This is a genomic window from Xanthomonas theicola (genome assembly GCF_014236795.1).
In the GTDB taxonomy this organism is placed as follows: Bacteria; Pseudomonadota; Gammaproteobacteria; order Xanthomonadales; family Xanthomonadaceae; genus Xanthomonas_A; species Xanthomonas_A theicola.
Genome location: NZ_CP049017.1, coordinates 1,756,377 through 1,870,957, shown reverse-complemented (window position 1 = coordinate 1,870,957; position 114,581 = coordinate 1,756,377). Strand labels below are relative to the sequence as shown.

The window sequence follows — 114,581 nt, the reverse complement described above, 5'->3', positions numbered from 1 at the left end:
ACTGGGTGGACATGACGCCGCTCGGCGATGCCGACGGCTACCACGCCATCGCCTTCGAATCGACCGCGCCGGCGGCTGGGAGCTGGACGTTCGCGTTCCGCTCGATGAACACCAGCGGCACCCTGTCCAACAAGATGCTCACGCTGCAGAAGGTGCTGGCCAAGAACCTGGGGCAGGAGCTGGTCGAGATCGTGCAGCAGCTGTCGTTGAATGAGCAGCGCCTGACCAAGGCGATCGAGCAAGTGGACCAATACTCGGCCGCGGTGATCCAGCAAGAAATCAATATCAGCCAGATCAATGGCCGGGAGGTCCAGAACCGCGCGTACATCGCCGAACTGCGTGAGACCAAGATCGACGCAGGCCAGGCCAGGGCCATGGTGACCGAACAAGTGGGCGCGCAGACCGGCGACCTGCGCGCGACGGTGCAGCAGCACAGCGAGGCGATCACCAACATCAACGGTGACCTCAGCGCGTATTACAACATCAAGGTGCAGCTGGACGCCAACGGCCGGCGCTACCTTGCCGGCATCGGCCTGGGCATCGACATCTACAACGGCGTGACGCAGTCGCAAATCGTGATGCTCGCCGACGGATTGGCGTTCATGACCACCGCGTCCGACGGCAACTACTACAAGCCCTTCCAGGTCGTGGGCGGCATCGTCTACATAAATGCAGCGATGATCAAGGACGGGTCGATCACCAACGCCAAGATCGGCAACGAGATCCGCTCCGATAACTTCGCGTGGAACACCACCAGCGGCGTCTATACCGGCTGGCGCATCCTCAAGGACGGCACGGCCCAGTTCGGCGGCGACGTGACGGTGCGCGGGAACATCTTCGGCAACAAGATCATCGGCGAAGTGCAGAAGAAGACAATCGCGTCATGGGCCGGCAGTGTCAACGCGGCATCCAACGCGGTGGTCTACGCGTTCACCCTCGGCGCGCCGTTGCTGGACGGCGAGTCGCATGTACCGTTCCTGCAGCTCACGCTGGACGTGGAGAACAACGGCGGCGACCCGGCGCGAGGCAACTGGTTTGTGGACCGCCAGGTCGGCACCGGCTGGGTGACGTTGAAGAACAAAATGCACTACCTGGGCGGCAGGGAGAACGCGACCATCTCGATCACGATCTCCGACGCGGCCACCACCACCGCTCAGAACTACCGAGTGCGCGCCGGCGACGCCAACCTGCGTAGCGGCAATTTCCTTTTCACCGCCATGGGCGGCATCGCAATGGGGGTCCGGTAATGGCCGACGACGTGACGAACGCACAGCTGGCCAGCGACATAGCCGGCCTGGTCGGGAAGTACAACGTGTTCACCGCGCAGCAGATGGGGTTTTTCACCACGGACGCAGAGGTGGCGACGATCAACAACCCCGACGGCGACGCGATCGAGGTGCCAAGCCTGAAAGCGCTCCTTGCCGGCAATTCGGTCTCGCAGCTGGCCGCCGGTGCCGGCAGCACCTTGGTGGGCACGAAGCTGGCCATGGCGGGCGCTGTGGCGCGCACGGTGGGCGCCAAGCTGGCGGATTTCCTGTCGGTGAAGGACTTCGGCGCGAAGGGCGATGGAACGACCAACGACACTGCCGCCCTGCAGGCGGCGATCGACAGCGGCGCGGCTTGCCTATGGTTCCCCGCGGGCACGTACATCAACACCGGCCTGGTCGCGCGATCAGGACAGCAGTGGTTCGGCCAGGGCTACGCCCTGTCGGTCCTGTCCTTCCCGCAGGTCAACGTGGCGCGGCCGCCGGGCGCCTACGGCATCAAGTCCGTGGGCGACCTGTCCGACTTCCACGTCGAGGGCATCGGCCTGCGCGGCACGCTGCGGGTGCAGACCAGCACTGACCCCGCCGGCCAGGCGCTGTTCGGCCTGCACCTGCGCGGCGGGTCTGTGCAGCGCGTTTCGTTCACCCGGTGCCGCATCTTCGAGTGGGGGTCGCAGTCGATGGGCACCGGCGGCGGTGCCGCGCTGGGCGCGACCGCTGGCACCGGGAAGCTGTTCACCGATGTCGCGTTCTCCGACTGCATCATCGAGGACAACGCGAACGTGCCGGGCCTCTACTTCGGCGGGATCAGCACCTACACGACCACCATGGAGCGCATCAAGGTCGTGAACTGCCAGTTCCGCAATACGCTGCCCTACGCCGACCAGAACATGGTCTACATCCTGGGCGATACGTCGCTGCAGGCCAAGGACGTGCAGGTGGACGGCAACACGTTCTCGATGAGCGAGAGCATCGACGTGTGCGTGGAGATCAACTACGCGTCCGGTTTCTCGGTCAACGACAACACGGTCACGGCCAGCGGCGCGGCGGACTGCACGGGCATCCTGCTGCGCTCCAACTGCTTCGACGGCACCATCAACGATAACCGCATCACGAACCTGGGCACCGGCTGCGCGCAGCACGACGCCATCGCGCTGGTCAACCTCAATGCCGGCGAGGTGCAGGACAGTGTCACGATCAGCGGCAACACGATCGGCGATTTCGGCAAATGCCTGATCAACGTCTCGCGCTGGTCGAAAAATATCAACATCTCGAACAACGTCCTGGTGTCGCGCCGCAAGCGCACCAGCTTCCTCATCGGCCTGGCGTCGGTGTGGAACTCGCGCGTGCACAACAACACGCTCGCCGGCGGCTTCAACGCGATCATGATCGGCGGCGGCGACAATGGGGCGTACCAGCTGGATATCAGCGAGAACCGCATCACCGACTGCGGTTATGCCGGCTACTACATGATCGACTCGCCGACCGCGAGCGAGAACGTGACCCACCTGCGCGTCTACCACAATTCTGTCGGCGACATGGTCAGCGGCAGCGCCGGGTTCATCAATACCCCTTACCTCGCCGCCACGGGGAACCGCGTCAGCAAGAACTACATCACCACCGGCACGTACATCAACCCGTCCTTCATCGGCAATGTGTTCCGTTGGGATACCGCGGCGAACAACAACGGCCAGTGCTTGAACGGAACGGCCTACGGTTTCGCGCAGGGTGCAATCGACTTCCAGGGCGGCGCGAGCGATCCGGCGGTGTACACCATCGGAGCGAACCTGGACGGCAGCGCGCCGGATGTCGCGTTCGGGGACGCCATGATCGTGTCGTGCACGGTGCCGCTGCCTGGGGTCGTGGTCACGCCCTACTTGGAGGCCGCCGGCAAGGTCCGCATCAACGTCGCCAAGGTCGCCGCGGGCGCGCTGAGCATCCAGGCCGGCAAGTGGTGGGTGCGGGTCATCAAGCGGGTGGGGTAGGGTCAGAAACCTCCGACCCACCATCGCACCCTGTCCAATCTGGAGCTGCCGACCGCCGGCCGACATCAAGCGTGCGCCGCTCGCCTGCTCCTGAAAACAACGAGAGCACCCATTGCGCCCCAATGGTTCCACGGCGCTGCCTCCTGAAAACGAACGTCCCTCTAAGCCTTGGCTGGAAAGCTGACGGGACGAGACTTTTAATCTTTTGGTCGATGGTTCGAATCCATCACGGCCCACCATTCGAGTCGCTGCATCGGCTCGCTTCTTCAGGCGATTTCTTCGCAAATGCCTGAGACCTCCTCCGGCAATGATGGTGACGACATGGCGTCGAACATGGCTGCCGTGGGCATGGCGACGACAGCGGGGCTGCCTGGCCGCCGCACCGATCCGCGATCGCGACTAGGCGCTCCGGCTCACGCGCGTTGCCGCACAGCCTGCATGCCCACCGCCGTGCGCAGCGCCTGGCCGATCTGCTGCAGGACGCTCGAGCGCACTGCCGCGTGCTGCCAGAAGAGCGGCACGTCGAGCCAGCGTTGCGAGTCGATGACGCCGATCTTCTTCTCCCGCAGCGCCGGCATGACCAGTTGCTCTGGGGCGAGGCACCATCCGAGGCCGCGCGCTGCGGCCTCGACGAAGCCGGTCGAGGTCGGCAGGTAGTGGATGGGAGGGGCAAGCCGGGTGCGGGTGATGCGCCGCACGAAACGGGCCTGCAGATCGTCCTTGCGGTTGAACACCACCATCGGCGCCTGCGCCAACGCGGCCGCGTTGAGTCCTGGGGCGAAGTAGCGCGCAACGAACTGCGGGGAGGCGATCGCGTAGTAACGCATGGCGCCCAGGGGCTGGATGTTGCAGCCCTGCAGCGGCTTGCTCGCGGAGGTGACGGCGCCGAGCACCGTGCCGTTGCGCAGCAGTTCCAGGGTGTGGTCCTGGTCGTCCACGTGCACGTCGAACAGGAAGCCATGCGCGTGGTGCAGGGACGACAGCGCGGCGAGGAACCAGGTCTGCAACGAGTCGTCGTTGACCGCGATCGCGATGCTGCGTGCGCGTCCGGCGTCGGCCTCGCCCGGCAGGAAGTCGGCCATCGCCTCGGCCTCCAGTGCCTGCATCGGCCGCACCCGGCGCAGCAGCCTTTCGCCTGCCGAGGTCGGCCGGCATGGCGCCTGGCGTACGACCAGTACCTGCCCGAGCCGGTCTTCCAGCGCCTTGATCCGCTGCGATACCGCCGAGGCGGTCACTGCCAGCCGGCGCGCGGCGGCCTCGAAGCTGCCCTCTTCGAGCACGGCGGAGAACGCGGCCAGTTGCGGATGAAGCAGATCCATGGCGTGGAGTCGAGTAAATATCCCCCGGCAAAGCCGGGGGCTTTAGAGATGTGAGCCGCTCAAAGCGGCTGCGGGAGCGCTACGCGCCTCCCTTGTTAGGGCCACCTGAAGGTGGCCGACTACCTCAGCAACTGCAATTGGTCCAAGCGCCGATCTTCCGCCTCTTGGTTCTGGATGTATGCCCCGATCAACCCTTCATCCCGACCTACCCTCGTAACGAAGTAACCTCGCGCCCAGAAGCTCTGCCCTACAAAGTTCCGCTTCCGCTCCCCATGCACCCGCGCTAGGTGGATGGCGCTCTTGCCCTTGATATAGCCCACTGGACCGGCCAGATTTCCGTAGACACTCAGTCGCCGCTCTGCGCGTAGCGCCTTTCAAACTCTACCGGTGACACGCCGCCAGCGGAACCATGCCGGCGGATCGGGTTGTAGAACATCTCGATATAGTCGAACACGTCCGATGCCGCCATGGCGCGTGTCGGGTAGATCCGACGCTTGATACGTTCCTTCTTCAAGACGCTGAAGAAGCTCTCGGCCACGGCGTTGTCATGGCAGTTCCCGCGTCGGCTCATGCTCGGCACCATCCGGTGCGCCTTCAGGAACGACTGCCAATCGCTGCTGGTGGACTGCCAGCCCTGGTCGGAGTGCACCATCACGCCAGGACCGGGCTTGCGCCGCCACGCCGCTGCCACCAGTGCCTGCAGCACCAGATCGCTGGTCATTGTCGAAGCGGTTGCCCAACCCACGATCTGGCGCCAATACAGCTCCATTACCGCTGCCAAGAACAGCCAGCCCTCGTAGGTGCGGATATAGGTGATGTCCGTGACCCAGACCTTGTTCGGGGCCTGCGGAATGAAGTCCCGGTTGAGCACATTCGCCACCACGCCGACCGGACCTCCCCGCTAACGCGGCTTGCTGCCGTAGCCAACCTGCGCTCGCAAGCCTTCGGCCTTCATCAAGCGCCGCACCCGGTGACGGCTGCAACGCTCGCCGGCCTCACGCAGATCCAGGGTGAGCTTGCGATAGCCGTACACCGCGCCGCTGGCCAGCCAGTGGTGCTTGATCAGGCCCAGCAAGCGCTGGTCCTCGCGTTCGCGGACGCTGGTGCCGTTGCGCAGCCAGGCCTAGTAACCACTGCGATGCACGCCCAGCACCCGGCACATCGTCGCCAGACGAAACTCCCGGACGTGCGCACGCATGAACGCGTACTTCGCCCTTACCCCTTGGCAAAGTACGCGGCGGCTTTTTCTAGGATGTCGCGCTCCTCGGTTACCCGCCTCAGTTCGGCCTTGAGCCGGCGAATCTCCGCTGAGTCGGTCGACGCCGCTGCAGCGCCGGCTGCCGGCGCCATCTTCCTGGCGGCCTGCACCCACCCGTATAGCGTGTGCTTGGGAATCCCGATTCGGGAGGCCACATCCACCACCGTGAAGCCGCGTTCGATCACCTGCTTCACCGCCTCGGCCCGGAACTCATCCGTGTACTGCTTGCTGTTGCCCATAAACACCTCGGTCATTGCCATCAATTATGGCGTCCGGATGTCTACGAAAGGCTGGCCGGTCCAGACTCCCGGATACGTCAAACTTCTACTGCCTCCCCGGCAGAGCCGGGGGAACTCTCAGGTTGGTTTAGATTTGCTTCATAGCCTACAGAATATTTAGCTTGGCTAATGGCGCGGCCAAGGCCAGCATGCGCATCCCGCAGTCCTGGCCATCCCCATGTTTCTCGAAGCGACGCTTGCCGGTTTCATCGCCAGTGCCGGCCTGATCATCGCGATCGGCGCGCAGAACGCCTTCGTGTTGCGCCAGGGCTTGAAGCGGCAGCATGTGGCGCTGGTGGTCGCGGTCTGCGCATTCGGGGATATCGCCCTGATCGTGCTCGGGGTCGCCGGCATCGGCGCGCTGGTGCAGCAGTGGCCCGGACTGCTGCAGGTGCTGCGCTACGCCGGTGCGGCCTTCCTCGGCGTCTATGGGCTGATGGCGGCGCAGCGCGCGTGGCGCGGTGCCGGCGCACTGCAGGCGCAGGGCGAGCAGCCGGCGAGCTGGCGCCGCGTGTTGCTGACCTGCCTGGCCTTCACGTTTCTCAATCCGCACGTGTATCTCGACACGATGGTCCTGCTCGGCAGCCTGTCCACGCGCTATCCGGGAGCGCTGCGCTGGGCGTTCGCGTTCGGCGCCTGCGTGGTGGGCGTGGTGTGGTTCTCCGGCCTGGGGTATGGCGCGCGGCGGCTGCAGCCGGTGTTCCGCAATCCCCGCGCATGGCGGGTACTGGACGCCTGCATCGCGGTGTTCATGCTGGCGCTGTGCCTGTTGCTGTTGCTGCGGCCGCTCGGCTGACTGCCTCGGTCGGACTGTTTCCGAGCCGGCGACGCGCACGCGCTGCGCGCGCGGTATGTTCAACGCGCCGCTTCATCCGCAATCGCCGATGGAGCGCTGCTTCCCGGGCACGTAGACGGTGGCCCGCCAGGACGCTCTTCCCGCCGCAAGGCCAGGCCTGCGGGCAGCGAATCTGCGGCGATTGCGCCGCGCTTCGCAGGGTTTTTGCCACGCCGCGCCCGCACGGTGGTATTGCGCTCGAACGCGATGCAGGTCGTGCCACTCGCTTGCGGCGTGAAGCGGAGACGGACGAGCGCTGCGGCGAGACGGCGGTCGAACGTGCGCCTGTGCGTATAATAATCATTCTCGTTATCGGACGGCGCCGGCATATCTGAGATTGGCGCCGTCCCTGTCACAAGGATCCGTTGATGCGTTTGCTGTGTTCCCTGTCCGTCGCGGTGCTTCCGCTGGCGGCTGCCATCACTGTCGCCCGGGCGCAGTCGCCCTCCCCGCAAACCTTGGATACCGTCGTCGTGAGCGCCTCGCGCACCGACCAGCCCGCAGAGACCGCGCCGCAGACGGTGGTGGTGATCGACCAGCAGGAGATCGCGCAGCAGCTGACCATCAGCAGCAATTCGTCGGACCTGCTGTCCAGCCTGCTGCCGTCGTATACCCCCAGCCGCGGCAAGATGAACGGCAGCGGCGAGACCTTGCGCGGGCGCACGCCGCTGATCCTGGTCGATGGCATCCCGCAGTCCAACCCGCTGCGCCCGACCGGGCGCGAGGCGCACACGATCGACTACGCGATGGTCGAGCGCATCGAGGTGATCCAGGGCGCCAACGCGATGAACGGCCTGGGCGCGACCGGCGGCACCATCAATCTGGTCACGCGCCGTCCGCAGCCGGGTGCGCTCAACCAGCACCTCGAGGTGCAAGCCACCGCGCCGACCACCGACGTCGACGCCGAGACCCTGAGCTACAAGACCAGCTACCGCATCGACGGCCGCCAGGACAAGCTCGACTACCTGTTCGCCGTTGGTTACGAAGACCAGGGCCTGTACCTGGACGGCGACGGGCGCGCGATCGGCACCGACGTGACCCCAGGGCGACCTGATGGCCACGTGCGCCTACGACCTGCACGCCAAGCTGGGCTACTGGATCGACGACCGCCAGGAACTGCAGTTCAGTTCCAACCGCTACCGCATCAAGTCCAAGGCCGAGTACCTGGGCGTGGCCGGCGATCGCGAGCTCGGCATCCCGACCACCTCGGTGCGCGGGCGGCCCGAAGGCACGCCGCCGTGGAACGACGTATGGACCACCGGCCTGTCCTATGCCCACCACGATCTGGCCGGCATGGAACTGAAGGCGATGGTGTTCAACCAGGCGTTCGAAGGCCTGTTCGGCGCCGACAATTCGGCCACCTTCCAGGATCCGCGGATCGCGCCCAACGGCACGCTGTACGACCAGTCGCGCTCGGTGGCGTCGAAGTGGGGCTCCAAGACCAGCCTCGGCAAGGACGGCCTGCTCGATGGCCGGCTCAAGCTCACCGGTGGCTTCGACACCCTGTGGGACAGCGGCAAGCAGGACCTGTACGGCACCGGCCGCACCTATGTGCCCGAATCGCAGTACCGCGACCTGGCGGCGTTCCTGCAGGGCGAGTACCGGCTGCTGCCGCAGCTGACCGTGCATGGCGGCGTGCGCCACGAGGACGCGAAGCTGCGCATCGACAGCTACCAGACCCTGGCCCGCTACAACCGCGTGCAGGTGCAGGGCGGCACGCTGTCGTTCGCCGAGACGCTGTACAACGCCGGCGCGGTGTTCGCGCCGAGCGAGCGCTTCAACGTCTTCGCCAGCTATTCCGAGGGCTTCGGCATGCCCGACGTGGGCCGCGTGCTGCGCTCGATCAATACTCCGGGGACCACGGTCGCCAGCCTGAGCGCGCTGCAGCCGGTGCTGACCCGCAACGTCGAACTGGGCACGCGCATGCGCGGCAAGGCGTGGGATGTGGATGTCGGCGTGTTCCAGTCGCGCTCGGATTACGGCACCCGGGTGATCGCGGTGGACGGCGCGTTCCAGATGGCGCGGGAGAAGACCCGCATCGAAGGCGTGGATGCCAGCGCCAAGTATCGGATCAGCGAGCGGCAGCGCGTCGGCTTGGCCTATGCGTATACGCGCGGGCGCTACGACAGCGACGGCAACGGCAGCCTGGACGCCCATGTGGACGGGCTGAACATCGCGCCCAACCGCGTCATCGGCACCTGGTCGGCGCAATGGACTCCGCGGCTGTCGAGTTTCGTGCAGGCGCAATACGCGTTCAGCCGCAGCTTCGACGATCCGCAGAAGCGGTTCAGCGGCTACGCGCTGGTCGATGCGGCGCTGAACTACAGATTGCGCCAGGGCGAACTGCGCCTGGCCGTCGCCAACCTGCTCGATCGCCAGTACATCACCTACTACTCGCAGAGCGCGCTGGTCGAACCGGACCGCTACTTCGCCGGGCGCGGGCGCACGCTGACGGTGGGCTACAGCCTGGATTTCTGAGTCGCCGCCTGGCGCGGCGCGGGCGTGACGCGCGCGCGTCCGTGTCCTTGCCGTGCGCGGCAGTGCGCGCGTCGCCACGCTGTGTCGTTTGGCGATGGAGGCGAGGGAGTGTGGCGGGAGTGACGGCTGCGCCATCCGCTGGAGCCGGGCTTGCGCCCGACCAGCGTGCCTACCCGGCCAGCATGCCTAGACGTTAGCCGTGGACGAACTGGACGACCTGCACGCCGCGGCTGCCTGCTTGCGCGGCGCCGGCGCAAGCACGCCGCCGCCTGCGCTGGCGGCCGCTACCAGCCGTAGGGATAGCCGTAGCCGCCGCGGCCGTAATAGCCGCCGTGGCCTTCGCTCTGGCCGACGCTGATGCTGATGCCGACTTCGCGCGGCTTGCCGTCGTCGTTGTAGTAGGTCTTGCACAGGTTGAGGTTGGCGGCCTGGTAGTTGCTGTTGCCGCCCCGCGAGGAATAGCCGAACCCGGTGGAGACGCTGCCGTGCACGTCGCCCTTGCAGCGGTCGGCGCGCGCCTGTTCGGCCTCGGCCAGGGCCTGGCTGGCCGCGGCCTTCTGTGCAGAGGCCGAGGTGCCGCTGGTGTCGCCGTAATAGGCGCCGGGCGGGTCGGCCTTGTACACCGGGTCGCTGCCGTAGGTGATCGGTTGCTGCGGCACGCTCAGGTCCAGCGCGCGCTTGGCCGCTTCGCTGTCGCTGTTGCCGCCGTCGGCGGAGGTTTGCGCCATGGCCGGGCCGGCGAGCAGGGCGCAGGCTAGCAGGAAGGATCGTTTCATCGGACGTAGGCCAAGGAAAGAAGGGCTGGGTGGCTGCAGCCGCAGCTGCGCGCCACCATGCAGCGACGCTATCAATACCACGTTGAACCCGGCCTGTCGGCGGCCGGGGATTTTCTTGCCGGTGCCGGGCACGGGCCGCGACGTGGCGGCAAACGGCCGCTGTCGGACCCGTGTCGCTAGCCCTGCTGCAGGACGATATCGATCAGCTGCTGGCCGTAGCGGGCCAGCTTGGTGCCGCCGATGCCGCCGACGTGGGCCAGTTCGTCCAGGCTGGTCGGGCGCTGTTCGGCGATGTTGCGCAGGGTGCTGTCGTGGAAGATCACGAACGCCGGCACGTTCTGTTCCTTGGCCAGGCCGGCGCGCAGGTCGCGCAGCGCGTTGAACAGGTTCAGGTCCTGCGGCTGCACCGGCACGCCGGTGCGCGGGCTGCCGCTGCGGTCGCCACGTTCGCGGCCGCGGCTGGGCGCCTCGCGGCGCATCATGATCTGGCGCTCGCCCTTGAGCACCTGGCGGCTGGCGTCGGTCAGGCGCAGGCCGCCATAGGCATCGCTGTCCACCTCCAGCAGCCCGGTGGCGACCAGCTGGCGGAACACGCCGCGCCAAGCGCGCGCGTCCAGGTCCTTGCCGATGCCGTAGGTGCTGAGCCGGTCGTGGCCGAACTGCTTGATCTTCTCGCCGTCGCTGCCGCGCAGGATGTCGATCAGGTGGCCGACGCCGAAGCGCTGGCCGCTGCGGTAGACGCAGCTCAGCGCCTTCTGCACGGCGACGGTGGCATCCCAGGCCGCGGCCGGGGTCAGGCAGTTGTCGCAGTTGCCGCAGGGCTGCGGATAGGTCTCGCCGAAGCCGGCCAGCAGCACCTGGCGCCGGCACTGCATGGATTCGCAATAGCCCAGCAATTGGTCTAGCTTGCGCCGCTCCACCCGCTTGCGGTCCTCGCCGGCCTCGCCCTGCTCGATCATCTGCTTGAGCAGCACCACATCGCCCAAGCCATAGCACAGCCAGGCCTCGGCGGCTTCGCCGTCGCGGCCGGCGCGGCCGGTCTCCTGGTAATAGCCCTCCAGCGACTTGGGCAGGTCGGTATGCGCGACGAAGCGCACGTCCGGCTTGTCGATGCCCATGCCGAAGGCGATGGTGGCGCACATCACGATGCCGTCCTCGCGCAGGAAGCGGCGCTGGTTGCCGGCGCGGACCTCGGCCGGCAGGCCGGCATGGTAGGGCAGCGCGTTGAGCCCTTCCTTTGCCAGGAAGTCGGCGGTTTCCTCGACCTTGCGCCGCGACAGGCAGTAGACGATGCCGGCGCTGCCGCGGTGCGCGCGCAGGAAATCCAGCAACTGGCGGCGGCTGTTGTCCTTCTGCACCACAGTGTAGCGGATGTTGGGGCGGTCGAAGGAGCTGACGAAGTGGCGCGCCTGGGTCAGGTCCAGGCGTTCGGCGATCTCGCGCTGGGTCGGCGGATCGGCGGTGGCGGTCAGGGCGATGCGCGGGGTCTGCGGCCAGCGCTCGTGCAGCACGGTGAGCTGGCGGTACTCGGGGCGGAAATCGTGGCCCCATTGCGACACGCAGTGCGCCTCGTCGATCGCGAACAGGGCGATGCGGCTGCGCTCGACCAGCGACAGGAAGCGCGGCGTCAGCAGGCGTTCGGGGGCGACGTAGAGCAGGTCCAGCTCGCCGGCCAGCAGCGCGCGCTCGACCCGCTGCGCGGTTTCGCCGTCCAGCGTGGAATTGAGGTATTCGGCGCGCACGCCGAGCTGGCGCAGGGCTTCGACCTGGTCCTGCATCAGCGCGATCAGCGGCGAGACGACGATGCCGGTGCCGTCGCGCAGCAGCGAGGGGATCTGGTAGCACAGCGACTTGCCGCCGCCGGTGGGCATCAGCACCAGCGCGTCCTGGCCGGCAGCGACGTGCTCGACGATGTCCTGCTGCGGGCCGCGGAACTGGTCGTAGCCGAACACGCGGCCGAGTACGGAATGGGCGGAAGATTGCATACGCCTAGGATACCGCGTAGGTCAAGCGCGGCCGTGGCGCGCCGGCGTGCGGCGTGGCGTCAGGCGCGCGCTGTGATGTGCGTAGGCATTGTCCGACGCGCGCGGCGCCTGCCGATGAAGTGGCCGATCAGCAGCACCGGCAGCGTGGCCGGCAGCGCCGCCGAACACGCCAGCCCCGGTACGACCGACGCCACCAGTTGCGCCGGGTGGCCGGGGTCGTAGCCACGCGCCCATGCCGACAGCGCTGCCAGGCTCAGGCCGCTCAGCAGCACCAATGCCGCCAACGCGGCGATCTTGGGCACGCTGCGCTGGCGTGGCTGGCAGGAGTCCATGGCCAGGGCCAGAGCGAGGCACGCGGCCCATATTCCGGCGAACCAGTTCAGCGAGGCACCAGAAAACTGACGCTGTAGCCGATCGCGGTCAGCACCGCGAGGAGCAACGCGACCAGGCCATGCCCGCCATTGCCGGGCACGCCCGAGTCGCCCAACTGCCACCAGGCATGAAAGCCGGCAGCCAGGCCAGCCGCGATGCCCACGACGCATCCCGCACGATGGCCAGCAGCGGGCGACGCAGCGAGGGATACGGAGACGGAGCGGTCATCGAACATCCGTGTGGGCGGGCGGTCACACTGGTGCGCAAGTATCCAGGATGTGTGCGAGGCAGCAGGTCTCTTGCGTGGAGCTTGCAGCGTTCAAGCCCCCTTGAGTCAAGGGGGCGCGCCGACAGGCGCGGGGTTGTGGCAGGCGAGTGAGCAGGGGCCCAAGGTTTCGCCTCGGCGAAACCTTGGGTAAGCCCGCCAGGGGGCGAAGCCCCAGGGCTTACTGCAGCAGCGACCGCAGCATCCACGCGTACTTCTCGTGGGTCTGCAGGCGCTGGGTCAGCATGTCCACCGACGGGTCGTCGCCGGCATCGTCGGCGGTCTTGAGCGCCTTGCGCGCAGTGCGGCACAGCGCTTCGTTGCCGACCACCAGCTGGCGCACCATCTCGCGCCAGTCGGCGCTGTCGCTCAGGCCCGGCTCTTCCGGGATCGAGGTCAGCGCGGCGTATTCCTTGTACGAACCCGGTGCGTTGAATCCCAGCGCGCGGATGCGCTCGGCGACGTCGTCCAGCGCCGCCCACTGCTCGGTGTACTGGGTCTCGAACATCAGGTGCAGCGAGTTGAACATGGACCCGGTCACGTTCCAGTGGAAGTTGTGGGTCTTCAGGTACAGGGTGAACGCGTCGGCCATGAAGTGCGACAGGCCGTCGGCGATCTTCTTGCGGTCGCTGCCGCTGATCCCGATATCGATGTTGGGCGCGGACGGAGCCAGCGCCGCCAGCGGCGTGGTGGGCGCTGCCTGCTCGGTGGGGCTCTTGGTCTTGCCGGAGGTCTTGCTCTTGGCCATCAGAAAATCCTCTTGAGGGGTTGCGAACGATATGGCGTCACAATAGACAGACTAAAGCATGCGCTGTCATTCAAAGTTCAACGGCCCCTGATTGATGAGCACTATCGAAAAACAATTGGCCACCCGCCTGCGCGAGCGCCGCGACGCGATCGACGGGGCGCTGACCCGCGACCGTGGCCGCCTGTTCGGCCTATGGTCGCGCTGGCAGGCCGCGCCCGGCAATCCCGCATTGGAGGCAGCGTTCGAGCAGGCGCTGGGCCAATCGCGGGCGCGCTGCGAGGCGCGCGCGGCGGCGCGGCCGGCGATCACCCTGGATGACCAGTTGCCGATCGTGCGCGAAGCCGAGCGCATCGTGGCGCTGATCCGCGCGCACCAGGTGGTGGTCATCGCCGGCGAGACCGGCTCGGGCAAGACCACGCAGCTGCCGAAGCTGTGCCTGGCCGCCGGCCGCGGCGCCGCCGGCATGATCGGCTGCACCCAGCCGCGGCGCATCGCCGCGCGCGCGGTGGCCGCACGCGTGGCCGAGGAACTGCGTACGCCGGTGGGCGGGGCGGTGGGTTTCCAGGTGCGCTTCAACGACCGGGTCGGCGAGGAGACCCGGATCAAGTTCATGACCGACGGCATCCTGCTGGCCGAGATCGCCAGCGACCGCTGGCTGTCCAGCTACGACACGATCATCGTCGACGAGGCGCACGAGCGCAGCCTCAACATCGACTTCCTGCTCGGCTACCTCAAGCAACTGCTGCGCAAGCGCCCGGAGCTGAAGGTGATCGTGACCTCGGCGACGATCGACACCGCGCGTTTCGCCGCGCATTTCGACGGCGCGCCGGTGATCGGCGTCGAAGGCCGCACCTATCCGGTGGAGGTGCGCTACCGGCCATTGGAGGGCGAGGGCGGCGGCGCTGCCGAGAACGGCCAGGACCGTGCCGGCGAGCGCACCGTCAACGATGCGATCGTGGCGGTGGTGGACGAGATCACCCGGCTGGACGCGCGTGGCGACGTGCTGCTGTTCTTGCCTGGCGAGCGCGAGATCCGCGATGCGCACCAGGCGCTGGAGCGGCGCAAGTACCGCCAGACCGAGGTGCTACCGTTGTATGCGCGGCTGTCCAATAGCGACCAGGACCGGGTGTTCCAGCCCGGCCCGCGGCGGCGCCTGGTGCTGGCCACCAACGTCGCCGAGACCTCGCTGACGGTGCCGCGGATCCGCTACGTGGTCGATCCGGGCTATGCGCGGGTCAAGCGCTACAGCCCGCGGCAGAAACTGGACCGGCTACACATCGAGCCGGTCTCGCAGGCCAGCGCCAACCAGCGCAAGGGCCGCTGCGGGCGCGTGGCCGAAGGCATCTGCTACCGGCTGTACGCCGAGGCCGATTTCCAGGCGCGGCCGGAATTCACCGACCCGGAGATCCGCCGTTCCAGTCTGGCCGGGGTGATCCTGCGCATGCTGCAGCTGGGGCTGGGGCGGATCGAGGATTTCCCGTTCCTGGAGCCGCCGGACGAGCGCGCGGTCGCCGACGGCTGGCAGCAACTGGTGGAACTGGGCGCGGTCGGCGAGGCCGACCGCCACGGCCTGCGCAAGCTCACCGAGATCGGCCGCAAGATGGCGCGGCTGCCGGTGGACGTGAAGCTGGCGCGGATGCTGGTGGCTGCGCAGCAGCACGGCTGCCTGCGGCCGATGCTGGTGATCGCCGCGTTCCTGGGCATCCAGGATCCGCGCGAACGCCCGCCGCAGGCGCGCGAGGCGGCCGACAACGCGCACGCCAGGTTCGCCGATGCGCGTTCGGAATTCGTCGGCATCCTGCGCCTGTGGGACGGCTACCGGCAGGCGCACGAGGAACTGACCCAGTCCAAGCTGCGCGACTGGTGCGGGCGTCATTTCCTCGGTTTCCTGCGCATGCGCGAATGGCGCGAACTGCACCGCCAGCTGCACCTGCTGTGCGAGGAACTGGGCTGGAGCGAGGAGCCGGCGGCCGCGTCGTTGCAGCCGCTGCTCGCTGGCGCTGCGTCGCCGCCGGCGCGCGATGCCGAGGCCAGCGCGCGCGCCACGCGCGGGCAACTGCACCGCGCCGCGCGGCTGGCGCGCGAAGGGCGCAGCGAGCCTGCGCAGGCGCCGGTCGACGCCAGGCCCGCAGCGCCGGCCAACCCGGCCGACGACGTGCCGCGTGCGAGCGCGCGCGCGCGTGCCGCCGCCTATCAGGCGCTGCACCGTGCCCTGCTCGCCGGCCTGCCGACGCAGGTCGGCCACCGCACCGAGAAGGGCGATTTCCTGGCGCCGCGGCAGCGCCGCTTCCTGCTGTTCCCCGGCTCGACGCTGGCGCGCAAGCCGCCGCCGTGGGTGCTGCCGGCCACGCTGCTGGACACGCAGAAGGTCTGGGGCCTGACCAATGCCGCGGTCGAGCCGGACTGGGTCGTCGCCGAGCTGCCGCACCTGCTGGCGCGCAAGCACTTCGACCCGCACTGGTCGCGCGCGCAGGGCCAGGTGCTGGCGTCGGAGCAGATCAGCCTGTTCGGGCTGGTGCTGGCGCCGAAGAAGCCGGTGCACTACGGCCGCATCGATCCGTCCGGCGCGCACGACCTGTTCGTGCGCCAGGGCCTGGTGCCGGGCGAGATCAACACCCGCGCCAGCGTCGTCGCCGACAACCAGAAGGTGCTGGCGCAGGCGCACGAGGAAGAAGCCAAGCTGCGCCGCGCCGGCATCGTCGCCGACGAGGACTGGCAGGCGCGTTGGTACCTGGACCGGATTCCCGGCGAACTGCACTCGGCCGCCGGCCTGGATGCGTGGTGGAAGGCGTTGTCACCGGAACAGCGGCGCGCGCTGCACTGGTCGCTGGCCGACCTGTTGCCGGGCGAGGGCAGCGAGGCCGACCGCTATCCGAAGTACTTCGCGCTCGGCGACGCGCGGCTGGCGCTGCACTACAGGTTCGAGCCGGGCGCGGCCGACGACGGCGTGACCTTGGAGGTGCCGCTGCACCTGCTCAACGCGCTGGACCCGGCGCGGCTGTCGTGGCTGGCGCCGGGCTTCGTCGCCGACAAGGCGGCGGCGCTGATCCGCAGCCTGCCCAAGGCGCAGCGGCGCAACTACGTGCCGGCGCCGGACTTCGCCCGCGCCTTCCACGAGGCGTTCCCGCAGCCCAGCGCCGACGACATCCGCGGCGAGCTGGCGCGCTTCCTGCAACGCGCCACAGGCGCGGCGCTGGCCGCGCTGGATTTCGACGACAACGCCCTGGAGCCGCACCTGCGCATGCACCTGCGCGTGCGCGACGACGCCGGCAAGGTGCTGGCCGAGTCGCGCGACCTGGACGCGCTGCGCGCGCGTTTCGGCGATCGTGCCGGGCAGGCCTTCGCCGCGCGCGCCGGGCGCGAGATGGCCGCAGCCGGGCTGCGCGTGTTCCCGTTCGCGCCGATCCCGCTGCAGGTGCCCGGCGAAGCCGGGGTGCCGGCCTATCCGGCCTTGGTCGACGAAGGCGAGGCGGCGGCGCTGCACATCTTCGCCGACCGCGCGCAGGCCGAGGCCGCGCATCCGCGCGGCGTGCGCCGGTTGCTGGAGATCGCGCTGGCCGACAAGGTCAAGCAGGCGCGCAAGCAATTGCCGGTGTCGCCGAAGACAGGGCTGCTGTATGCGGCGATCGAGTCGCAGGAACGGCTGCGCGGCGACCTGGTGGACGCGGCGTTGAACGCGCTGCTCGAGCACGGCCTGGACGCGATCCGCGATCCAGGCAGCTTCGCCCAGCGCCGCGACGCGGCCGGCAAGCACCTGTTCGGCGAGGCGATGGAGCGGCTGAAACTGGCCGAGGCGATCATGGGCGCGGCGGCGGAACTGAAGCCGCAACTGGAATCGCCGCTGATGGGCTGGGCCAGCGGCAACCTCGACGACCTGCGCGCGCAACTGGCGGCGCTGGTGCATCCGGGTTTCCTGCGCGAGACCCCGGCCACCGCGCTGGCGCAGTTCCCGCGCTATCTGCGCGCGATGATCCTGCGCGCCGAGCGCGCCAAGCGCGATCCGGCGCGCGACCAGGCGCGGATGCTGGAACTCAAGCCGTTCGCCGACGCCCTGGCTGACGCCGCCGCGGCCGGGCGCAGCGCCGACCCGCAGTGGCAGGCATTGCGCTGGGACCTGGAGGAATTGCGCGTGTCGCTGTTCGCGCAGGAACTGGGCGCCAGGGCCGGGATTTCGGCAAAGAAGTTGGCGCAGCGGGTGGCGGGGTTGGGGTGAGGCCCGGGACTCGGGATTTTCGCAAGTTCTCCGCATGTATGCTTTGCGAAAGAAGCCGCTTTTTTTCCAAAAAAATCGGCACTTTTCTCATCAAATCGCTTGACAGCGATTTGCCCTGGGACAGTATCCTGCCGTCCCGAGTCCCGCATCAATCATCCACCCGCTCGCCCATCAGCTCGCGCTGGCGCTTGTCCAGTTCCTCGGCGTAGCGCTTGCGCACGAAGCCCTCGGTCAGTACGCCGAGCACCCGGCCGCGTTCGTCCACCACCGCCAGTTCATCGCTCTGGGTCAGGTCGAACTGGCGCATCGCGGTGACTACGTCGGTGTCGGTGCGCAGCGCCACGTCGCGGTTGCCGGCATAGTCGGCGATCGCCGCGTCGGCATCGACCCCGTCGGCATAGGCCGCGGCCAGGGTCACCAGCCCGGCGTAGTGGCCTTGCTCGTCCTCCAGCACCACGCGGATGCCCGAGCCGAGCGGGAAACGGCGGCGGAACTCGGCCACCGAGGTGCCGGCCGCGAGCGGATGCACGTCCTTGCGCATCATCCGTCCGGCGCTCAAGTGCTTCACCCAGCCCACGTCGCGCGCGCTCTTGATGGTCTCGCCGCGCAGGTGCAGGCGCCAAGTGGAGAACGAATAGCCGAACACCTGGCGTACGATGGTGTTGGCCACCAGCACCGCCACCATCACCGCGCTGGCCAGCACGAAATCGTGGGTGCCCTCGAGCACCAGCATCGCCATCGTCATCGGCGCGCCGACCACGGCCGCGGTCAGCGCCGCCATGCCGGCCAGCGAGGCGGCGGTGCCGTCGACCAGGGCCATGCCGGTGCCCAGGTTCAGCAGCCCCGCGAACAGGCCGCCGACCAGCGAGCCCATGAACAGCGACGCGAAGAATAGGCCGCCGCGGAAGCCGAAGCCGAGCGAGATGCCCGAGGCCAGGCACTTGAGCAGCAACAGCGCACCCAGCCATTGCAACGAGGTCGGGCTGGTCAGATCCAGATGCAGCGCACCGTGCCCGGACGAGAGCACCTGCGGGGTGATCAGCGCCAGCGGGATCAGCATCAGGCCGCCGGCCACCGGCCGCGCCCAGCGCGGCAGCGGGCTGCGGTTGACCGCCTGCTCGATCGCCCCGACCAGGCGCATCACCGCCACCGCCAGCAACGCGCAGATCGCGCCCAGCAAGGCGTACAGCACGTAGTCGCGCGCTTCCAGCGCCGACGCCGCCGAGGCCGGCAACAGGTACGGCTGCACTCCCGCGGCCTGGGCCACGAACACCGCGCCCAGCGAGGCCACCGCCACCGGCGCCAGCGCCGACGGCGAGTACGCGCCGATCACGATCTCGAAGGCGTAGAACGCGCCCGCCAGCGGCGCGCCGAACGCGGCGGCGATGGCCGCGCCGGCGCCGGCGCCGACCAGGGTGCGGATATCGGCGCGGCGCAGGCGCAAGATCCGCCCCAGGTGCGAGCCGCTGCCCGCGCCCATCTGCGTGTACGCCGCCTCCAGCCCGACCGAGGCGCCACAGCCGTTGGACAGCAGGGTCTGCGCGGAGACGATCAGGTTGTCGCGCATCGACATGCGCCCGCCGTACAACGCATTGGCCTCGACCGCGTCGATCAGCTGGCGCTTGCGCGCGCGCGCGGCCATGCCGAGCAGGCCCACCAGCAGCCCGCCCAGCGGCAGCACCAGCAACTGGCCCGGGCTCAGCGCGGGCATCGCGCTGAGCCGGGAATCAACGTCCAGGCCGTACAGCCACACCTGCACGGCGTGGGCGAGGCCGCCCTGCAGCAGGGTCAGCAGGCCGGCGACCAGTCCGGCCAGCAGGGCCAGCGCGATGAACCAGACATCGCTGGCGCGGAAACGCCGGCGCAGCGCGTCGGCGAGGCTGTGCGAGGCGTCGGCCAGGCCCAGCCGCGGGTGCTGGCGCACGTTCACGGCATGCGCCTTACTTGACGCGACGGACCTTCGCCCGGGTGTTGTAGGTGTCGATCTGCATGTACCACACGCCGGCGATGCCCGGCTTGATCCGCACCTTGGGGTTGCTGCGGTGTACGCTGCTCAGGCTGGCGGACTCGGTCTGCTCCCATTCCTGGCCGTTGGCCAGCACGTAGCGGCGGCCCTTGGAGAAACCGCTGAACTCGCCGACCAGGGTGCTCTCGATCGGCTCCTGGCTGCCGAAGTCGAAGAAGCCGCGGTTCTTCACGATCACTTCCTGGCGGCCTTCCTCCTTGGCTCGATCCAGCGCCACCGCGGTGTCCTTGGCGACCTTGCCCTGCAGCCAGTCGTTGAGCGCGGCCAGCTCCTGCGGTGACAGCTTGTCCAGCCCGGCGGCCTTGAACGCCTGCGCCGACATCTGTGCCTGCAGATCGCCGGCTACGGTGCGCTGGGCGGCGGCGGGAGCGGCGACCACGGCGAGCGCCGCGCACAGGAGCAGTGGGGTGAGGCGCGCGTGCAGCATGGCGGAGGATCCGGGCATGGGATGCGGCGTAGTGTAGTCGCAAGCGGTGGAGGGTGGGGCGGTGGCCCGGGCGCTGCAAGCTGGGTCGCTCAACGCCCCGTCGCCGACGTGGCCTGTGCGTGCATCGACTGCGCCGGTTCCTGTTGCCGCGCCTGCTCGCGCGCCTGCCGCCGCTCCTGCGCGATGATCTGATTGGCCGCCTCGAGCTTGGCGTCGGACTGCTCCAGCGGCGTGCGCAGCGCCTGCTCCACCGCCACGGCCGCGCGCTTGTGGGCCGGATCGCTCGGATCGCCGTCCACCACGATGGCCAAGCGCCCGTCCTTGCCCAGCAGCACGCGATCGGCGCGTTCCAGCGCATTGGCCGACAGCGAGTGCTCGCGCCCCGGATATAGTTCGCGGTTGTCCTTGCTGGCCGCCAGCAGGCTGCGGCTCAGCCGCTCGCTGATTTCGTCGTAGCTGCGGCCATGGCGGGCGTCGAGTTCGCGCACGCCGCGGCGGATCTGTTCCAGCAGCGCATGGTCCGGATGCGCCGGATCGTCGGGGGCGATGCCGCGCGGCGGCGGCGGTTCGGCCGCCAGCGCGGCGTGCGGCGGCAGCGTGGGCAGGTGCGCGGTCGGCTGTACGCTGCGGTACTCGAAGCGGGCTGCCAGCGTCTGGTCCATCGGTTCGGCGCTGCGGCACGGATCGACGATCTTGCAGTTGGCCAGTTCCTGGCGCAGGTCGCGTTGCCCGTCCTGGTCCAGCCCCGGCAGCGCGGTCGCGCCGCGAGCCTGATGGACGGTGTACTGCGCCGGATCGTCCGGCAGCACGCGGTGTTCGATCAGCGGCTTATCGCGCAGCGCGTTGAGGTAATCGGCCATCTGGTTGAAGGCCAACGCCTCCAGTCCGCCCTCGCGGTTGCCGCCGCCGACGTTGGAATGTCCGCCCGGCACCGGCACGTTGAGCATGCGCGCGTCCGCGCTCAGCGCCGGCGCCACGATGGTCTGGTGCGGGAACGCCTTGCGCCGTTCGTCCGCGGCCAGCAGCGCGAACGCGCTGATGACGGAAGGCGGCAGCCGCGCATCGTAGTCCTTGGGCAGATTCGTTCCGACCGGATCGAACAATCCCATCGCCTGCGCCACCTGACCGGGAGGGACCAGCGGCGGGCGCGGACTCTCGACGGTGAGGTGGCCGTGCGCGTCGCGTCCGAAGCTCAGATCCTCGGGATCGGCGATGCCGTAGCGATCGACCAGCCGCGCGAACCCCGGGGCCAGCACTGCGCCGCGGCTGTAGCCGACTTCGGCGATGCGGATTTGTGCTTCGGGGTCTTGTTGCTGCCACTTTCTGGTTTGCGTTGCAAGGCTTGTATATGTTTCTTCGATCCTGTCGTCCCAGGTGTAGGGAAAGGCGCCGTCCCAGGTCCGGGCAAGTGGATTGTGCTGGGTGCCGATCCCTTCAGCATATTTATAACCTATCCGCAAATCAGGATTTTTTCTTAATTCGTCGAGTTGCGCTTTAAGAATGCCTACATTGGTAGGTAACTGCCTGGGATCGTTGGCATCCTGGCCCGTCCCATCAAAAACAGCAAAGAACATATAAGAATGCGACTCGGCAGAACGTTGCAGTATTGGTACGTGTTGTTGGGCCTGCAACGCCTGTGCCTTCGTGTACATGTCCAACTCGCCTGGTGTAACGGGGCGAGATGCGCCATCCCTAAATAGCTCACCCATGGCACCGCTCCTTGCTTCAGTAGGTATAGGTTTTTACCAAGATCAGATCGTTGCGGAAGTCGCTATAGCGATTCCCTGGCTTTTGAAGCTGTTTGGTCGGAATGTGAGCCCGCATGTAGACCCGAATAGTGCGGTCGTTCACTTCCATGATGATATCCGGGTCATGCTGATACTTGCCGTATGGCACATCCGCCATTTCCTCGCGCGGGACGTTGTGCAGGATCACCTCATCCTTGAAGAGTTCGCCGATGTCGATCCGCGCCTGGTGCGACTGTCCATCCTTGGAACGCCACGCTATTTCCGCTGGTAGAGGAAAGTTGCGGATGCCGGAATGGCCGCCGCCCCAGTTCTTTTGATAATTCGGGCCATAACGATCAGAAGAACGCTTCAGCTTGGTCTCGTCGTCCATGGCTTGCCAAGTGTCTGCATACCAAACCTTGCAACCGTAGGTGTCATAGCTGTATATCTCGAAACTATGTTTCTTGAACTTCAGCGGCCACTGCCTGGCCGGTTCGATGGGAACATTGGAAGGCTTGGCTGTCGCCGTGGTCATAGTGGGTTCCTTCTCATAGGGAGCGGAATGGGCGCCGCCGGCCAGCAGCAAACCGGCTGCCATTGCGCCGAGAAACTTACTACATTGATTCGCTCGCATTGGATCGACTGCCGATAGAAGAGCCTGGATGTCCATGGTTCTTTCGCCTCTTCGAACGGAAAATTATCGATTGCGCCTGCAGGTCGCCGGCCACGGCGAGCGCCGCGCACAGGAGCAGGGGGGTGAGGCGCGCGTGCAGCATGGCGGAGGATCCGGGCATGGGATGCGGCGTAGTGTAGTCGCAAGCGGTGGAGGGTGGGGCGGTGGCCCGGGCGCTGCAAGCTGGGTCGCTCAACGCCCCATCGCCGGCGTGGCCTGTGCGTGCATCGACTGCGCCGGTTCCTGTTGCCGCGCCTGCTCGCGCGCCTGCCGCCGCTCCTGCGCGATGATCTGATTGGCCGCCTCGAGCTTGGCGTCGGACTGCTCCAGCGCGTGCGCAGCGCCTGCTCCACCGCCACGGCCGCGCGCTTGTGGGCCGGATCGCTCGGATCGCCGTCCACCACGATGGCCAAGCGCCCGTCCTTGCCCAGCAGCACGCGATCGGCGCGTTCCAGCGCATTGGCCGACAGCGAGTGCTCGCGCCCCGGATATAGTTCGCGGTTGTCCTTGCTGGCCGCCAGCAGGCTGCGGCTCAGCCGCTCGCTGATTTCGTCGTAGCTGCGGCCATGGCGGGCGTCGAGTTCGCGCACGCCGCGGCGGATCTGTTCCAGCAGCGCATGGTCCGGATGCGCCGGATCGTCGGGGGCGATGCCGCGCGGCGGCGGCGGTTCGGCCGCCAGCGCGGCGTGCGGCGGCAGCGTGGGCAGGTGCGCGGTCGGCTGTACGCTGCGGTACTCGAAGCGGGCTGCCAGCGTCTGGTCCATCGGTTCGGCGCTGCGGCACGGATCGACGATCTTGCAGTTGGCCAGTTCCTGGCGCAGGTCGCGTTGCCCGTCCTGGTCCAGCCCCGGCAGCGCGGTCGCGCCGCGAGCCTGATGGACGGTGTACTGCGCCGGATCGTCCGGCAGCACGCGGTGTTCGATCAGCGGCTTATCGCGCAGCGCGTTGAGGTAATCGGCCATCTGGTTGAAGGCCAACGCCTCCAGTCCGCCCTCGCGGTTGCCGCCGCCGACGTTGGAATGTCCGCCCGGCACCGGCACGTTGAGCATGCGCGCGTCCGCGCTCAGCGCCGGCGCCACGATGGTCTGGTGCGGGAACGCCTTGCGCCGTTCGTCCGCGGCCAGCAGCGCGAACGCGCTGATGACGGAAGGCGGCAGCCGCGCATCGTAGTCCTTGGGCAGATTCGTTCCGACCGGATCGAACAATCCCATCGCCTGCGCCACCTGACCGGGAGGGACCAGCGGCGGGCGCGGACTCTCGACGGTGAGGTGGCCGTGCGCGTCGCGTCCGAAGCTCAGATCCTCGGGATCGGCGATGCCGTAGCGATCGACCAGCCGCGCGAACCCCGGGGCCAGCACTGCGCCGCGGCTGTAGCCGACTTCGGCGATGCGGATTTGTGCTTCGGGGTCTTGTTGCTGCCACTTTCTGGTTTGCGTTGCAAGGCTTGTATATGTTTCTTCGATCCTGTCGTCCCAGGTGTAGGGAAAGGCGCCGTCCCAGGTCCGGGCAAGTGGATTGTGCTGGGTGCCGATCCCTTCAGCATATTTATAACCTATCCGCAAATCAGGATTTTTTCTTAATTCGTCGAGTTGCGCTTTAAGAATGCCTACATTGGTAGGTAACTGCCTGGGATCGTTGGCATCCTGGCCCGTCCCATCAAAAACAGCAAAGAACATATAAGAATGCGACTCGGCAGAACGTTGCAGTATTGGTACGTGTTGTTGGGCCTGCAACGCCTGTGCCTTCGTGTACATGTCCAACTCGCCTGGTGTAACGGGGCGAGATGCGCCATCCCTAAATAGCTCACCCATGGCACCGCTCCTTGCTTCAGTAGGTATAGGTTTTTACCAAGATCAGATCGTTGCGGAAGTCGGCTCTCATATGGCCGGCTACTTCCACCCGCTGCTTCAAAAAAATCATGGCCCGTATGTAGACCCGAATGGTGCGGTCGTTCACTTCCATGATGATATCCGGGTCATGCTGATACTTGCCGTATGGCACATCCGCCATTTCCTCGCGCGGGACGTTGTGCAGGATCACCTCATCCTTGAAGAGTTCGCCGATGTCGATCCGCGCCTGGTGCGGCTGTCCATCCTTGGAACGCCACGTCACTTCCGCCGGTGCAGGGAAATTCCGGATGCCGATATGGCCACTGCTCCAATTCCTTTGATGGTCGGGCTTATAACTGTCCGAAGATGGCTGCAGTTTGGCGTCGCTCTCCCTGGCTTGCCATGCATTCGCATACCAGACCTTGCATCCATAGGTGTCGTAACTGTACACGCCAAAACCATGTTTCTTGAATCTTAGCGGCCACTGCTTGGCCGGTTCGATGGGAACATTGGAAGGCTTGGCTGTCGCCGTGGTCATAGTGGGTTCTTTCTCATAGGGAGCGGAATGGGCGCCGCCGGCCAGCAGCAAACCGGCTGCCATTGCGCCGAGAAACTTACTACATTGATTCGCTCGCATTGGATCGACTGCCGATAGAAGAGCCTGGATGTCCATGGTTCTTTCGCCTCTTCTGAACGGAAAATTATCGATTGCGCCTGCAGGTCGCCGGCCACGGCGAGCGCCGCGCACAGGAGCAGGGGGGTAAGGCGCGCGTGCAGCATGGCGGAGGATCCGGGCATGGGATGCGGCGTAGTGTAGTCGCAAGCGGTGGAGGGTGGGGCGGTGGCCCGGGCGCTGCAAGCTGGGTCGCTCAACGCCCCGTCGCCGACGTGGCCTGTGCGTGCATCGACTGCGCCGGTTCCTGTTGCCGCGCCTGCTCGCGCGCCTGCCGCCGCTCCTGCGCGATGATCTGATTGGCCGCCTCGAGCTTGGCGTCGGACTGCTCCAGCGGCGTGCGCAGCGCCTGCTCCACCGCCACGGCCGCGCGCTTGTGGGCCGGATCGCTCGGATCGCCGTCCACCACGATGGCCAAGCGCCCGTCCTTGCCCAGCAGCACGCGATCGGCGCGTTCCAGCGCATTGGCCGACAGCGAGTGCTCGCGCCCCGGATATAGTTCGCGGTTGTCCTTGCTGGCCGCCAGCAGGCTGCGGCTCAGCCGCTCGCTGATTTCGTCGTAGCTGCGGCCATGGCGGGCGTCGAGTTCGCGCACGCCGCGGCGGATCTGTTCCAGCAGCGCATGGTCCGGATGCGCCGGATCGTCGGGGGCGATGCCGCGCGGCGGCGGCGGTTCGGCCGCCAGCGCGGCGTGCGGCGGCAGCGTGGGCAGGTGCGCGGTCGGCTGTACGCTGCGGTACTCGAAGCGGGCTGCCAGCGTCTGGTCCATCGGTTCGGCGCTGCGGCACGGATCGACGATCTTGCAGTTGGCCAGTTCCTGGCGCAGGTCGCGTTGCCCGTCCTGGTCCAGCCCCGGCAGCGCGGTCGCGCCGCGAGCCTGATGGACGGTGTACTGCGCCGGATCGTCCGGCAGCACGCGGTGTTCGATCAGCGGCTTATCGCGCAGCGCGTTGAGGTAATCGGCCATCTGGTTGAAGGCCAACGCCTCCAGTCCGCCCTCGCGGTTGCCGCCGCCGACGTTGGAATGTCCGCCCGGCACCGGCACGTTGAGCATGCGCGCGTCCGCGCTCAGCGCCGGCGCCACGATGGTCTGGTGCGGGAACGCCTTGCGCCGTTCGTCCGCGGCCAGCAGCGCGAACGCGCTGATGACGGAAGGCGGCAGCCGCGCATCGTAGTCCTTGGGCAGATTCGTTCCGACCGGATCGAACAATCCCATCGCCTGCGCCACCTGACCGGGAGGGACCAGCGGCGGGCGCGGACTCTCGACGGTGAGGTGGCCGTGCGCGTCGCGTCCGAAGCTCAGATCCTCGGGATCGGCGATGCCGTAGCGATCGACCAGCCGCGCGAACCCCGGGGCCAGCACTGCGCCGCGGCTGTAGCCGACTTCGGCGATGCGGATTTGTGCTTCGGGGTCTTGTTCCCGCCATTGTTTTGTTTGCGTTGCAAGGCTTGTATATGTTTCTTCGATCCTGTCGTCCCAGGTGTAGGGAAAGGCGCCGTCCCAGGTCCGGGCAAGTGGATTGTGCTGGGTGCCGATCCCCTTGGCATAGTTGTATCCGACGCGTGAATCAGGGGCCTGTGCCACTTCGCGAAGTTGGGACTTTAGAACACCCACATTTGTAGGGGACTGTTTTGGATCATCTGCATCCTGCCCCGTGCCGTCGAACATCGCGAAGAACATATAGTCGTGTGAATTGTCAGATCTCTGCAAGATTGGCGCCTGTTGCTGAGCCTGCAACGCCTGTGCCTTCGTGTACATGTCCAACTCGCCTGGTGTAACGGGGCGAGATGCGCCATCCCTAAATAGCTCACCCATGGCACCGCTCCTTGCTTCAGTAGGTATAGGTTTTTACCAAGATCAGATCGTTGCGGAAGTCGGCTCTCAGATGGCCGGCCACTTCCACCCGCTGCTTCAAAAAAATCATGGCCCGCATGTAGACCCGAATAGTGCGGTCGTTCACTTCCATGATGATATCCGGGTCATGCTGATACTTGCCGTATGGCACATCCGCCATTTCCTCGCGCGGGACGTTGTGCAGGATCACCTCATCCTTGAAGAGTTCGCCGATGTCGATCCGCGCCTGGTGCGACTGTCCATCCTTGGAACGCCACGCTATTTCCGCTGGTAGAGGAAAGTTGCGGATGCCGGAATGGCCGCCGCCCCAGTTCTTTTGATAATTCGGGCCATAACGATCAGAAGAACGCTTCAGCTTGGTCTCGTCGTCCATGGCTTGCCAAGTGTCTGCATACCAAACCTTGCAACCGTAGGTGTCATAGCTGTATATCTCGAAACTATGTTTCTCGAACTTCAGCGGCCACTGCCTGGCCGGTTCGATGGGAACATTGGAAGGCTTGGCTGTCGCCGTGGTCATAGTGGGTTCCTTCTCATAGGGAGCGGAATGGGCGCCGCCGGCCAGCAGCAAACCGGCTGCCATTGCGCCGAGAAACTTACTACATTGATTCGCTCGCATTGGATCGACTGCCGATAGAAGAGCCTGGATGTCCATGGTTCTTTCGCCTCTTCGAACGGAAAATTATCGATTGCGCCTGCAGGTCGCCGGCCACGGCGAGCGCCGCGCACAGGAGCAGTGGGGTGAGGCGCGCGTGCAGCATGGCGGAGGATCCGGGCATGGGATGCGGCGTAGTGTAGTCGCAAGCGGTGGAGGGTGGGGCGGTGGCCCGGGCGCCGACGTGCAGTTCCTGGGCCTGGATTCGACGCAGGGTAGGACGCGGTCTTGGTCGGTCCCCAACACGTCGGGCCGGTGCTGCCCGGGCGCTGCAAGCTGAGTCGCTCAACGCCCCATCGCCGACGTGGCCTGTGCGTGCATCGACTGCGCCGGTTCCTGTTGCCGCGCCTGCTCGCGCGCCTGCCGCCGCTCCTGCGCGATGATCTGATTGGCCGCTTCGAGCTTGGCGTCGGACTGCTCCAGCGGCGTGCGCAGCGCCTGCTCCACCGCCACGGCCGCGCGCTTGTGGGTCGGATCGCTCGGATCGCCGTCCACCACGATGGCCAAGCGCCCGTCCTGCCGGCGTGCCTGGCCACGCTGGTGACGTGCGGCAATTCGATCTGCGGCAATTCGGCGATCTTGGCGGCGGCGATGATGATCGATGCCGATGCGGACCAAGTGGCCGCATCGATCGCATTTACCGCGGCGCTGAGGATCGCGGTGGTGCTGGCGTTGCCATTGGCGGTGCCGCTGTTCGGCCTGGATCAGCGCCACTACGGGATCCTCGCCGGCATGATCGTGTACGCCGTGCCGCAGGTACTGGCGGCGATGCTGCCGGTGGGCGCGGCCAGCGCGCAAGTCGGCGCGCTGGTCAAGCTGACGCGGGTGATGATGCTGGGCCGTTGATGCTGCTGCTCGGGCTGGCCGCGGGGCGGCCGGGCGCCGGCCGGCTGCCGCTGCAGCGGCGGCTGCCCTGGCGCGTGCTGGGCTTCATCGGCATGATGGTGCTGCGTTCGTATGGCCTGCTGCCGCCGGCACTGGCGGACGCGGCGCAGCGCGTGTCCGCGTGCCGACCCTAGGTGGCGATGGCGGCGCTGGGGTTGTCGGTGTACCTGCGCTCGGTGCTGGCGTCCTGGGGCCGCGTGCTGGCCGCGGGCATGCGGTCGCTGCTAGCGCTGGCCGGCATCAGCGGGGCGCCGCTGCACTGGCTGCCGTGACGCTCGCGGGCTGCGGTGTAATAGTCTCCGCAGCGGCGCCGGTCTAAGCTGGCGAACATTCTTTCGCACGTTCTGCCAGGCCAGCTCATGGGACACGACCACCGCCACGCACCGGCCGAGATCCGCCACGAGAAACCGCTGTGGTGGGCATTGGGGCTGACCGCCGCGTTCCTGCTGGTGGAGATCGTCGGCGCGTTCGTGACCAACAGCCTGGCATTGCTGTCCGATGCCGCGCACATGGCCACCGACACTGTGGCGTTGATGATCGCGCTGGTCGCGGTGCGGCTGAGCCGGCGCCCGCCCGACGCCAAGCGCACCTATGGCTACGCGCGGCTTGAAGCGCTGGGCGCGCTGGTCAACGGCGGCCTGCTGTTCGCGGTCGCCGCCTACATCCTCTGCGAAGCGGTGCTGCGTTTCCGCCAGCCGCAGGAGGTGGCCACGATCGGCATGCTCGGCATTGCCGCGTTCGGCCTGCTCGTCAACCTGATCTCGATGCGCCTGCTCAAGGCCGGCAGCGGCGAGAATCTCAACATGAAGGGCGCCTACCTGGAAGTGTGGAGCGACATGCTCGGCTCGGTGGCGGTGATCGCCGCTGCGCTGGCGATCCGCCTCACCGGCTGGAAGCTGATCGATCCGATCATGGCGGTGCTGATCGGCCTGTGGGTGCTGCCGCGCACCTGGGTGTTGCTGCGCGAGGCGGTCAACGTGCTGCTGGAGGGCGTGCCTCAGGGCGTGGACATGGCCGCGCTCCGCGGCTACCTGTGCAGCGCCCCGGGGGTGCAGGACGTGCACGACCTGCATGTCTGGGCGCTGGCCTCGAGCACGCCGGCGCTGACCGCGCACGTGGTGGTGGCCGACCACGCTGACGGCGATGCGTTGCGCGCTGTCCTTTGCGACGGCCTGCATGTGCGCTTCGGCATCGACCACGTCACCTTGCAGATGGAAGCCGGCCACTGCGGCGCGCCGCAGTGCGGCACGCCGGTGGCCTACGTCGCTGCGCACGCGCACGGCGATCATGCGCACCGGCACGACCAGGGGCGTGGGCATTCGTCGTGAGCCGACGGCTACGGCGGGGCGGATGCAACCAACCCGGATGGGTCACCGCGTAAGATGGCCGCTTTCCAGCGGCAGGTGGATCGGACTGTCCGTGAAGCAGCAATTGCCCCCTGCGGACTTGGCCTTGTAAAGCGCGCGGTCGGCGCAGCTGACCAGCCGGTCGAATACGCCGGATTTGTTCAGGTCGCTTGCCGGAACCGACGCGATTCCGATGCTGACCCCGATTTCCAGCGGTTGCGGCAGGTAGTCGTTCGACAGACGCCGTGTCGCGTCGACGATTCTCGCCGCCAGCGGCAGCAACAGCCGCTCGTCGTCTTCAAAGAACAGGATGGCGAACTCGTCGCCGCCAAGCCGTCCGACGATATCGCGCGAACGCACGATGGACCCAAGGTTGAAAGAAAACGCCTGCAGCAATTTGTCGCCGGAGGCATGGCCGTAGGTATCGTTGACCACCTTGAAATTGTCCAGGTCCAGGTAGAACAGGATGGCCGTTTTCTCCGTGTTGTCCGCGATCATCACGTCGCGCGCGGCCGCTGAGGCGAAGCCGCGCCGGTTGTACGTGCCTGTCAACTCGTCGCGTGCGGCCTTCTCGCCGCTACTGTACTCGCCGAGCAGGGCGCCGATCAGATCCTTGTTCAGGTGCTGGATCAGGGCGTAAAGCGAGATGAGATACAGCGGCCCTTGCAGGACGAAGATTTTCAGCCACGGCTCCGGTTGCAGGAGCGCACCGACTTTCAGCGGCAAATCGCTCAACAGGACCTGCAGGAATGCATATCTTGGCATGCCGCGGTTGCGGATGGCGACGGCGCCATTCATGCTCACCATCGAGGCGCAGGCCAGCACCTGCAACACGTGATCGCCACTGACCAGGGTTCCGCCGGTGCCCAACCCCATTACCAGGGCCAATGCCAGCCCGAACAATATCTGAAGCTGGACTCCCCATTGGAAGCCCGCTGTGCTCAGTCGCGCGTCGGCCAGGATGAAAACGATCCGCAGGATCCAGATCAGCAGATCCACGATCAGCCAGGCGAGGAAAAAGGCCGTAGGGTGCCGCAGCCAGGCGACCAGGGTGATGATGAACGAATTTACGCATCCGAACAGCAACACGCTCACGGAGGAAAACGGCCCGCGCAACAGGCGCCTGCGTATTTCCTGCGGCAAATCCGCGCCTGGTTCGCTCAGCCAACTGATGAAGTCACCCAACGGCCCGGGCATGGATGCGCTGCCTGCCTCGACATCGGCACTTTGGCCATGCATATGCTAGTCCTAGTAGCGACGCCCAACCATGAGTGTCTATCGGCTGTGGCATACGATACTTGAGCGTGGGGAGCGCGAATTTCGAAAATAAATATGGAAACAGGCGGGCGATCAACGCACAAGGCCGTTTTGACCAGCCGGCCGGCCTTGCCGGGAAACAGGAAAATGCCAGCGCGCGGGTGCTTCGGTGCGTGCTGCAGCGACGATCGGGCGATGGCTATGGCCGGCCATGAATCTGATGCGGCTGGCGAGCGTACTTGGGCGATGGGAAGGCGACAGCATGGGCCGCCTTGCGTGCCGCCCCGCCTCCGCTGAGCCGGTGCCGCCCCGCCTCCACGCTGCTACCGGCCGGCCGGCCGGTCGCGGAGCGGAGACATCCTGGCGCGGCGCGGGGTCAGGCCACCGCGACGCGCAAGGCCGGTGCGTCCCAGCCCGGACGCGGCGCGAAGCGCTCGCCATAGCACGCTTGCAATGCACGCAGGCGCTCCAGCAACGCATCGGCGCCGACGCTGCGGATATGCTGGATCGGGCCGCCGCGGAACGGAGCGAAGCCGGTGCCGAAGATCACGCCGGCGTCGAGCAGGTCGGCATCGGCGACCACGCCCTCGTGCAGGCAGGCCACCGCCTCGTTGAGCAGCGGTAGGATCAGACGGTCTTCAAGGTCGGCCGGCGCCTGGTAGTCCTTGGCCGCTTCCGGTTTCTTCGCGCGTCCGTTTTCCCACGCATACAGGCCATGGCCGTCCTTCTTGCCGCGCTTGCCAGGTTCCACCGTCTGCAAGGCGGTGGGAATGGGCAGGCCCAGGAATGGCGCCAGTTCCGCACCGACCCCGGCCGCCACGTCCAGGCCCACGGTGTCGATCAGCTCGATCGGCCCCATCGGCATGCCGAACTTCACCGCGGCCTTGTCGATCACCGCGCCGGGGATGCCCTCGGCGTAGGCGGTGGCGGCCTCCAGCAGGTATGGGAACAACACCCGGTTGACCAGGAAGCCGGGCGTGCCGGCCACCGGCACCGGCAGCTTGTCGATCGCCTTGCAGAACGCCGCCAGCCGCTTCTGGTCGTCCACGGCCAGGCCGTCGTGGCAGACGATCTCCACCAGCGGCATCTGCGCCACCGGGTTGAAGTAGTGCAGGCCGGCGAATTGGGCCGGGCGCTGGATGTGCTCGCGCAGTTCGGTCAGCGGGATCGAGGAGGTGTTGGTGCTGAGCAGCGCACTGGGCTGCATCCGCGACTCCAGCGACTGGTACAGCTCGCGCTTGGCCTGCGGGTCCTCGATGATCGCCTCGATCACCAGGTCGGCGGCCGGCACGCCGTCGCCGGCCAGGTCGCCCTTCAGCCGCGCCGCCACTTCCGGGCGCTTGCTCTCGTCCTTGACCCGCTTGGCGAACAGCTCGCCGGCGCGGCGCAGCGCACCATCGATGAAGCGCTGCTCGCGGTCCTGCAGGGTCACCTTGAAGCCCTTGTAGGCCGACCACGCCGCGATGTCGCCGCCCATCACCCCGGCGCCGACCACGTGCACGTGGCGGATGCCGTGTTCTTTCCCGCCCAGCGCCTTGAGCCGCTCGGTGAGGAAGAAGATGCGGATCAGGTTGCGCGCGGTCGGCGTGCTCGCCAGCTTGACCACCGTCTTGCGCTCGGCGTCGAGGCGCGCCTGGATGTCGCTGCCGCCGCTGCGCTCCCACACGCCGATCAGTGCGTACGGCGCGGGATAGTGTTCCTTGCGCGCCTTGCGTGCCACCTGCTTGCGCATCTGCGGCGCCAGCAGCTTGCGCGCCGGCCAGGTGTTGGTGGCCCAGGCGGTGGCACGCTGCTTGAACGGGCGCGTGCTGCCGGTCAAGGCCAGCGCCACCGCGGTATCGAGCAGCACCGCCGGCGCGGCGACCTTGTCGACCAGGCCCATCGCCCGTGCCGCCGAGACCGATACGGTGCGCCCGGTCAGCATCAGGTCCATCGCCGCCGGCGCGCCGACCAGCCGCGGCAGGCGCGCGCTGCCGCCCCAGCCGGGAAAGATGCCGAGCTTGGTTTCGGGCAGGCCGATGCGCGTGGCGCCGTCGCTGGAGGCGACCCGGTAGCGGCACGCCAGCGCGATCTCGGTGCCGCCGCCCATGCAGAAGCCGTGGATCGCGGCCACGGTCGGGCAGGGCAGTTCGGCGAGTTTCTGGAACGTGGCCTGGCCGCGGCGGATCGCGTCGTTGACGGTGCCGCGGCGGTCCAATTCCTGGAATTCCTTCAAGTCCGCGCCGGCGATGAAGCCGTTGGCCTTGGCCGAGCGGATCACCACGCCCTTGGGCGGGTCGATGGCGATGCGCTCGAGCAGGTCGCCCAACTCCAGCAGCACGTCCTGCGACAGCGCATTGACGGGCGCGTCCTGGCGGTCGAGGCTGAGCACGACGACGCCGTCGTCGCGGATGTCCGCTTGCCAGTGACTGAATCGGAGCCCATCGAAGCCTGAGAGCATGGGGAGGACCATCCGCTTGTGTATGGAGAAGATCGTTATCATCCACAGGTTGTTTCCGTTGCGTCAAATCCCAATCCAAGGGAAGTGACGCCGGTCCCGCGACCGCTGGCGCGGCGTGCCGCAAGCCTAACGGAACGCTGTTAACGTCGTAGGGCGGCGGTCCGCAGGAGCGCTGAACTTTTTCCCGAATTGGTGGTCAGATGGTCCGACGTAGGTTGGGCTGACAGGAGTGCGGCCCGTCATGGCCGATGTCGAAACACCTCAGGAGCTGGACCTGGAACTGGTCCGGCGCGTGCAGCGCGGCGAGAGCGCGGCGTTCGATGTGCTGGTGCGCAAGTACCAACATCGGATCGTCGGCCTGATCGGGCGCTACATCGCCGACTGGAGCGAATGTCAGGACGTGGCCCAGGACACCTTCATCCGCACCTACCGCGCGATGGGGAACTTCCGCGGCGACGCCCAGTTCTCTACATGGTTGCACCGTATCGCCGTGAACACCGCCAAGAACTACTTGGTCGCGCACAACCGCAGGCCGCCCACCGACGACGTCGACGTGCTCGACGCCGAGCAGTTCGACAGCGGCACGCGCCTGCGCGATACCGACACGCCCGAGCGCGAACTGATGCGCCAGGAGCTGGAGCAGACAGTGATGAAGGCAGTGAATGCGTTGCCGGAAGAATTGCGTACCGCCATCACCCTGCGCGAGGTGGACGGGATGAGCTACGAGGACATCGCGCAGAAGATGGGTTGCCCGATCGGTACGGTGCGCTCGCGCATCTTCCGCGCGCGGGAAGCCATCGACGCCGAACTGCGTCCCCTGCTGGATACCGACAGCGCCACTCGTGAGCGACACCGCGTATGACCGATAGCACGCCCATTCCCCAACCCGAGCCGACCCACGGCGCCACGCCGCCGGACAAGTTCGAACTGCACTACCGGCAGCAGCTGTCCGCGCTGATCGACGGCGAGCTGCCAGCCGACGAGGCGCGCTTCGTGCTGCGCCGGCTGCAGCACGACGAGGAGCTGTCCGGTTGCCACGAGCGCTGGCAGCTGTGCGGCGACATCCTGCGCGGCCGCGTATGCATGCCGGCGCCGGCCGATTTCGGAGAGCGCGTGCGCCAGGCGGTGGCGGCCGAGGCGCCGCGCGCCGCCGCCGGCAGCCGCCGTTCCTGGCGCTGGGGCGGCAGCGCGGCGCTGGCGGCATCGGTCGCCGCGATCGCCTTGTTCATGACCCGCGAGCGCCTGCCCGACGCAGCGCCGATCGCGCCGCCCGCACAGGTCGCCAGTTCCGTGTCTCCTGCCTCCGTTACGCCCGCGGCCCCCATCGCTGTCCCGCAGGTGCCGGCGGCACCGGCGCCGGCGGTGGCCATCGCCGCCAACCGTCGCCAGGACGCCGCCGCCCGGCGCGGCGCGACCCGGACCCAGCAGGCCGCGCGCAGCAGCGCCGCGCGTGCCGCCGAACCGGCGCGCGCGATCGCCGCGGCCACGCCATCGCGGCCGACGCCTGCGCTGCCGCTCGCGCCGACGGCGGCGGGGGCGGTGGTCGCGCAGCAACACGTCGGCGATCCGTTCGCGCACCAGGCCGCACCGCCGCAGGCCCGGCCATGGCCGCGCTCGGCGCTGGGGCCGGCCGCGTCCGGCAGCGAGTTCACCGCCAGTTTCCCGCGTCACGGGGTGCCGGCGGCGTTCTACCCGTTCGAACCGTGGTTGCCGCCGGCCGACGCAGCGCCCGAACCGCCGCTGCCGCAGCCTTGAGACCGCGCGTCGGCCGCAGCCCGTGCTGCGCCCCGGCGCACGCTGCTCGCGGCGCCGCAGCTGTCTTTCTTCCCTTTCCCGAACTGGAGGCTCACGTCTGATGACTCATCGTATCCGCAACCATCTGCTGGGCGTGTTGGCCCTGACCCTGCCGCTGGCCGCCTGCGCGCAGCAGCCCGAGTCGGCCGTGCCGGCCGCCGCGCCGCCGGCCGCGCGCGCGGTGCCTGCGCCTGCGCCGCAACTGGTCAGCGGTCTGCCCGACTTCACTACCCTGGTCGAGCAGGTCGGGCCCGGCGTGGTCAACGTCGAGACCACCATCAGCCGCAAGACCGCGGCGGCCCGCGGCGCCGGCGGCATGCCCGACGATGCGCAGATCCCCGAGTTCTTTCGCCGCTTCTTCGGTCCCGAAGGGCTGCCTGGGCAGCCGGGCATGCCGGGCCAGCCGCAGGGACCGGACGAGGACGACGGCACCCCCGGCGGCCGTTCGATGGGCTCGGGTTTCATCATCTCGCCCGACGGCTACGTGTTGACCAATCACCACGTGGTCGATGGCGCCAGCGAGGTCAAGGTCAAGCTGACCGACCGCCGCGAGTTCACCGCCAAAGTGATCGGCAGCGACCAGCAGTACGACGTGGCGCTGCTGAAGATCGACGGCAGGAACCTGCCGACGGTGTGCGTGGGTGATTCCAACCGGCTCAAGCCCGGGCAGTGGGTGGTCGCGATCGGGTCGCCGTTCGGCCTGGACCACTCGGTCACCGCCGGCATCGTCAGCGCCACCGGGCGCAGCAATCCGTACGCCGATCAGCGCTACGTGCCGTTCATCCAGACCGACGTGGCGATCAACCAAGGCAACTCCGGCGGCCCGCTGCTCAACACCCGCGGCGAAGTGGTTGGCATCAACTCGCAGATCTTCTCCGCCTCCGGCGGCTACATGGGCATCAGTTTCGCGATTCCGATCGACCTGGCGATGAGCGCGGTCGAGCAGATCAAGAAGACCGGCAAGGTCAGCCGCGGCATGCTCGGGGTGACCATGCAGCCCAACATCAGCGACGTCGAGGCCAAGGGCCTGGGCCTGGCCGACACGCGCGGCGCGCTGGTCAACGGCGTGCAGCCAGGCAGCGGCGCGGCCAAGGCCGGGATCGAGCCGGGCGACTTCATCGTTGCCTTCAACGGGCAGAAGATCAACACCCGCGAGGACCTGCCGCCGCTGGTGGGCATGTTGCCGCCGGGCAGCAAGGCGCGCGTCACCGTGATCCGCGACGGCAGGCCGCGCGACATCAGCGTGACCCTGAGCGAGCTCAGCGACGATGGCGCGGCGCTCGGGCAGCAACTGCCGGGCCGCGAAGGTGCGACGCCTCCGCAGGCTGCCGAAAGCAGCGCGCTGGGCATCAGCGTGGTGGAGGTCCCAGCGCCGCTGCGGCAGAAGCTCGGGCTCAAGCCCGGCGAGGGCGTGCAGGTGGCGCAGGTGAGCCAGGCGGTGGCGAGCAAGTCGCAGCTGCGTCCGGGCATGATCGTGCTGCAGGTCGGGCGCAATCCGGTCTCCAGCCCGGCGCAGTTCCACAAGCTGACCTCCACGGCAAAGAAGGGCGACGTGGTCATGCTGCTGGTGCGCACCCCCAAGGGCCAGGCGAGCCAGTTCATCGCAATCAGCGTCGACTGAGCGCCCCAGCGCGGCGTTGCGGAGGGTGGCCAGCGGACCCAGGTTCGCTGGCCACCCTTGATTTCATTGGGATTTATTCTCCGGGACGGTGTCCGTGCAAGGGCCGGCGCCTGCGTGGCGCAGCCGGGGCGTCTGGCTCCCTCCAGCCATGCGATAATGGTCCGTTATCCTGACGACGGTCCTGGCCGCCGCCCACCTCATGTCCTCCGATTCGATGCGGAACATCCGCAATTTCTCCATCATCGCCCACGTCGACCATGGCAAATCGACCCTGGCCGATCGCATCATCCAGCTCTGTGGCGGCCTGCAGGCGCGCGAGATGGAAGCGCAGGTGCTCGACTCCAACCCGATCGAGCGCGAACGCGGCATCACCATCAAGGCCCAGTCGGTGTCCTTGCCGTACACGGCCAAGGACGGGCAGGTCTACCACCTGAACTTCATCGACACCCCCGGCCACGTCGACTTCTCCTACGAGGTCAGCCGCTCGCTGGCCGCCTGCGAGGGCGCGCTGCTGGTGGTCGACGCCGCGCAGGGCGTGGAAGCACAGTCGGTGGCCAACTGCTACACCGCGGTGGAGCAGGGCCTGGAAGTGGTGCCGGTGCTCAACAAGATCGACCTGCCCACCGCCGACATCGCCCGCGCCAAGGCCGAGATCGAAGCGGTGATCGGCATCGACGCCGAGGACGCGGTCGCGGTCAGCGCCAAGACCGGCCTGAACGTGGACGCGGTGCTGGAAGCGATCGTGCAGCGCATCCCGCCGCCGGCGCCGCGCGACACCGACAAGCTGCAGGCGTTGATCATTGACTCGTGGTTCGACAACTACCTGGGCGTGGTCTCGCTGGTGCGGGTCATGCAGGGCGAGATCAAGCCGGGCAGCAAGATCCTGGTGATGTCCACCGGCCGCACCCACCTGGTCGACAAGGTCGGCGTGTTCACCCCCAAGCGCAAGGAGTTGCCCGCGTTGGGCGCCGGCGAGGTGGGCTGGATCAACGCCTCGATCAAGGACGTGCACGGCGCGCCGGTCGGCGACACCCTGACCCTGGCGGCCGACCCGGCGCCGCACGCGCTGCCGGGTTTCCAGGAAATGCAGCCGCGCGTGTTCGCCGGCCTGTTCCCGGTCGATGCCGAGGACTACCCCGACCTGCGCGAGGCGCTGGACAAGCTGCGCCTGAACGACGCGGCGCTGCGCTTCGAGCCGGAAAGCTCCGAGGCGATGGGCTTCGGCTTCCGCTGCGGCTTCCTCGGCATGCTGCACATGGAGATCGTGCAGGAGCGGCTGGAGCGCGAGTACAACCTCAACTTGATCTCGACCGCGCCGACCGTGGTCTACGAGGTGCTCAAGACCGACGGCAGCGTGATCCCGATGGACAACCCGTCCAAGCTGCCGCCGCTGAACAATGTCGAGGAGATCCGCGAGCCGATCATCCGCGCCAACATCCTCACGCCGCCCGACTACGTCGGCAACATCATCACCCTGTGCGAGGAGAAGCGCGGTAGCCAGATCGGCATCAACTACCTGGGCAGCCAGGTGCAGATCAGCTACGAACTGCCGATGGCCGAGGTGGTGCTGGACTTCTTCGACAAGCTCAAGTCGGTGTCGCGCGGTTATGCCTCGCTGGACTATCACTTCCTGCGCTTCGACGCCGGCCCGTTCGTGCGCGTGGATACGCTGATCAACGGCGACAAGGTCGATGCGCTGTCGATCATCGTGCACCGCAGCCATGCCGACCGGCGCGGCCGCGAGCTATGCGAAAAGATGAAGGACCTGATCCCGCGGCAGATGTTCGACGTGGCGATCCAGGCCGCGGTGGGCTCGCAGATCATCTCGCGCAGCACGGTCAAGGCGATGCGCAAGAACGTGCTGGCCAAGTGCTATGGTGGCGACGTTTCGCGCAAGAAGAAGCTGCTGGAAAAGCAGAAGGAAGGCAAGAAGCGCATGAAGCAGGTCGGCCGCGTGGAAATCCCGCAGGAAGCCTTCCTGGCCGTGCTGCAGATGGATAAGTAGCCGGGATTGGGGATTGCGGATTGGCAAGCGCGCAAGCCTGTCCGATGTCCCGCTCTGCCGAATCCCTTCATCCCCAATCCCAAATCCCGTTCCAAAGGAACAAGAATGAAATGGTTTGAAATCGCGCTGGTGATCCTGACCTCCGCCACCGGCATCATCTGGTTGCTGGACAAGCTGTTCTTCGCCAAGCGCCGCGCCGCGCGCGCCGGCCTGCTGGACACCGAGCCGGTGATCGTGGATTACTCGCGGGCGTTCTTCCCGGTGCTGGCGGTGGTGCTGATCCTGCGCAGCTTCATCGCCGAGCCGTACAAGATTCCGTCGAGCTCGATGATGCCCAACCTGCTGATCGGCGATTTCATCCTGGTCAACAAGTTCGCCTACGGCTTCCGCCTGCCGATCACCAACACCAAGTTCATTCCCACCGGCGAGCCTAGGCGCGGCGACGTGGTGGTGTTCAAGCCGCCGCACAAGCCGGACGAGAACTGGATCAAGCGCGTCGTCGGCCTGCCCGGCGACCGCATTGGCTTCCACGGCGATACCCTGTACATCAACGGCACGCCGATGGAGTACCAGGTCCGCGGCGAGTACGTCGGCAAGGGCAAGGGCGCGGAGATGACCGGCGCCACGCTGCTCACCGAGTACCTGCCGGGCCGCACCCATACCGAGTTGGAATGGCTGGACCGCAACAATCCGGCCGGCCAGGGCGACTGGGTGGTGCCGCCGGGCCAGTATTTCGTGATGGGCGACAATCGCGACAATAGCGAGGACAGCCGGTTCTGGACCCAGACCCACTTCCTGCCCGAGGAGAACCTGCGCGGCAAGGCGTTCCTGGTCTGGCTCAATTGCGAAGGCTGGTTCTGCAGCGGCAGTTTCGATCCCTCGCGGATCGGGACCGGTATCCAGTGATTTATGGCGGAAGGGGAAGCGCAATGAAGTACAAGCAAAGCGGCATGACCTTGACCTCGTTCGTGGTGGTGCTGGCGGTGGTCGGGTTCTTCGCCTACATCGGCATGAAGCTGTTCCCGATGTACATGGAGTACTACGCGGTGCGCTCGGCAATGAAAGGACTGGCCGCCGAGGCCGGCAGCGCCGACATGGATCCGGCGCAGGCGAAGTTGCTGCTGTTCCGCCGCCTGGACATCAGCTACTCGGGCAGCGTGCAGCCGGACGACGTCAAGTTCGACCGCATCGATTCGGGCTGGAAGATGCATGTGGCCTACGAAGTGCGCAAGCCGCTGCTCGCCAACCTGGACGTGGTCGGCAAGTTCGACATCACCCAGGACCTGACGACGCGTGGTGGCGAGTAAAACCATCCTGCGCGGCGACCGCATCGGTCACCGCTTCGCCGACCCGCAGCTGCTGGCACAGGCGCTGACCCATCGCAGCGCCGGCGCGCCGCACAACGAGCGGCTGGAATTCCTCGGCGACAGCATCGTCAACCAGCTGATCGCCGAGGCGCTGTACCGGCGCTGGCCCAAGGCCGACGAAGGCGCGCTGACTCGCGCTCGCGCCGAACTGGTGCGCGAGGCCTCGCTGGCCGGCATCGGCCGCCAGCTGCAGCTGGGTGAGCGGCTGACCCTGGGGCCGGGCGAGATGAAGTCCGGCGGGCATCGTCGCGATTCGATCCTGGCCGACGCGGTCGAGGCGGTGGTCGCGGCGATCTACCTGGACGCCGGGTTCGAGGCCTGCCGTGCGGCGATCCTGCCCTGGTTCGAGGCGGCGCTGGCCGCACTGCCGGTGGGCAAGGCCGAGAAGGATGCCAAGACCCGCCTGCAGGAATGGCTGCAGGCCCGCCAGCGGACCCTGCCGGCATACGAACTGATCAGCGAAACCGGCGACGAACACGCCAAGCTATTCCGGGTACGCTGCGTACTCGCCGAGCCTGCCCTCTTCACCGACGGCCAGGGCACCTCGCGGCGGCTGGCCGAACAACAGGCCGCCGCCGCCGCCATCGAGCAACTGGATTCGAGCAAGTGAACGAGCAAGCGTCCCCTTCCCGCAATGGCAGCGTGGCCGTGATCGGCCGCCCCAACGTGGGCAAGTCCACCCTGACCAACGCCCTGGTGGGGGCCAAGGTCAGCATCGTCTCCAATCGCCCGCAGACCACCCGACACCGCTTGCTGGGCATCGCCAGTTTCCCGCAAGGGCAACTGGTGCTGGTCGACACCCCCGGGCTGCACCGCGAGCAGAAGCGGGCGATGAACCGGGTCATGAACCGCGCCGCGCGTGGCGCGCTGGAAGGCGTGGATGCCGGCCTGCTGGTGATCGAGGCCGGGCGCTGGGACGAGGAGGACACGCTGGCGTTCAACGTGCTCAGCGATTCCGGCATCCCGGTGGTGCTGGTGGTGAACAAGGTCGATCGGCTCAAGGACAAGACCGCGCTGCTGCCGTTCCTGCAGCAGGTCAGCGACGGCCGCCGCTTCGCCGCGGTGCACCCGATCTCCGCGCTCAAGCGCAAGGGCCTGGAGGCGCTGGTGCGCGACCTGCTGGCGCTGGTGCCGGAGGCGCCGGCGATGTTCGGCGAGGACGAGATCACAGACCGCAGCCAGCGCTTCCTGGCCGGCGAGCTGGTGCGCGAGCAACTGATGCGCCAGCTCGGCGAGGAACTGCCGTACGCGACCACGGTGGAGATCGAACGCTTCGCCGAGGACGGCGCGCTGCTGCGCATCGGCGCGGTGATCTGGGTCGAGCGCGAGGGCCAGAAGGCGATCGTGATCGGCAAGGGCGGCACCCGCCTGAAGGACATCGGCGGCAAGGCCCGGCAACAGATGGAGCGCCTGTTCGGCGCCAAGGTGTTCCTGGAAACCTGGGTCCGTGTACGCGAGGGCTGGTCCGACGACGAGGCCGCGCTGAAGGCGTTCGGGTACGGCGAATGAAGCCGGGCCCCGAGTCCCGGCTTTGATAGAACACGAACCCGCCTTCGTCCTGCATGCGCGCCCCTGGCGCGAGACCAGCCTGCTGGTCGAAGTGTTGAGCGCGCGGTACGGCCGCCTGGGCGTACTGGCGCGCGGCGTGCAGGGGCCGAAGAAGCAGCCGTTGCGCGCAGCGCTGCAGCCGCTGCAGTCGATCCGCTTCAGCGCGCAGCGCCGCGGCGAGCTGGCCCAACTGCGCGCCGCCGAGGCGGTGGACACGGCGCCGCGGCTGAGCGGGGACGGTATGCTCGCCGGGTTCTACATCAACGAACTGACCCTGCGCCTGGCGCCGCGCGACGATCCTGCACCGGATCTGTACCTGGCCTACGCGCGGGTGCGCACGCGGCTCGCGGCCGAGGCGCCGCTGGCGTGGACGTTGCGCTGCTTCGAGCGCGACCTGCTTGATGCGCTGGGCGTCGGCTTCGACCTGCGCCACGACGGCGACGGCGAGCCGATCGACCCGGCCGCGCGCTACGTGCTGGATGCCGAACACGGTCCTCGCCGCCTGCTCGGCGACCGCGGCCACGACCAGCGTAGCGGCATGGCCACCGGCCGCGCGCTGCTGGCGCTGGCCGCCGACGAGATGCCGCTGGTGGAGGACCTGCCCAGCCTGCGCCGCGGCATGCGCGTGGTGCTGCTGCACCACCTGGGTGGGCGCGGCCTGAAGTCGTGGGAGATGCTGGAGGATCTGCGCCAAGGCAATGCCGCTGCGGCGGCGACCATGGCGCCGGCTGGCGCGGAACCGGAAGTGCACCAAGGGACGCCGTCGGTCAGGTCGCGTCGCTGACATCAGGTGCCTGGATGTTGGGTCGGGTCGGCGGCGCTGTACGGCCTATGCCCTAATCCTACTGTGCCATTAAATATGGCTGCGTAGATTTGCCTTTCTGTCGAGCAGCTTCGCGCTGATTTGGATGGCGATCATCCAACGAAGCGTTGCGATGGAGTCGGCCACGTGGCGCTGGGCGCGTTGTGGCCCTGCCGCGCGGCAGGAAATTCTCGGGTAAGGCAGGTTGCGGGCGTTGTGACGTTTTTTTTTTTTATATGCGGCGAGCGCTTGCACCCGGCAATGGTCGACGCAAGCCGTTGCACCCTGTAGGAACACTTCGTTCGCGAAGACACTGCGGACAAGACGCGCCGTGCGAAGCTGCTCCCGCAGCAGCGGTATCCGGACCGCGGATGCCTTGGCGGCCATCGGCGCATCGCAGTGCGAGGTCGCGTCGACGACGACGCCGGCGTGGCGTGCGCGCCCCACCATATTTCGCATCGTGTGCAGGAACGATGCGCGTTCCATCAAGAGCGAACAAAAAAAGCGGCCCGAAGGCCGCTCTGTTTTTGGTGCGAGCAAGGGCGCCGGATCAGCTTGCGCGCTCCTTGTGCTTCTGGTGGTCGTCGCTCTCGCCGCTGTCTGCTTTGTTGTGCGGCTGCTGCTGGGCAACGGCGACCGGTGCATTCGTCGCTGGCGCGGGCGGTGCGCCGAACAGGCCGGTACCGCCGGCCGCCGCAGCGGACGCCGGTGCGGCGTCGCTGGCGCGGCCGCTCTCGCTGCCGTCCTTCGGTACCGCTGCCGCTGCGACCGGTGCCTGGGTCGGCGCCGGTCCAGGTTCGACCGTGGCGGCCGCTTGCTCGGGGAGGGCGTCCAGCAGCGTGGTCTGCATCGGCGCATAGGCCGGCTTGGCGCGTGCTTTTTCCTCGGCCAGCGGCGGCGGCGCCGCTGCAGCGTTCTGCTGCGGCCCGGCGGCCGACCTGGAGACCGTCGCCGGCGCGTCGGCCGGCGTGACCGGTGCTGCGTCGGCATCCGCTTCCGCCGCCGGCGTCGCTGCGGCGAGCGGAGCGGGCTGCTCGACGACAGGCGCCGACGGCCCGGCAGCGTCGATCGGCCTCGGATCGATGGTGGCCGGCTCAGTGCGCGACGGCGGCGCTGGTGTCGGCGCAGGCATTGCCTCGGCGCGCGCGCCCGGCGCCTCGCTGACGGGCGGCAACGGCGCTGCCGCGACCGGTGGCCTCACCGGCGCTGCCGGCGCGTTGGCGACAGGCAGCGGTGCGGCAACGGCAGGAGCCGCTGTGATCGCTGCGGCTGCGGCAACCGGCGTCGCTTGGGCCGGAGCGACGTTGGCTTCGGTTGGCGGCAACGCCCCCGCAACGGCGGTGTCCGACGCCTGCGCGGCCGCACGCTCGCGGCGCGGCTGCGGCCCGCGCTTTTCCCGCGGCGCGCGCAGCGCCTGCTGCGGCTTGGCGGCGGCGCTTTCGGCCAAGACGGCATCGTCGTCGAAGTCGAACTCGGGCTGGCTGCGGCTCGGCGCCGGCGTGGTTTCGCCGTCGCTGTCGCCGGCATCCAGTTCGATGTCGTCCAATCCCGCCGCTTCACTGCCGCTGCCGCTGCCGGCGTCGCTGTTGCCGCGACGACGGCGTCGGCCGCCGCGCCGGCCGCGCCGGCGGCGGCCACCGGCCTCGGCACTGGCCTCGTCGGCTTCGCCATTGTCGCCATTGTCGCCGACCGGGACGGCCTGCGCGGTCTCCGCTGCGCTCTCGCGTTCGTCGACGCTCACCTGTGCCGCGCTCGCTTGCGGCGCGGCTACCGGTGCGGCGATGGTGCTGCTGTTGACCTCGCTGGCCGGCGCCTCGCTGCTCAGTGCGGCGCCACCACCGGCCAGGACAGCCACCGCGATCGTGGTGGCATCCTGCGCTGCAGTGGCGGCCGCCGGTGCCGTGGCGGGCTTGGCCACGCCCTCGTCCGGACGCGGCTGGCGCTGCGGCTTGTCGCTGTGCGCCAGGGCTTGTACCGGTTCCTGCTGCGGCTTGGGCTGGCGCGGCGGGTTCTGCGGCTGCTGCCTCGGCGCCTTGGGCTGTTGCGGCTTGGCCTGCTGCGGTGCCTGCTCGTTGCGCGGCGGCTTGGCCGCAAGGTGCGGCTGGCCACCCTGCACGTTGCCGCCGCCATTGCTTGGACGGCGCTCGTCGCGGCGGACGTTGCCGTTGCCGCGCGCGGCGTTGCCACCCTGGCCGCCGTTGCGGCTGCCGTCGCGGCGCGCGTTGCGCTCGCCGCGGTCGTTGCGGTTGCGGTTGCCGTCGTGGGCGCGCTGCCGCTGTGCCGGTTCGCTCGCGGCCGGCACCGGCGCCGGGCTTTCGCCGGCGCCGAAGATCCGTTTCAGCCAGCCGACCACGCCGCTGGCGGGGACGGCGACGGGCACGGGCGCCGGGACCGGCGCGGGGGCGGCGACCGGTTCCGGCACGTCGACCACTTCGCGCACCGGGGCCGGCTGTGAATGCTTCACATGGGTCACGGCGGGCGCGGTCGGAATGTTCAGCTGCGCCTTGGTCAGCGTGTGCACCGGCAGCTTGCGCGGGGTGTTGCGCTGGTAGCTGGGCTTGGCGCTTTCCTCGGCGAGTTCGTTCTCGCGCAGGCGGGTCACTTCGTAGTGCGGGGTGTGCAACTGCTCGTCGGCGACGATGACGATCGGCGCGTCGTGGCGCTTCTCGATCTCGCTGAGCGCGCGGCGCTTCTCGTTGAGCAGGTAGTTGGCGATCTCCACCGGGGCCTGCACCAGCACCTGCCCGGTGTTCTCCTTCATCGCGTGCTCTTCGGCGACGCGGATGATCGACAGCGACAGCGACTCGACGCTGCGCATGCGGCCATGGCCGTCGCAGCGCGGGCACACGATCTGGCTGGACTCGCCCAGCGACGGGCGCAGGCGCTGGCGGCTCATCTCGAGCAGGCCGAAACGCGAGATGCGGCCGATCTGCACCCGCGCGCGATCGTACCTGAGCGCGTTCTGCAGGCGGTTCTCGACCTCGCGCTGGTGCTTGTTGGAGGCCATGTCGATGAAGTCGATGACCACCAGGCCGCCGAGGTCGCGCAGGCGCAGCTGGCGCGCGACCTCTTCGGCCGCCTCCAGGTTGGTCTGAAACGCGGTGTCCTCGATGTCGCTGCCCTTGGTCGCGCGCGAGGAGTTGACGTCCACCGCGGTCAGCGCCTCGGTCTGGTCGACCACGATCGAGCCGCCGGACGGCAGGCGCACGCTGCGCTCGTAGGCCGCCTCGATCTGCGATTCGATCTGGAAGCGGTTGAACAGCGGGATATCGTCGGTGTAGTGCTTGAGCTTGCGCAGGCTCTGCGGCATCACCTGCTGCATGAACTCCTGGGCATCGCCGTACATCTCGACGGTATCGACCAGGATCTCGCCGATGTCGGCGCGCAGGTAGTCGCGCAGGGCGCGGATGATCAGCCGCGATTCCTGGTAGATCAGGAACGGCGCCGGCTTGGCCAGCGCGGCCTCGGCGATCGACTTCCACACCTGCAGCAGGTAGTCCAGATCCCACTGCAACTCTTCGGCGTCGCGGCCGACGCCGGCGGTGCGGATGATCACGCCCATGTCGTCGGGGATGTTCAGCTTGTCCAGCGCTTCCTTCAGCGCGGCGCGGTCCTCGCCCTCGATCCGGCGCGAGACGCCGCCGGCGCTGGGCGAGTTCGGCATCAGCACCATGTAGCGGCCCGCCAGCGAGATGAACGTGGTCAGCGCGGCGCCCTTGTTGCCGCGTTCTTCCTTGTCCACCTGGACCACCACTTCCTGGCCCTCGCGCAGCAGCTCGCGGATCGTCGCCTTGTTGTGGTCGACGCCGGCCTGAAAGTAATCGCGGGAGATTTCCTTCAGCGGCAGGAAGCCGTGGCGCTCGCCGCCGTATTCGACGAAGGCCGCTTCGAGCGAGGGTTCGAGCCGGGTGATGCGGCCCTTGTAGATGTTGGACTTCTTCTGTTCCTTGGACGGCTGCTCGATGTCGATGTCGTACAGGGTCTGGCCGTCCACGATGGCCACACGCAGCTCTTCCGCCTGCGTGGCGTTGATCAGCATTCGCTTCATTGTTGCGTTCCTCGCGCTGCTACCGCGCGGAACGCCATGGGGTTTCGCTTCTGGTCACGCTTCGCCGCCCATCGCGCATGCGCGGGGAGGGAGGCTTGAGCTTCCAGCGCTACGACACCACGGCGAGCCGCGGGAGCGCTTCTTTTAAGGTGGTTCAGGACCGGCGGCGACTCCAGCCAGGCTGGACGCCGCACGGGGCATGTTCAGCGCGGACGCTGGTGGCGTCCGGCGATGGCCGGGTAGGCCGGTGAGCCGCTAACATGGCCGCCCCGGGGGCGGTGGTCGCGCACTGTGCCGGAATCGTTGCAAGCCGGGCTTCTGGCCCTGCGCTAACTTCCAACGAAATCAAACCCTTATCTCGCCCCCCGAGTGTAACAGAATAAACTGCCCGATGACTTCCCCCCCGTCCCCTCCCAAGCCGCGCGACGTCGCGACCAGCGCGGTGCGCATTCTCAAGGTCCCGGAAGACCGGGCCGGACAGCGCGTGGACAATTTCCTGCTCGGCCAGCTCAAGGGCGCCCCGCGCAGCCTGATCTACAAGCTGATGCGCAGCGGCCAGGTCCGGGTCAACGGCGGCCGCACCAAGGCCGAGCGCAAGCTTGAGGCGGGCGACGAGGTGCGGATCCCGCCGGTACGGTTGAACGAGGAGGGCGAGAAGACCGCGCCGCCGGACGGGTTCATGGCCCGCCTGGAGGCGGCGATCGTGTATGAGGACGCGCGGCTGCTGGCGCTGAACAAGCCCTCCGGGGTCGCCAGCCACGGCGGCAGCGGGATCGGCTTCGGCGCGATCGAGACGCTGCGCGCGTTGCGACCCAACCAGACCCTGGAACTGGTGCACCGGCTCGACCGCGACACCTCCGGGTTGCTGATCGTCGCCAAGAAGCGCTCGGTGCTGACCGAGATGCAGGCGCTGCTGCGCGAGGACGACCGGGTCGAGGGCCGCGGCATCAGCAAGCGCTACCTGACCCTGCTAGTCGGGCGCATGCCCGACGGGGTGATGAGCGTGGATGCGCCGCTGCACATCGGCCTGCGCCAGGGCGGTGAGCGCCACGTGCAAGTGAACGCGGCCGGCAAGCCCTCGTTGAGCCATTTCCGGGTGCTGGAGCGGCGCGACGGGCATTCCTATTGCGAGGTGCGGATCGAGACCGGCCGCACCCACCAGATCCGCGTGCATGCCCAGCATCTGGGGCATCCGGTCGCCGGCGACGACAAGTACGGCGATCCGGCGGTCAACAAGCGGCTGCGCGAACAGATCGGGCTCAAGCGCCTGTTCCTGCATGCCGCGTCGCTGGAATTCACCCTCGACGGCGGCAAGACCCCGTATCTATTGAATGCGCCGCTGGCCGACGAGCTGACCGAGGCGCTGAACCGCCTGGGCGGCTGACCCAGGCGCCGGCCGGACGACCCGCTGCGGATCGCCCGGCCGGCGAGATTCAGCCGTTGTGCTTGTCGTGGTCGTGGTCATGGTGCGGGTCGGAGTGCGCCTGTGCCGGATGCGGGGCAGGACGCGGCTCGGCTGCGTGCATCGGTAGCGGTCGCGGCGGCGCGACCCTGGCCATGCGTTGCTCCTGCATCGGTGGCCGCTGCTGTTCCTGTCGCGGCATGGCCTGAACACGCTCAGGGAACTCCCGCATCGGTGCCTCGCGGTGCGCGGGTGCCGGCGCTTGCGCGTTGAAGGCGGCGAACTGGTGCGGTGCCTGCCGCGGCGGCTCGGGCTGGGCGAATCGGGCCTGCTGCGCACGTGGATCCTCCCGTTGCGGCGCCGGCATGGACATCGCGCGCGCCGGCGCTGCATGCGCCATCTGCATGTTCCCCATCGGCATCGGCGCGTTGGCGTGCGGCGCCTGCGGCAGGTCGCGCCGTTGCGCTGCGGCGGCGTTGGCCATCGGCATGGCGTGGCGGGGATCGGTTGCGGACATCGGCATCGGTGCGTGCGGCGATTGCGCGAATGCAGGCTGCGCGCGCGCATCGCGCGCGACGCCGGCGGCGGTCGGGCCGCCCAGCCCGGACAGCGGCGGCCGCTGCGCCACGTTCGCCGCGACCGGACGGCCCGGCTGCAGCATCCGTTCGTTGAAATGCGGCGTGGACAGCTGTGCATAGTCGACCGCGCGGCGTGGCGCCGCCGCCGCCGCCGGTGCGAACTGCGGCGCGGGGCCGTGCGGGTTCTGGGCCATGTGCGGCGCCAGCGCCGCGGCCGCCGCCGCCGCTGGCATCGCCGCCAACGCCGCCTGCTGCGGAACGCTGCGGTTGTCGTTGCGCACGAAGCTGCGCGCGTCGATCCGGTTGTTGGTGATGTTGTTGACGATGGTGGTACGCGGCGCGTAGACGCGGTTCTGGTAGACCACGTAGTGCGGCGCCGAGGGCGGCGCGTTCCAGTTCATGCCCCAGCTGTTCCAGCCCCAGCGGTGCCAGGCCGGTTCCGGTTCCAGCCAGCCCAGCGGGCCATGGTGGTGGTGCTCCAGCGCGTCGCCGACCAGTACGCCGACGCCGAAGGAAATGATCCCGGCGGTCACCAGGTCGCCCTCGCTGTAGTACCGCGGGTGGTAGCGGTACTCGCGGTAGACGTCGACCGGGGCGCCGTACACCACCTCCGGGTCGTAGCGCGGCACGTAGACCACATCCGGCTGCGCCGGCTCGATGACGATGGTCTGGCTCGGCGGCGGGATCCGCTCGTCCGCATAAACCGGCTCCACCACCGTACGCCGCACCACCTGCACCCGTTGCTGCGGCGTGTTGCGCAGATGGCCCTGCGCCTGCGCGCGACCGCGCATGACCTGGATCGCGTCGAGGACCTCGTTGGGGTCGTGCGCGTAGGCGTCGCCGAGCGCGCGGGTCCAGTCGCCGTTGCCGGCCAGCTGGTCGATCACGTCGGGAAACGCGGTCAGCGCCTTGACGCTGGGATCCCATGGTTGCGCCGCCGCCTGCAGGCGGTCGGCCGCGGCCAGGCCGCTGTTGCTGCGCAGCCAGCCCTGGGCATCGCTGACCTGATTGGGATACACCGAGGCGGCCAGCGTCTGCGCGAGCAGCTTGTCGGGGAACAGCGCGATCGGCGCCACCAGCTTGTACAGCTGCTCGGCGCTGGGCGGCACATAGGGAGCGGGCGCGGGGGCGGCGGCGGTCGCCGCGGTCGCGGTCGGGGCGGGCGACGGTTGCCGTTGGCACGCACTCAGCGCCAGCACGCTTGCCGCGGTGGCCAGCGCCAGCGCCAACTTCGGTGACGGCAGGGGACGGCGGATCTCCATGCTGCACCTTTTCGACGTGGCGTTCGGAAGATGCGCGCAGGATGCTCTGTGTTGCATGTCTGCAAGCTTTCTGCAACGCGCCGCCACACCGGCCGCGCCGGCGTCCGTTCAGCCAGCGTGCGGCGCCCGGCTCAGGGCGTGGTGGACAGGCGGAACAGCACCAGGCTCAGCGCCAGCGTGGCCATGCCGGCGACCAGCCCGTACACGGTCTCGTGGCCCTTGGCGTAGCGCTTGGCCGCCGGCAGCAGTTCGTCCAGGGCCAGGAACACCATCACCCCGGCGATGAGCCCGAACACCGTGCCGAAGATCGCTTCGGACAGGAACCGGGCCAGCGCCACATAGCCGATGAGCGCGCCGATCGGCTCGGCCAGGCCCGACAGCAGGCTGGCGGCGAAGGCGTAGGACTTGCGCCCGGTGGCGTAGTGCACCGGCACCGCGATGGCGATGCCTTCGGGAATGTTGTGTACGGCGATCGCGAACGCCAGCGGCATGCCCACGGTGGGGCTCTCCAGGGTGGCGAAGAACGTGGCCAGGCCTTCAGGGAAGTTGTGCGCGGTGATCGCCACCGCGGTCAGCAGGCCGACGCGCTTGACATAGGCGCGGTTGTCGGCGCGGAACAGCGGATCCTGGGCGTTGAGGCTTTCGTGCGGGTTGGGCACCAGCCTGTCGATCACCACGATCAGTGCCATGCCGGCCAGGAATGTCAGCGTGGCGTAGGCGTAGCCCAGGCGCGGATCGAACGCCTGGCTGAAGGCGGCGACCGACTTGCCGAGGATCTCGGTCAGCGACACGTACACCATCGCGCCGCCGGCGAAGGCCAGGCCGAAGGCGAGCAGGCGCGGGTTGGGTCCCTTGCTGAACAGCACCAGGACGCTGCCCAGGCCGGTGGCCAGACCGGCGGCCAGGGTCACCGTTAGGGCGATCCACACGTTGTGCGAGGGAATATCCAGCATGCGCCAGGCAGCTCCTGTGTCGAGACGGGGGTGAAAGCGGGCGCGAGGCTGGCGAACATGACGGCGACGCAGCGCCTTGGCGGCGGTGCGCGCAGTCGGCCTGCCGGCCGCGCTCAGCCGGACGGGTGCGCCTGCGCGTCGAGCGCGAAGCAGCGGTCCGGACGCGGTTGCGGCGGATTGAAGCTGACCGGGATCTGGATCGTCCACGGCACCGCCCGGCCATTGCGCGTGGCTGGTTTGAAAAGCCATTCGCGCACGCGCTGCTGCGCCGACGCATCGAGCCCGGGCTGGCCGCTGCTGGTGACCAGCGTCACTTCGGTCGGCTTGCCCTGCACGCCGATCACCACGCTCAACACCGCCTTGCCGCCGAGTCCGGCGCAGGCCAGTTCGATCGGATAGTCCGGCGGCGGGGTCTGGACGGCGGCGACCTCGGTCGGCGCGACCGCCACGCTCTGGGTCTGGGTTTGCTCGGCGCTGCCGCAGCCGCCGAGCAGCAGCGCCGCGGCGAGCGGCAGGCAGGAGGCGGTGGCAAGGGTGCAGCGGTAGGATGCGGCGGGCATGGGGTTCATTCCGGTAGGGCCGACGCCTTGGCGGCGCAGATGAAATCGTTTTCGCTGAGCCCGCCGACATCGTGGGTGGAGTAGCGGACCACCACCCGGTCGTAGTGCACGCCCAGATCGGGATGGTGGTCCTCGCGGTGGGCGATCCAGGCCAGCGCGTTCACAAACGCCAGCGTGCGGTAGTAGTCGGGGAAGCGGAACGTACGGCTGATCGCCATGCCGTTCTCCACCAGTTCCCAGCCCGGCACCTGCGGCAGCAGTTCGGCCAGCCGTGCCTGGGTGAGCTTGTATTCGCTGCCCTTGCACGACACGCAATGGGCCTGTTCGAGGGGGATCAGGTCGTTCATTCTGTAGGGCCTCTGCGGCGGGACGGCCGAACGCGCCGCCCATGGGCAAGTTCGCGCTGAGCCGATGGCGTGGAAGCGCTAGAATAACCGCATGATCCAGATCTCCGACACCGCGCAGACCCATTTCCGCAAACTGCTCGAACGCGAGGCCGTGCCGGGCATGGGCGTGCGCCTGAGCGCGGTCGATCCCGGCACCGCCCGCGCCGACGCGCGGCTGGAGTTCGCCGAGCCCGCTGATCTGGCCGGCGACGAATGGGCGATCGACTGCGCCGGCTTCACCCTGTACGTGGCCGCCGACAGCGTCGCCTGGCTGGATGGCGCCGAGATCGACTACGTCACCCAGGGCACCGGCCAGCAACTGACGATCAAGGCGCCCAAGATCAAGGGCGAGGCCCCGGGCGAGGCCGCGTCGCTGGTGGAGCGGGTGCGCTGGGTGGTCGAGAACGAGGTCAATCCGCAGCTGGCCCAGCATGGCGGCCGCGTGGCGGTGCAGGAGGTGTCGTCTGATGGCGTGGTGCTGCTGCGCTTCGGCGGCGGTTGCCACGGCTGCGGCATGGCCGACGTGACCCTCAAGCAGGGCATCGAGAAGACGCTGATGGGGCGCGTGCCGGGCATCACGGCCGTGCGCGACGCCACCGACCACGACAGTGGCAGCACGCCGTACATCCCGCGCGGCACCGCGGCCTGAGCTTCGCGCCACGCCGGTGACGCGTGCTGCCGACATCCTCGATGCGCTGTCGGCGCGCGAGTTGCTGCACGATCGCCGCACCGGCCTGCCGTCCACGTGGGCGCACTGGATCTGCGCGCAGCCGGCCGCGCCGCGCCGGTTCGTTTCCGGCCAGGTGATCGCGGCGATGCCGCAGCGCGCGCCGGCGCTGGTGTCGCGGTTGCCGGCGCTGCGCGCATGGCAGGCATTGCGCCGCCTGTGGTGGCAGGGCTGGGACCCGGCACCGTACGACCAGCGCTGGTGGCGGCGGATCGCGGCTCTGTTCAGCCTGGTGCTGCACCTGTTGTTCGCGTTGTTCCTGCTGTGGATCGCCTTCGTGCGCTGGTTGCCGCCGCGCCCGGACGCAGGCGAGGCCGCCGGGCGCGTGCAGGTCGAATTCGTCGGTCGCGGCACGCCGGCCGACACCGGCGGTGGCGCGGCCGCCCAGGATGCGGCGACCGCCGCGGCCCAGCAGGCCGCCGCCGCGGTACGTGCGCGCCAGGCCGCGGCAGCTGCGGCTCGGGCACAGGCCGCCGCACGCGGGGCTCCGGCCTCGGCTCAGGCGACGGCGCAAGCCGTGTCCAGCCCGCCGCCGCCGGACCAGCCGCTGCAGGTCACCGAGACCGCGCAGCCGACCAGCGATTTCGTGCTGCCGCCGCCCAGCGTGCCCCAACCGGAGCCGCCGCCGCGCGCGATCGTGCCGCCGCGCGTGCAGGTGCCGGTGCGCGAGGTCGAGGTGATCACCGCGGTGCCAAGCGTGGCGCAGCTCCGTCCGCGCGAGGTGCCGGCGCCGCTGCTGCAGCAGGTGCCGCAGATCCGCCTGCGCGATCCCGCACCGACGCTGCGCACGCCGGAGGCCCCGCCGGTACGGCAGATCGAGTTGCCGACGCCCGCCGCGGCGGCTGCGCCAGCTGCGGACGCGGTGCCATCCGACGCGGCGGCCAGCACGCCGGCGAACGCCGCGGCCCCGGTGTCGGCGGCGACCCAGGCCAGCACCGCGGCACAGGGCAAGGCCGAGACCCGGACGCTGGCTGGCACCGGCGCCGCTGCATCCGGCAGCCAGGCGCCCGCGTCAGGCCGCGGTCCGGCCGCGGTCGCCCGCGACGGCGGCTGGGCCACGCCGCAGCGCGGCGACGACTGGGGTGCCTCGGCACGCCACCGCGCCGGCGACGCCGGTGCCGGCGCCAGTCAACGCAATGGCCTGTTCAACGGCGATGGCAGCGTGCGCGTGCCTGGCGGCGAAGGACAGGGCAAGGCGCCGCCGCGCGGTGCGCCCGGCACCGAGACCGACAGTTGGTCGCGCGACCAGATCGCCAATGCCGGCCAGTGGCTGAAGCGTCCGCCGTACGACTACAAGCCGACCTCATTCGACAAGTACTGGTTGCCGAACGCGACGCTGCTGGAAGAGTGGGTGCGGCGCGGCATCAAGGCCGTCAACATCCCGATCCCGGGTACCACCAGCAGCATCTCCTGCGTGATCTCGATCCTGCAGGTGGGCGGCGGCTGCGGCATCACCGATCCGAACCGCAGCGAGCAACCGGCCAGTGCGCGGCCGCCGCCGCAGGTGCCGTTCAAGCCGGGCCTGCAGGAAGACAACGGCAAGGTGAAGTAGGCGCGGCATGCGGCACGCAGCGCCGGCCGGCGCTCGATCGCCTCCGCGGCTTGCGTACGACAACGGTCGGCTGCGGTCGTTCAAGCTCCGCCATGCGCAGCGGCATGCGATCGCAGCGCGAGGCGCGAGCCGTGCACGGTCGCGGCGGACGCCGGCCGACGGCGCCGGCCAGGGCCATGCCCGGCGGTCGGTCGATGGATGTGAATCGGGGGCGGCACCGGCGGGACGCCGGCCGTCGCACTCACTTCAGATCGTGCAGGTCGCGCAGCTGGGGGGTACGCGATCCGAAGTACGCCGCCAGGTCGGCGATGTCCTGGTCGGCGAGCGGCGTCGCCTGCGGGGTCATCAACGGATGCTGGCGATCGCCGCTGCGGTACGCCTGCAGCGCATGCGCGAGGTAGTCGCCATACTGGCCGCCGAGCTTCGGGTAGGTCGGGTCGATGGGCGCGTTGCCGTCGGCGCCATGGCAGTCGATGCAGCTCTGCCCGGTGGCCTTGCCCTTGGCGTGGGCCAGCGTCTGGCCGGCGGCGACACGCCCGCCCGGCAGGCCGGCGGACGAGCCGGAACCGTGTTCGCCGCTGGCGTGGCCGGGGTCGCCGGCGGACTGGCTGGTGGATTCCACCTGCGATTGCGAACACGCCCCCAACCACAGGGCAGCAAGCAGGACGATGGCGGGACGCGATGCGTGCGCGGCGTTCGGCATGGGATGGCTACTTGAGGGTGGTCAGGTAAGCGGCGATGTCGGCGATGTCCTGGTCGGAAAAGCTTTCCGCCTGGGCCTGCATGGTCGGGTGCTTGCGCTTGCCGAGCCGGTACTCGGTCAGCGCCTGGGTCAGGTACTGCGCCGACTGGCCGCCGATCTTGGGAATGCGGTAGCTCGGATACGCGTTCTTGTAGCCGGTGACCCCGTGGCAGCCCTGGCAGGTGTAGGTCAGCAGCTTGCCGTTGGCGGCATGGCCGGCGGTGGGGGCGGCCACTGCCGGGGCGGCGACCGGGGCAGGAGCGGCTGGCGCCGGCGCGGTCTGCGCCGTTGCCGGGGCGACCCCGAGGGAAACGAGTACGGCCAAAGCAAAACAAGCGGCTAGCGGCTGCGTGCGCATGGTTTCGTGGTCCGGAGGACGGGACTGGGAGTTCCGGCGTGGGGGAACACGGAACGACCCGAGTATAGCCTGGCCTTCCGCGGCTCCGAAACAGGCCCCTGAGATGCCCATGCAGAGGCCATGCAATGGGTCATGACCCGCACCATGACCTTTGGCTCATTCACCTTGGGGTTCAGCCGACATACGTGTAAAAATGGCTCACAAGATCGGATTTCATCCATTGCATCAGTGAGTTAGCGGATATTTTGGCGCAACAAAACTATACTACCAATGCCAGTTCAGTCTCATACGGTTCCGGGACCGCCTCCACATCAATCAGGTAATCCCCGAAGCGCTTCACATGGCTGGTCACGTACGGGCTGAGGAAAGCCACGTCCTCTCGCGTGATCTTCCACCCCTGCCGCATCAGAGACTTCATGATCCGGGTCTGTTCGACCACGTTGTAGAAGATGACGGCATTGGAGACCAGGTCGTTGTACTTGACGGCTTTCTCCTGCTCGACGGGGTCGTTGTCGGCAATCACCCCTTCCCCGCCGAAGAAGAAATACTTTGCGAAGCCGTTGTAGGCCTCCACCTTGTTGGTCGAGGTGGTGATCTGTTCGCGCAACTCGCGGTTGGAGATGTACTGCAGCAGGAACAAGGTGCGCACGGCTGAACCGAGCGCCTTGAAGGCCTGGTACAGCCGGTTCTTGCGGCTGTAGTTGCCCAGCTTGCGAAGCAACGTCGAGGCCGCGATCTTGCCGGTGTTGATCGAGAGCACGACCTGCATCAGGTCCTTCCAGTGGGTCTCGATCAGATCCCAGTCGACAGTGTCCCGGAACAGCGCGTCGATGTGTTCGTAGCGAATGTCCTCGTCGGGGCGGAAGAACTTGTATTCGCGCCAGTTGCGGATGCGCGGCATCAGCTGGATGCCCAGCAGATGCGAAAGGCCGAAGACCGGCAGCGACTGTCCCTGCGTGTCGGCGTGGACGGTGTCCGGCTGGATGTCGGAGGTGTTCTTCAGCAGGCCATCGATGATGTAGACCGCCTCCCAGACACCGCACGGAATGAAGTGGCTGAACAGCGCGACGTACGTATCGGACACGTGGTGGTAGGCGATGCCGCCGTAGCCGCCATAGCGGATGTGGTACGAGGCGAGAAGATTCTGGTCGTAGAGGTCGTATTTGGTGCCGTCGGCGGCCGCGCTCTTGCCATCGCCCCAGCATTTGGGGAGCTGCAGGCCGGCGTAGCTGTTGATGATGTCCCGACAGGCCGCCGCCAGTTTGTTGGCATCCACGTGCCGGCGGTTGACGAATGACAGCATGTGTGCCGAGACGGCGCCACGCAGGTGTCGGGCAGCCTGCGCCGGTCCGAGGTTGCAACCATAGGTGAAGGCAGTGAGGACGTAGCGCTCGGTCGGTTGCTCGATCTTGGCGTCCGAGCCGGACAGAGGACCGAAGTGCCGGGGCCAGCGCGTCCAGTGGGCCACATCGCACAGGATCTCGATGACGCTGCGTTCGCGCATGCGGTCTAGGACGGCGGTTTCTAGGGCGCGGGCCCCGTTGCTCATCTCCTTGGCCTTGCTGCGCTTGAGCACCGGGATGCCATCCTCGCCGATGACCACTTGGCCGTTCTCCAGATAGCCCTGATCGGTAAGCTCGACGACCTGCATCAGGCGCGATTGCAAGGCATTGACGAAGCCCACGGCCGTGGCCGGCAGCCCCACCTGCTTGCAGTAATCCTCCAACATAGGTTCGCACTGCTCCCACGGCAGCAACTGCTCGCGGTAGTCGGCGTAGGTTTCCGATCCGCGCACAGCCACGTCGCCCGATTTCAGTTCGTTGGCCAGCGATGAGAACACACAAACCTCGAACAGACGCCGGTGGATGCGCTCCCCGCCTCGTTCGGTGCGATGAACGATGGTCTTGCGCCAAAGCTGGGTGGTGAACGCCAAATCGACCGCTTCGTCCAACCAATTGCTGCGGGTTCGTTCCTGCGTCAGGATCAGCTCGATCGCGTCGATCAGCGAGCGGTCCTCCGTGGTCGAGGCCAAGTCCAGCATACGCACCATCCGCAGGATGGTGGCGCGATGACTTTTGTAGAATGGCCACAGCAGGGGCAAGTAGTTGTCGCCACTATGCGCCGCAATGGCGTTGCAGTCGGCCTGCAACATCTGCACGCCACCGTGGGCGTTGACCAGACGGCGGATTTCACGCCCCGCCTCGGTGTCGCCGCGATGATGGTCGAGGACGCGGACCACATCCGACATCGTCGCCACGATCGCTTCGGTCTTCTCGCGATAGCGCGCCCTCAGCCGCTCCAGTTCCTCTCGGCCCAGGTTGTGGATGTTCCCCATGCGTTTGATGAACATCTCCGCGAGATCGTCGCGCGTCCGGACCCGGGCCCGGTGGATCAAGCACACCAGTACGGCGTAGCGCTTGGCGGGCCGAAACTTGCGCAGCTCGGAAGCATCCAATGCCCGCGCCTCGGCGGCGAAGTGCTTGCGCTTGACCTCCGGGATGCCCGCCAGGTGCAACTCGCTGCCGACCAATTCGCCCAGTTCGGCGATATGGTCGATCAACTCCTGGAAATGCTGCAGCGAAGAGCGCTTGGGAAGGCGCTTGATCGCGTGCAACGGGCTCTTCTGACGCCCCTGTTCGACCTGCAGGAGGCCTTCCAGGCGCTGTTTTTCGTCGATGGTCAGCCGAGCCTCGATCTGGGCGAAATAGCGCCCGTTGACCAGCGTGCGGATGCGCCGGGTCAGGCGATCCAGTGTGGAGAACGCCGGCAGCTCGACGCGATCACGCACGAGCTGTTCGATGGCCACGTTGATCAGGTCCGCCGGGTTATCCATCACCGCAGCGGCTTCGTATACCGCGCGTGCCGCAATCTTCAGCCCGCCGTCGCTGTAGGCCCAGACCTGCAGGAATTGGCGGATCCGGCGGTAGTAGCGATAGCGCGAGGCGTTGGCAATACTCGCTGGCTTGACCTGCACGCGCAGTTTCAGCGCGCTGCGGATATGGCGCACCACCGCCGACGGGACTTCGTCCAATACGGGGAAATACCCCAGCCGTTGGAAGGTCTTGAGCAGGATCGTCAGCGTCAGGCGGTGCGCAGGCTGCCGGGTGTACTCGGCAACGAAGGCCGCCTCAGCGTCGGTTGGCGTGTAGGCCGCAACCAGTTCGCGGACGACCGGGTTGCGCTTGAATTGCGGGTATGCGGTCCGTTCGATCGACGCCATCCAGCCCCTCAGGTCGTTGCAGGCCTTGGCAGCGCGGGCGCTTCCGGCAGACTTGCTTCGATGCGCTGGCGCGCGAAGGGATCACCACCGTCGATGTAACGCATCGCCGAGTGCACGTCTCGCCAGCCGACGTACTCCATCAGAGCCTTGACGTCCCAGCCGTTGGCGTTGGCCCAGCCGGCGAAGCCGCGGCGCAGCGAGTGGCCGCTGTAGTGGTTGGGAGAGGTCAGCCCAGCCTCGCGGAAGATCCGCCGTAGCAGGCGCACCAGGCTGTTGGGGTGGAGCGGCGCGGCGGCAATCCCACCCCACTGGTTGACCGCGCGAAACAGTGGCCCCTCGTGGAGGGCGGCTGCCGCGACCCAGGCCATGGTGGCGGCAACCGGGCACCAGCGCGACAAGGCTGGCACTCTGTAGATCCGACCGGCGTGCTGGCGGTCGCCCTTGCTGTGCGGCAGGAAGCAGGTCATGCCTTCGCCGGCCACCAGCTCCAAATCCTGAACCTGGAGGCGAACCAGTTCGTCGCCGCGGAAGCCGCGCCAAAAGCCCAGCAGTACCAAGGCGCGATCGCGCAGGTGCCGGAGCCGACCGGCCGCATCGTCACGCGTGCCGGCCGCAGCTGCGGCGCCATCGAGCCAATCCACGACCTGACCCAACTGCGTGAGCTGCAGTGGCGTGGCGCGCTTTTCCTGACTTGGATGCACCGTTTGGATGCCCTTGAGCACCTTGCGTACGACGGGCGCCCGCGTGGGGTCGGCGAAACCGTGCGCCTGGTGCCACTGGGCCAGTGCCGCGAGCCGGTGCCTGAGTGTGTTGAGCGCGAGTTGTCCGGCGTAGGTGGCCAAGTAGCGCGCCACCTGCTCCGCGGTCGCCGGCAGATGACCACCCCAATCGACCTCGAAGTGACGGGTCGCCCCTGCATACGCGCGCTCGGTGTTGGCACGGGTTGCCGCTTCCAGATACTGCTTGACCGAGCTCACCGCGTCGCTCCGAAACGCCGTTTCGTACGGCCGCATGGCGACTGTAGCCGAAAATTCCGGGTAACGCGGGATAATTCAACATTATCCCGCGTGAACCCACGGCTCGCAGCTGGTTCGTCTAACGCGTTGAGTAGTACGTAATTACATGGTATGTAATTCGTTACGAAATACGCGGAGTGACGGATGGCAAGGTCCGGGTTGTACAAAAGCGACGTGCAACGTGCCCGCGATAGCCTGCGCGCAACGGGCAAGCATCCGTCCGTGGACGCGGTCCGGGTGGCGCTCGGCAACACGGGCTCCAAGACCACCATCCACCGCTATCTGAGGGAGTTGGAAGACGAGGACGGACGGCGCCCCGGCGCCAAGGTCGCCATTAGCGACGCGCTGCAGGATCTGGTCAGCCGCCTCGCCGAGCGCTTGCACGCCGAGGCTGAGACGTTGGTGGCGCAGGCCCAGGCGCGCTTCCAGGCGCAGCTTCAAGAGCGTACCCAAACGCTGGAGCAGGCCCGGCAAGAGGCTGACTCACTCAGGACGCAGCTGCAACGCTGCGAGACCGCCCTGCAGGCCGAACGCGAGGCGGGCGAGGCCGCCAGGAACGAGGTGGCCAGCCGCACCACCGAGCTGGCCCAACTGGAGGAGCGGATCTCCGGCCTGACCGTTCGCGTGGCCGAGCACGACGCCCATGCGAAATCGTTGGAACACAAGCACGAACACGCCAGGGAAGCTCTGGAGCACTACCGCGCCTCGGTCAAGGACCAGCGCGAGCAGGAACAGCGCCGGCATGAGCACCAGGTGCAGGAGCTGCAGGTCGCCCTACGGCAGGCCAACGAGGCCTTGACCGCCAAGAACCACGATCTGATGCAGCTCAACCGGGAAAACGGCCAGTGGCTGGAACGCCAGACCCGCCTGGAGCGGGAACTGACGCAGGCACGCCAGCGGGCCGACGCCCAGCAACGCGAGCGCGATTCGCTGCGCCTGGCGGCCGCCGAGCACCAAGCCCTGCAGGTGCGCTGGACCGGCGATGTCCAAGCGCTGGAAAGCGTGCGCACCGAGCTGGCTGCAGCGCTGACCGATCTGGTCGAGGAGCGCCAGCGCCGGGAACACGCCGAGGTGGAGACCTTGCGGGCCACGGTACGTCTGAGCACGCTGGAACAGCTCCTGGCGCAGCTGCGACCACCGCGCCTCGTTGACGAACACGAAAAGACCATCGCAGCCGGTGCAATGCCGGCAGGCTGATACCCAGCCATTTGGGGAATGCTCGGTCATCCTCAGCGCCAACGCCTTCGTCGTCGCAGCCACGACTTCGGTGAGGCGAAGCGAAGAGGAGCGCTCCCCGGCAAACTTGCTTCTAAAGTCACAGCAGGAGATCGACATGGGTCTATGCGCTTCAAAACCGAGCGTGGCAGGGTCACCTGCGCATTATACAACCCACATTACAGAGGGGGATCTAGGATCGCCCTCATCTCCCCGAATGTCACGCCCCCTTCCTCTCATCAACCACCAGCTTCAATGCAGGAGCATTCGATGGTTTAAGCGGGCGTCCGTCAAGATTGTCTCAGCATCGACTGGCGAGGCGAGGCGGAGATTATACGCTAAGGAAGGTCTGATCAACGCCCGCCGGCCGGCCATCATGCTCGAAACCCCGTTTTTTTGCGCTGTTTCTGACACGTTCCCGGAGACATCCCCGGCATGAATATCACTCCTACAAGCCATCCATGTATATTTGTATCTCATGATGAGCAAGATGCACATTTTCCAGGGGAAGTGGAGAGTTCTCTGAATAGGCTAAGAAGCGGACCAAGTGGCAATAATCTGCTCGATGAGTTAAGGAATTTTGAGTCAAGGAATAAGAGAGTAACTATAGAGAGAGACAATAGCGATGATCCTGGGGCACGCCCATGCCTCACAGAAAAGCAGCAGAAAAAGTATGGTCGAGACAGGGTAAATGATCCGAGCGTCACCAACACCCTCATTACAAAGTCACGCAATTTCCTTGGGATAAAGAAAAATGGAAAGGGCACAAGCGTAACCGTCAAATGGTCGCCAAACTTGGGTTTCAAAACGGATGAAGAAGGCATGGCGCAGCCTGATCATTCCAATCCCGAAAGTGCCTTTGTAATTCTTGGTCACGAGCTGATTCACGCAAAGCATATGATGCAGGGAACCCATAAAGGCCTGAGCGGGCATAAATATGCTGCAGGAACTCCTGCAGCCAAGGAAGAATGGCGAGCTATTGGTCTGGGCAAATATGAGGGGCGGGAAACGTCAGAATACTCAATATGCGATGAGCATGGCATTACGCGCCGCAGTGCCTATCCTGGATTCAATGACCCCTGAGTTTCGCGAATTTATCCTTAAGAGGGTCGGCAGGGATTGGTGTATAAAAACCTTTGCTGACAGCGAGTTAGCTCACTTTTGGCTGTTTTTTACACGAATCCCTGCTCCACCCTCATTTTTGGCTATTTCTTGCACGAATCACTCCTGGTCCTCAGGCTGATCGCGGCGTGGGGTAAGTAGTCATTGGTCGTAGGCGTGAGTTCCGTTGCTCCTGGGGACGTGGGCTACGTCCAGGCCAGAATGACTCACAGAATCCGCAGGGTGGGTAATAGACGGGTTGCAGCGTGCCGAACCTCGAAAGGGACAAGGTAGTGGATGAGCCGATGGAAGCGCCGTTTTATCTGGCAACTTCATGTTTTCACAAAATAAATCGGGTTCTGCGAGTCATTTTTACACGTATGTCGGCTGAACCCCACCTTGGCGTCATCAGGTGATCTACTTACCTACAACACCATTCACGCCATCCACCAGGGACACGACGATGACGCGATATTCCACGCGCCGACGCACCGCCAGCTGCGCCGCCGCGCTGTTGATCACCTCCACGCTGCTGCTCGGCGGCTGCAAGTCGGCCGCCGGCGATGCGCAGGCCAAGGCCAAGGAGGCCGAGAAGGCGCCCGATGCGGTACCGGTCGAGGTGGCCAAGGCCAGCCGGCGCGCAGTGGCGGCCAGTTACAGCGGCACTGCGGCGCTGGAGGCGCGCGCCGAATCGCAGGTGGTGGCCAAGACCTCCGGGGTGGCACTGGCGGTGCTGGCCGAGGAAGGCCAGCAGGTCCGTGCCGGGCAGCCGCTGGTGCGGCTGGACCCGGACCGCGCGCGGCTGGCGGTGACGCAGAGCGAGGCGCAGCTGCGCAAGCTGGAGAACAACTACCGGCGCTCGGAGCAGCTGGTCGGCCAGCAACTGGTCAGCGCCGCCGATGTCGACCAGATCAAGTACGACCTGGCCAACGTGCGCGCACAGCATCAGCTGGCGTCGCTGGAACTGTCCTACGCCACGGTGGTCGCGCCGATCTCCGGGGTGATCGCGTCGCGTTCGATCAAAACCGGCAACTTCGTGCAGATCAACACGCCGATCTTCCGCATCGTCGACGACTCGCGCCTGGAAGCCACGCTCAACGTGCCCGAGCGCGAGCTGGCCACGCTCAAGGCCGGGCAGCCGGTGACGCTGCTGGCCGATGCGCTGCCCGGCAAGCAGTACCAGGGCAAGGTCGATCGCATCGCGCCGGTGGTGGATTCGGGCAGCGGCACGTTCCGCGTGGTGTGCGCGTTCGAGGAGGGCGCCGAAGCCTTGCAGCCCGGCATGTTCGGGCGCATCCGCATCGACTACGACCAGCGCGCCGATGCGCTGGTGGTGCCGCGCCTGGCGCTGCTCGACGACGGCGAGCCGGCGGTGTTCCGGGTCGATGCCGGCAAGGTGACGCGGGTGCCGGTCAAGCTGGGTTACGCCGAAGGCCCGTGGGTGGAGATCCGCGACGGCCTGAAGCCCGGCGACCAGGTGGTCACCGCCGGCAAGGTCGCCTTGCGCGACGGCAGCCGTGTGCAGGTGATCGCGCCGCAGCGCGAGGTCGCCGCGGTCGGCGGCGGCGCCGCGGTCGGAGCGCACTGATGACCAGCGCCGGTTCCGATCACGGCAGCGATCCGCACGAACACTCACCCCCGGGCGTCCGCGGCGGCGGGCTGGTCGAATTCGCCACGCGCCGCCGCGTCACCATCGCGATGGCGACGGTGACATTGCTGCTGTTCGGCGTGATCGCGCTGAACAGCCTCAAGGTCAACCTGCTGCCCGACCTGAGCTATCCGATCCTGACCGTGCGCACCGAGTACACCGGCGCGGCGCCGGCGGAGATCGAGACACTGGTGACCGAGCCGGTCGAGGAAGCGGTCGGCGTGGTCAAGAACCTGCGCAAGCTCAAGTCGGTGTCGCGCACCGGGCAGAGCGACGTGGTGCTGGAGTTCGCCTGGGGCACCAACATGGACCAGGCCAGCCTGGAGGTGCGCGACAAGATGGAGGCGCTGGAGCTGCCGCTGGAAGCCAAGGCGCCGGTGCTGCTGCGTTTCAATCCCTCCACCGAGCCGATCATGCGCCTGGTGCTGGCGAGCAAGGCGACCCCGGCCAGCGACGCCGCTGCGGTGCGCGCGCTGACCCAGCTGCGCCGCTACGCCGACGAGGACCTGAAGAAGAAGCTGGAGCCGGTGGCCGGCGTGGCCGCGGTCAAGGTCGGCGGCGGATTGGAGGACTAGATCCAGGTCGATATCGACCAGCAGCGGCTGGCACAGCTGAGCCTGCCGATCGACAACGTCATCACCCGGCTCAAGGAAGAGAACATCAACATCTCCGGCGGGCGCCTGGAACAGGGCTCGCAGCGCTACCTGGTGCGCACGGTCAACCAGTTCGCCGACCTGGACGAGATCCGCAACCTGTTGCTGACCACCCAGGGCGCGGGCAGCAGCGCCGCCGACGCCGCGATGCAGCAGATGTACGCGATCGCCGCCTCGACCGGTTCGGAAGCGGCGCTGGCCGCGGCCTCCGCCGCGCAGAGCGCCTCGTCCAGTTCCACCACCACCATCGCCAACGGCATGCCGGTGCGGCTGAAGGACGTGGCCGAGGTGCGCCAGGGTTACAAGGAGCGCGAAGCGATCATCCGCCTGGGCGGCAAGGAAGCGGTGGAGCTGGCGATCTACAAGGAAGGCGACGCCAACACCGTGTCCACCGCCGCGGCGCTGCGCAAGCGCCTGGAGCAGCTGAAGACGCAGATCCCGCCGGACGTGGAACTGACCACGCTGGAAGACCAGTCGCGCTTCATCGAGCACGCCATCGGCGACGTCAAGAAGGACGCGGTGATCGGCGGCCTGCTGGCGATCCTGATCATCTTCCTGTTCCTGCGCGACGGTTGGAGCACGTTCGTGATCAGCCTGTCGTTGCCGGTGTCGATCGTGGCCACGTTCTTCTTCATGGGCCAGCTCGGTTTGAGCTTGAACGTGATGTCGCTGGGCGGCCTGGCGCTGGCGACCGGGCTGGTGGTGGACGATTCGATCGTGGTGCTGGAGAGCATCGCCAAGGCGCGCGAGCGCGGCCTGAGCATTCTCGATGCGGCGATCGCCGGCACCCGCGAGGTCAGCATGGCGGTGTTGGCCTCGACCCTGACCACGATCGCGGTGTTCCTGCCGCTGGTGTTCGTCGAGGGCGTGGCCGGGCAGCTGTTCCGCGACCAGGCCTTGACCGTGGCGATCGCCATCGCGATCTCGCTGGTGGTGTCGATGACCCTGATCCCGATGCTCAGTTCGCTGAAGGGACACCCGCCGCTGGCATTCCCGCCCGAACCGGAGCAGCCGCAGTGGCAGCCGCAGCGCGGCTGGCTGAAGCCGGTGGCATGGGGCCGGCGCGGTGCCGCGGCGGCGGTGCGCGGCGGTTTCTTCGGCGCGGCATGGCTGGTGGTGCGGTTGTGGCGCGGCGGCGTGGCGGTGATCGCGCCGGTGATGCGCAAGGCCAGCGACCTGGCGATGGCGCCGTATGCGCGCGCCGAACGCGGCTATCTGCGGCTGCTGCCGGGCGCCTTGGCGCGGCCATGGCTGGTGCTGGGCCTGGCCGCGCTGGCGTTCGCGGCGACGCTGGCGGTGGTGCCGATGCTCGGTGCCGACCTGATCCCGCAATTGGCACAGGACCGCTTCGAGATGACGGTGAAACTGCCGGCCGGCACGCCGTTGCGGCAGACCGATGCGCTGGTGCGCGAGTTGCAGGAAACCCACGGCAAGGACGCCGGCGTACAGGCGCTGTATGGCGTCAGCGGCAGCGGCACCCGGCTCGATGCCAGTCCCACCGAAAGCGGCGAGAACATCGGCAAGCTGACCATCGCCATGGCCGGCGGCGGCAGCGCGCAGTTCGAGGCGCAGCAGAGCGATCGCATGCGCGCGACGATGCGCCAGCATCCGGGCGCGCAGGTCGGTTTCAGCCGCCCGGAGCTGTTCAGTTTCTCCACGCCGCTGGAAATCGAGCTGCGCGGGCAGGACCTGGAGACCATCCAGCACGCCGGGCAGAAACTGACCGCGATGCTGCGCGGCAACGGCCACTACGCCGACGTGAAATCGACGGTGGAAGAAGGCTTCCCGGAAATCCAGATCCGTTTCGACCAGGAGCGTGCCGGTGCGCTGGGCCTGACCACGCGGCAGATCGCCGACGTGGTGGTGAAGAAGGTGCGCGGCGACGTCGCCACCCGCTACAGCTTCCACGACCGCAAGATCGACGTGCTGGTGCGCGCGCAGCAGAGCGATCGCGCCAGCGTCGACAGCATCCGCCGGCTGATCGTCAATCCCGGCAGCAGCAAGCCGGTGACGTTGGATGCGGTCGCCGACGTGGTCGCCACCACCGGTCCCAGCGAGATCCACCGCGCCGACCAGATCCGCGTGGCGATCGTGTCGGCCAACCTGCGCGGCATCGACCTGGGCGGCGCGGTGCGCGAGGTGCAGGACATGGTGGCGCGCGAACCGCTCGGCGCCGGCGTCGGCATGCACATCGGCGGGCAGGGCGAGGAACTGGCGCAGTCGGCCAAGTCGCTGTTGTTCGCGTTCGGCCTGGCGATCTTCCTGGTGTACCTGGTGATGGCCTCGCAGTTCGAATCGCTGCTGCATCCGTTCGTGATCCTGTTCACCATTCCGCTGGCGATGGTCGGCGCGGTGCTGGCGCTGCTGCTGACCGGCAAGCCGGTGTCGGTGGTGGTGTTCATCGGCCTGATCCTGCTGGTCGGGTTGGTGACCAAGAACGCGATCATGCTGATCGACAAGGTCAACCAGCTGCGCGAGGAAGGCGTGGCCAAGCGCGAGGCGCTGATCGAAGGCGCACGCTCGCGCTTGCGCCCGATCATCATGACCACGCTGTGCACGCTGTTCGGTTTCCTGCCGCTGGCGGTGGCGGCGGGCGAGGGCGCCGAAGTGCGCGCGCCGATGGCGATCACCGTGATCGGCGGCCTGCTGGTGTCCACGCTGCTCACGCTGGTGGTGATCCCGGTGGTCTACGACCGCCTGGACCGCCGTGCCGACAGCGACTACGCCGCGCGCGGCGAGCGTGCGCGGCGGCGCCTGCACGGTCTCGGCCGCGGCGCCGGCGATGGCGCGGGTGAGCCGGCATGAGCGTCGCCGAGTTCAGCATCCGCCGTCCGATCACCACCATCATGTGCTTCGTGTCGCTGGTGGTGGTCGGCCTGATCGCCGCGTTTCGGCTGCCGCTGGAGGCGCTGCCGGACATCTCCGCGCCGTTCCTGTTCGTGCAGTTGCCGTACAGCGGCTCGACCCCGGACGAGGTCGAGCGCAACCTGGTGCGGCCGACCGAGGAAGCGCTGGCGACGATGACCGGGATCAAGCGCATGCGCTCGACCGCCACCGCCGACGGCGCCAACGTGTTCATCGAGTTTTCGGATTGGGACCGCGACATCGCCATCGCCGCCTCCGACGCGCGCGAGCGCATCGATGCGATCCGCGCCGACCTGCCGGAAGACCTGCAGCGCTACCACGTGTTCAAGTGGTCCAGCAGCGACGAGCCGGTGCTGAAGGTGCGCCTGGCCGGCGCGGCCGACCTGACCGGTGCCTACGACATGCTAGACCGCGAGTTCAAGCGGCGCCTGGAACGCATCCCCGGCGTGGCCAAGGTGGAGGTGTCCGGCGCGCCGCCGAACGAAGTGGAGATCGCGATCGCGCCGGACCGGCTCGGCGCGCACAACCTCAGCCTCAATGATCTCAGCGAGCGCCTGGGCAAGCTCAATTTCTCGCTGTCGGCCGGGCAGATCGACGACCACGGCCAGCGCCGGCGGGTGCAGCCGGTCGGCGAGCTGCGCGACCTGCAGGAACTGCGCGACCTGGTCATCGACAACAAGGGCCTGCGCCTGGGCGACATCGCCGACATCCGGCTGAAGCCGACCCGGATGAACTACGGCCGGCGCCTGGACGGGCGCCCGGCGGTGGGCATGGACGTGTACAAGGAGCGCAGCGCCAACCTGGTCGAGGTGTCGCGCGCGGTATTGGCCGAGGTCGAACAGATCCGCAAGCAGCCGGCGCTCAGCGACGTGCAGGTCAAGGTCATCGACAACCAGGGCAAGGCGGTGACCTCGTCGCTGAGCGAACTGGCCGAGGCCGGCGCGGTCGGCCTGCTGCTGTCGGTGACGGTGTTGTTCTTCTTCCTGCGCCATTGGCCGTCGACGCTGATGGTGACCCTGGCGATCCCGATCTGCTTCACCATCACCCTGGGCTTCATGTATTTCGCCGGAGTGACCCTCAACATCCTGACCATGATGGGCCTGCTGCTGGCGGTGGGCATGCTGGTGGACAACGCGGTGGTGGTGGTGGAGAGCATCTACCAGGAACGCGAGCGCATGCCCGACCAGCCGCAATTGGCTTCGATCGTCGGCACCCGCAACGTCGCCATCGCGCTGTCGGCCGGCACCCTGTGCCATTGCATCGTGTTCGTGCCGAACCTGTTCGGCGAGACCAACAACATCAGCATCTTCATGGCGCAGATCGCAATCACCATCTCGGTGTCGCTGCTGGCCTCGTGGCTGGTGGCGGTGAGCCTGATCCCGATGCTGTCGGCGCGGATGCGCACGCCGGCGCTGGTCCGCTCCGAGCGCGGCCTGATCCCGCGCCTGCAGCGCCGCTACGCCGGCGCGCTGCGCTGGTCGCTGGCCCATCGTGGCTGGAGCGTCGCCGCGATCGCGCTGATCACCGCGCTCAGCGTGCTGCCGATGCTGCAGACCAAGAAGGACATGTTCGGCGGCGACGGCGGCGAGCAGATCTTCATCGGCTACCAGTGGAAGGGCTCGTACACGCGCGAGCAGCTGTCGGCGGAAGTGGCCAAGATCGAGCGCTTCATCGACGCGCGCCGCCAGCGCTACCACGTCACCCAGGTGTATTCGTGGTTCAGCGAGGTGGAAGGCAGCAGCACCACGCTGACCGTGGACCTGAAGCGGGTGCGCGACCTGCCGGCGCTGATCGAGCAAATCCGCAAGGAGCTGCCCCGCTCGGCGCTGGCCGACTACAACGTCGGCAGCAACGGCAACGGCCAGGGCGGCGGCGGCGCGCAGCGCGTGCAGGTGCAGCTGGTCGGCGATTCCACCCAGACCCTGCGCGCCATCGCCGACGACGTGGTGCCGCTGCTGGCGCGGCGCAAGGAACTGCGCGACGTGCGCGTGGATACCGGCGATCGCACCACCGAACTGGCGGTGCGCGTGGACCGCGAGCGCGCGTCGGCCTTCGGCTTCAACGCCGAGCAGGTCGCCAGCTTCGTCGGCCTGGCGCTGCGCTGCGCTGCGCTGCGCGAATTCCGCCGCGGCGACACCCAGGTGCGGGGATGGGTGCGCTTCGCCGGTGCCGAGGAGACCACGCCCGAGGACCTGGACAGCTTCAACGTGCGCACCAAGGACGGGCGCAGCGTGCCGCTGCTGAGCCTGGTCGAGGTGCAGACGCGGCCGGCGGCGACCCAGATCGGGCGCACCAACCGCCAGACCACGCTGACCATCACCGCCAACCTCGGGGTCAAGGTCACCCCGGCCGAGGCCAAGCAGGCGATGGAGGAGACGCTGAAAGGCGTCAGCTTCCCGGCCGGCTACCACTACAGCTTCGACAGCGCCGACGGCCAGGACGAGGACAAGGCCGGCCAGCAGATGCTGTTCAACCTGCTGATCGCGTTGCTGATGATCTACGTGGTGATGGCCGCCGTGTTCGAATCGCTGCTGTTCCCGGCGGCGATCATGAGCGGCGTGCTGTTCTCGATCTTCGGCGTGTTCTGGCTGTTCTGGATCACCGGCACCAACTTCGGGATCATGGCCTTCATCGGCATCCTGGTGCTGATGGGCGTGGTGGTGAACAACGGCATCGTGATGATCGAGCACATCAACAACCTGCGCCGGCGCGGCCTGGGCCGCACCGAGGCGCTGGTGGAAGGTTCGCGCGAGCGGCTGCGGCCGATCATGATGACCATGGGCACCGCGATCCTGGCGATGGTGCCGATTTCGCTGACCACCACGCAGATGTTCGGCGACGGCCCGGCCTACTACCCGATGGCGCGGGCGATCACCGGCGGCCTGGCGTTCTCCACCGTGGTCAGCCTGCTGTTCCTGCCGACCATCTACGCGATCCTCGACGACCTCAGCGGCGGCGTGGTGAAGCTGGTCCGCCGCGCCCGCGGCGGCCGCGGCGTGGCCGCGCCGGTGGTGTCCTGACGAATGGGGCGATGCCGCGCGCCGAAACGGCCGGCACGCACTAGTCGGATCCCAAATCGCGCCGAACCAACGTATGGAAGGGCTTCAGTGCCGACGGGGCATCGCCGCTAACGTCCGGTCGCGGCTGAAGCCCCTCCTACAGAATTGCGGCAGCGGGCAAGCGGGCGGGGCGCATGGCCCTGCCGCGGGACGCTCAACCGGCCAGCTTGCCGAAGATGCGGAATCCCGCCAGCCATACCCCGACCATGCTGCCGAGGTTGGTCAGCAGGAAGGTCAACACCACCCGCGAGACGCGGTTGCGGTACCAGCCGTGCACGCTCTGCGCGTCGTCGCGCAGCGCCAGGAAGTCGCCGTAGGCCGGCTTGCGCATGTGCACCTCGACCAGTGCGCTGAACGCACCGGCGGGCACACCGGGCCGGAACGGCTTCAGCGGCGCGGCGATGGCGCCGGCGACGATGCTCAGCGGATGGCCGCCGGCCAGCAGGCACCCCAGCCCGGCCAGGCCGCCGGTGAACAGCACCCACTGCAGCAGCAGGTCGGTCCCCAGCGCGAAACCGCCGCGCCAATAGCCCCAGGCCACGCCGCCCAGCACCAGCGCGGTCAGGGTCAGGGTGATCCACGGAATCTTCTTCTTGGTCGGCACCTCTTCCAGCGCCTTGCGCAACGCCGCCGGATCGTCCTGGTCGTTCTGCAGGTGCCTGGCCAAGCCGGCCAGGTGGCCGGCGCCGACCACAGCCAGCACCTCGCCGATGCCGTCGGCGCGCGCGGCGTCGAGGCCGTCCGGGGCGGCGATCGGGCTCTGGCTGGGGGCGGTCCGCTGCGCGCGTTCCTCGCGCAGGCGCGTGGCCATGTAGCGGTCGCGCTCGTCGATGATGGTGTCGTACAGCGCCGGGCTCTCGCTGGCGAAGTCGCCAAAGCTGGCCTCGAGCATGTCGCCCTGCTTGAGCTTCTCGATCTCCGCCGCGCCGACCTCGTCCGAGGCGAACAGGCCGCCGAGCAGGCCGCTGCCGAGTTTGAGCTTGCCGAAGAAACCGAGCCGGCTGGAGGCGCGCTTGAAGGTCAGCCCGACTTCGCGGTCGATCAGGTACACCGGCAATTGCCGTTCGCGCGCCAGCAGCACCGCGCGCTTGAGTTCGGCGCCAGGTTCGATGCCCAACTGCTCGGCCAGGCGCCGCTGGTAGGCGGCCAGCGCCAGGTTCGCCGCGAACAGCGCCACGCGGCCCTTGCGGATGACCTGCACCAGGTCGAGTTTGGTCAGCGCGTCGGGGTCGGTCAGCGCCTGCAATCGTTGCGGGTCCAGCTCGATGGCGACCGCATCGAAACGGCCGCTGTCGATCGCCCGCTCCACCGCGGCGACGCTGGCCAGCGAGACATGCGCGGTGCCGAGCAGGGTGTAGCGCACGCCATCGCGCTCGACGATGCGGTACGGCTGGCCGTCGAACAACGCGTCGTCGCCGGCCTGGGAAAGTTCGTTCATTCCATTACTCATCGGAGGGCGCCTCGTCGGCGCCGGGGACCAGCGGGCGTTGCATCTGTAGCGTGTCCAGCCAGCGCCCATGCTTGCGGCCGAGACCGCTGAACACGCCGACCGGCCTGAAGTCGAAGCGCTGGTGCAGGCGGATCGACGCCTGATTGGTCGACTCGCCGATCACCGCCACCATCTGCCGGAAGCCGCGCGCCTCGCAGGCCGCGATCAGCGCCTGCAGCAGTGCGGAACCGACACTGCGGCCGTGATGCCGGCTCCACGTAGACGCTGTTCTCCACGGTCCAGCGGTAAGCGGGACGGGTCCGATAGCTGCTTGCGTAGGCGTAGCCGGCCAGGCGTGCGTCGGCGGCATGCGCGACCAGGTAGGGATAGCCGCATGCGATCACGTCCCGCATGCGCCGCCGCATCTGGGCCCGGTCCGGCGCATCGTATTCGTAGGTATTGACGTGGCTGCGAACCTGGTCGGCGTACAGCGCAGTGATCGCGGGGATATCGGCCGCCTCAGCGGCGCGCAGCTGTAGGTCGTCCAAGGCGGTGGCGGCTCAGTCGATGTAGCGCTTCAGCAGATCGCCATAGGCGTCGATGCGGCGGTCGCGCAGGAACGGCCAGATCCGCCGTACGTGCTCGCTGCGTTGCAGGTCCACGTCGCACACCAGCACGGTCGGTTCGGCACCGGCTTCGGCGATGAACTCGCCCTGCGGGCCCAGCACGTGGCTGTTGCCCCAGAACTGGATGCCCGCCGCGCCGGTCACGCCATCGGCGGCCAGCGGCGAGGGTTCGTGGCCGACCCGGTTGCAGCTGAGCACCGGCACGCCGTTGGCGACGGCATGGCCGCGATGGCTGAGGATCCAGGCATCACGCTGGCGCTCCTGCTCGGCCTGGGTATCGCTGGGATCCCAGCCGATCGCGGTCGGGTACAGCAGCAGTTCGGCGCCGGCCAGCGCCATCAGCCGCGCCGCTTCCGGATACCACTGGTCCCAGCACACCAGCACGCCCAGGCGGCCGACCGAGGTCTGGATCGGGGTGAAGCCGAGGTCGCCGGGGGTGAAATAGAACTTCTCGTAGAAGCCCGGATCGTCCGGGATATGCATCTTGCGGTACTTGCCCAGCAGGCTGCCGTCCTGTTCGAACACCACCGCGGTATTGTGGTACAGGCCGGCGGCGCGGCGCTCGAACAGCGAGCCGACCAGGAGCACGCCATGGCGCCTGGCCAACGCGCCAAGGCGTTCGGTGCTGGGACCGGGAATCGGCTCGGCCAGGTCGAATTCGTCCACCGACTCGTGCTGGCAGAAATACGCGCCGTTATGCAGTTCCTGCAGCAGCACCAGTTGCGCACCCTGCGCCGCCGCCTCGGCCACGCGCGATTCGATCGCCGCCAGGTTCGCCGCGGCATCGCCATGGTTGCGTTCCTGGATCAGCGCGACGGAAAGAGTGTTTCGGCTCATTGCGGAAGGATGGTCGGTGAAAGCGCGCATGGTAGCGCGGATGCTGGCGCGGCAGCTTCGCGGCAGATGAATGCCGCGCCTTGGTTCGGGTGCATCGGAGCGCAGGCGCGAGCGTCCGGCGGCGTCGGCGTCGGGTCCGGCACCTGTCCCGGTGCTGCGGAAGAAACGCCACGCCGGCGCTTCGCCGCCAGCGCTGCATCGGCATGGAGACCATCCTGCCGCAGTCCGCATGGCCGTTCCTGCAACGCCGCTGCGAGCGCACGATCCGGCGAAGGTATGCCCTCGCTCCGGATCCGCGTTTGCCGGCACACGCGGCTCAGGCCGCCAGCGCGCCCTCGGGCAACTGCATGGTGATGCAGTGCAGGCTGCCGTTCTGCCAGATCAGCGCGCGGCACGGAATCGGCACGATCTCATGCCGCGGGAACGCCTGCACCATCACCGCCTGCGCCTGCGCATCGGCGGCATCGCCATAGGCCGGCAGCAGCACCGCGCCGTTGACGATCAGGAAGTTGGCGTAGGAGGCGGCCAGGCGCCGGCCCTGGTCGATCACCGGTTGCGCCCACGGCAGCGGGAACAGCCGGTAGGGGCGGCCGTCGGCGGTGCGTAGCGTGGCCAGTTCGGCAGCCATCGCCTGCAGCTCGGCGTAGTGCGAATCGCTGGCGTCGTCGCAGGCCTGGTAGACGATCGCGTCCTCGCTGGCGAAGCGGGCGAGGGTATCGATGTGCGCGTCGGTGTCGTCGCCTTCCAGGTAGCCGTGGTCCAGCCACAGCACACGCCGCTGCGCCAGCCAGCCAGCCAGGTCGCGGCCCAGCGATTCGCGGGAGCGCTGCGGGTGGCGTTCGTGCAGGCACCGCCAGGTGGTCAGCAGGGTGCCGGCGCCGTCGCTGTCGATCGCGCCGCCTTCCAGCGCGAAATCGATGCTGTGCACCGTGCTGTCGGCGAACAGCCCCTGCGCCGCCAGCACGCCCACCAGCTGATCGTCGCGGCTGGCCTGGAACTTGCCGCCCCAGCCGGTGAAGCGGAAGTCCAGCAACTGGAAACCGCCGCCGGCCCGGGCCAGGCTGATCGGGCCGGAATCGCGCAGCCAGGTGTCGTCGTACGCGGCTTCCACGAACTGCGCGCGCCGCATGTCCACTCGCGCCGAGCGCAGCCGCGCCTCGGCATAGATCTGCAGGTCGGCATCGGCCACGCAGATCAGCACGCGCTGGTAGCGCGTGATCGCCGCGACCAGCGCGATGTAGGTTTCCTCCACCTCGGCCAGTCGCTCGGCCCAGTCGGTGCCGGCGTGCGGCCAGGCGATCAGGATGGCGGACTGGGGTTCCCATTCCGCGGGAAGGCGAAGGCGATCGGTCATTGCAACCACATATTCAGGTCATGCACGAGCCGAAGCCCGGCTTTTCATTTGATCCCCGCACAGGGATGTGCGGGCTCTTGCGAAGGATTCGCATAAGACGGGCTCTTTCGCGGGATTCGCGCTAACGGATCGCAGGCTTGGGACCCACTTCGTCGGCATCGGCCTTGTTGGCGACCACGTCCACCACCTTGTGCTTCTCGAAGTACACGGTGAAGGCCGGATACACCCAGCGATTGATGGTCGGCCATTGCCGTTTCTGTCCGCCGCGTGGTTCCAGCTTCTGCTGCGGGGCGCCATAGCGCGACTCGACCTGGCCCATGCTCAGCCCGCGCGCCGGCATCGCCGCCCCGCGTTCCTGCTCGATCCGCTCGACCAGCAGCGTCTCGGCGGCGGCGGCGCCGGCCAGGCCCAGGACGGCCAGCAGCGGCAATGTGGAAAGACGATGCTTCATCACGGTGTGCTCCCCAGAGGACGAACGGCGATTACAGCAAACTTCGGCAACAAAAAACCGCCCGGAGGCGGCCTTTGTCGATGGCCCGCAACCGTGCGCACGGTGCCGCGGGGCGGGCCGTCGCCGGATCAGCGCTGGCGCGCCTTGAAACGCGGGTTCGACTTGCAGATCACGAAGACCTTGCCGCGGCGGCGGACCACCTTGCAGTCGCGGTGACGGGCCTTCGCCGACTTCAGGGAGGACAGGACTTTCATGGCATACCTCGGCGTAAACTTGTGGATTCGAAAGGAGGGCGGCGAGGCCAGGGCCACGTCGCTGGATCGGTAAGCCGGCAATTGTAGCCTGTTTTTCTTCATGGTTTCAAGTGCTTGCGCCGGCGCGGCCGCTGCCGGGGCTACAATGCGCCGCCCTCGTCCAAGGAACCGCATGAACGACCACGCTCCCGTCCTGACCATCGATGGCCCGTCCGGGGCCGGCAAAGGCACCGTCAGCCGCATCGTGGCCGGCATGCTGGGCTGGCACTACCTGGATTCGGGCGCGCTGTACCGCGCGGTCGGCGTGGCCGCCAGCTGGGCCAACCTGGACATCTCCGACGCCGCGGCGCTGGTGCGCTGCACCTTCGACACCCGGGTGAGCTTCGAGGACGCGGCCGGCGGCGGCCTGCGGGTCAGGATCAACGACGCCGACGCCACCGACGAGCTGCGGCTGGAAACGACCGGCGCGGTGGCCTCGGCGATCGCCGCGATCCCGGAGGTGCGCTCGGCGCTAAAGCAGCGCCAGCGCGCGTTCCGGCGCCCGCCGGGGCTGGTCGCCGACGGCCGCGACATGGGGACTGTAATTTTCCCGGAAGCCCCATACAAGGTGTTCCTGACCGCCAGCGCCGAGGAGCGCGCCATGCGCCGGCATAACCAGTTGAAAGGAAAAGGGGTTTCCGTTATATTCGGAGACTTGCTGCGCGAGATCATGGCCCGCGACGCACGCGATGCACAACGTTCGGTGGCGCCGCTGAGGCCGGCAGACGATGCCGTCCTCCTCGACACTACCGGCATGGACATCGATCACGTGGTCGGCCGCGTCCTGGAGTTGCTGCCCGCCTGAGGGTCGCCGGGAGCGGGCAGCAGCATGGCGCCCGTTGGGTGCCATGGCGAGGCGAGTTGCATCGCAGTGCGCTTCACCGTAGTCCGCAATGCCGTTCCAAGGCTCCGCCGCGCAATGTCGCGCTGCGGTTTTCCCATTTCACACCCGGCCGCGGTTCGGGCCGACTAACCAGGTGGGCAGTTCGCCGTTTCCAGAAGAAACGCACTGCCCGTGTGTCCACTAGAGTAATTTCAAATGACTGAATCTTTTGCCGAACTGTTCGAAGCCAGCCAAGCCAATCTGGCGAAGCTGAAGCCGGGCTCCATCGTCACCGGCACCGTGGTCGAGGTGCGTGGCGATGTCGTCGTCATCAACGCCGGCCTGAAGTCCGAAGGCATCGTGCCGATCGAACAGTTCCGTAACGACGCTGGCGAGATCGACGTCGCCGAAGGCGACCTGGTCAAGGTCGCCCTCGACTCGCTCGAGAACGGCTTCGGCGAAACCGTGTTGTCGCGCGAGAAGGCCAAGCGCGCGATGGTGTGGGACGAGTTGGAAGAAGCGTTGGAGAAGAACGAGACCATCACCGGCCGCATCAGCGGCAAGGTCAAGGGTGGTTTCACCGTGGACATCAAGGATGTCCGTGCGTTCCTGCCCGGGTCGCTGGTCGATGTGCGCCCGGTGCGCGACCCGGCCTACCTGGAAGGCAAGGAACTGGAGTTCAAGCTCATCAAGCTGGACCGCAAGCGCAACAACGTGGTGGTCTCGCGCCGTGCGGTGGTCGAGAGCGAGCACTCGGAAGAGCGCGAGCAGCTGATGGACAAGCTGCAGGAAGGCGCGATCCTGAAGGGCGTGGTCAAGAACCTGACCGACTATGGTGCGTTCGTGGACCTGGGCGGCATCGACGGCCTGCTGCACATCACCGACATGGCCTGGAAGCGCGTGCGCCATCCGTCCGAGGTGGTGAACGTCGGCGACGAGCTGGACGTGCGCGTGCTGAAGTTCGACCGCGAGCGCAACCGCGTCAGCCTCGGCCTGAAGCAGCTGGGCGAGGATCCGTGGGACAACATCGCGCGCCGCTACCCGGCCAACAGCCGCGTGTTCGGCAAGGTCTCCAACGTCACCGATTACGGCGCGTTCGTCGAGATCGAGCCGGGCGTGGAAGGCCTGGTGCACGTGTCGGAGATGGATTGGACCAACAAGAACGTCAATCCGTCCAAGGTCGTGCAGGTCGGCGACGAGGTCGAGGTCATGGTCCTGGACGTGGACGAGGAGCGTCGCCGCATCTCGCTGGGCATGAAGCAGGTCGCCGCCAATCCGTGGGAAACCTTCGCCGCCACCCACAAGAAGAACGACAAGGTGTCCGGCCAGATCAAGTCGATCACCGACTTCGGCATCTTCATCGGCCTGGACGGCGGCATCGACGGCCTGGTGCACCTGTCGGACATCAGCTGGAACACCACCGGCGAAGACATCGTGCGCAACTTCAAGAAGGGCGACACGCTGGAAGCGGTGGTGCTGGCGGTGGATCCGGAGCGCGAGCGCATCAGCCTGGGCGTCAAGCAGCTGGAGCAGGATCCGTTCGGCCAGTACATGGCGGCCAACCCGAAGGGCTCGAAGGTCGAGGGCGTGGTGCGCGAAGTGGATGCCAAAGGCGCCACCATCGACCTGGCCGACGGCATCGAGGGCTACGTCGCCGCGCGCGACATCGCCAACGAGCGCGTCGACGACGCGACCCAGCACCTGAAGGTCGGCGACAAGATCGAAGCCAAGTTCGTGGGCATGGACCGCAAGGGCCGCACCCTGCAGCTGTCGATCAAGGCCAAGGACGATGCCGAAATGCGCGAAGTGCTGGAGGAATACCAGTCCGCGTCGGGCGGCACCACCCAGCTGGGCGCGTTGCTGCGTGCGCAGTTGAACGGCAACAAGTCCGAGTAATCCGCCACACGCAGCGTTACTGGCACGGCCCGGTCGATCCGGGCCGTGCCGGGTTGCGACCCCACCGCACGAATCCGAATGACCAAGTCCGAACTGATCGAAATCCTGGCGCGCAAGCAGGCGCATCTGAAGGCGGACGACGTCGATCTGGCGGTGAAATCGCTGTTGGAGATGATGGGCGGCGCGCTGTCCGGCGGCGACCGCATCGAGATCCGCGGTTTCGGCAGTTTTTCCCTGCATTACCGGCCGCCGCGCCTGGGACGCAATCCCAAGACCGGCCAATCCGTCGCGCTTCCCGGCAAGCACGTGCCGCATTTCAAGCCAGGCAAGGAATTGCGCGAACGCGTCAGTGGCGTGGTTCCGGTCGAGTCCGATACGCCCTGAGCCGCGGTCCCGGATTTTCCGGAATCCGTGCCGGTTCGGCTAATCTAGCGTCTTCCGACGCCGGAGACCTTCATGAAAATCGCCCGTCTGCTGATCCTGCTGGTGTTCCTGCTGGCCGGCCTGGCCATTGGATCGCTGAATTCGCAGCAGATCGACATCAATTTCGGTGTCACCGGCATCGCCACCACGTCCGGCATCGCCATCATGGTGTCGCTGTTGGCCGGCGTGGTGATCGGGGCAGCGCTGGTACTGGCCGCGCTGGTGGTCCCGTTGTACGCCAGGCTGCGCCGCGCCAACAAGGCTGCGGCCGCCGCTTCCGCACCAGCCGTCGTGCCGCTACCGACCTACGCCCATTCCGTGGATGGACGCTGATCTTCGATGGACTTCCTGACCGAGTGGTTCTGGTTCTTCCTGTTCCTGCCGCTGGCGGCGCTGAGCGGCTGGGTCGTCGGCCGCCGCGGCGGCCAGCGCCATGGCGACACGCAGGTCAGCCGGCTTTCCAGCACCTATTTCCGCGGCCTGAACTACCTGCTCAACGAACAGCCGGACAAGGCGATCGAACTGTTCCTGCATATCGCCGAACTGGACAAGGAGACCTTCGAGACCCAGGTCGCGCTCGGCCACCTGTTCCGCCGGCGCGGCGAAGTGGACCGTGCGATCCGCTTGCACCAGGGCCTGGTGCAGCGCGCCGACCTGAGCGACCCGCAGCGCGTGCAGGCGTTGCTGGCGCTGGGCGAGGACTACATGAAGTCCGGCCTGCTGGATCGGGCCGAGACCGTGTTCGCCGAACTGGCGCAGATCGACCAGCGCGCGCCGCAGGCGCTCAAGCACCTGATCGGCATCTACCAGGCCGAGCGCGACTGGGAGAAGGCGATCGACAACGCCACCCGCTACGAAGAGGTGACCGGCGAGCCGATGGGCAAGCTGATCGCCCAATTCGAATGCGAGCTGGCCGATCGGTACCGCGCGTCGGGCAAATCCGAACTGGCCCGGGCATCGATCGCGCGCGCCTACCAAGCCGATGCCAAGTCGGTGCGCGCCGGCATCCTGGAAGGACGCATCGACGTGGACGACGGCAACGACGAGGCCGCGATCCGCGCCTTCGAACGCGCCGCGCGCCACGATCCGGACTACCTGCCGGAGATCATGCCGGCGCTGATGGACTGCTACCGCCGCGGCAGCGATCTCAGCGGCGCGCGCGCGTTCCTGTCGGAAATGACCGAGCACTACCGCGGCATCGCCCCGGTGCTGGCGCTGACCCGGCTGATGGAATCGCAGGAAGGGGTGTCCGCGGCGCGCGCCTACCTCGGGCGGCAGTTGAAGGATCGGCCGTCGGTGCGCGGCGAGTCGGCGTTGATCGACCTGACCCTGGCCGAAGGCGCCGATTCCACCGCCACCCTGCAGGACCTGAAGCACATCACCGACCAGTTGCTGGTGCGCAACCCCAGCTACCGCTGCACGCGCTGTGGCTTCGGCGCGCGCACCCACCATTGGCAATGCCCGAGCTGCAAGGAGTGGGGCACGGTCAAGCCGCTGCTCAACTACGCGTTGGTGTAGGTGCCGGTCGCGGGGTGGAAGCTGCTCGCCGCGCTGGCGGCGCTCAGCGCGGTCGGGACCTGGCTGTCGCGCCGGTACGCCCTCAAACGCAAGCTGATGGACGCGCCCGGCGAGCGCCGCAGCCATGCGGTGGCGACCCCGCGCGGCGGCGGCGTGGCGATCGTGGCCGCGGTGCTGGCCGCCTGCGCGTATGCGGCGGCGCTCTGGCCGCAGCAGGGGATGACCATCGCGGCGTTCGCTGCCGGGCTGGCGCTGGTCGCCGGCGTCGGCTGGTGGGACGACCACCGCCCGCTGTCGGCCGCGCTGCGGCTGCTGGTGCATGCGCTGGCGGCCAGCGTGCTGGCCGTACTTGTCTACCGGTTGCACCACGATCCCTGGCTGACCGCGCTGACCTGGCTGGCGACGGTCTCGCTGATCAACATCTGGAACTTCATGGACGGCATCAACGGCTTGGCGACCAGCCAGGCGATGCTGGTGGCGCTGGGGTTCGCCGGCCTGCTGCCGGCGCCGTTGCGTTGGCCGTGCTGGGTGCTGATCGTGGCCTGCGCCGGGTTCCTGCCGTCCAACTATCCGCGCGCCCGCATCTTCCTCGGCGACGTCGGCAGCGGGGCGCTGGGGTATCTGATCGCCGCGCTGTTCGCGCTGTGCAATGTCGCGACCGGACTCACGCCATGGTTGCTGTTGATACCACTATCCGCGTTCGCCATCGACGCAGGCTTCACGTTGTTGTCGCGCATGCTCGCTGGCGAACGCTGGTGGCAGCCGCATGCGCAACATTTTTACCAGCGCTGGGTACATAGGGGCCGCAGCCACACGGTTGTGACCGCCGCCTATGCTCTGTTCAGCATTGTAGCCATTACAATCGCTTGGTTTGGTGGAACGTTGCGAACCGCAGGGCAGGTTGGGTTGGCGCTTGCCTGGTATGTGTCGGCGAGTGCGCTTTGGCTGACTTTGCGTAAGAGGAGTGCGCTGAACTCCGATGGATAACTAATGCTTTCCACCCGCGACCGTTTCACCGAGCTGTTCCCCAAGGCCTCCGTGGTCGTCCACGATCTGGCCATCGTCTGGATCTGCTGGCAATTGCTGCACGCGGCGCGCTACACGATGCTGCCCGGTGAGCATCCCTTGCCATTGTGGAACCTCAATACCGCCATCGTGCTGGCGGCGCAGGGTCTGGTGTTCTGGAAGGTCGGCCTGTATCGCGGGCTGTGGCGCTTCGCCAGCGTTCCGGACCTGTTGAACATCTTCAAAGCCAGTTTTTACGGCCTGGTCGCGATCGTGCTGGGGCTGGCGTACAGCCGCTTCGACTCCATTCCGTTGTCGGTGCTGTTGGTGTATCCGTTCGCGCTGTCGGCGCTGCTCGGCGCGCCGCGGCTGCTGTACCGCGCATGGAAGGATTACCAGATCGCGCATTCGGACGAGACCGCGCGGCGCGTGCTGATCGTCGGCGCCGGCCGTGCCGCCGAGGCGCTGGTGCGCGACCTGCGCCGTTCCGGCGCCTACCATCCGGTCGGTTTCGTCGACGATGCCGGCCATCTGCACGGCGCCAAGCTGCAGGGCCTGCCGATCCTGGGCCGGATCGACGAGGCCGGCGCGATCGCCAAGGAAACCGCGGCCAAGCTGCTTGTCATCGCGATCCCGTCGCTGGACGCGGCCGGCATGCAGCGGGTGGTGGTGATCTGCGAAAGCACCGGGTTGCCGTTCCGCACCGTCCCGCGCCTGCTCGACGTGCTCGAAGGCCACTATCTGCCGGGCGAACTCAAGGAAGTCGCGATCGAGGACCTGCTCGGGCGCAAGCCGGTGACCCCCGATTGGAAGCTGATCAAGGGCTGGCTGTCCGGGCGCACGGTGATGGTGACCGGCGCCGGCGGTTCGATCGGCTCGGAGCTGTGCCGGCAGTGCGCCCGCCATGGCGCACGCAAGGTGGTGCTGCTGGAGATCGACGAACTGGCGCTGATCACGATCCATGCCGACCTGCGGCGGATCTTTCCGGACCTGGAGATCGAGTGCGTGCTGGGCGACTGCGGCGATCCGGCGGTGACCCGCCATGCGATGCGCATCGCCGAACCGGATGCGGTGTTCCATGCCGCCGCCTACAAGCAGGTGCCGTTGCTGGAGCGGCAGTTCCGCGAGGCGGTCCGCAACAACGTGCTGTCCACCGAGAACGTGGCCCGCGCCTGCGTCGCCGCCAAGGTCTCGACCTTCGTGTTCATTTCCACCGACAAGGCGGTGAACCCGGTCAACGTGCTCGGCGCGTCCAAGCGCTATGCGGAGATGGTGTGCCAGTCGCTGGACGACCAGGCGGTGGGCACGCGCTTCGTCACCGTGCGCTTCGGCAACGTGCTGGACTCGGCCGGCAGCGTGGTGCCGCTGTTCCGCGAGCAGATCCGGCAGGGCGGCCCGGTCACGGTGACCGATCCGCAGGTAACGCGCTATTTCATGACCATCCCCGAAGCCTGCCAACTGATCGTGCAGGCGGCCGCCTCGGCGTCGCACGGCGCCATCTATACGCTGGACATGGGCGAACCGGTGCCGATCCGCCTGCTTGCCGAGCAGATGATCCGCCTGGCCGGCAAACAGCCCGGGCGCGACATCGCGATCGTCTACACCGGGCTGCGCCCGGGCGAGAAGCTGCACGAGACCTTGTTCTATTCCGACGAGAACTATCGTCCTACCTCGCATCCGAAGATCCTGGAGGCCGGCGCGCGCAGTTTCTCGCGCGAGAACGTGCTGCAGGGCCTGCAGCAGTTGCGCGCGGCGGTGGCCGACTACGACAGCGACGGCATCGAGAAAGTGCTGCGCACGACCATGCCCGAGTTCGCGCCGCTGCGACAACAGGCCGGTCACGATAGCTCCGCTACAATCGTCCCGTTCCCCGCGCGCGAGGCCAGAAGGCTCTGATGAGCAAGAGAATCCGCAAGGCAGTTTTCCCGGTTGCAGGTCTGGGTACCCGCTTCCTTCCCGCCACCAAGACGGTGCCCAAGGAGATGCTGCCGATTATCGATCGTCCGTTGATCCAGTACGCCGTGGACGAGGCGATCGAGGCCGGTTGCGACACTCTGATCTTCGTCACCAACCGCTACAAGCACGCGGTTGCGGATTACTTTGACAAGGCCTACGAGCTGGAGCAGAAGCTCGAGCGCGCCGGCAAGACCGAGCAGCTGGAGTTGGTGCGCCACGTGCTGCCCGACGGCGTGCGCGCGATCTTCGTGACCCAGGCCGAGGCGTTGGGACTCGGCCATGCGGTGCTGTGCGCCAAGCCGATCATCGGCGATGAGCCGTTTGCAGTGCTTTTGCCCGACGACCTGATCTGGAACCGCGGGCCGGGTGCGCTGGCGCAGATGGCCGACGTGGCCGAGCGCTCTGGCGCCAGCGTGATCGCGGTGCAGGACGTGCCGCACGAGAACACCGGCAGCTACGGCATCGTCGCGACCGAAGCATTCGACGGCAGCGAGGGCAAGATCACCGCGATCGTCGAGAAACCCAAGCCGGCCGATGCGCCGAGCGATCTGGCGGTGGTGGGCCGCTACGTGCTCAGCTCCAAGATCTTCGATCTGCTGGAAAAGACCGTGCCCGGCGCCGGCGGCGAGATCCAGCTGACCGATGCGATTGCCGCGCTGATCGGGAGCGATCCGGTGCACGCGTACCGCTTCGCCGGCACGCGCTTCGACTGCGGCACCCACATCGGTCTGATCGAGGCGACCATCCGCTATGCGCTGGACCACGAGAAGCTGAGCAAGCCGGCGCAGGAGATGTTGCGCAACGCGCTGGCCGACGTCGAGGCCGGCGGCAGGTAGAACAGCGCTGCGTAAGCGGTCCCGGCTGCGGCAGTTCGGCGCAAGCAAAAGGGCAGCTCCGGCTGCCCTTTTGCGTTGCTCCCGCGGTGCGGGTCAGAGCGCTTCGATGATGCCGGCGGCGCCCATGCCGGTGCCGATGCACATGGTGACCATGCCGTACTTCTGCTGGCGGCGGCGCAGGCCGTGCACCAGGGTGGCGGTGCGGATCGCCCCGGTGGCGCCGAGCGGATGGCCGAGCGCGATCGCGCCGCCGAGCGGGTTGACCTTGGACGGGTCCAGGCCGCTGTCGCGGATCACCGCCAGCGACTGCGCGGCGAAGGCTTCGTTGAGTTCGATCCAGTCGAGTTGGTCCTTGCTCAGGCCGGCCTGCTTGAGCGCCTTCGGAATGGCCGCGATCGGGCCGATGCCCATCACTTCCGGACGCACGCCGGCGACCGAGAAGCTGACGAAGCGGGCGAGGGGGGTCAGTCCGTAGTCCTTGATCGCCTGCTCGGAGGCCAGCAGCACCGCGCCGGCGCCGTCGCTCATCTGCGAGGAGTTGCCGGCGGTGACGCTGCCGCCGAACTGGCCGTTGCGGAACACCGGACGCAGCTTGGCCAGGCCTTCGATCGAGCTGTCCGGGCGCGGGCCCTCGTCGGTGTCGACCAGGCGCTTGCGCAGCGCGATGACGTTGCCGGCCAGGTCGGGCTGGTGCGACAGGATCTGGTACGGGGTGATCTCGTCGCGGAACTCGCCGGCGGCGATCGCGGCGATGGCCTTCTGGTGCGAGGCGAGCGCGAACGCGTCCTGGTCCTCGCGCGACACCTTCCACTCTTCGGCCACCTTCTCGGCGGTGATGCCCATGCCGTAGGCGATGGCGAGGTGGTCGTCGGCGAACACGCTCGGCGACAGCGCGACCTTGTTGCCCATCATCGGCACCATCGACATCGACTCGGTGCCGCCGGCCAGCATCAGGTCGGCGTTGCCCAGGCGGATCTGGTCCGCGGCCAGCGCCACCGCCTGGATGCCAGAGGAGCAGAAGCGGTTGATGGTCTGCCCGGCCACCGAATTGGGCAACCCGGCCAGCAGCACGCCGATGCGCGCCACGTTCATGCCTTGCTCGCCCTCGGGCATCGCGCAGCCGATGATCGCGTCGTCGATGCGCGACGGATCGATGCCCGGCGCCTGCGCCACCACCGCGCGCAGCACGTGCGCCAGCATGTCGTCCGGCCGGGTATTGCGGAACACGCCCTTGGGCGCCTTGCCGACCGGGGTACGGGTGGCGGCGACGATGTAGGCGTCTTGGATCTGTCTGGTCATTGCGTGAGGTCTCGAATGGCTGGAAGGGTGCGGTTCGGGACTCGGGACTGGGGACTGGGGACCCGGAAAGTCAAAAGCGCGTCGTGGCGGCTCTTGCTTTGCCGGGTCCCGAGTCCCGGGTCCAGAGTGCCGTCTTCAATCAGTTCCTCAGCGGCTTGCCCGTCTTGAGCATGTGGCCGATGCGCGCCTGGGTCTTTTCCTGCTGGGCCAGTTCGACGAAGTGCTTGCGCTCGAGCCTGAGCAACCATTCCTCGTCGACCAGCGCGCCGCGATCGACGTCGCCGCCGCACAGCACCGTGGCGATGCGGGTGGCGATCTCGTCGTCGTACTCGCTGATGAAGCGGCCTTCCAGCATGTTGACCAGCAGCATCTTGAAGGTGGCGATGCCGACGTCGCCGGCGACCTGGATGCGCCGTGCCGGCAGCGGCGGGCGGTAGCCGCCCTCGGCCAGCGCACGTGCTTCGGCCTTGGCGATGTACAGCGCCTCGTCGCTGTTGAACACGACCTTGTCGGTGCCGCGCAGCAGGCCCAGTTCCTTGGCGTTGACCGCCGAAGTGGACACCTTGGCCATGGCCACGGTCTCGAAGGTCTTCTTCAGTTCGGCGAACACGTCGCCGCCGGCTCCACTTGCATTCGCCCCGGCCGCCTGCGAGGCGCGCACCGCGATCTCCTTCAGGCCGCCGCCGGCCGGCAGTAGGCCGACGCCGGCCTCGACCAGGCCGATGTAGCTTTCCAGCGCGGCCACGGTCCTGGCGCTGTGCATCTGGAATTCGCAGCCGCCGCCCAGGGCCAGGCCGCGCACCGCCGCGACCACCGGCACCAGCGAATACTTGATGCGCTGGCTGGTGGCCTGGAAGTTGGCGACCATCGCCTCGAACGCATCGACCTTGCCGGCCTGCAGCAGGCCCAGCGCGCCGGCCAGGTCGGCGCCGGCGGAGAAGGGTTCCTTCTGCTGCCAGATCACCAGGCCCTTGAAGTCCTTCTCGGCGCGGCCGACCGCTTCCTGCAGGCCGTCGAGCACCTGGTCGGAGACGGTGTTCATCTTGGTCTTGAAACTGACCACGGCGATGTCGTCGCCGTCGTGCCACAGGCGCAGGCCGTCGTTCTCGAACACGGTCTGGCCCGCGGCGAACGTCTCGCCCAGCAGCGGGTCGGGGAAGCGCTGGCGCTGGTACACCGGCAGCGCCGAACGCGGCAGCTTGGCGTTGCGCGCCGGGCTGTAGCTGCCCTCGGCGGCGTGCACGCCGTCGCGGCCGTCGAACACCCAGTCCGGCAACGGCGCGCTGGACATGGCCTTGTCGGCGACGATGTCGTCGGCGATCCATTGCGCCACTTGCTTCCAGCCGGCGGCCTGCCAGGTCTCGAACGGGCCCAGCGACCAGCCGTAGCCCCAGCGGATCGCCAGGTCCACATCGCGCGCGGTCTCGGCGATGTCGGCCAGGTGGTAGGCGCTGTAGTGGAACAGGTCGCGGAACGTGGCCCACAGGAACTGCGCCTGCGGGTGCTGGCTCTCGCGCAGCTTGGCGAACTTCTCGGCCGGGTTCTTGATCTTCAGGATCTCGACGACTTGCGGCGCCGCGACGCGGTCGGCCGGGCGGTAGGGGAAGGCGGATCCCTCCGCAGAAACCCGGCCATCCATGGCCGGACTGTTCAATGTCTCCAGGTCCAGCACCACGATGTCCTTGCCGATCTTGCGGAAGATGCCGGCGCCGGCCTTCTGCCCGAGCGCGCCCTTGGCGATCAGCGCGTCCAGCCACTTCGGCGAGGCGAAGTACTGGTGCCAGGGATCGTCGGGCAGAGTGTCGGCCATGGTCCTGATGACGTGGGCCATGGTGTCCAGGCCGACCACGTCGGAGGTGCGGTAGGTGGCCGATTTCGGCCGCCCGACCAGTGGGCCGGTCAGCGCGTCGACTTCGTCGAAGCCCAGGCCGGACTGCGCGGTGTGATGGATGGTGGACAGGATCGAGAACACGCCGATGCGGTTGCCGATGAAGTTCGGGGTGTCCTTGGCGTAGACCACGCCCTTGCCCAGGGCGGTGACCAGGAACGCTTCCAGCCCTTCCAACACCGCCGCGTCGGTGCCCTTGGCCGGGATCAGCTCGGCCAGGTGCATGTAGCGCGGCGGGTTGAAGAAGTGCACGCCGCAGAAGCGGTGGCGCAGCTGCTCGGGCAGCACGTCGGACAGCGCGTTGATGCCCAGCCCGGAGGTGTTGGAGGCCAGCACCGCGTGATCGGCCACGAACGGGGCGATCTTCTTGTACAGGTCCTGTTTCCAGTCCATGCGCTCGGCGATGGCCTCGATGATCAGGTCGCAGCCGCGCAGTTGCTCCAGGCCGGAGTCGTAGTTGGCCGGGGTGATCGCCTCGGCCAGCGCGGCGCTGGCCAGCGGCGCCGGGCTCAGTTTGCTCAGGTTGGCGATGGCCTTGAGCACGACGCCGTCGGGATGGCCTTCCTTGGCGGGAAGATCGAACAGCAAGGTGTCGACGCCGGCGTTGGCCAGGTGCGCAGCGATCTGCGCACCCATCACGCCCGCGCCCAGGACGGCGGCACGGCGGACTAGCAGGGGGTTGGACATAGCGATCAGCCTCTGTGGGTCAACGATTGCGGGATGCGGGTCTTGCAGGATGGTTTTACGCAACGGTTCTTGCGGAATCAGGGCGCGGCGCAGGCCAGGAAGCCCGCTTCGGCGAAACGGATCAGTTCGCGCGCGGCGTGGGCGCGGTGTGCCCCTTCGCTGACCCCGGCGGGGCGCTTGATCAGGCCGAAATCGGCCATGGCGTAGGTCAGCGCGCCGGCCAGGAAGTCCAGGCGCCAGTACAGTTCTTCCTTGCTCAGTTCGGGCACGCAGGCGGCGATGGCCTTGCCGAACTCGCGCAGCACGTGGCCGTAATGGTCGGACAGGAACTGGCGCAGGCTGTCGTTCTTCTCGGCGTAGGCGCGGGCGATCACGCGCACGAAGGCGCCGCCGCTCTGGCGGTCCTGGGCCATCGCCAGCGCCGGTTCCACGAACGCCGCCAGCACCGGGCCGAGCAGGCCCGGATGGGCGCGCTGCGCAGCCTCCAGCTGCGCCATGCGCGCCGCGGTCATCTCGTCCATGCGTCGCCGGAACACCTCGTTGACCAGGTTCTCCTTGGAGCCGAAGTGGTAGTTGACCGCGGCGATGTTGACGTCGGCCTGGCTGGTGACCTGGCGCAGCGAGGTGCCGGAAAAGCCGTGCTGGGCGAACAGTTCCTCGGCCGCGCCGAGGATGCGGTCCTTGGTGGAGAAGTGCGCTTGCTTTGCCATGCGGTCGCCGGAATCAATCAAACGATTGTTTGAGTGTAGGCGCCGATACCGGCCGCGTCATGTTGCGCTGCAGCACCATTCAGTCCGCGGCCGTGCAATGCCCGCTGCGATTGGATAGAATTGTCCATCGCAATTCTGGCTAAGCCCGCGTTTTGACGCGGGTTTTTTTCATGCTAACCTCGGGCCCTCAGTGGCCCGCCCCACTCGGAGAACTTTCCATGGCGCTGGAGCGCACCCTATCCATCATCAAGCCCGATGCCGTCGCCAAGAACGTCATCGGCGAGATCTACTCCCGCTTCGAAAAGGCCGGCCTGAAGGTCGTGGCCGCCAAGTACAAGCAGCTGTCGCGCCGCGAGGCCGAGGGCTTCTACGCGGTGCACCGCGAACGCCCGTTCTTCAACGCCCTGGTCGAGTTCATGATCTCCGGCCCGGTGATGATCCAGGCGCTGGAAGGCGAGAACGCCGTGGCCGTGCACCGCGACCTGCTGGGCGCCACCAACCCGAAGGACGCCGCGCCGGGCACCATCCGCGCCGATTTCGCCGATTCGATCGACGCCAATGCCGCGCACGGCTCCGATTCGATCGACAACGCCGCCAACGAAGTGGCGTATTTCTTCGCCGTCACCGAAGTGGTCTCGCGCTGAGAGGTCCATCGTGAACGAGGTCGTCCACACTCCGTTGGCGCTCGCCGATCCGCTCAGGACCGGCGCTGCAGCCAAACAGAATCTGCTCGACCTCGATCGCGAGGGGTTGGAACGTTTCTTCGCCGAGACCCTCGGCGAAGCGCGCTACCGCGCCCACCAGGTGATGAAGTGGATCCACCACCGCTACGTCACCGACTTCGACCAGATGACCGATCTGGGCAAGGCGTTGCGCGCCAAGCTGCAGCAGTATGCCGAGATCCTCGTCCCCGGCGTCGTGTTCGACAAGCCTTCCAGCGACGGCACCCACAAGTGGCTGCTGGCGATGGGCACCGACGGCAAGAACGCGATCGAGACTGTCTACATCCCCGACAAGGGCCGCGGCACCCTGTGCGTGTCCTCCCAGGTCGGCTGCGGCCTGAACTGTACGTTCTGCTCGACCGCCACCCAGGGCTTCAACCGCAACCTGTCCACCGCCGAGATCGTCGGCCAGGTGTGGGTCGCGGCGCGCCACCTGGGCAACGTGCCGCACCAGCAGCGCCGTCTCACCAACGTGGTGATGATGGGCATGGGCGAGCCGCTGATGAATTTCGACAACGTCGTGCGCGCGATGAGCGTGATGCGCGACGACCTGGGCTACGGCTTGGCCAACAAGCGGGTGACGCTGTCGACCTCGGGCCTGGTGCCGATGATCGACCGCCTGTCCAGCGAGAGCGACGTGTCGTTGGCGGTGTCGCTGCACGCCGCCGACGACGCGCTGCGCGAGACGCTGGTGCCGCTCAACAAGAAATACCCGATGGCCGAGTTGATGGCCGCCTGCGCGCGCTACCTGCGCGCCAACAAGCGCCGCGAATCGGTGACCTTCGAGTACACGCTGATGAAGGGCGTCAACGATCAGCCCGAGCATGCGCGGCAGCTGGCGCGGCTGATGCGCCAGTTCGACAACGTGGTGCAGGCCAAGGACGCGGGCAAAGTCAACCTGATCCCGTTCAATCCGTTCCCGGGCACGCGCTACGAGCGCTCCGGCGAGACCGCGATCCGTGCGTTCCAGAAGATCCTGCTCGATGCGCAGGTGCTGACCATGGTGCGGCGCACGCGCGGCGACGACATCGATGCGGCCTGCGGCCAGCTCAAGGGCCAGGTGCTGGACCGTACTCGCCGCCAGGCCGATTTCCAGCGTCAATTGCAGGCGCGGGCGGACCGGGATGCGGCCGCCTAAGCATCCGGTCGCGCTCGCCGCGTTGGCCGCGACGCTGCTGGCGCTGGCGGCCTGCGGCCTGCGCAGCATCAAGCCCGGCAAGCTGCGCGGTGTCGAGCAGGTGGCGCCGGAATACGATTTCCGCGACAGCAGCGCGGTCAAGGCGCGCTATGTGCTGCAGGAGCAGCTCGGCCTGGCCGGCAACCGGCTCAGTGCCGGCGATCTGGCTGGGGCCGAAGGCCATGCCCGCAAGGCGCTGGCGCTGGCGCCGGATTCAGTGCAGGCGCAGACGCTGCTGGCCGTGGTCGCCGACCGCCGCGGCGACGCCGCCGCCGCCGGCGACCGCTACCGCAAGGCCGCCGAACTGGCGCCGAATCGCGGCGAGACCTTGAACAACTACGGTGCTTGGCTATGCGCGAACGGCGCCGCGTCCGAGTCGCTGCAATGGTTCGATCGCGCCCTGGCCGCGCCGGGCTACGCCACGCCGGCCTCGGCCTTGGCCAATGCCGGCGGTTGCGCGCTGCGGATCGGCCAGCGCGAGCGCGGCGTACGCGACTTGCGCAAGGCGCTGGCGCTGGAGCCGGGCAATGCGTACGCGCTGGAAGCGATGGCGCGCGAGGAAGCGGCGCAGTCGCGCTTCTTCGAGGCGCGCGCCTTCTCGGAACGGCGTCTGGCAGCTGCGCCGGCCACCGCATCCGTGTTACAACTTGCTATTCAGATTGAACAAGGGCTGCGCGACATGGCTGCCGCCGGCCGTTACCAACAGCGGTTGCGCAAGGAGTTTCCCGATGCCGCGACCGCGATTCCCGGGGCTAGTGCATTGTGACCAGTGATTACAATCCGAACGCTTTCGACGGCGCCAAAGGTTGCGGACAACAACTCCGCGAAGCACGCGAGGCGGCCGGCCTGAGCATCCAGGAGGTCGGCAGCCGGCTGCACATGCCGGTGCACGTGGTGCGTGCGCTGGAAGCGGAACAGTGGCCGCGTCTCGGCGCGCCTGTGTTCGTGCGCGGTCAGTTGCGCAGCTACGCGCGCCTGCTCGGGATCGACCTGGAGCCGCTGCTGGCGACCGCGCATGTCGCGCCGGTGCAACCGGTGGAGCTGATCAGCCACACGCATACGCCGCGGCTGCGGCGCATGCTCGAGAGCGCCACCCGGCGCCTGGTTTACGTGGTGCTCACCGCCGGGTTGGCGGTGCCGGTCTGGTACGCGACCCGCACCCATTTCGCCGAAGACGGCCCGAACACCGCGTCGCTGGACGTGGTGCCGACGGCGCCGGCCGCCGCCGCGCCGCAGGCGCCTGCCGGCCGCGGCGCCGCGGTGGCCGCTCGCGTCGCGCCCAGTGCCGCGCCGTACATCGCGTCGCTGACGCCACTGCCGCGCGCCTCCCACGAGGCGGAGAAGGCCGGTCTCAGTCTGTCGTTCCACGGCGACAGCTGGGTGCAAATCAGCGCTCCGGACGGCACGCCGCTGGAGAAGGCGTTGCTGAAGGCGGGCCAGACGCGCGACTACGCGCCGGGTCAGGTGGGCCGCATCGTGCTCGGCAATGCGTCGGCGGTTCAGGTTCAGCAATCCGGTAGTACCGTGGATCTGACCGCGTACAAGCGCGCGAACGTGGCGCGCTTTGCGGTATCCTCCGACGGTTCCGTGGTGCCGGCGTCCGACTGACGGCGGCGCGGTTCCCCAATCTCAACATTGCATGTCCCGTCGTTGCGGCGGGGCGAGAGTACGCATGGCGATCGACGACCTGCTCGACGAGCACGAACAAAGCGAACGCGTCCGCACTTGGCTCAGGAAAAACGGCGCCGGCCTGATCGGCGGCGTCGTCCTGGGCATCGGCGCGATCATTGGCTGGCAGTGGTGGACCAGGCAGCATGCCAACGACCTGGCGCTGGCCAATTCCCGCTACGACGCCGTACTCAAGAGCATCCAGGCCAACCAACTGGACAAGGCGAGCAAGAACATGGCGGCGCTGCAGCAGGGCCCGGCCAACGTCTACGCCGAACTTGCCGCGCTGCGCCTGGCCAAGGCGCAGGCCGACGCCGGCAAGTACGATCAGGCCCTGGCGACGCTGCGCGCGCTCAAGGCCGAGGGCGAGCTGAAGCAGCTGATCGACCAGCGCGTGGCGCGCTTGCTGATCCAGACCGGCAAGAGAGACGAAGCGCTGAAGCTGCTGGCCTCGGCCGAGGACAACCAGAGCCTGGAAATTCGCGGCGATGCGCTGATCGCGCAGGGCAAGCGCGATGCGGCACGCGATGCGTACGCCAAGTCGTTGACCACCCTGGACGTGGCAGCGCCGCAACGGCGACTGTTGGAAACGAAATTGATGGATGCGGGCGGCACCGTGCCGAATCCCGCGGAGCCGATCTGATGAAGGTAGTCATGTTCAAGCGCATCGCGACCGTCGCCCTGCTGGGCGTGGCCCTGTCCGGCTGCAGCACGGTCAAGGGCTGGTTCGCGGGCAAGGATGCGGCTGCCAAGAAGGCCGCCGAGCCGGCCGAACTGGTCGATTTCAAGCCGTCGGTGAAGATCGTCAAGCTGTGGTCGACCGACGTCGGCAAGGGCGAGCGGCGCATCGGCGTGCGCCAGCGGCCGGCGGTGGCCGACGGCAAGGTATATGTGGCCGCGTCCGCCGGTTCGGTCTACGCGCTGGACCTGCAGACCGGCAAGACGCTGTGGGAGTACGACGCCAAGAAGGCGCGCAAGGAGCGCCTGTCGCAAGTCCAGGCGCAGCCGAAGAGCCAGGTCGAGGGTGAATCGAGCAAGGATCTATCCAAGGACGAGCGCGTGGCCTTCAAGCAGCGCCTGCGCAACGAGAAGCAGCAGGTCAAGGAACGCAAGCGGCTCGAGAAGAATCGCCCGTTGCCGCGCTTCGCCGGCGGTCCGGGCGTGGGCGAGGGGCTGGTGGTGGCGGGCGGCCTGAACGGCGAGGTGGTCGCGCTCGACGCCGCCACCGGGGCCGAGAAGTGGCGCGCCAAGGTGCCCAACGAAGTGATCGCCGCGCCGGTGGTGTCGCAGCACCTGGTGTTCGTGCGCAGCAACGATGGCCGGACCACTGCGTTCGACGCGAGCAACGGGCAGCAGCGCTGGTTCAATGCGCAGGAACTGCCGACCCTGACCGTGCGCGGCAACGCGCCGGTGGTGTCCGGTCCGGGCGTGCTGTTCATCGGCAACGACGATGGCACCCTGGCGGCGCTGGCGATGCAGGACGGGCGCGTGCTGTGGGAGCAGGCCATCGGTGTGCCGGAAGGCCGCACCGAACTGGAGCGCATGGCCGACGTGGACGGCGCGCCGGTGCTGGACGGCACCACCCTGTACGCGACCAGCTTCAAGAACAAGACCCTGGCGCTGGAAGGCCCGAGCGGCCGCCCGCTGTGGAGCCGCGATCATGGCGGCGCCGGCGGCGTGGGTGTCAGTGCCGGCAGCGTGGTGGTGGCCGACAATGCCGGTTCGGTGTGGGCGCTGGACAAGGCCTCCGGATCGGCGACCTGGTCGCAGCCGGCACTGGCTCGGCGCTCGCTGACCGGTGTGGCGATCCAGGGCGACTATGCGGTGGTCGGCGACTACAAGGGCTACCTGCATTGGCTCAAGCTCGACAATGGTGAATTCGCCGCGCGCGCGCGCGCCGGACGCAAGGCGCTGTTGGCGCAACCGGTGGTGGCCGACGGCATCCTGCTGGTCCAGAACACGAAAGGCGACCTGACCGCGTTCCGGTTGGGTCAGTAACAGGAAGGAATTCGCGATGCTGCCGCTGGTCGCCCTGGTTGGACGGCCGAATGTCGGCAAGTCCACGCTGTTCAACGCGCTCACGCGCAGCCGCGACGCGCTGGTCCACGACCAGCCGGGGGTTACGCGCGACCGCCACTACGGGGTGTGCCGGCTGGAGCCGGACACCCCGTTCGCGATCGTCGACACCGGTGGCATTTCCGGCGAGGAAGAGGGTCTGGCCGGGGCGACCGCGAGCCAGGCGCGCTCCGCCGCCGGCGAAGCCGACCTGGTGCTGTTCGTGGTCGACGGACGCGAAGGTTCGTCCTCGCTCGACGACGAGATCCTGGCCTGGCTGCGCAAGCTGGCGCGGCCGACCCTGCTGCTGATCAACAAGATCGACGGTACCGACGAAGACCAGGTGCGCGCCGAGTTCGCGCGCTACGGCCTGGGCAAGGCGATCGCGGTGTCCGCCGCGCACCGCCACGGCATCGACGACCTGCTCGAGGAGGTGCTGGCGCGGCTGCCCGAGGAAGGTCTCGGCGCGACGCTGGACACCGATCCGGCGCGCATGCGCATCGCTTTCGTCGGCCGTCCCAACGTCGGCAAGTCGACACTGGTCAACCGGTTGCTCGGCGAAGAGCGGATGATCGCCTCCGCAGTGCCGGGCACCACCCGCGACGCGATCGCGGTGGACCTGCAGCGCGACGAGCGCCTGTACCGGCTGATCGACACCGCCGGCCTGCGCCGCCGTGGCCGGGTTGAGGAGGCGGTGGAGAAATTCAGCGTGTTCAAGACGCTGCAGGCGATCGAGCAATGCGAGGTCGCGGTGCTGCTGCTCGACGCCACCGAAGGCGTCACCGACCAGGACGCCAGCGTGCTCGGCGCGATCCTGGACGCCGGTCGTGCGCTGGTGGTGGCGGTCAACAAGTGGGACGGGCTGACCGACTACCAGCGCGAGCAGGCCGAGTCGCTGCTGGCGCGCAAGCTCGGCTTCGTGCCCTGGGCCGAAGCGGTGCGGATCTCGGCCAAGCATGGCTCCGGCCTGCGCGAGCTGTTCCGTGCGATCCATCAGGCACACGCCTCGGCGATCCGCGAATTCAGCACCAGCGAAGTCAACCAGGCGCTGGAAGTGGCCTACCAGACCAACCCGCCGCCGAGCATCCGCGGCCACGTCTCCAAGCTGCGCTACGTGCATCCAGGCGGCAGCAACCCGCCGACCTTCATCGTCCACGGCACGCGCCTGAAGGTGTTGCCGGAGTCGTACAAGCGCTATCTGGAGAATTTCTTCCGCAAACGCTTCAAGCTGGTCGGCACGCCGGTGCGCTTCATGTTCCGCGAAGGCGCCAATCCGTACGAAGGCAAGAAGAACGTGCTGACCGAGCGCCAGGTCGCCAAGAAGCGGCGCCTGATGAAGCACGTCCGCGGCAAGTAGCCCGATGCACGCGCGGCGCGAGGTCACGCTGGGCATCCTCGCCGGCGGCCGCGCGCAGCGCCTGGGCGGTCGCGACAAGGCCTGGTTGGAACGCGACGGGCAGCCGCTGGTGCAGCGTCTGGCGCAGGCGCTGGCGCCAGTGGTCGCGGCGGTGCTGGTCAGCGCCAACCGCGACCTGCCGCGCTATGCCGCCGCCGGACTGCATGCGCTGCCCGACCGACTGCGTGCGGCGCCGGGTGCCGCGCGCTCACTGGGGCCGATCGCCGGCCTGGAGGCGCTGGCCGCGGCCTGCACCACGCCTTGGCTGCTCACCTTGCCGGTCGACCTGCGCCAACTCCCGCCGGCGCTGCCAGCCATGCTCATCGACGCCGGCGGCGCCGGCAATGGCGCCTATGCCGAGGACGAGGACGGCGCGCAGCCGTTGGTGGCGCTGTACCGCGTCGCCGCCCTGCGCGCGCCGCTGGCGGCGGCGCTGGCGGCCGGGCGCCATGCGCCGCGCGCGCTGCAGCAGCGGCTGGGGCTGGCCTGCCTGCGCCTGCCCGGGGTGACGCTGGGCAACCTCAATACCCCGCAGGACTTGCACGCAGCGGGTATCCTGCCGGCGCCATGAACCACTATCCCTCCCTTATTGCCTATTCCGAGGCGCTGGCCATCGTCGCCGCCGTGGCGCGGTCGCGCCCATTGCCGGCCGAGCGCCTGACGCTGCCCCGCGCCGACGGGCGCGTTCTGCTCGAAGCGCTGGATGCGCCGATCGACCTGCCGTCGTTCGCCAACAGCGCGATGGACGGCTTCGCGCTGCGCCATGCCGATCTGACCGCGGATGCGCCGAGCCTGCTGTGCCTGGCCGGCGAGCAGTTCGCCGGCGTGGACCGGCAGCAGGCGATCGGCGCCGGCGAATGCCTGCGCGTCACCACCGGCGCGCCGCTGCCGGCGGGTGCCGACACGGTGCTGGTCAAGGAAAACGCGGTCGAGCGCGACGGCCGGGTGCAGGTGCCGGCTGGGCTCGCCGCCGGCGCGCACGTGCGCGGCCGTGGCGAGGACGTGCGCACCGGCGCGCGCGTCCTCGAGGCCGGGCTGGCGCTGACCCCGTCGCGGATCGGTCTGGCCGCCGCGCTCGGCGTGGCGCAGCTGGCGGTGGCGGCGCGGCCGACGGTGGCGGTGTTCGCCACCGGCGATGAGCTGGTCGAGCCGGGCATGCCACTGCAGCCGGGGCAGATCTACAACAGCAACCGCGACATGCTGATGGCGCAGCTGCGCCTGCTCGGCCTGGAGCCGACCGCCTGGCCGACGCTGCCGGACGATCCGCAGCGGATCCGCAGCATGCTCGGCGACGCCGCCTCGGCGTTCGACGTGGTGCTCACCTGCGGTGGCGTATCGGCCGGGGAGAAGGACTATCTGCCACGGCTGCTGGCCGAACGCGGCCGCATCCATTTCTGGAAGGTGCGCATGCGCCCGGGCATGCCGCTGCTGTTCGGCGAACTGGAGCGCGCGCTGTTCCTGGGCCTGCCCGGCAATCCGGTGTCGGTACTGGCGACCTTCATGGCGATCGGGCGGCCGCTGCTGGACGCACTGCAGCAACGCGCCGAGCCGCGCCCGCAATGGCGCGCGCGGCTGGCCTCGGGCTGGGACAAGCGCCACGACCGCCTGGAGTTCCTGCGCGGGCGCATGCGCTGCGACGCGCACGGGCAACTGTGGGTGGAGCCGAACCCGGCCGACGGCTCGCACCGCCTGCGCGGCGCCGCCGACAGCGACGTGCTGCTACGCCTGGACGAGGGCGCGCGCCGCTTCGATGCCGGCGAAGTGGTCGAGATAGTCGCGTACTGAGCCACGTCGCGCGCTGCGTCCACGAGCCGGTCGCGCGCGAGCGCGGCCGCAGGATGCGGCCGGCCGGCGCCGCGCGGCCCGACTTGGCGGCGCCGCGCCGCGCCAGGCGGCGGGCGGCGAGATCCGCCACGGCCTGTCCGCGCAGCGGGCGCCGATCTCGCTGTGCAGGACGCGCTGCGGATTTGCGTCGATAATGCGCCCATGAGTATCCAAGAGCTGACCCCGCAGCAGGCCCGCGCGCGCATCGCCCACGGCGCGCGGCTGATCGACGTGCGCGAGGAACACGAACGCGCCGCCGGCATGGCCGAGGGCGCGCTCGGCGTGGCGTGCGCGCAGCTGCAGGACCACCCGGCCACGCACCTCGGCGCCGCCGACGCCGAGGTGATCCTGATCTGCCAGAGCGGCAAGCGCTCGCACGAGGCGGCGCTGTTCCTGCAGCAGGCCGGATACTCCGCGGTCGCCTCGGTGCTGGGCGGCACCACGCGCTGGCAGCGCGAGGAATTGCCGCTGCAGCGGCCGGCGCTGGCGCCGCAACAGCAGGATTTCCTGGAGCGCTATTCGCGCCACTTGCGCCTGCCCGAAGTCGGGATCGACGGGCAGCGGCGGCTGCAAGCGGCGCGGGTATTGCTGGTCGGCGCCGGCGGGCTGGGTTCGCCCGCGGGCTTCTATCTGGCCGCGGCCGGAGTCGGCCAGCTGCGCATCGCCGACGACGACATGGTCGATCGCAGCAACCTACAGCGGCAGATCCTGCACACCGAGGCGCGGATCGGGCAGCCCAAAGTGGAGTCGGCGGCCGCGGCGCTGGGCGCGCTCAATGCGGGGGTGCGGGTCGAGGCGGTGCGTGAACGGGTGACCTCGGTCAATGTCGAGCGCCTGCTGCAGGACGTGGACGTGGTGCTCGACGGTTCGGACAACTTTCCGGCGCGCTACCTGCTCAACGACGCCTGCGTGAAGCTGGGCAAGCCACTGGTGTACGGCGCGGTGCAGCGCTTCGAGGGCCAGGTCAGCGTGTTCGACGCCGGTCGCCGGCGCGGCCAAGCGCCGTGCTACCGCTGCCTGTTCCCGGAGCCGCCGCCGCCGGAGTTCGCGCCCAACTGCGCCGAGGCCGGCGTGCTCGGCGTGCTGCCCGGCATCGTCGGCCTGCTGCAGGCCAGCGAGGTGCTGAAACTGCTGCTGGACATCGGCGAGCCGCTGCGCGGCCGCCTGCTGCATTTCGATGCGCTGGCGATGCGCTTCCGCGAGACCCGCCTGGCCGCCGACCCGCAGTGCCCGGTGTGCGCGCCCGGCCTGGCGTTCCCCGGCTACATCGATGACGCACGGTTCTGCGGCACTGAAGCCTGAACCGGACGCCGAGCCGCCAGCATGCGCGACGCGCGGCTTTTTTGTAGGCGTGGCTCTGGATGGCCGCGGGCCATCAGCCGCGACGGGCTTTACCGGGACCTGATACCCCATCCGTCGCCTCCGCTGATCCGGAGTTCGACAGAGGCGGTGCGACGATGGCCAAGAAGCACCTGATCCAGTTCCAGGCGGGATCGCCGTTGCGCAGCTGGTTCCTGGCGATCTACTCGCTCAGCCAGCACAGGACATGCACGCGCCGTCCCATTCCCCACATCGGCGCATATGCGGCGCTTGCTTGTGCGTAGAATCGGCGCATGGCCAGCGCAGTCGATAGCAGCGAATTGATCAAGGTGGTGGCGCTGCTCGGCGCCGCGGTAGTCGCGGTGCCGGTGTTTCGCCGCCTGGGCCTGGGTTCGGTGCTCGGCTACCTGGCGGCGGGCCTGGCGATCGGTCCGTTCGGGCTGGGCTGGTTCGCCGATCCGCAAGCGATCCTGCACGTGGCCGAACTGGGCGTGGTGATGTTTCTGTTCGTGATCGGGCTGGAGATGCGGCCGTCGCACTTGTGGAGTCTGCGCAAGCAGATCTTCGGCCTGGGCACGCTGCAGATCGTGGTCTGCGCCATCGTGCTGACCGGGGTCGGGCTGGGCCTGGGCCTGCCGTTGCCGGTGGCGTTCGTCGCCGCATCCGGTTTCGTCCTCACCTCCACCGCGGTGGTCATGCAACTGCTCGGCGAGCGCGGCGACATCGCGCTGCCGGCCGGGCAGAAGATCGTTGCGATCCTGTTGTTCGAAGACCTGCTGATCGTACCGCTGCTGGCCGTGGTGGCGTGGATGGCGCCGGTGCCGGTCGCTGCCGATGCGCCCTCGCGTTGGATCGGTATCGGCGTCGGCGCGGCGGCGATCGTCGGCCTGCTGGTCGCCGGGCGCTGGCTGTTGAACCCGCTGTTTCGCTTGCTGGCCGCAGCCAAGGCACGCGAAGTGATGACCGCCGCCGCGCTGCTGGTGGTGCTGGGCGCGGCGCTGCTGATGCAGCTCGGCGGACTGTCGATGGCGATGGGTGCGTTTCTGGCCGGCGTGCTGCTGTCCGAGTCCACCTTCCGCCACCAGATCGAGGCCGACATCGAACCGTTCCGCGGCATCCTGCTGGGACTGTTCTTCCTCGGCGTTGGCATGGCCCTGAACCTGGCGGTGGTCGCCGCGAACTGGACGCTGATCCTCAGCGGCGTGCTCGCGTTCATGGCGGCCAAGGCCGCCTGCATCTACCTGGTCGCGCGCGTCGCCGGCAGCGGCAACGCGCAGGCGCTGGACCGCGGCGTGCTGATGGCGCAGGGCGGCGAATTCGCCTTCGTGCTGTTCGCCGCGGCCGGCGCGGCGGGAGTCATCGATGCGCAGGTCAATGCCAACCTGACCGCGATCGTGGTGCTGTCGATGGCGCTGACGCCGCTGTTCGTGCTGCTGCACCGGCGCTGGGTGCCGGTGCAGGCGCCGTCGCTGGAGGGCGTGGAAGCGGCCGACGGGCTCACCGGCAGCGTGCTGGTCATCGGTTTCGGCCGCTTCGGCCAGGTCGCCAGCCAGTCGCTGCTAGCGCGCGACGTAGACGTGACCATCATCGACAACGACATCGAGATGATCCAGAGCGCCGCCGAGTTCGGCTTCAAGATCTATTACGGCGACGGCACCCGGCTGGACGTGCTGCATGCCTCCGGCGCGCACAGCGCACGCGCGATCGCGGTGTGCATCGACAACCGCGACGCCGCCAACCGCATCGTCCAACTGGCCACGCAGGAATTCCCGCAGGCCAAGCTGCTGGTGCGCTCCTACGACCGCGAACATTCGCTGAAACTGATCGCCGCTGGCGTCGACTACCAGATCCGCGAAACCTTCGCATCGGCGGTGGAATTCGGCCAGGCCGCGCTGATCGAACTTGGCATGGACGCGGACGAGGCCGCCGGCATCGCCCGCGCGATCCGCCGCCGCGACGCCGAGCGTCTGGAGCTGGAGATCGCTGTTGGCGACATACGCGCCGGCACCGGTCTGATGTACGGCAACCTCGCCCCGGTGGCGCCCAAGCCCACCCCGTTCACGCCGCCGCGGCGCGAGAGCCGCACGCTCAATCCGGAGGCGGTGCCGGCAGCGGAGGCCGCTGACCAACGCCGCGGCGACTAACCGCGGCTGGAGATCAAGCCGGTTGGCCGAGTCGGCCTGACTCAAACCAAACGGCCTCCAGGAAAGCCGGGGCGGTTCAGATCGAAGCTGCTGCGAAGCGATAGAAGCTCGCTGAGGAGCCCAAGAGTGCGCTGTCCATTATCCCGTGAAGCCGCACTGCGCAGTTGCCTACGGCAGCAAAAAGTCTACGCAAACCAGAGCGCAGCGCGAACTAAGCGAAAAATGCCACTAGGGCCTGTTAACACTAATGGCCCGAGCGTTTAAACTATCGGGCATGGAGATCACGCCAGCACAATTTTCCCTAAACCAACCTGAGAGTTCCCCCGGCTCTGCCGGGGAGGCAGTAGAAGTTTGACGTATCCGGGAGTCCATCCCGGAGACTCCGCAACGTGAGCGGCCAAGCACACGAGACGGAGAAACCGAGATGGATGAGTTTGAGAGCTTAAGTCACACCAGGTGGGAGTGTCTGTACCACGTTGTGTTCATACCGAAGTGTCGCCGTAAGACACTGTATGTGGGTCTGAGGAAGCATCTAGGAGAGGTGTTCCGGCGATTGGCCGAGCAGAAGGAGAGCCGGGTCGAGGAGGGCCATCTGATGCCAGATCACGTCCATATGCTGTTGAAGATTCCGCCGAAGTAGGCGGTGTCGCAGGTGGTGGGCTATATCAAGGGCAAGAGCGCCATCCACCTAGCGCGGGTGTATGGGGAGCGGAAGCGGAACTTTGTAGGGCAGAGCTTCTGGGCGCGAGGTTACTTCGTTACGAGGGTAGGTCGGGATGAAGGGTTGATCGGGGCATACATCCAGAACCAAGAGGCGGAAGATCGGCGCTTGGACCAATTGCAGTTGCTGAGGTAGTCGGCCACCTTCAGGTGGCCCTAACAAGGGAGGCGCGTAGCGCTCCCGCAGCCGCTTTGAGCGGCTCACATCTCTAAAGCCCCCGGCTTTGCCGGGGGATATTTACTTAGAGACAGCCACAAGCAGGCCATATGAAGCCACGAAATCCATCTGTACATAAGATACATTATGCGAAATTTCAAAAAGACGCTGCGTGCCCGCATCCGTTGGCTTTGGCTTTGGCTCACGTCTTGCTTACCAAGACATGACAAAGACAAAACCAGGCTCGCAGCATGAAAGACGCATCAAAAGGATCACACCATCACGATTGGACTGGTTGGTACTGGACAGATTCCGGTCGCTATCTTGTATCGCCTGACCGCGAACAAATATCAGCGCACAGAATGCGCGGAATTTTGTGGCGGGACAAAATGGAACTATTGCGTGAGGGCTATGCATCACGGCGCAAGGCCGAAACTGGTCGCAAAAGAGCCGGTCAGCAGATGGTGAAAGTGGTCATCGTTGAACTTGCGACCTGGCAGGAACGTCACTTCGGACAGATGGCAGGATAAGGCGTCTACGCAGGGGCATAGCCCCTGCACCCCCTGCACAAAGTCAAACCGGAAATTCACGGCGGGCGTGGACAACAGCAACAACCTCAACCGCCGCCACCGTCACGCGATACAGCACCACGTAATTGCGAGTCACCACGATTTCACGACAGCCAGGGACGCGCCAGCTTTGAGGGTGCAAATATGGGTGCTCGGCAAGCGGCAACACACTGGCACGTAACAGCTGCCAAAGCCGCTCAGCAGCAGCAAGGTCGAATTGACCAACGTAGTCAATAATCACGGCCAAATCTGCATCGGCCGATTCACGCCACAGGATCGGCAACATCAGTCAGCCGAATGCTTGGCCTTCAAGGCGGTCAACCGCTCAGCCATCCGGCGCTCGACCTCATCGTGTGGGATCAATGGGCTCGAATCAGCAACGCTCGCCGCTACCTTGGTGCGCAGCCAAGCATCGTAGTTGGCTTCCGCATCAGCGGTTTCAAATTCATAAGCGAGCGGCGAGCGCACATTGTTCATGGAAGTAGTCTATCACATACCTGCCCAAGCGGCATGCAGTGCGGCCAGCATCGCCAGATGCGCAACGTAGTAGACGTAAAACGCCCAGCGCATACGCGGGATGGCCACCGACCACACGCGCGTGACATCGACAAGCAGCATGACCGGCAGCGCCAGTAACGCCCAGCCATTGCCGTTGTACGCGCACAGCGGTGCGCACGCGCAGCAGACCAAGATGCAGCGCATGCGACCACATCGGGCACGGAAGCAATACCAACCGGCCAAGACCAGCAGCACGCCCGACCACTGGTAATCGACGAAGAACGGCGCAGGCAACATGCATGCAGTAAGCAGCGCCCATCGCCGACCCTGGATACAGCACAGCGCGGTCGCGGCAAGCGCGAAGGTCAACAGGACGTTGAGCGGCAGCCATTGGCCAAAGGCAAGCACATAGACGGGGTGGGCGATCAGCCCCCACACCAATAGACGACGCACCGACTTGGCCAGGTCAGCACCAGGCTGCGCCAGGTTGTAGGCCAGCACCAACGCGAACAGCGGGAACGCGATCCTACCCAGCTCCGACACAATGGGCACATAGCCGCCATACAGGACCTTGGCAACGTGATCGCCGGTCATCAGGACCAACGCCAGCCACTTGAGCAACTCGCGCGCGCCGCTGGCCACGTCACATGTCCAGCGTGGTCTCGGGCGTCGCGCTCGTGGTCGTAAAAGGCTTCGACTCTGGGAACGTGCCGAGCGCCCTCGCCTTGCGCTCGACCACCGATCCCGGAGACGCCATACTCTGCTGAACGGGCATCTGTAACTGTTGCACATGCTGTTGCTCTTGCTCACGACGCTCGCGATACGGGTTATAGACCGGGCCGCGACGCGCGATGCGACGACACTCGCCCTCGGCGATGTCATAGACAGTCGATTGCTCGGTATAGCAGGTGCAGGACAGACCACGGCGTACGCCACGCCCATCCAGACCCTCGCCACTGGACATGCAATACAACGCGGGATCGGCCGTGATATCGCGCTGATCAAACACAGGCGCGGTCCACGGCATACTTTCAAATCGCGGCAGATGTTGTTTGGCGTAATCGGTGGCATCGACAAAACGCGGCACGTTGCGGTCGCGCTGGACGCTCTCACCGGCTTGGCCCGACGCGGCTTGCGCCGCGTGCGGGCCAGCGCCGGTGACCTTGGCGGCCATCGTATCCGGACGAAGCGACAGGTAGGCGATAGCCGCGAAGATCGCGGCCGCGACTGCCATCGCAGGCAGCGCAAGCACACGGAACGGAATCTTGCGCTTAATAGTGTGCAAAGTCGCCGACGTGTAGTCGGCGAAATGCTCCTTCGGCAGCATGCGCGTCTTACGCAGGGCAACATCGCGTTTCGAAATGCCCTTGACGTCCTCTTGCAGTTCCTGCCACGTATACACATCGATCAACTGCGTACCGAAGCGGCGCACAACGTGGTGGTGATTGGCCACAAGCGCGCGCGCGAACGGATACAGCTGGTTGGGCATCTGCGTGGTCCACACGAAATCGATGCCACGATGCCGATGCTCGGCAAGGGCGAGGACGTGCGCAGGAGTCGCTTGACGTGACGCATCGTGCAGATGGCCAAACCACTTCCAGGCTTCATCGACGTAAACCAACGAACCATCGGGGACGAGATGGTTGCCATCGGCGTCGCGCTTGTTCCAATCACGGGGGTCATCAAGAGCAGTGGCGAGGCCGGGTTTCAAGCCGTCAATACCCGCAGCGAACACGGGCCGGGTACCCTGCTCGGCCACCTTGTGAAGATGCTCAACCATGAGTAGGGTTTTGCCATTACCAGGAAGGCCGGTAAAAACCTCGATAGGCATTAGGGTTTACCTCCAAAGCCGCGTTTAAAGAGGAACAGCCGACCCTGCATCAGCGCATGCTTAGCGATGATCGCGGAGACCACCATCGTCAGTGCTTTATCAAGATTGAGCATGCCGGCCCATTGCATCGCAGTCTGTCCAAGCTGACCACCGGGCGCGCCAGATTGCGCGAACGCCTTGAGCTGATCGATGGCAGGTTCAATAGCAAATTTAATCGTGCCGAAATTGATCCCGAGCCAGACGAACGCCGAAGTGATGAACAAGCCAATGCGAGATTTGAACAGCCAGCCGATGCCGCGAATGATCTGCGGCCAGAACGCGCGAAATGCTTGGCCAAGCGCGGCCAAGATGGTGGGCACCAATGCTGCAAGCCATACAGGCATCACACGCTCCCGCTGCTAGAAGAGGACAGGATGCGCACCGACAGGAACGATGCGAAAATCAGCACCAGCCAACCACCGAGTGCCATCCAGTTGCAGAACGGCGTGATATCGAAGGTGATCGACTGACCCATGAGATTGACGGTCGGCGGCGTGGGACAACTGCGCGACCAGCCGTAGCCCTGGGTATCCAGACCGTTGGCACCGGGCACGCCACCAGGCTGACCGGCATAGCCCGATTCGTCGGAAAACGCATCCTTCGGCTGGACATCTTCGATAACTTGCGCGGCTAACGCGGAGTCGGGCACGCCGGTGGTATCCGGCATCGGTGTAGTGCCGGTATTGCCGCCCGTGTCGGTACCGCTCTTAGCAAGCAACTTTTCGGTCGCGCAAGCAGTGCGCCACTGAAACAGCAGCGCCTTGTATTCGACGACCTTGCAGCCGTCACCAGTGCAGATAGGTACATTGCTGCAATCGCCGCCAGAAATAGATGCATTCTTGCGCGTGTTGCAATCGATACGCCATTGAATTCGAGCCTGACCGCACATAATCGAGTCGCCACCGCATGTTGGAGGAGCATTGCAGTCATCACCACCGCCGAACTGCTTTCCGTCGTCGTTATCCTTTTCGTCGTCAGGTTTGCCATCACCGTCAGCATCTGTTTTGCACGTGCCGTCCTTGCCTTTGGCTTGACCACTCGGACACTTGTTCTTTTCGTCATCGCCCGTGCATGATCCGTCCGGCGCGCGCGTCTGACCGACAGGGCATTCCTCGGGCTTCTTCTCGCACTCTTGCTTTTCGTTGACGATCATGCCATCCGGGCACGCGTCTACACGCTCGCAAACACCATTCTTCGGTTGCTGGCCTTTAGGGATAGTCTGATCAACGCGGTCGGAGGATGAGGCAAGCCATATCGACCACGCCCACGGCGCTCAGACCCTCGGTTTTTCGCCGTTTCCGGCGCATTTCCGGGGTATTTCCCGGATTACAGGCACACCCTCCCCACGACAGGCAGCAACTGCTTTCGCTTCAGCCACAGGTTCGACAGCGCAAACAGCGTCAGCACTTGCGCCGTGTTCTTCGCCAGGCCGCGATAGCGCACCTTGACGTAGCCAAACTGGCGCTTGATCACCCGGAACGGATGCTCCACCTTCGCCCTCAGGCTGGCCTTGGCGTGCTCCCAGCGCTGTGCCCACTTCAATTCGCGCTTGCTCTTGATCTGCTTCAGCTTCGAGGGCTTCTCCGCGATCAGATAGCGCAGCTTGCGCTTGCTCGCCATCTCCTCGCGCTTGGCCAGCCCGGTGTAGCCGCTGTCGCCGCATACCGTGTCTTCCTTGCCGTGCAGCAGCTTGTGCGCCTGGGTGATATCTGCGGCGTTGGCCGCCGTGCATTCCAAGTGGTGCACCAGCCCGGACTCATCGTCCACGCCGATGTGCGCTTTCATCCCGAAGTAGTACTGATTGCCCTTCTTGGTCTGGTGCATTTCCGGGTCGCGCTCGCCGTTCTTGTTCTTGGTCGAGCTGGGCGCGGCAATGATCGTGGCGTCCACGATGGTGCCGCCGCGCAGGCTCTGGCCCTTGCGCGATAGGTGCGCGTTGACCCGGTTGAACAGCGTGCGCGCCAGATCGTGCGTCTCCAGCAACCGGCGGAAGTTGAGGATCGTGGTCTCGTCCGGCACCTCATCCAACCCGCCGATCCTGGCGAAACGGCGCATCGACGCCGTGTCGTACAAGGCTTCTTCCGCGCCCGGGTCGCTCAGTGCGTACCACTGCTGCAGAAAGTGGATGCGCAGCATTGTCTCCAGCGGGTACGGCTGACGGCCCGGATGGCCCGACTTCGGATAGTGCGGCGCGATCAGCGCCAGCAGGTCTTTCCACGGCACCACCTGATCCATCTCGGCCAGCAACCTTTCGCGCCGCGTCTGCTTGCGCTTGCCGTTGTACTCCGCGTCGCCGAAAGACAATTGCATCGTCGTTGTCCTGTTGGGCTTTGTACGATTGTCGCAGGATCAGAGGGAGTTGTTCAGACCATCCTTAGGACATTCGGGCGAGACGGGCTGGCAAACACCCATATAGGGATTCCAAACAAAATTGCCTTTATCAGACGGTATAGAGCTGCAATCCGTACTGTCTCCTTTGCAGACGCGACCGTTATAGCTAACGGTAGATGTCTCGTCGTCACCATTAGCCATGTAACTCACGGAGCAGCCAGAATTACATTCAACGGAGCCAGACACAGGCACACGCGGACGTTGTACCGATGACTTAGACGCACAGGTGGTCTCATACGAATAAGCACCACAGATGCCGCTAGCCGTAGAACCAACACCAGTGCTAATCCAACGACATTGATAAACTTGATAGCCATCAGGAACTACGCAACTGACTGAACGCTGCGGATAGGACAACACATTGGATGGGTCAGAATACCACTGCGCAGCGCGAGCAGAACACGCAACGTATGCCTGGCCCTGATCGGTAGCACGAGCGACGGCCGAAAAAAGCAGGGAAGTTGCGATCACCACGAGAAGAAAAGCAATCAACGCACGCATCACTCAAAATCCACAAACACGATGGCGCAAGCCACAAGCCACGCGCATAACCAAATCCATCCGTCCATAACACTATCCCCCTGGAAAAAGACCGGCGGGAGGGTGTCGGCCCTGCCCGCCGGTAGTCGTTACATCGCTCGACGCACCCACTTGTAGACCTTGATACCGACCATCACGATCAACACGGCCGCACCGATGCTGGCGATAGGAGCTGCTGCACCATTGATCGCGGCCACCACCGCAGAAACATCGACACCGCCACCGCCACCGGCGGCAAATGCAGGAGCTGATACGACAGCCGCCGTGCCAATAAAAGCAAGTTTGGTCTTGTAATTAATAAAAGCAGTACGCATTACATCCTCCTTAAGGATTAGGATCGCTGAATTACCTTACGAATAAGCCGGAACACGAATGCCACCGCCCACAGCAGCACGATGGCTTGCCCGATGGATTGGGCATCCGCAACCGTCAGTCCCGGCAACAACGACGGCTGCGGTATCCAGATCGGGGCCGAGCACGTCCCCGTCTGCGCATCAAAATCGCGCTCTAGACAGGCGGGGACGAATACGGCCATGACGATCAAGCCGCCTTGGACGGCTGCGGGCGGACCGAGTTGGCCAGATCGACCAGCGTCATGCGGCGAGCCAACTCGATGCCGTAACGGCCCGGCACGAGGTCAGTCGTCACATCCCATTCCTTAAGGAAGGTCTGAACAACACACCGCAGATGAGCGACACTATTCGCTCACGTAGAGGGATGGGCCACGCAACTGACGTTTGGTGATGCTGAGGGCCTGGGCAAGCGTAAGCGGGGGCGCCGTGAGATCTTCCTTGCCGAGATGGAGCAGGTCGTCCCATGGAAGCAATTGCTGGGGCTGATCGCACCGCACTATCCGGTGTCGGGGCGTCCAGGTCGGCCGCCGTACGCATTGGCGACGATGTTGCGGATTCATCTGTTGCAGCAGTGGTATGCGTTGAGCGATCCGGCGATGGAAGAAGCGTTGCACGAGATCCCGAGCTTGCGTCGTTTTGCCCAGCTCGGTGGCTTGGACAACGTTCCCGAGGAGACCACGATTCTTAACTTTCGCCGCCTGCTGGAAACCGATGGCCTCGCCGCGCGGATGTTGGCAGCGGTCAACGCGCATCTGGCGCGCAAGGGCCAGAGCCTGCGGTCGGGCACGATTGTCGATGCGACGCTGATCGCCGCACCCAGTTCGACCAAGAATGCCGACCATGCGCGTGACCCTGAGATGCATCAGACCAAGAAGGGCAATCAGTGGTATTTCGGGATGAAGGCGCACATCGGCGTGGATGCGTTTTCCGGGTTGGTGCACCAGGTCCGTTGCACGGCCGCCAATGTCGCCGATGTCACGGTGACGCACGCCTTGCTGCATGGCAAAGAAGACAGCGTGTTCGGCGATAGCGGCGATAGCGGTGCGGACAAACGCGACGAACTGCAAAACTGCAAGGCAGCATTCTTCATTGCCGCCAGACCCTCGACGATCCAAGCCATCGGCAATCAACGCGAGCGTGCCCGGCAAACGCGTTGGGAACACTTCAAGGCCAGCGTACGCGCGAAGGTGGAGCATCCATTCCGGGTGATCAAACGCCAGTTCGGTTACACCAAGGTCCGCTATCGGGGCCTAGCCAAGAACACGGCGCAGGTGCTGACGTTGTTTGCGCTCTCCAATCGATGGATGGCGCGCCGGCAGTTGCTGCCGGCCAGGGGGGAATGCTGCCTGGCGCGGGATACGTCGCCAGAAAAGCGCAAAACCTCGTCCGACAAACCCGCTTTACGCGTTCCTGGCGTTCAAGATGCCGGAATGTATGTGGTCTGGAACGTTGTTCAGACCTTCCTTAACAGCACCGACGGGGTAACCCTTGTCCAGGCCATCGACCTCAACTTCAACCTGAATACGCATGGCTTCGGTCTCGAGCGTGGCACGCTGGCTGTAAATGGCTTTCTGCATGCCCTTGGCAGTTGTGACGGTACGGGTCTCGACGGAGCTGTTAATCGTGATCTTCGGAGCGTTCATGGTGATTTTCCCTTTGATTCAATTGATGGATTTGTGAGGCGTCTCTGCAAATTTCGGGCGGTACTGTGGGGTCAAGCTAAGTCCCCCCCTACCCCCCCAAAGGAGGTAGTGGGGAGAAGCTCGTTGACCCGTGACGCGAGGCTTGCCATCTGCCGCCCGGAGCCCTCCTCTACAGCTGGGGAGCACAGCAGGCCGGGGCGGACCGTGCTGCTCCCAGGCATCCAGGGATATCTGCGATATCCCCTCCGCCTGGATCACGCATCCCGGTCAACTGCAAAAGCGGTTGACCAGGGTGATGTGTTGCTTGGGCCACCAGTGGCGTGATTTCCATGTCGCCGGCGGCGTCCTGGTCACCCCCGAGGGCCACCAGTTCCCGGCCGCTGACCTGTCCTGGTGGTCGCTGTGGACCGGCCAGCCTTTCGTAGACATCCGGACGCCATAATTGATGGCAATGACCGAGGTGTTTATGGGCAACAGCAAGCAGTACACGGATGAGTTCCGGGCCGAGGCGGTGAAGCAGGTGATCGAACGCGGCTTCACGGTGGTGGATGTGGCCTCCCGAATCGGGATTCCCAAGCACACGCTATACGGGTGGGTGCAGGCCGCCAGGAAGATGGCGCCGGCAGCCGGCGCTGCAGCGGCGTCGACCGACTCAGCGGAGATTCGCCGGCTCAAGGCCGAACTGAGGCGGGTAACCGAGGAGCGCGACATCCTAGAAAAAGCCGCCGCGTACTTTGCCAAGGGGTAAGGGCGAAGTACGCGTTCATGCGTGCGCACGTCCGGGAGTTTCGTCTGGCGACGATGTGCCGGGTGCTGGGCGTGCATCGCAGTGGTTACTAGGCCTGGCTGCGCAACGGCACCAGCGTCCGCGAACGCGAGGACCAGCGCTTGCTGGGCCTGATCAAGCACCACTGGCTGGCCAGCGGCGCGGTGTACGGCTATCGCAAGCTCACCCTGGATCTGCGTGAGGCCGGCGAGCGTTGCAGCCGTCACCGGGTGCGGCGCTTGATGAAGGCCGAAGGCTTGCGAGCGCAGGTTGGCTACGGCAGCAAGCCGCGTTAGCGGGGAGGTCCGGTCGGCGTGGTGGCGAATGTGCTCAACCGGGACTTCATTCCGCAGGCCCCGAACAAGGTCTGGGTCACGGACATCACCTATATCCGCACCTACGAGGGCTGGCTGTTCTTGGCAGCGGTAATGGAGCTGTATTGGCGCCAGATCGTGGGTTGGGCAACCGCTTCGACAATGACCAGCGATCTGGTGCTGCAGGCACTGGTGGCAGCGGCGTGGCGGCGCAAGCCCGGTCCTGGCGTGATGGTGCACTCCGACCAGGGCTGGCAGTTCACCAGCAGCGATTGGCAGTCGTTCCTGAAGGCGCACCGGATGGTGCCGAGCATGAGCCGACGCGGGAACTGCCATGACAACGCCGTGGCCGAGAGCTTCTTCAGCGTCTTGAAGAAGGAACGTATCAAGCGTCGGATCTACCCGACACGCGCCATGGCGGCATCGGACGTGTTCGACTATATCGAGATGTTCTACAACCCGATCCGCCGGCATGGTTCCGCTGGCGGCGTGTCACCGGTAGAGTTTGAAAGGCGCTACGCGCAGAGCGGCGACTGAGTGTCTACGGAAATCTGGCCGGTCCACTTCCTCGTCCGTCCTGTTTGTCATGCGCCAGACGTTGGCCGCCTTGCAAGGGAACGAGGGATGTCCCTACACCATCAAGATGGGCAAATCGAACTGGCCGCGGACGGACCAGAGGATCATGCTCGGCTGCTGGAAACACCGAGGTCCATCCCTCAGCGCGAAGCTCGGCCGGGAACGGCCGCCGCGACACGCCGATGCCGCCAGCGCGGACGCCGCCCGCCTTGGAACATCAGCAGGTACAGCCCGACCACCCAGGCCAGCGCCGCGCACCAGCCGCCAAGAATGTCGGAAGGGTAATGTACGCCCAGGTAGATCCGCGACAGGCCGACCAGCAGCGTGAACGTGCCCGCCAGCAGCAGCACCGGCCAGCGCCAGCGGGTGCGCCAGGCCAGCGCGACCAGCACCGCGGCCAGGGTCATCGAACCCATCGCGTGGCCGCTGGGAAAGCTGAAGGTATGCTCCGGCGCGATCGACTCCCACAGGCTGGGGCGGTCGCGCTGGAAGAACTGCTTGGCGCCCATGTTCAGCAGCGCCGAGCCGACACACGAGAATCCGGCGAACAGCGCCTCGCGCCAGCGCCGCAGGCCCAGCAACAACAGCACCAGCAGCGTGTCCAGCGGGATCACCCCGTACTGGTAGCCGGCCGCGGTGACGACGCTGAAGAACCGGTCCCAGCCGGGCGTGGCCAGGCCGCGCATGCTCCACAGCAGCGGTTCGTCGAAATAGAAGTTCTCCAGTTCGTGGACCTCGTCGGCCAGCGCGACGAACACGCCCAGCGGCAGCAGCAGGCCGGCGAACAGCAGACCGATGCGCCATGCGTTGCGGCGCAGCCAGTGACGCAGGCCGGCGGCCTGCTCGGCCTGCGTCTCACCCGGCGCGGCGGACATACTTTCTTTCGACATAGTCGTCGATCAGGGCGACGAACTCGTGGGCGATGTTCTCTCCGCGCAGGGTGATCTTCTTCTCGCCGTCGACGAACACCGGCGCCGATGGCGCCTCGCCAGTGCCCGGCAGCGAGATGCCGATGTTGGCATGGCGCGATTCGCCCGGCCCGTTGACCACGCAGCCCATCACCGCCAGGGTCATGTTCTCGGCGCCGGGATGGGTCATCTTCCACACCGGCATCTTCGCGCGGACGTGGTTCTGCACCACCTTGGCCAGCTCCTGGAAGAACTCGGAGGTGGTGCGGCCGCAGCCCGGGCAGGCGGTGACCAGCGGGGTGAAGGCGCGCTGGCCGGTGGTCTGCAGCAGCTCCTGGGCGACGATCACCTCCTGCGTGCGCGACTGGCCCGGCTCGGGCGTCAGCGAGATGCGGATGGTGTCGCCGATACCTTCCTGCATCAGCACCGCCAGCGCGGCGCTGGAGGCGACGATGCCCTTGCTGCCGATGCCGGCCTCGGTCAGGCCCAGGTGCAGCGCGAAATCCGAGCGCTGCGCCAAGTCGCGGTACACCGCGATCAGTTCCTGCACGCCGCTGACCTTGCAGCTGAGCACGATGCGGTCGCGGCCCATGCCCAGTTCCACCGCGCGCTCGGCCGAATCCAGCGCCGAGCGGATCAGCGCCTCGCGCAGCACCCGGCCGGCGTCCCAGGGCGTGTCGCGGCGCGAATTCTCGTCCATCAGCTGCGCCGCCAGGGCCTGGTCCAGCGAGCCCCAGTTGGCGCCGATGCGCACCGGCTTGTCGTACTGCAGCGCGAATTCGATCAGCTGCGCGAACTGGGTGTCCTTCTTCTTGCCGAAGCCGACGTTGCCGGGGTTGATCCGGTACTTGGCCAAGGCCTGCGCGCAGGCCGGCTCGGCGGCCAGCAGCTGGTGCCCGTTGTAGTGGAAGTCGCCGATCAGCGGCACCTCGATGCCCATCATCCGCAGCTTGTCGACGATGCGCGGGATCGCCGCGGCCGACTCGGCGTTGTTGACGGTCAGCCGCACCAGCTCCGACCCGGCGCGCCACAACTCGGCGACCTGCTTGACCGAGGAGGCCACGTCGGCGGTGTCGGTGTTGGTCATCGACTGCACCACGATCGGCTTGCCGCCGCCCACGACGACGCCTCCGACGCGGACCGGCTGGGTGGGACGGCGCGCCCAGGGCGCGGCGTCGGAGGGGGGGGTGGGTCGGCTGACGGCGTCGTGCATGCGCGCATTTTAGCGTGAGCCGCGCCCCGGCCCCACTCCCCGCCGGCGCCGGTTCAGCGGCGCGGCTGGCACTGCGACGGTTTGTCGCAGACAGCCGTGCGCGCCAGCGCATACGATGCGCGCCATGATCTCCACCGACGCCTCGTTCCTGCGCACCCTGTGCAGCCTGCGCTGGCTGGCCACCGCCGGGCAGGCGGCGACGATCCTGGTCGCGACCTGGGCGATGCGGCTGCCGCTGCCGCAGGCGCCGCTGTGGTCCGGCGTGGCCGCGCTGGCCCTGTTCAACCTGTACGCGCAGCTGCGCCTGCGCCACGCCGACACCGCCGCGCCGGCCACCGCCTTCGGCCACATCCTGGTCGACGTGACCGTGCTGACCTGGATGGTCGGCTGGAGCGGCGGCATCGGCAACGCCTTCGGCTCGCTGTTCCTGGTGCTGATCGCGCTGGCGGTGTTGGCGCTGCCGCTGCGCTGGGCGCTGGCGGTAGCGCTGGCCTGCGTGGCCGGCTACACGGTCAGCGCGCTGTTCGGCCTGCCGCTGCCGCGCGGCCCGCATCAGGCGCTGGACCTGCAGCGCTGGGGCATGGCCGCCAACTTCCTGTTGTCCACCATCGTGGTGCTGGTGTTCTCCACCCGCCTGGCGCTGTCGCTGCGCGAGCGCGAGCGCGAGTTGGCGCTGCTGCGCGAGCGCTTCACCCGCAACGAGGGCATCGTCGCCCTGGCCACCCACGCCGCCTCGGTCGCGCACGAGCTGAACACGCCGCTGGCGACGATGACCCTGCTCACCGACGACATCGTCGAGCAGATCGAGCAGCCGGAACTGCGCGAGGACCTGGAAACCCTGCGCGAACTGCTGGTGCAGTGCCGCGAACGGGTGCTGGCGCTGGCCGCGCCGGCGCAGCGCGCCGGCGGCGGCACGGTGTCGCTGGCGCACGTGCTGCACCAGTGGCAGCTGGTGCGGCCGACCGTGCAGCTGCGCCGCAACGACGACGCGCCGCTGCAGCTGCGCCTGGAGAGCGCGATCGGCCACCTGCTGCAGGTGCTGCTGAACAACGCCGCCGACGCCGGCGAACGCGCCGGCCGGCCGCAGGTGGACCTGAGCGTGCGGGTCACCGGCAGCGAACTGATCGGCGAGGTGCGCGACTACGGCGGCGGCTTCGACGCCAACCAGGTCGCGCTGCCGGCCACCCTGTTCCGCAGCGGCAAGCCCGACAGCATGGGCGTGGGCCTGGCGCTGTCGCATGCCACCATAGAACGCCTGGGCGGCGAACTGTGGACCCAGCCCGCGCCCGACCACGGCGCGCGGGTCGGTTTCCGCCTGCCGCTGCTCGCCCTGGAGACGCCCGCATGAGCATCGACGCCCCGCTGGGCCTGCTGGTCGACGACGACCCGCTGTACCTGCGCACCCTGCAACGCACTCTTGCCCGCCGCGGGCTGGAGACGCTGACCGCCGACGGCGGCGCCACGGCGCTGGCGCTGGCGGCGGCCACCCCGCCGGACTACGCACTGATCGACCTCAAGCTCGGCGACGAATCCGGGCTGGCGCTGATCCAGCCGCTGCGCGCGATCCGCGCCGACATGCGCATCCTGCTGGTCACCGGCTATGCCAGCATCGCCACTGCTGTGGAGGCGATCAAACTCGGCGCCGACGACTACCTGCCCAAGCCGGCCACGGTGCAG

At 67.3% G+C, this 114,581-nt stretch carries 93 protein-coding genes and 10 pseudogenes (2 of these 103 cut by a window edge); 54 read left to right on the top strand and 49 right to left on the bottom strand.

The features are described from left to right. Positions 1-1,247: the end of a host specificity factor TipJ family phage tail protein gene (locus tag G4Q83_RS08515; RefSeq protein WP_128420707.1), read on the top strand. Its footprint begins 2,791 nt before the window's first position; the window shows 1,247 of its 4,038 coding nt (coding positions 2,792-4,038); the start codon falls outside the window, past its left edge; its stop codon occupies positions 1,245-1,247. Then, the gene (locus tag G4Q83_RS08510) at positions 1,247-3,250 is read left to right on the top strand and encodes a glycosyl hydrolase family 28-related protein (RefSeq protein WP_128420706.1); all 2,004 of its coding nucleotides are present in this window, start codon (positions 1,247-1,249) and stop codon (positions 3,248-3,250) included. The genes G4Q83_RS08515 and G4Q83_RS08510 overlap by 1 nt, the downstream gene beginning before the upstream one ends. Positions 3,251-3,663: 413 nt before the next feature. Here the strand turns inward: G4Q83_RS08510 and G4Q83_RS08505 are convergent, their stop codons facing one another. The 3 genes and pseudogenes from G4Q83_RS08505 to G4Q83_RS08495 form a co-directional block, all read right to left on the bottom strand. Next, the gene (locus G4Q83_RS08505) at positions 3,664-4,569 is read right to left on the bottom strand and encodes a LysR family transcriptional regulator ArgP (protein WP_128420705.1); all 906 of its coding nucleotides are present in this window, start codon (positions 4,567-4,569) and stop codon (positions 3,664-3,666) included. Positions 4,570-4,688: 119 nt separating this feature from the next. Next, a pseudogene (locus tag G4Q83_RS08500) lies at positions 4,689-4,889 on the bottom strand (transposase); the annotation flags it as partial. 26 nt (positions 4,890-4,915) lie between these two features. Further along, a pseudogene (locus tag G4Q83_RS08495) lies at positions 4,916-6,066 on the bottom strand (IS3 family transposase). Positions 6,067-6,283: 217 nt separating this feature from the next. On the opposite strand from G4Q83_RS08495, the gene G4Q83_RS08490 reads away from it, so the two are divergent. The 3 genes and pseudogenes from G4Q83_RS08490 (at position 6,284) to G4Q83_RS08485 (ending at position 9,418) form a co-directional block, all read left to right on the top strand. Beyond that, positions 6,284-6,901, top strand: a complete 618-nt coding sequence (locus tag G4Q83_RS08490) for a LysE/ArgO family amino acid transporter (protein WP_128421348.1) — start codon at positions 6,284-6,286, stop codon at positions 6,899-6,901. Positions 6,902-7,308: 407 nt separating this feature from the next. Then, positions 7,309-7,695, top strand: a pseudogene (locus G4Q83_RS23225) (TonB-dependent receptor plug domain-containing protein); the annotation flags it as partial. A gap of 298 nt (positions 7,696-7,993) precedes the next feature. Beyond that, a complete protein-coding gene (locus tag G4Q83_RS08485) occupies positions 7,994-9,418 on the top strand; it encodes a TonB-dependent receptor (protein ID WP_246432326.1) in 1,425 nt (474 codons plus the stop codon). A gap of 284 nt (positions 9,419-9,702) precedes the next feature. Here the strand turns inward: G4Q83_RS08485 and G4Q83_RS08480 are convergent, their stop codons facing one another. The 5 genes from G4Q83_RS08480 to G4Q83_RS08460 all read right to left on the bottom strand — a co-directional run bounded on the left by G4Q83_RS08480 (position 9,703) and on the right by G4Q83_RS08460 (position 13,564). Then, complete coding sequence (locus G4Q83_RS08480; protein ID WP_128421349.1) at positions 9,703-10,194, bottom strand: hypothetical protein; 492 nt, start codon at positions 10,192-10,194, stop codon at positions 9,703-9,705. A 176-nt stretch (positions 10,195-10,370) separates the two neighbouring features. Continuing rightward, positions 10,371-12,179 carry a DNA helicase RecQ gene (gene recQ / locus G4Q83_RS08475; protein WP_128421350.1) on the bottom strand — a complete coding sequence of 603 codons (1,809 nt, stop codon included), beginning with the start codon at positions 12,177-12,179 and terminating at the stop codon, positions 10,371-10,373. A gap of 59 nt (positions 12,180-12,238) precedes the next feature. Continuing rightward, positions 12,239-12,511, bottom strand: a complete 273-nt coding sequence (locus G4Q83_RS08470) for a hypothetical protein (RefSeq protein ID WP_128421351.1) — start codon at positions 12,509-12,511, stop codon at positions 12,239-12,241. A gap of 47 nt (positions 12,512-12,558) precedes the next feature. Next, entirely contained in the window at positions 12,559-12,786 is a 228-nt protein-coding gene (locus G4Q83_RS08465; protein WP_128421352.1) for a hypothetical protein, read from the bottom strand. A 211-nt stretch (positions 12,787-12,997) separates the two neighbouring features. Beyond that, the gene (locus G4Q83_RS08460) at positions 12,998-13,564 is read right to left on the bottom strand and encodes a Dps family protein (RefSeq protein ID WP_128421353.1); all 567 of its coding nucleotides are present in this window, start codon (positions 13,562-13,564) and stop codon (positions 12,998-13,000) included. Positions 13,565-13,658: 94 nt separating this feature from the next. Between G4Q83_RS08460 and hrpA the strand changes: the two genes are divergently transcribed. Further along, positions 13,659-17,777, top strand: coding sequence for an ATP-dependent RNA helicase HrpA (gene hrpA / locus G4Q83_RS08455; protein ID WP_128421354.1), 4,119 nt, complete (start codon positions 13,659-13,661; stop codon positions 17,775-17,777). Between the two features lie 148 nt (positions 17,778-17,925). On the opposite strand, the gene G4Q83_RS08450 is transcribed toward hrpA, so the two are convergent. The 9 genes and pseudogenes from G4Q83_RS08450 to G4Q83_RS23220 all read right to left on the bottom strand — a co-directional run. Further along, positions 17,926-19,701 (bottom strand): chloride channel protein, encoded by a 1,776-nt coding sequence (locus G4Q83_RS08450; RefSeq protein ID WP_386273458.1) that lies wholly within the window; start codon positions 19,699-19,701, stop codon positions 17,926-17,928. A gap of 16 nt (positions 19,702-19,717) precedes the next feature. Further along, entirely contained in the window at positions 19,718-20,230 is a 513-nt protein-coding gene (locus tag G4Q83_RS08445) for a hypothetical protein (protein WP_128421356.1), read from the bottom strand. An 89-nt stretch (positions 20,231-20,319) separates the two neighbouring features. After that, positions 20,320-21,882, bottom strand: a complete 1,563-nt coding sequence (locus tag G4Q83_RS08440; RefSeq protein ID WP_185817380.1) for an XVIPCD domain-containing protein — start codon at positions 21,880-21,882, stop codon at positions 20,320-20,322. Between the two features lie 73 nt (positions 21,883-21,955). Further along, positions 21,956-22,492 carry a hypothetical protein gene (locus G4Q83_RS08435; protein ID WP_185817379.1) on the bottom strand — a complete coding sequence of 179 codons (537 nt, stop codon included), beginning with the start codon at positions 22,490-22,492 and terminating at the stop codon, positions 21,956-21,958. Further along, positions 22,489-24,384 carry a T6SS phospholipase effector Tle1-like catalytic domain-containing protein gene (locus tag G4Q83_RS08430; RefSeq protein ID WP_185817378.1) on the bottom strand — a complete coding sequence of 632 codons (1,896 nt, stop codon included), beginning with the start codon at positions 24,382-24,384 and terminating at the stop codon, positions 22,489-22,491. Before G4Q83_RS08430 ends, G4Q83_RS08435 begins: the two co-directional genes overlap by 4 nt. Before the next feature lie 73 nt (positions 24,385-24,457). Beyond that, positions 24,458-25,132, bottom strand: coding sequence for a hypothetical protein (locus G4Q83_RS08425; RefSeq protein WP_246432325.1), 675 nt, complete (start codon positions 25,130-25,132; stop codon positions 24,458-24,460). Between the two features lie 196 nt (positions 25,133-25,328). Beyond that, positions 25,329-26,891, bottom strand: a complete 1,563-nt coding sequence (locus tag G4Q83_RS08420; RefSeq protein WP_185817377.1) for an XVIPCD domain-containing protein — start codon at positions 26,889-26,891, stop codon at positions 25,329-25,331. Positions 26,892-26,964: 73 nt separating this feature from the next. After that, positions 26,965-27,639, bottom strand: coding sequence for a hypothetical protein (locus G4Q83_RS08415; RefSeq protein ID WP_185817376.1), 675 nt, complete (start codon positions 27,637-27,639; stop codon positions 26,965-26,967). Positions 27,640-27,924: 285 nt separating this feature from the next. Next, a pseudogene (locus G4Q83_RS23220) lies at positions 27,925-28,140 on the bottom strand (XVIPCD domain-containing protein); the annotation flags it as partial. Between the two features lie 39 nt (positions 28,141-28,179). Between G4Q83_RS23220 and G4Q83_RS23215 the strand changes: the two are divergent. The 4 genes from G4Q83_RS23215 to G4Q83_RS08405 all read left to right on the top strand — a co-directional run bounded on the left by G4Q83_RS23215 (position 28,180) and on the right by G4Q83_RS08405 (position 29,852). Beyond that, entirely contained in the window at positions 28,180-28,485 is a 306-nt protein-coding gene (locus tag G4Q83_RS23215; RefSeq protein ID WP_246432324.1) for a putative sulfate exporter family transporter, read from the top strand. Continuing rightward, positions 28,485-28,658, top strand: a complete 174-nt coding sequence (locus G4Q83_RS23210) for a hypothetical protein (protein ID WP_246432323.1) — start codon at positions 28,485-28,487, stop codon at positions 28,656-28,658. Before G4Q83_RS23215 ends, G4Q83_RS23210 begins: the two co-directional genes overlap by 1 nt. After that, on the top strand, positions 28,659-28,796 hold the full coding sequence (locus G4Q83_RS23205) for a hypothetical protein (protein ID WP_246432322.1): 138 nt from the start codon (positions 28,659-28,661) through the stop codon (positions 28,794-28,796). It abuts the gene before it with no gap. Positions 28,797-28,883: 87 nt separating this feature from the next. Further along, positions 28,884-29,852: a cation diffusion facilitator family transporter gene (locus G4Q83_RS08405; RefSeq protein ID WP_128420608.1), complete on the top strand. Its 969-nt coding sequence runs from the start codon at positions 28,884-28,886 to the stop codon at positions 29,850-29,852. Positions 29,853-29,894: 42 nt separating this feature from the next. Here G4Q83_RS08405 and G4Q83_RS08400 read toward each other — a convergent pair whose 3' ends face one another. Together G4Q83_RS08400 and G4Q83_RS08395 are read right to left on the bottom strand one after the other, a co-directional pair. Continuing rightward, positions 29,895-31,109, bottom strand: coding sequence for a GGDEF domain-containing protein (locus tag G4Q83_RS08400; protein WP_128420607.1), 1,215 nt, complete (start codon positions 31,107-31,109; stop codon positions 29,895-29,897). Between the two features lie 394 nt (positions 31,110-31,503). Further along, the gene (locus G4Q83_RS08395) at positions 31,504-33,567 is read right to left on the bottom strand and encodes a 3-hydroxyacyl-CoA dehydrogenase NAD-binding domain-containing protein (protein ID WP_128420606.1); all 2,064 of its coding nucleotides are present in this window, start codon (positions 33,565-33,567) and stop codon (positions 31,504-31,506) included. Between the two features lie 241 nt (positions 33,568-33,808). Here G4Q83_RS08395 and rpoE point away from each other — a divergent pair, with 241 nt between their 5' ends. The 9 genes from rpoE (at position 33,809) to recO (ending at position 42,686) form a co-directional block, all read left to right on the top strand. Further along, positions 33,809-34,429 carry an RNA polymerase sigma factor RpoE gene (gene rpoE / locus G4Q83_RS08390; RefSeq protein ID WP_128420605.1) on the top strand — a complete coding sequence of 207 codons (621 nt, stop codon included), beginning with the start codon at positions 33,809-33,811 and terminating at the stop codon, positions 34,427-34,429. After that, on the top strand, positions 34,426-35,322 hold the full coding sequence (locus tag G4Q83_RS08385) for a sigma-E factor negative regulatory protein (RefSeq protein WP_128420604.1): 897 nt from the start codon (positions 34,426-34,428) through the stop codon (positions 35,320-35,322). Before rpoE ends, G4Q83_RS08385 begins: the two co-directional genes overlap by 4 nt. Before the next feature lie 100 nt (positions 35,323-35,422). Further along, positions 35,423-36,982, top strand: coding sequence for a DegQ family serine endoprotease (locus G4Q83_RS08380; RefSeq protein WP_170069169.1), 1,560 nt, complete (start codon positions 35,423-35,425; stop codon positions 36,980-36,982). 214 nt (positions 36,983-37,196) lie between these two features. Further along, complete coding sequence (gene lepA / locus G4Q83_RS08375; protein ID WP_170069170.1) at positions 37,197-38,987, top strand: translation elongation factor 4; 1,791 nt, start codon at positions 37,197-37,199, stop codon at positions 38,985-38,987. A gap of 105 nt (positions 38,988-39,092) precedes the next feature. Then, complete coding sequence (gene lepB, locus G4Q83_RS08370) at positions 39,093-39,893, top strand: signal peptidase I (RefSeq protein ID WP_128420602.1); 801 nt, start codon at positions 39,093-39,095, stop codon at positions 39,891-39,893. Positions 39,894-39,916: 23 nt separating this feature from the next. After that, positions 39,917-40,294, top strand: a complete 378-nt coding sequence (locus G4Q83_RS08365) for a DUF4845 domain-containing protein (protein ID WP_128420601.1) — start codon at positions 39,917-39,919, stop codon at positions 40,292-40,294. Further along, a complete protein-coding gene (gene rnc / locus G4Q83_RS08360; protein ID WP_128420609.1) occupies positions 40,284-40,964 on the top strand; it encodes a ribonuclease III in 681 nt (226 codons plus the stop codon). The genes G4Q83_RS08365 and rnc overlap by 11 nt, the downstream gene beginning before the upstream one ends. Further along, complete coding sequence (gene era, locus G4Q83_RS08355; protein ID WP_128420600.1) at positions 40,961-41,863, top strand: GTPase Era; 903 nt, start codon at positions 40,961-40,963, stop codon at positions 41,861-41,863. The genes rnc and era overlap by 4 nt, the downstream gene beginning before the upstream one ends. A 22-nt stretch (positions 41,864-41,885) precedes the next feature. Continuing rightward, positions 41,886-42,686 carry a DNA repair protein RecO gene (gene recO, locus G4Q83_RS08350; protein ID WP_246432321.1) on the top strand — a complete coding sequence of 267 codons (801 nt, stop codon included), beginning with the start codon at positions 41,886-41,888 and terminating at the stop codon, positions 42,684-42,686. Positions 42,687-42,755: 69 nt separating this feature from the next. Here the strand turns inward: recO and G4Q83_RS08345 are convergent, their stop codons facing one another. Beyond that, positions 42,756-43,244, bottom strand: a complete 489-nt coding sequence (locus tag G4Q83_RS08345; protein ID WP_128420599.1) for a hypothetical protein — start codon at positions 43,242-43,244, stop codon at positions 42,756-42,758. A 10-nt stretch (positions 43,245-43,254) separates the two neighbouring features. Continuing rightward, on the bottom strand, positions 43,255-46,743 hold the full coding sequence (locus G4Q83_RS08340; RefSeq protein ID WP_246432376.1) for an Rne/Rng family ribonuclease: 3,489 nt from the start codon (positions 46,741-46,743) through the stop codon (positions 43,255-43,257). 400 nt (positions 46,744-47,143) lie between these two features. Between G4Q83_RS08340 and G4Q83_RS08335 the strand changes: the two genes are divergently transcribed. After that, positions 47,144-48,136 (top strand): RluA family pseudouridine synthase, encoded by a 993-nt coding sequence (locus tag G4Q83_RS08335; RefSeq protein WP_128420597.1) that lies wholly within the window; start codon positions 47,144-47,146, stop codon positions 48,134-48,136. 49 nt (positions 48,137-48,185) lie between these two features. Here the strand turns inward: G4Q83_RS08335 and G4Q83_RS08330 are convergent, their stop codons facing one another. The 4 genes from G4Q83_RS08330 to G4Q83_RS08315 form a co-directional block, all read right to left on the bottom strand. Continuing rightward, complete coding sequence (locus G4Q83_RS08330) at positions 48,186-49,988, bottom strand: DUF3300 domain-containing protein (RefSeq protein WP_386273462.1); 1,803 nt, start codon at positions 49,986-49,988, stop codon at positions 48,186-48,188. Positions 49,989-50,125: 137 nt separating this feature from the next. Continuing rightward, complete coding sequence (zupT, locus tag G4Q83_RS08325; RefSeq protein ID WP_128420595.1) at positions 50,126-50,947, bottom strand: zinc transporter ZupT; 822 nt, start codon at positions 50,945-50,947, stop codon at positions 50,126-50,128. Positions 50,948-51,060: 113 nt separating this feature from the next. Then, positions 51,061-51,507, bottom strand: coding sequence for an energy transducer TonB (locus G4Q83_RS08320; protein ID WP_128420594.1), 447 nt, complete (start codon positions 51,505-51,507; stop codon positions 51,061-51,063). 5 nt (positions 51,508-51,512) lie between these two features. After that, the gene (locus tag G4Q83_RS08315) at positions 51,513-51,854 is read right to left on the bottom strand and encodes a 4a-hydroxytetrahydrobiopterin dehydratase (RefSeq protein ID WP_128420593.1); all 342 of its coding nucleotides are present in this window, start codon (positions 51,852-51,854) and stop codon (positions 51,513-51,515) included. A 91-nt stretch (positions 51,855-51,945) separates the two neighbouring features. Between G4Q83_RS08315 and G4Q83_RS08310 the strand changes: the two genes are divergently transcribed. Together G4Q83_RS08310 and G4Q83_RS08305 are read left to right on the top strand one after the other, a co-directional pair. Beyond that, entirely contained in the window at positions 51,946-52,542 is a 597-nt protein-coding gene (locus G4Q83_RS08310; protein ID WP_128420592.1) for an NfuA family Fe-S biogenesis protein, read from the top strand. Between the two features lie 16 nt (positions 52,543-52,558). Continuing rightward, positions 52,559-54,172 (top strand): transmembrane repetitive protein, encoded by a 1,614-nt coding sequence (locus tag G4Q83_RS08305; RefSeq protein WP_128420591.1) that lies wholly within the window; start codon positions 52,559-52,561, stop codon positions 54,170-54,172. 241 nt (positions 54,173-54,413) lie between these two features. Here G4Q83_RS08305 and G4Q83_RS08300 read toward each other — a convergent pair whose 3' ends face one another. The 4 genes and pseudogenes from G4Q83_RS08300 to G4Q83_RS08285 all read right to left on the bottom strand — a co-directional run. Further along, positions 54,414-54,875 (bottom strand): c-type cytochrome, encoded by a 462-nt coding sequence (locus G4Q83_RS08300; RefSeq protein ID WP_128420590.1) that lies wholly within the window; start codon positions 54,873-54,875, stop codon positions 54,414-54,416. A 7-nt stretch (positions 54,876-54,882) separates the two neighbouring features. After that, positions 54,883-55,272 carry a c-type cytochrome gene (locus tag G4Q83_RS08295; protein WP_128420589.1) on the bottom strand — a complete coding sequence of 130 codons (390 nt, stop codon included), beginning with the start codon at positions 55,270-55,272 and terminating at the stop codon, positions 54,883-54,885. Positions 55,273-55,531: 259 nt separating this feature from the next. Beyond that, the gene (locus G4Q83_RS08290; protein WP_128421782.1) at positions 55,532-58,492 is read right to left on the bottom strand and encodes a Tn3 family transposase; all 2,961 of its coding nucleotides are present in this window, start codon (positions 58,490-58,492) and stop codon (positions 55,532-55,534) included. 20 nt (positions 58,493-58,512) lie between these two features. Then, positions 58,513-59,469: pseudogene (locus tag G4Q83_RS08285) on the bottom strand (site-specific integrase); the annotation flags it as partial. Positions 59,470-59,652: 183 nt separating this feature from the next. Here G4Q83_RS08285 and G4Q83_RS08280 point away from each other — a divergent pair. From G4Q83_RS08280 to G4Q83_RS08260, 5 genes and pseudogenes are all read left to right on the top strand, one after another. Then, entirely contained in the window at positions 59,653-60,705 is a 1,053-nt protein-coding gene (locus G4Q83_RS08280) for a DNA-binding protein (RefSeq protein ID WP_128421783.1), read from the top strand. A 453-nt stretch (positions 60,706-61,158) separates the two neighbouring features. After that, the gene (xopG, locus tag G4Q83_RS08275; RefSeq protein ID WP_128421785.1) at positions 61,159-61,806 is read left to right on the top strand and encodes a XopG/HopH/AvrPtoH family type III secretion system effector; all 648 of its coding nucleotides are present in this window, start codon (positions 61,159-61,161) and stop codon (positions 61,804-61,806) included. A 481-nt stretch (positions 61,807-62,287) separates the two neighbouring features. After that, positions 62,288-63,412: an efflux RND transporter periplasmic adaptor subunit gene (locus G4Q83_RS08270; protein WP_128420011.1), complete on the top strand. Its 1,125-nt coding sequence runs from the start codon at positions 62,288-62,290 to the stop codon at positions 63,410-63,412. Then, positions 63,412-66,930: pseudogene (locus G4Q83_RS08265) on the top strand (efflux RND transporter permease subunit). Before G4Q83_RS08270 ends, G4Q83_RS08265 begins: the two are co-directional and overlap by 1 nt. Beyond that, on the top strand, positions 66,927-70,010 hold the full coding sequence (locus G4Q83_RS08260; protein WP_128420012.1) for an efflux RND transporter permease subunit: 3,084 nt from the start codon (positions 66,927-66,929) through the stop codon (positions 70,008-70,010). Before G4Q83_RS08265 ends, G4Q83_RS08260 begins: the two are co-directional and overlap by 4 nt. Before the next feature lie 193 nt (positions 70,011-70,203). On the opposite strand, the gene G4Q83_RS08255 is transcribed toward G4Q83_RS08260, so the two are convergent. The 6 genes and pseudogenes from G4Q83_RS08255 to ykgO all read right to left on the bottom strand — a co-directional run bounded on the left by G4Q83_RS08255 (position 70,204) and on the right by ykgO (position 75,000). Further along, positions 70,204-71,499, bottom strand: coding sequence for a TraB/GumN family protein (locus G4Q83_RS08255; RefSeq protein ID WP_128420013.1), 1,296 nt, complete (start codon positions 71,497-71,499; stop codon positions 70,204-70,206). Then, positions 71,492-72,026: pseudogene (locus G4Q83_RS08250) on the bottom strand (GNAT family N-acetyltransferase). Before G4Q83_RS08250 ends, G4Q83_RS08255 begins: the two are co-directional and overlap by 8 nt. A gap of 12 nt (positions 72,027-72,038) precedes the next feature. Further along, entirely contained in the window at positions 72,039-72,941 is a 903-nt protein-coding gene (locus G4Q83_RS08245) for a carbon-nitrogen hydrolase (protein ID WP_128420014.1), read from the bottom strand. Between the two features lie 316 nt (positions 72,942-73,257). After that, on the bottom strand, positions 73,258-74,295 hold the full coding sequence (locus G4Q83_RS08240) for an agmatine deiminase family protein (protein WP_128420015.1): 1,038 nt from the start codon (positions 74,293-74,295) through the stop codon (positions 73,258-73,260). Between the two features lie 121 nt (positions 74,296-74,416). Continuing rightward, a complete protein-coding gene (locus tag G4Q83_RS08235) occupies positions 74,417-74,746 on the bottom strand; it encodes a hypothetical protein (RefSeq protein WP_128420016.1) in 330 nt (109 codons plus the stop codon). Positions 74,747-74,874: 128 nt separating this feature from the next. Beyond that, the gene (gene ykgO, locus G4Q83_RS08230; RefSeq protein ID WP_010342887.1) at positions 74,875-75,000 is read right to left on the bottom strand and encodes a type B 50S ribosomal protein L36; all 126 of its coding nucleotides are present in this window, start codon (positions 74,998-75,000) and stop codon (positions 74,875-74,877) included. 172 nt (positions 75,001-75,172) lie between these two features. Here ykgO and cmk point away from each other — a divergent pair, with 172 nt between their 5' ends. The 8 genes from cmk to galU all read left to right on the top strand — a co-directional run bounded on the left by cmk (position 75,173) and on the right by galU (position 83,496). Continuing rightward, positions 75,173-75,844: a (d)CMP kinase gene (cmk, locus tag G4Q83_RS08225; RefSeq protein ID WP_128420017.1), complete on the top strand. Its 672-nt coding sequence runs from the start codon at positions 75,173-75,175 to the stop codon at positions 75,842-75,844. Between the two features lie 234 nt (positions 75,845-76,078). Further along, a complete protein-coding gene (gene rpsA / locus G4Q83_RS08220) occupies positions 76,079-77,758 on the top strand; it encodes a 30S ribosomal protein S1 (protein WP_128420018.1) in 1,680 nt (559 codons plus the stop codon). Positions 77,759-77,836: 78 nt separating this feature from the next. Next, on the top strand, positions 77,837-78,142 hold the full coding sequence (locus G4Q83_RS08215) for an integration host factor subunit beta (RefSeq protein WP_128420019.1): 306 nt from the start codon (positions 77,837-77,839) through the stop codon (positions 78,140-78,142). Between the two features lie 72 nt (positions 78,143-78,214). Further along, positions 78,215-78,514: a lipopolysaccharide assembly protein LapA domain-containing protein gene (locus G4Q83_RS08210; RefSeq protein ID WP_128420020.1), complete on the top strand. Its 300-nt coding sequence runs from the start codon at positions 78,215-78,217 to the stop codon at positions 78,512-78,514. A gap of 6 nt (positions 78,515-78,520) precedes the next feature. Beyond that, entirely contained in the window at positions 78,521-79,699 is a 1,179-nt protein-coding gene (lapB, locus tag G4Q83_RS08205) for a lipopolysaccharide assembly protein LapB (protein WP_128420021.1), read from the top strand. After that, a complete protein-coding gene (locus tag G4Q83_RS08200; RefSeq protein WP_128420022.1) occupies positions 79,700-80,686 on the top strand; it encodes an MraY family glycosyltransferase in 987 nt (328 codons plus the stop codon). A 3-nt stretch (positions 80,687-80,689) separates the two neighbouring features. Further along, on the top strand, positions 80,690-82,600 hold the full coding sequence (locus G4Q83_RS08195) for a polysaccharide biosynthesis protein (RefSeq protein WP_128420023.1): 1,911 nt from the start codon (positions 80,690-80,692) through the stop codon (positions 82,598-82,600). Then, positions 82,600-83,496, top strand: a complete 897-nt coding sequence (galU, locus tag G4Q83_RS08190; protein WP_128420024.1) for a UTP--glucose-1-phosphate uridylyltransferase GalU — start codon at positions 82,600-82,602, stop codon at positions 83,494-83,496. Before G4Q83_RS08195 ends, galU begins: the two co-directional genes overlap by 1 nt. Positions 83,497-83,589: 93 nt before the next feature. On the opposite strand, the gene G4Q83_RS08185 is transcribed toward galU, so the two are convergent. The 3 genes from G4Q83_RS08185 to G4Q83_RS08175 form a co-directional block, all read right to left on the bottom strand. Beyond that, a complete protein-coding gene (locus G4Q83_RS08185; RefSeq protein ID WP_128420025.1) occupies positions 83,590-84,795 on the bottom strand; it encodes an acetyl-CoA C-acyltransferase in 1,206 nt (401 codons plus the stop codon). Positions 84,796-84,934: 139 nt separating this feature from the next. Beyond that, positions 84,935-87,370 carry a 3-hydroxyacyl-CoA dehydrogenase/enoyl-CoA hydratase family protein gene (locus G4Q83_RS08180; RefSeq protein WP_128420026.1) on the bottom strand — a complete coding sequence of 812 codons (2,436 nt, stop codon included), beginning with the start codon at positions 87,368-87,370 and terminating at the stop codon, positions 84,935-84,937. 77 nt (positions 87,371-87,447) lie between these two features. Further along, entirely contained in the window at positions 87,448-88,080 is a 633-nt protein-coding gene (locus G4Q83_RS08175) for a TetR/AcrR family transcriptional regulator (RefSeq protein ID WP_128420027.1), read from the bottom strand. A gap of 218 nt (positions 88,081-88,298) precedes the next feature. On the opposite strand from G4Q83_RS08175, the gene ndk reads away from it, so the two are divergent. The 14 genes and pseudogenes from ndk to G4Q83_RS08105 all read left to right on the top strand — a co-directional run bounded on the left by ndk (position 88,299) and on the right by G4Q83_RS08105 (position 101,793). Further along, entirely contained in the window at positions 88,299-88,724 is a 426-nt protein-coding gene (gene ndk / locus G4Q83_RS08170) for a nucleoside-diphosphate kinase (RefSeq protein ID WP_128420028.1), read from the top strand. Between the two features lie 10 nt (positions 88,725-88,734). Further along, the gene (gene rlmN / locus G4Q83_RS08165; RefSeq protein WP_386272136.1) at positions 88,735-89,940 is read left to right on the top strand and encodes a dual-specificity RNA methyltransferase RlmN; all 1,206 of its coding nucleotides are present in this window, start codon (positions 88,735-88,737) and stop codon (positions 89,938-89,940) included. A 22-nt stretch (positions 89,941-89,962) separates the two neighbouring features. Then, positions 89,963-90,745, top strand: a complete 783-nt coding sequence (locus G4Q83_RS08160; protein WP_185817422.1) for a tetratricopeptide repeat protein — start codon at positions 89,963-89,965, stop codon at positions 90,743-90,745. Continuing rightward, positions 90,742-91,587 carry a helix-turn-helix domain-containing protein gene (locus G4Q83_RS08155; RefSeq protein ID WP_128420030.1) on the top strand — a complete coding sequence of 282 codons (846 nt, stop codon included), beginning with the start codon at positions 90,742-90,744 and terminating at the stop codon, positions 91,585-91,587. The genes G4Q83_RS08160 and G4Q83_RS08155 overlap by 4 nt, the downstream gene beginning before the upstream one ends. 64 nt (positions 91,588-91,651) lie before the next feature. Continuing rightward, positions 91,652-92,290, top strand: coding sequence for a YfgM family protein (locus G4Q83_RS08150; protein ID WP_128420031.1), 639 nt, complete (start codon positions 91,652-91,654; stop codon positions 92,288-92,290). Next, on the top strand, positions 92,290-93,645 hold the full coding sequence (bamB, locus tag G4Q83_RS08145) for an outer membrane protein assembly factor BamB (RefSeq protein WP_170069155.1): 1,356 nt from the start codon (positions 92,290-92,292) through the stop codon (positions 93,643-93,645). Before G4Q83_RS08150 ends, bamB begins: the two co-directional genes overlap by 1 nt. Positions 93,646-93,661: 16 nt before the next feature. Continuing rightward, on the top strand, positions 93,662-95,059 hold the full coding sequence (der, locus tag G4Q83_RS08140; protein WP_128420032.1) for a ribosome biogenesis GTPase Der: 1,398 nt from the start codon (positions 93,662-93,664) through the stop codon (positions 95,057-95,059). A 4-nt stretch (positions 95,060-95,063) separates the two neighbouring features. Further along, a complete protein-coding gene (mobA, locus tag G4Q83_RS08135; RefSeq protein WP_128420033.1) occupies positions 95,064-95,669 on the top strand; it encodes a molybdenum cofactor guanylyltransferase in 606 nt (201 codons plus the stop codon). Beyond that, entirely contained in the window at positions 95,666-96,883 is a 1,218-nt protein-coding gene (locus G4Q83_RS08130; protein ID WP_128420034.1) for a molybdopterin molybdotransferase MoeA, read from the top strand. Before mobA ends, G4Q83_RS08130 begins: the two co-directional genes overlap by 4 nt. A gap of 201 nt (positions 96,884-97,084) precedes the next feature. Beyond that, entirely contained in the window at positions 97,085-98,224 is a 1,140-nt protein-coding gene (gene moeB / locus G4Q83_RS08125) for a molybdopterin-synthase adenylyltransferase MoeB (RefSeq protein ID WP_128420035.1), read from the top strand. Between the two features lie 155 nt (positions 98,225-98,379). Further along, complete coding sequence (locus G4Q83_RS08120) at positions 98,380-98,526, top strand: hypothetical protein (RefSeq protein WP_158255003.1); 147 nt, start codon at positions 98,380-98,382, stop codon at positions 98,524-98,526. A gap of 9 nt (positions 98,527-98,535) precedes the next feature. Next, complete coding sequence (locus tag G4Q83_RS08115) at positions 98,536-100,386, top strand: monovalent cation:proton antiporter-2 (CPA2) family protein (protein WP_128420036.1); 1,851 nt, start codon at positions 98,536-98,538, stop codon at positions 100,384-100,386. 424 nt (positions 100,387-100,810) lie between these two features. Further along, positions 100,811-101,242 (top strand): annotated as a pseudogene (tnpA, locus tag G4Q83_RS08110) (IS200/IS605 family transposase). Between the two features lie 272 nt (positions 101,243-101,514). After that, on the top strand, positions 101,515-101,793 hold the full coding sequence (locus tag G4Q83_RS08105; RefSeq protein WP_128421894.1) for a hypothetical protein: 279 nt from the start codon (positions 101,515-101,517) through the stop codon (positions 101,791-101,793). A gap of 43 nt (positions 101,794-101,836) precedes the next feature. Here the strand turns inward: G4Q83_RS08105 and G4Q83_RS08100 are convergent, their stop codons facing one another. The 9 genes from G4Q83_RS08100 to G4Q83_RS08060 all read right to left on the bottom strand — a co-directional run bounded on the left by G4Q83_RS08100 (position 101,837) and on the right by G4Q83_RS08060 (position 107,666). Further along, positions 101,837-102,118, bottom strand: a complete 282-nt coding sequence (locus G4Q83_RS08100) for a type II toxin-antitoxin system RelE/ParE family toxin (protein WP_128421893.1) — start codon at positions 102,116-102,118, stop codon at positions 101,837-101,839. Continuing rightward, positions 102,118-102,309, bottom strand: coding sequence for a type II toxin-antitoxin system RelB family antitoxin (gene relB, locus G4Q83_RS08095; protein ID WP_128421892.1), 192 nt, complete (start codon positions 102,307-102,309; stop codon positions 102,118-102,120). Before relB ends, G4Q83_RS08100 begins: the two co-directional genes overlap by 1 nt. A gap of 12 nt (positions 102,310-102,321) precedes the next feature. Then, on the bottom strand, positions 102,322-102,972 hold the full coding sequence (locus G4Q83_RS08090) for a TraX family protein (RefSeq protein ID WP_128421891.1): 651 nt from the start codon (positions 102,970-102,972) through the stop codon (positions 102,322-102,324). Between the two features lies 1 nt (position 102,973). Next, a complete protein-coding gene (locus G4Q83_RS08085; protein ID WP_128421890.1) occupies positions 102,974-104,161 on the bottom strand; it encodes a zonular occludens toxin domain-containing protein in 1,188 nt (395 codons plus the stop codon). Then, the gene (locus G4Q83_RS08080; RefSeq protein ID WP_128421889.1) at positions 104,161-104,544 is read right to left on the bottom strand and encodes a DUF2523 family protein; all 384 of its coding nucleotides are present in this window, start codon (positions 104,542-104,544) and stop codon (positions 104,161-104,163) included. Before G4Q83_RS08080 ends, G4Q83_RS08085 begins: the two co-directional genes overlap by 1 nt. Further along, a complete protein-coding gene (locus G4Q83_RS08075) occupies positions 104,544-105,353 on the bottom strand; it encodes a virulence factor TspB C-terminal domain-related protein (RefSeq protein ID WP_128421888.1) in 810 nt (269 codons plus the stop codon). The genes G4Q83_RS08080 and G4Q83_RS08075 overlap by 1 nt, the downstream gene beginning before the upstream one ends. A gap of 173 nt (positions 105,354-105,526) precedes the next feature. Beyond that, the gene (locus G4Q83_RS08070; protein ID WP_185817191.1) at positions 105,527-106,510 is read right to left on the bottom strand and encodes an IS5 family transposase; all 984 of its coding nucleotides are present in this window, start codon (positions 106,508-106,510) and stop codon (positions 105,527-105,529) included. A gap of 710 nt (positions 106,511-107,220) precedes the next feature. After that, positions 107,221-107,445, bottom strand: coding sequence for a major capsid protein (locus G4Q83_RS08065; protein ID WP_128421987.1), 225 nt, complete (start codon positions 107,443-107,445; stop codon positions 107,221-107,223). 17 nt (positions 107,446-107,462) lie between these two features. After that, positions 107,463-107,666, bottom strand: a complete 204-nt coding sequence (locus G4Q83_RS08060; RefSeq protein ID WP_128421986.1) for a hypothetical protein — start codon at positions 107,664-107,666, stop codon at positions 107,463-107,465. 195 nt (positions 107,667-107,861) lie between these two features. On the opposite strand from G4Q83_RS08060, the pseudogene G4Q83_RS08055 reads away from it, so the two are divergent. The 3 genes and pseudogenes from G4Q83_RS08055 to G4Q83_RS08045 all read left to right on the top strand — a co-directional run. After that, a pseudogene (locus tag G4Q83_RS08055) lies at positions 107,862-108,821 on the top strand (IS5 family transposase); the annotation flags it as partial. 601 nt (positions 108,822-109,422) lie between these two features. Beyond that, positions 109,423-109,569: a DUF3653 domain-containing protein gene (locus G4Q83_RS23200; protein WP_246432320.1), complete on the top strand. Its 147-nt coding sequence runs from the start codon at positions 109,423-109,425 to the stop codon at positions 109,567-109,569. A gap of 24 nt (positions 109,570-109,593) precedes the next feature. Then, positions 109,594-110,744: pseudogene (locus tag G4Q83_RS08045) on the top strand (IS3 family transposase). Between the two features lie 179 nt (positions 110,745-110,923). Here G4Q83_RS08045 and G4Q83_RS08040 read toward each other — a convergent pair. After that, positions 110,924-111,658 carry a phosphatase PAP2 family protein gene (locus G4Q83_RS08040; RefSeq protein ID WP_128421524.1) on the bottom strand — a complete coding sequence of 245 codons (735 nt, stop codon included), beginning with the start codon at positions 111,656-111,658 and terminating at the stop codon, positions 110,924-110,926. Then, positions 111,639-112,904: a flavodoxin-dependent (E)-4-hydroxy-3-methylbut-2-enyl-diphosphate synthase gene (gene ispG, locus G4Q83_RS08035; protein ID WP_128421525.1), complete on the bottom strand. Its 1,266-nt coding sequence runs from the start codon at positions 112,902-112,904 to the stop codon at positions 111,639-111,641. The genes G4Q83_RS08040 and ispG overlap by 20 nt, the downstream gene beginning before the upstream one ends. Positions 112,905-113,028: 124 nt before the next feature. Here ispG and G4Q83_RS08030 point away from each other — a divergent pair, with 124 nt between their 5' ends. After that, positions 113,029-114,252 (top strand): ATP-binding protein, encoded by a 1,224-nt coding sequence (locus G4Q83_RS08030; protein ID WP_170069200.1) that lies wholly within the window; start codon positions 113,029-113,031, stop codon positions 114,250-114,252. After that, positions 114,249-114,581, top strand: the 5' portion of a protein-coding gene (locus tag G4Q83_RS08025; protein WP_128421527.1) for a response regulator transcription factor. Its footprint extends 234 nt past the window's final position; 333 of the gene's 567 nt are visible here — the first part of the coding sequence; it begins with the start codon at positions 114,249-114,251; its stop codon lies off the right edge, out of view. The genes G4Q83_RS08030 and G4Q83_RS08025 overlap by 4 nt, the downstream gene beginning before the upstream one ends.

What these genes read in the sequence shown, in the direction of transcription:
- G4Q83_RS08180 (WP_128420026.1), bottom strand. Translation starts at nt 87,370, where the DNA reads ATGTCCAACCCCCTGCTAGTCCGCCGTGCCGCCGTCCTGGGCGCGGGC.
- G4Q83_RS08105 (WP_128421894.1), top strand. Translation starts at nt 101,515, where the DNA reads ATGAAAGACGCATCAAAAGGATCACACCATCACGATTGGACTGGTTGG.
- recQ (WP_128421350.1), bottom strand. Translation starts at nt 12,179, where the DNA reads ATGCAATCTTCCGCCCATTCCGTACTCGGCCGCGTGTTCGGCTACGAC.
- G4Q83_RS08425 (WP_246432325.1), bottom strand. Translation starts at nt 25,132, where the DNA reads ATGGACATCCAGGCTCTTCTATCGGCAGTCGATCCAATGCGAGCGAAT.
- G4Q83_RS08510 (WP_128420706.1), top strand. Translation starts at nt 1,247, where the DNA reads ATGGCCGACGACGTGACGAACGCACAGCTGGCCAGCGACATAGCCGGC.
- ispG (WP_128421525.1), bottom strand. Translation starts at nt 112,904, where the DNA reads ATGCACGACGCCGTCAGCCGACCCACCCCCCCCTCCGACGCCGCGCCC.
- G4Q83_RS08485 (WP_246432326.1), top strand. Translation starts at nt 7,994, where the DNA reads ATGGCCACGTGCGCCTACGACCTGCACGCCAAGCTGGGCTACTGGATC.
- G4Q83_RS08215 (WP_128420019.1), top strand. Translation starts at nt 77,837, where the DNA reads ATGACCAAGTCCGAACTGATCGAAATCCTGGCGCGCAAGCAGGCGCAT.
- G4Q83_RS08445 (WP_128421356.1), bottom strand. Translation starts at nt 20,230, where the DNA reads ATGCTGCACGCGCGCCTCACCCCACTGCTCCTGTGCGCGGCGCTCGCC.
- G4Q83_RS08185 (WP_128420025.1), bottom strand. Translation starts at nt 84,795, where the DNA reads ATGACCAGACAGATCCAAGACGCCTACATCGTCGCCGCCACCCGTACC.
- G4Q83_RS08505 (WP_128420705.1), bottom strand. Translation starts at nt 4,569, where the DNA reads ATGGATCTGCTTCATCCGCAACTGGCCGCGTTCTCCGCCGTGCTCGAA.
- G4Q83_RS08085 (WP_128421890.1), bottom strand. Translation starts at nt 104,161, where the DNA reads ATGCCTATCGAGGTTTTTACCGGCCTTCCTGGTAATGGCAAAACCCTA.
- G4Q83_RS08130 (WP_128420034.1), top strand. Translation starts at nt 95,666, where the DNA reads ATGAACCACTATCCCTCCCTTATTGCCTATTCCGAGGCGCTGGCCATC.
- mobA (WP_128420033.1), top strand. Translation starts at nt 95,064, where the DNA reads ATGCACGCGCGGCGCGAGGTCACGCTGGGCATCCTCGCCGGCGGCCGC.
- G4Q83_RS08310 (WP_128420592.1), top strand. Translation starts at nt 51,946, where the DNA reads ATGATCCAGATCTCCGACACCGCGCAGACCCATTTCCGCAAACTGCTC.
- G4Q83_RS08260 (WP_128420012.1), top strand. Translation starts at nt 66,927, where the DNA reads ATGAGCGTCGCCGAGTTCAGCATCCGCCGTCCGATCACCACCATCATG.
- bamB (WP_170069155.1), top strand. Translation starts at nt 92,290, where the DNA reads ATGAAGGTAGTCATGTTCAAGCGCATCGCGACCGTCGCCCTGCTGGGC.
- G4Q83_RS08420 (WP_185817377.1), bottom strand. Translation starts at nt 26,891, where the DNA reads ATGTACACGAAGGCACAGGCGTTGCAGGCTCAGCAACAGGCGCCAATC.
- lepB (WP_128420602.1), top strand. Translation starts at nt 39,093, where the DNA reads ATGAAATGGTTTGAAATCGCGCTGGTGATCCTGACCTCCGCCACCGGC.
- G4Q83_RS08480 (WP_128421349.1), bottom strand. Translation starts at nt 10,194, where the DNA reads ATGAAACGATCCTTCCTGCTAGCCTGCGCCCTGCTCGCCGGCCCGGCC.
- G4Q83_RS08435 (WP_185817379.1), bottom strand. Translation starts at nt 22,492, where the DNA reads ATGACCACGGCGACAGCCAAGCCTTCCAATGTTCCCATCGAACCGGCC.
- relB (WP_128421892.1), bottom strand. Translation starts at nt 102,309, where the DNA reads ATGAACAATGTGCGCTCGCCGCTCGCTTATGAATTTGAAACCGCTGAT.
- G4Q83_RS08315 (WP_128420593.1), bottom strand. Translation starts at nt 51,854, where the DNA reads ATGAACGACCTGATCCCCCTCGAACAGGCCCATTGCGTGTCGTGCAAG.
- G4Q83_RS08240 (WP_128420015.1), bottom strand. Translation starts at nt 74,295, where the DNA reads ATGACCGATCGCCTTCGCCTTCCCGCGGAATGGGAACCCCAGTCCGCC.
- rpsA (WP_128420018.1), top strand. Translation starts at nt 76,079, where the DNA reads ATGACTGAATCTTTTGCCGAACTGTTCGAAGCCAGCCAAGCCAATCTG.
- xopG (WP_128421785.1), top strand. Translation starts at nt 61,159, where the DNA reads ATGAATATCACTCCTACAAGCCATCCATGTATATTTGTATCTCATGAT.
- G4Q83_RS08440 (WP_185817380.1), bottom strand. Translation starts at nt 21,882, where the DNA reads ATGTACACGAAGGCACAGGCGTTGCAGGCCCAACAACACGTACCAATA.
- rpoE (WP_128420605.1), top strand. Translation starts at nt 33,809, where the DNA reads ATGGCCGATGTCGAAACACCTCAGGAGCTGGACCTGGAACTGGTCCGG.
- G4Q83_RS08270 (WP_128420011.1), top strand. Translation starts at nt 62,288, where the DNA reads ATGACGCGATATTCCACGCGCCGACGCACCGCCAGCTGCGCCGCCGCG.
- G4Q83_RS08210 (WP_128420020.1), top strand. Translation starts at nt 78,215, where the DNA reads ATGAAAATCGCCCGTCTGCTGATCCTGCTGGTGTTCCTGCTGGCCGGC.
- ndk (WP_128420028.1), top strand. Translation starts at nt 88,299, where the DNA reads ATGGCGCTGGAGCGCACCCTATCCATCATCAAGCCCGATGCCGTCGCC.
- G4Q83_RS08415 (WP_185817376.1), bottom strand. Translation starts at nt 27,639, where the DNA reads ATGGACATCCAGGCTCTTCTATCGGCAGTCGATCCAATGCGAGCGAAT.
- G4Q83_RS08075 (WP_128421888.1), bottom strand. Translation starts at nt 105,353, where the DNA reads ATGATCGTCAACGAAAAGCAAGAGTGCGAGAAGAAGCCCGAGGAATGC.
- G4Q83_RS08175 (WP_128420027.1), bottom strand. Translation starts at nt 88,080, where the DNA reads ATGGCAAAGCAAGCGCACTTCTCCACCAAGGACCGCATCCTCGGCGCG.
- G4Q83_RS08300 (WP_128420590.1), bottom strand. Translation starts at nt 54,875, where the DNA reads ATGCCGAACGCCGCGCACGCATCGCGTCCCGCCATCGTCCTGCTTGCT.
- zupT (WP_128420595.1), bottom strand. Translation starts at nt 50,947, where the DNA reads ATGCTGGATATTCCCTCGCACAACGTGTGGATCGCCCTAACGGTGACC.
- G4Q83_RS08030 (WP_170069200.1), top strand. Translation starts at nt 113,029, where the DNA reads ATGATCTCCACCGACGCCTCGTTCCTGCGCACCCTGTGCAGCCTGCGC.
- G4Q83_RS08490 (WP_128421348.1), top strand. Translation starts at nt 6,284, where the DNA reads ATGTTTCTCGAAGCGACGCTTGCCGGTTTCATCGCCAGTGCCGGCCTG.
- ykgO (WP_010342887.1), bottom strand. Translation starts at nt 75,000, where the DNA reads ATGAAAGTCCTGTCCTCCCTGAAGTCGGCGAAGGCCCGTCACCGCGAC.
- G4Q83_RS08340 (WP_246432376.1), bottom strand. Translation starts at nt 46,743, where the DNA reads ATGCTGATCAACGCCACGCAGGCGGAAGAGCTGCGTGTGGCCATCGTG.
- der (WP_128420032.1), top strand. Translation starts at nt 93,662, where the DNA reads ATGCTGCCGCTGGTCGCCCTGGTTGGACGGCCGAATGTCGGCAAGTCC.
- moeB (WP_128420035.1), top strand. Translation starts at nt 97,085, where the DNA reads ATGAGTATCCAAGAGCTGACCCCGCAGCAGGCCCGCGCGCGCATCGCC.
- G4Q83_RS08065 (WP_128421987.1), bottom strand. Translation starts at nt 107,445, where the DNA reads ATGCGTACTGCTTTTATTAATTACAAGACCAAACTTGCTTTTATTGGC.
- cmk (WP_128420017.1), top strand. Translation starts at nt 75,173, where the DNA reads ATGAACGACCACGCTCCCGTCCTGACCATCGATGGCCCGTCCGGGGCC.
- G4Q83_RS08400 (WP_128420607.1), bottom strand. Translation starts at nt 31,109, where the DNA reads ATGCATGGCCAAAGTGCCGATGTCGAGGCAGGCAGCGCATCCATGCCC.
- G4Q83_RS08335 (WP_128420597.1), top strand. Translation starts at nt 47,144, where the DNA reads ATGACTTCCCCCCCGTCCCCTCCCAAGCCGCGCGACGTCGCGACCAGC.
- hrpA (WP_128421354.1), top strand. Translation starts at nt 13,659, where the DNA reads ATGAGCACTATCGAAAAACAATTGGCCACCCGCCTGCGCGAGCGCCGC.
- G4Q83_RS08245 (WP_128420014.1), bottom strand. Translation starts at nt 72,941, where the DNA reads ATGAGCCGAAACACTCTTTCCGTCGCGCTGATCCAGGAACGCAACCAT.
- G4Q83_RS08295 (WP_128420589.1), bottom strand. Translation starts at nt 55,272, where the DNA reads ATGCGCACGCAGCCGCTAGCCGCTTGTTTTGCTTTGGCCGTACTCGTT.
- G4Q83_RS08430 (WP_185817378.1), bottom strand. Translation starts at nt 24,384, where the DNA reads ATGTACACGAAGGCACAGGCGTTGCAGGCCCAACAACACGTACCAATA.
- G4Q83_RS23200 (WP_246432320.1), top strand. Translation starts at nt 109,423, where the DNA reads ATGTGTTGCTTGGGCCACCAGTGGCGTGATTTCCATGTCGCCGGCGGC.
- G4Q83_RS08465 (WP_128421352.1), bottom strand. Translation starts at nt 12,786, where the DNA reads ATGTTCGATGACCGCTCCGTCTCCGTATCCCTCGCTGCGTCGCCCGCT.
- G4Q83_RS08385 (WP_128420604.1), top strand. Translation starts at nt 34,426, where the DNA reads ATGACCGATAGCACGCCCATTCCCCAACCCGAGCCGACCCACGGCGCC.
- G4Q83_RS08080 (WP_128421889.1), bottom strand. Translation starts at nt 104,544, where the DNA reads ATGCCTGTATGGCTTGCAGCATTGGTGCCCACCATCTTGGCCGCGCTT.
- G4Q83_RS08040 (WP_128421524.1), bottom strand. Translation starts at nt 111,658, where the DNA reads ATGTCCGCCGCGCCGGGTGAGACGCAGGCCGAGCAGGCCGCCGGCCTG.
- G4Q83_RS08115 (WP_128420036.1), top strand. Translation starts at nt 98,536, where the DNA reads ATGGCCAGCGCAGTCGATAGCAGCGAATTGATCAAGGTGGTGGCGCTG.
- G4Q83_RS08150 (WP_128420031.1), top strand. Translation starts at nt 91,652, where the DNA reads ATGGCGATCGACGACCTGCTCGACGAGCACGAACAAAGCGAACGCGTC.
- G4Q83_RS08100 (WP_128421893.1), bottom strand. Translation starts at nt 102,118, where the DNA reads ATGTTGCCGATCCTGTGGCGTGAATCGGCCGATGCAGATTTGGCCGTG.
- lepA (WP_170069170.1), top strand. Translation starts at nt 37,197, where the DNA reads ATGCGGAACATCCGCAATTTCTCCATCATCGCCCACGTCGACCATGGC.
- G4Q83_RS08235 (WP_128420016.1), bottom strand. Translation starts at nt 74,746, where the DNA reads ATGAAGCATCGTCTTTCCACATTGCCGCTGCTGGCCGTCCTGGGCCTG.
- G4Q83_RS08365 (WP_128420601.1), top strand. Translation starts at nt 39,917, where the DNA reads ATGAAGTACAAGCAAAGCGGCATGACCTTGACCTCGTTCGTGGTGGTG.
- G4Q83_RS08405 (WP_128420608.1), top strand. Translation starts at nt 28,884, where the DNA reads ATGGGACACGACCACCGCCACGCACCGGCCGAGATCCGCCACGAGAAA.
- lapB (WP_128420021.1), top strand. Translation starts at nt 78,521, where the DNA reads ATGGACTTCCTGACCGAGTGGTTCTGGTTCTTCCTGTTCCTGCCGCTG.
- G4Q83_RS08460 (WP_128421353.1), bottom strand. Translation starts at nt 13,564, where the DNA reads ATGGCCAAGAGCAAGACCTCCGGCAAGACCAAGAGCCCCACCGAGCAG.
- G4Q83_RS08255 (WP_128420013.1), bottom strand. Translation starts at nt 71,499, where the DNA reads ATGAGTAATGGAATGAACGAACTTTCCCAGGCCGGCGACGACGCGTTG.
- G4Q83_RS08060 (WP_128421986.1), bottom strand. Translation starts at nt 107,666, where the DNA reads ATGGCCGTATTCGTCCCCGCCTGTCTAGAGCGCGATTTTGATGCGCAG.
- galU (WP_128420024.1), top strand. Translation starts at nt 82,600, where the DNA reads ATGAGCAAGAGAATCCGCAAGGCAGTTTTCCCGGTTGCAGGTCTGGGT.
- G4Q83_RS08470 (WP_128421351.1), bottom strand. Translation starts at nt 12,511, where the DNA reads ATGGACTCCTGCCAGCCACGCCAGCGCAGCGTGCCCAAGATCGCCGCG.
- G4Q83_RS08195 (WP_128420023.1), top strand. Translation starts at nt 80,690, where the DNA reads ATGCTTTCCACCCGCGACCGTTTCACCGAGCTGTTCCCCAAGGCCTCC.
- G4Q83_RS08120 (WP_158255003.1), top strand. Translation starts at nt 98,380, where the DNA reads ATGGCCAAGAAGCACCTGATCCAGTTCCAGGCGGGATCGCCGTTGCGC.
- G4Q83_RS08380 (WP_170069169.1), top strand. Translation starts at nt 35,423, where the DNA reads ATGACTCATCGTATCCGCAACCATCTGCTGGGCGTGTTGGCCCTGACC.
- G4Q83_RS23210 (WP_246432323.1), top strand. Translation starts at nt 28,485, where the DNA reads ATGCTGCTGCTCGGGCTGGCCGCGGGGCGGCCGGGCGCCGGCCGGCTG.
- G4Q83_RS08070 (WP_185817191.1), bottom strand. Translation starts at nt 106,510, where the DNA reads ATGCAATTGTCTTTCGGCGACGCGGAGTACAACGGCAAGCGCAAGCAG.
- G4Q83_RS08395 (WP_128420606.1), bottom strand. Translation starts at nt 33,567, where the DNA reads ATGCTCTCAGGCTTCGATGGGCTCCGATTCAGTCACTGGCAAGCGGAC.
- G4Q83_RS08290 (WP_128421782.1), bottom strand. Translation starts at nt 58,492, where the DNA reads ATGGCGTCGATCGAACGGACCGCATACCCGCAATTCAAGCGCAACCCG.
- G4Q83_RS08320 (WP_128420594.1), bottom strand. Translation starts at nt 51,507, where the DNA reads ATGCCCGCCGCATCCTACCGCTGCACCCTTGCCACCGCCTCCTGCCTG.
- G4Q83_RS08280 (WP_128421783.1), top strand. Translation starts at nt 59,653, where the DNA reads ATGGCAAGGTCCGGGTTGTACAAAAGCGACGTGCAACGTGCCCGCGAT.